The organism is Methylosoma difficile (assembly GCF_054657615.1).
Window position 1 is genome coordinate 1 of record NZ_BAAHYJ010000005.1, and the last position, 113,425, is coordinate 113,425.

109 protein-coding genes and 2 pseudogenes (1 of these 111 cut by a window edge) are annotated in these 113,425 nt (G+C 47.8%); 55 read left to right on the plus strand and 56 right to left on the minus strand.

The window, feature by feature from the left end:
- Positions 1–2,061: calcium-binding protein (locus ACYQ1O_RS13430; protein WP_459992381.1), on the minus strand; the 2,061-nt coding region annotated here is incomplete at its 3' end.
- Between the two features lie 436 nt (positions 2,062–2,497).
- Here ACYQ1O_RS13430 and ACYQ1O_RS13435 point away from each other — a divergent pair.
- Complete coding sequence (locus tag ACYQ1O_RS13435) at positions 2,498–3,058, plus strand: Uma2 family endonuclease (protein ID WP_459992840.1); 561 nt, start codon at positions 2,498–2,500, stop codon at positions 3,056–3,058.
- A gap of 52 nt (positions 3,059–3,110) precedes the next feature.
- Here ACYQ1O_RS13435 and ACYQ1O_RS13440 read toward each other — a convergent pair whose 3' ends face one another.
- The 3 genes from ACYQ1O_RS13440 to ACYQ1O_RS13450 all read right to left on the minus strand — a co-directional run bounded on the left by ACYQ1O_RS13440 (position 3,111) and on the right by ACYQ1O_RS13450 (position 5,593).
- Positions 3,111–4,526 carry a PhoH family protein gene (locus ACYQ1O_RS13440; RefSeq protein ID WP_459992383.1) on the minus strand — a complete coding sequence of 472 codons (1,416 nt, stop codon included), beginning with the start codon at positions 4,524–4,526 and terminating at the stop codon, positions 3,111–3,113.
- 61 nt (positions 4,527–4,587) lie between these two features.
- On the minus strand, positions 4,588–5,061 hold the full coding sequence (locus ACYQ1O_RS13445) for a peroxiredoxin (protein ID WP_459992385.1): 474 nt from the start codon (positions 5,059–5,061) through the stop codon (positions 4,588–4,590).
- A 7-nt stretch (positions 5,062–5,068) separates the two neighbouring features.
- The gene (locus ACYQ1O_RS13450) at positions 5,069–5,593 is read right to left on the minus strand and encodes a glycine cleavage system transcriptional repressor (RefSeq protein ID WP_459992387.1); all 525 of its coding nucleotides are present in this window, start codon (positions 5,591–5,593) and stop codon (positions 5,069–5,071) included.
- Between the two features lie 148 nt (positions 5,594–5,741).
- Here ACYQ1O_RS13450 and ACYQ1O_RS13455 point away from each other — a divergent pair, with 148 nt between their 5' ends.
- The 14 genes from ACYQ1O_RS13455 to sufD all read left to right on the plus strand — a co-directional run bounded on the left by ACYQ1O_RS13455 (position 5,742) and on the right by sufD (position 14,172).
- Entirely contained in the window at positions 5,742–6,719 is a 978-nt protein-coding gene (locus tag ACYQ1O_RS13455) for a hypothetical protein (protein WP_459992389.1), read from the plus strand.
- A gap of 83 nt (positions 6,720–6,802) precedes the next feature.
- Positions 6,803–7,252, plus strand: coding sequence for an SUF system Fe-S cluster assembly regulator (locus ACYQ1O_RS13460; protein ID WP_459992390.1), 450 nt, complete (start codon positions 6,803–6,805; stop codon positions 7,250–7,252).
- Positions 7,253–7,267: 15 nt separating this feature from the next.
- Positions 7,268–8,716 (plus strand): Fe-S cluster assembly protein SufB, encoded by a 1,449-nt coding sequence (sufB, locus tag ACYQ1O_RS13465; RefSeq protein ID WP_459992391.1) that lies wholly within the window; start codon positions 7,268–7,270, stop codon positions 8,714–8,716.
- A 7-nt stretch (positions 8,717–8,723) separates the two neighbouring features.
- Positions 8,724–8,996: a BrnT family toxin gene (locus ACYQ1O_RS13470; protein WP_459992393.1), complete on the plus strand. Its 273-nt coding sequence runs from the start codon at positions 8,724–8,726 to the stop codon at positions 8,994–8,996.
- On the plus strand, positions 8,959–9,240 hold the full coding sequence (locus ACYQ1O_RS13475) for a BrnA antitoxin family protein (protein ID WP_459992395.1): 282 nt from the start codon (positions 8,959–8,961) through the stop codon (positions 9,238–9,240). Before ACYQ1O_RS13470 ends, ACYQ1O_RS13475 begins: the two co-directional genes overlap by 38 nt.
- A complete protein-coding gene (locus ACYQ1O_RS13480; protein ID WP_459992397.1) occupies positions 9,233–9,448 on the plus strand; it encodes a type II toxin-antitoxin system HicB family antitoxin in 216 nt (71 codons plus the stop codon). Before ACYQ1O_RS13475 ends, ACYQ1O_RS13480 begins: the two co-directional genes overlap by 8 nt.
- Positions 9,441–9,731 (plus strand): nucleotidyltransferase family protein, encoded by a 291-nt coding sequence (locus ACYQ1O_RS13485; RefSeq protein WP_459992398.1) that lies wholly within the window; start codon positions 9,441–9,443, stop codon positions 9,729–9,731. The genes ACYQ1O_RS13480 and ACYQ1O_RS13485 overlap by 8 nt, the downstream gene beginning before the upstream one ends.
- The gene (locus ACYQ1O_RS13490) at positions 9,724–10,104 is read left to right on the plus strand and encodes a HepT-like ribonuclease domain-containing protein (RefSeq protein ID WP_459992400.1); all 381 of its coding nucleotides are present in this window, start codon (positions 9,724–9,726) and stop codon (positions 10,102–10,104) included. Before ACYQ1O_RS13485 ends, ACYQ1O_RS13490 begins: the two co-directional genes overlap by 8 nt.
- The gene (locus ACYQ1O_RS13495) at positions 10,097–10,681 is read left to right on the plus strand and encodes a hypothetical protein (RefSeq protein WP_459992402.1); all 585 of its coding nucleotides are present in this window, start codon (positions 10,097–10,099) and stop codon (positions 10,679–10,681) included. Before ACYQ1O_RS13490 ends, ACYQ1O_RS13495 begins: the two co-directional genes overlap by 8 nt.
- A 143-nt stretch (positions 10,682–10,824) precedes the next feature.
- On the plus strand, positions 10,825–11,052 hold the full coding sequence (locus ACYQ1O_RS13500; protein WP_459992404.1) for a type II toxin-antitoxin system VapB family antitoxin: 228 nt from the start codon (positions 10,825–10,827) through the stop codon (positions 11,050–11,052).
- Positions 11,049–11,480, plus strand: coding sequence for a type II toxin-antitoxin system VapC family toxin (locus ACYQ1O_RS13505; RefSeq protein WP_459992406.1), 432 nt, complete (start codon positions 11,049–11,051; stop codon positions 11,478–11,480). The genes ACYQ1O_RS13500 and ACYQ1O_RS13505 overlap by 4 nt, the downstream gene beginning before the upstream one ends.
- Positions 11,481–11,490: 10 nt before the next feature.
- Positions 11,491–11,967: a Uma2 family endonuclease gene (locus ACYQ1O_RS13510; RefSeq protein WP_459992407.1), complete on the plus strand. Its 477-nt coding sequence runs from the start codon at positions 11,491–11,493 to the stop codon at positions 11,965–11,967.
- Positions 11,968–12,115: 148 nt separating this feature from the next.
- The gene (gene sufC / locus ACYQ1O_RS13515) at positions 12,116–12,865 is read left to right on the plus strand and encodes a Fe-S cluster assembly ATPase SufC (RefSeq protein ID WP_459992409.1); all 750 of its coding nucleotides are present in this window, start codon (positions 12,116–12,118) and stop codon (positions 12,863–12,865) included.
- Positions 12,862–14,172 (plus strand): Fe-S cluster assembly protein SufD, encoded by a 1,311-nt coding sequence (gene sufD / locus ACYQ1O_RS13520; RefSeq protein ID WP_459992411.1) that lies wholly within the window; start codon positions 12,862–12,864, stop codon positions 14,170–14,172. Before sufC ends, sufD begins: the two co-directional genes overlap by 4 nt.
- 39 nt (positions 14,173–14,211) lie before the next feature.
- Here the strand turns inward: sufD and ACYQ1O_RS13525 are convergent, their stop codons facing one another.
- Both ACYQ1O_RS13525 and ACYQ1O_RS13530 read right to left on the minus strand, forming a co-directional pair.
- On the minus strand, positions 14,212–14,787 hold the full coding sequence (locus ACYQ1O_RS13525; protein ID WP_459992412.1) for a hypothetical protein: 576 nt from the start codon (positions 14,785–14,787) through the stop codon (positions 14,212–14,214).
- Positions 14,788–14,817: 30 nt separating this feature from the next.
- The gene (locus tag ACYQ1O_RS13530; protein ID WP_459992413.1) at positions 14,818–15,441 is read right to left on the minus strand and encodes a Uma2 family endonuclease; all 624 of its coding nucleotides are present in this window, start codon (positions 15,439–15,441) and stop codon (positions 14,818–14,820) included.
- Positions 15,442–15,520: 79 nt separating this feature from the next.
- Between ACYQ1O_RS13530 and ACYQ1O_RS13535 the strand changes: the two genes are divergently transcribed.
- From ACYQ1O_RS13535 to ACYQ1O_RS13600, 14 genes are all read left to right on the plus strand, one after another.
- Entirely contained in the window at positions 15,521–16,744 is a 1,224-nt protein-coding gene (locus tag ACYQ1O_RS13535; RefSeq protein ID WP_459992414.1) for a SufS family cysteine desulfurase, read from the plus strand.
- Positions 16,745–16,781: 37 nt separating this feature from the next.
- Positions 16,782–17,825 (plus strand): hypothetical protein, encoded by a 1,044-nt coding sequence (locus ACYQ1O_RS13540; RefSeq protein ID WP_459992416.1) that lies wholly within the window; start codon positions 16,782–16,784, stop codon positions 17,823–17,825.
- A 61-nt stretch (positions 17,826–17,886) separates the two neighbouring features.
- A complete protein-coding gene (locus ACYQ1O_RS13545; RefSeq protein ID WP_459992418.1) occupies positions 17,887–18,132 on the plus strand; it encodes a hypothetical protein in 246 nt (81 codons plus the stop codon).
- Positions 18,125–18,520, plus strand: a complete 396-nt coding sequence (locus tag ACYQ1O_RS13550; RefSeq protein WP_459992420.1) for a type II toxin-antitoxin system VapC family toxin — start codon at positions 18,125–18,127, stop codon at positions 18,518–18,520. The genes ACYQ1O_RS13545 and ACYQ1O_RS13550 overlap by 8 nt, the downstream gene beginning before the upstream one ends.
- On the plus strand, positions 18,513–18,965 hold the full coding sequence (gene sufU, locus ACYQ1O_RS13555; RefSeq protein ID WP_459992422.1) for a Fe-S cluster assembly sulfur transfer protein SufU: 453 nt from the start codon (positions 18,513–18,515) through the stop codon (positions 18,963–18,965). Before ACYQ1O_RS13550 ends, sufU begins: the two co-directional genes overlap by 8 nt.
- A gap of 88 nt (positions 18,966–19,053) precedes the next feature.
- Positions 19,054–19,839 (plus strand): class I SAM-dependent methyltransferase, encoded by a 786-nt coding sequence (locus tag ACYQ1O_RS13560; protein ID WP_459992424.1) that lies wholly within the window; start codon positions 19,054–19,056, stop codon positions 19,837–19,839.
- A 59-nt stretch (positions 19,840–19,898) separates the two neighbouring features.
- Positions 19,899–20,219: a Rieske (2Fe-2S) protein gene (locus tag ACYQ1O_RS13565; RefSeq protein WP_459992425.1), complete on the plus strand. Its 321-nt coding sequence runs from the start codon at positions 19,899–19,901 to the stop codon at positions 20,217–20,219.
- 8 nt (positions 20,220–20,227) lie between these two features.
- Positions 20,228–20,653 (plus strand): EamA family transporter, encoded by a 426-nt coding sequence (locus ACYQ1O_RS13570; RefSeq protein ID WP_459992427.1) that lies wholly within the window; start codon positions 20,228–20,230, stop codon positions 20,651–20,653.
- A gap of 99 nt (positions 20,654–20,752) precedes the next feature.
- Positions 20,753–21,851 (plus strand): peptide chain release factor 2 gene (gene prfB, locus ACYQ1O_RS13575; protein ID WP_459992429.1). Its coding sequence is split into 2 segments (ribosomal slippage): positions 20,753–20,827 and positions 20,829–21,851, totalling 1,098 coding nucleotides; the frame shifts between segments, so codons are not numbered across the junction.
- Between the two features lie 33 nt (positions 21,852–21,884).
- Complete coding sequence (locus ACYQ1O_RS13580) at positions 21,885–22,592, plus strand: dual OB domain-containing protein (protein ID WP_459992431.1); 708 nt, start codon at positions 21,885–21,887, stop codon at positions 22,590–22,592.
- A gap of 1 nt (position 22,593) precedes the next feature.
- Complete coding sequence (locus tag ACYQ1O_RS13585; protein ID WP_459992433.1) at positions 22,594–23,034, plus strand: DUF488 domain-containing protein; 441 nt, start codon at positions 22,594–22,596, stop codon at positions 23,032–23,034.
- Complete coding sequence (locus ACYQ1O_RS13590; RefSeq protein ID WP_459992435.1) at positions 23,031–23,627, plus strand: DUF4326 domain-containing protein; 597 nt, start codon at positions 23,031–23,033, stop codon at positions 23,625–23,627. The genes ACYQ1O_RS13585 and ACYQ1O_RS13590 overlap by 4 nt, the downstream gene beginning before the upstream one ends.
- A 119-nt stretch (positions 23,628–23,746) precedes the next feature.
- Positions 23,747–25,243, plus strand: coding sequence for a lysine--tRNA ligase (gene lysS, locus ACYQ1O_RS13595; RefSeq protein WP_459992436.1), 1,497 nt, complete (start codon positions 23,747–23,749; stop codon positions 25,241–25,243).
- A 161-nt stretch (positions 25,244–25,404) separates the two neighbouring features.
- Positions 25,405–25,587, plus strand: a complete 183-nt coding sequence (locus ACYQ1O_RS13600; protein WP_459992438.1) for a hypothetical protein — start codon at positions 25,405–25,407, stop codon at positions 25,585–25,587.
- A gap of 41 nt (positions 25,588–25,628) precedes the next feature.
- Here the strand turns inward: ACYQ1O_RS13600 and ACYQ1O_RS13605 are convergent, their stop codons facing one another.
- Positions 25,629–26,570 (minus strand): hypothetical protein, encoded by a 942-nt coding sequence (locus ACYQ1O_RS13605; protein ID WP_459992439.1) that lies wholly within the window; start codon positions 26,568–26,570, stop codon positions 25,629–25,631.
- Between the two features lie 86 nt (positions 26,571–26,656).
- On the opposite strand from ACYQ1O_RS13605, the gene ACYQ1O_RS13610 reads away from it, so the two are divergent.
- Positions 26,657–27,955, plus strand: coding sequence for a PepSY-associated TM helix domain-containing protein (locus tag ACYQ1O_RS13610; RefSeq protein ID WP_459992441.1), 1,299 nt, complete (start codon positions 26,657–26,659; stop codon positions 27,953–27,955).
- Between the two features lie 52 nt (positions 27,956–28,007).
- On the opposite strand, the gene ACYQ1O_RS13615 is transcribed toward ACYQ1O_RS13610, so the two are convergent.
- The 6 genes and pseudogenes from ACYQ1O_RS13615 to ACYQ1O_RS13640 form a co-directional block, all read right to left on the minus strand.
- Complete coding sequence (locus ACYQ1O_RS13615; RefSeq protein WP_459992442.1) at positions 28,008–31,565, minus strand: penicillin-binding transpeptidase domain-containing protein; 3,558 nt, start codon at positions 31,563–31,565, stop codon at positions 28,008–28,010.
- A gap of 24 nt (positions 31,566–31,589) precedes the next feature.
- Entirely contained in the window at positions 31,590–33,332 is a 1,743-nt protein-coding gene (locus tag ACYQ1O_RS13620) for a hypothetical protein (protein ID WP_459992444.1), read from the minus strand.
- 226 nt (positions 33,333–33,558) lie between these two features.
- Positions 33,559–33,993, minus strand: coding sequence for an SUMF1/EgtB/PvdO family nonheme iron enzyme (locus ACYQ1O_RS16900; protein WP_488199435.1), 435 nt, complete (start codon positions 33,991–33,993; stop codon positions 33,559–33,561).
- Positions 33,947–34,786: pseudogene (locus ACYQ1O_RS13630) on the minus strand (reverse transcriptase domain-containing protein); the annotation flags it as partial. The pseudogene ACYQ1O_RS13630 and the gene ACYQ1O_RS16900, both read right to left, overlap by 47 nt.
- Positions 34,771–35,136, minus strand: coding sequence for a diversity-generating retroelement protein Avd (gene avd, locus ACYQ1O_RS13635; RefSeq protein ID WP_459992449.1), 366 nt, complete (start codon positions 35,134–35,136; stop codon positions 34,771–34,773). The gene avd and the pseudogene ACYQ1O_RS13630, both read right to left, overlap by 16 nt.
- Before the next feature lie 137 nt (positions 35,137–35,273).
- Positions 35,274–37,418, minus strand: coding sequence for an SUMF1/EgtB/PvdO family nonheme iron enzyme (locus tag ACYQ1O_RS13640; RefSeq protein WP_459992452.1), 2,145 nt, complete (start codon positions 37,416–37,418; stop codon positions 35,274–35,276).
- 471 nt (positions 37,419–37,889) lie between these two features.
- Between ACYQ1O_RS13640 and vapB the strand changes: the two genes are divergently transcribed.
- Both vapB and vapC read left to right on the plus strand, forming a co-directional pair.
- Positions 37,890–38,222: a type II toxin-antitoxin system VapB family antitoxin gene (gene vapB, locus ACYQ1O_RS13645; protein ID WP_459992454.1), complete on the plus strand. Its 333-nt coding sequence runs from the start codon at positions 37,890–37,892 to the stop codon at positions 38,220–38,222.
- Positions 38,222–38,620: a type II toxin-antitoxin system tRNA(fMet)-specific endonuclease VapC gene (gene vapC, locus ACYQ1O_RS13650; protein WP_459992455.1), complete on the plus strand. Its 399-nt coding sequence runs from the start codon at positions 38,222–38,224 to the stop codon at positions 38,618–38,620. The genes vapB and vapC overlap by 1 nt, the downstream gene beginning before the upstream one ends.
- Positions 38,621–38,770: 150 nt before the next feature.
- On the opposite strand, the gene ACYQ1O_RS13655 is transcribed toward vapC, so the two are convergent.
- The 3 genes from ACYQ1O_RS13655 to ACYQ1O_RS13665 are packed head-to-tail and all read right to left on the minus strand — an operon-like array spanning position 38,771 to position 44,029.
- A complete protein-coding gene (locus tag ACYQ1O_RS13655; RefSeq protein ID WP_459992456.1) occupies positions 38,771–40,078 on the minus strand; it encodes a formylglycine-generating enzyme family protein in 1,308 nt (435 codons plus the stop codon).
- On the minus strand, positions 40,053–41,618 hold the full coding sequence (locus tag ACYQ1O_RS13660; RefSeq protein WP_459992458.1) for a serine/threonine protein kinase: 1,566 nt from the start codon (positions 41,616–41,618) through the stop codon (positions 40,053–40,055). The genes ACYQ1O_RS13655 and ACYQ1O_RS13660 overlap by 26 nt, the downstream gene beginning before the upstream one ends.
- A gap of 14 nt (positions 41,619–41,632) precedes the next feature.
- Positions 41,633–44,029 (minus strand): FtsW/RodA/SpoVE family cell cycle protein, encoded by a 2,397-nt coding sequence (locus ACYQ1O_RS13665; RefSeq protein WP_459992459.1) that lies wholly within the window; start codon positions 44,027–44,029, stop codon positions 41,633–41,635.
- A gap of 484 nt (positions 44,030–44,513) precedes the next feature.
- Here ACYQ1O_RS13665 and katG point away from each other — a divergent pair, with 484 nt between their 5' ends.
- Positions 44,514–46,766, plus strand: a complete 2,253-nt coding sequence (gene katG, locus ACYQ1O_RS13670) for a catalase/peroxidase HPI (protein WP_459992460.1) — start codon at positions 44,514–44,516, stop codon at positions 46,764–46,766.
- Positions 46,767–46,932: 166 nt separating this feature from the next.
- On the opposite strand, the gene gloB is transcribed toward katG, so the two are convergent.
- From gloB to ACYQ1O_RS13715, 9 genes are all read right to left on the minus strand, one after another.
- Positions 46,933–47,697 carry a hydroxyacylglutathione hydrolase gene (gene gloB, locus ACYQ1O_RS13675; protein ID WP_459992462.1) on the minus strand — a complete coding sequence of 255 codons (765 nt, stop codon included), beginning with the start codon at positions 47,695–47,697 and terminating at the stop codon, positions 46,933–46,935.
- Positions 47,698–47,748: 51 nt separating this feature from the next.
- Positions 47,749–49,605, minus strand: a complete 1,857-nt coding sequence (gene dxs / locus ACYQ1O_RS13680; protein WP_459992464.1) for a 1-deoxy-D-xylulose-5-phosphate synthase — start codon at positions 49,603–49,605, stop codon at positions 47,749–47,751.
- Between the two features lies 1 nt (position 49,606).
- On the minus strand, positions 49,607–51,271 hold the full coding sequence (locus ACYQ1O_RS13685) for a copper resistance D family protein (RefSeq protein WP_459992466.1): 1,665 nt from the start codon (positions 51,269–51,271) through the stop codon (positions 49,607–49,609).
- A gap of 18 nt (positions 51,272–51,289) precedes the next feature.
- A complete protein-coding gene (locus ACYQ1O_RS13690) occupies positions 51,290–51,640 on the minus strand; it encodes a copper resistance CopC family protein (protein WP_459992467.1) in 351 nt (116 codons plus the stop codon).
- Between the two features lies 1 nt (position 51,641).
- Positions 51,642–53,033, minus strand: coding sequence for an aspartate aminotransferase family protein (locus tag ACYQ1O_RS13695; RefSeq protein WP_459992469.1), 1,392 nt, complete (start codon positions 53,031–53,033; stop codon positions 51,642–51,644).
- A gap of 194 nt (positions 53,034–53,227) precedes the next feature.
- The gene (locus tag ACYQ1O_RS13700) at positions 53,228–55,846 is read right to left on the minus strand and encodes an MMPL family transporter (RefSeq protein ID WP_459992470.1); all 2,619 of its coding nucleotides are present in this window, start codon (positions 55,844–55,846) and stop codon (positions 53,228–53,230) included.
- A 6-nt stretch (positions 55,847–55,852) separates the two neighbouring features.
- Entirely contained in the window at positions 55,853–56,590 is a 738-nt protein-coding gene (locus ACYQ1O_RS13705) for a phosphorylase family protein (protein WP_459992472.1), read from the minus strand.
- A complete protein-coding gene (gene shc / locus ACYQ1O_RS13710) occupies positions 56,587–58,542 on the minus strand; it encodes a squalene--hopene cyclase (protein WP_459992474.1) in 1,956 nt (651 codons plus the stop codon). Before shc ends, ACYQ1O_RS13705 begins: the two co-directional genes overlap by 4 nt.
- Before the next feature lie 10 nt (positions 58,543–58,552).
- Positions 58,553–59,653 carry a phytoene/squalene synthase family protein gene (locus ACYQ1O_RS13715; protein WP_459992475.1) on the minus strand — a complete coding sequence of 367 codons (1,101 nt, stop codon included), beginning with the start codon at positions 59,651–59,653 and terminating at the stop codon, positions 58,553–58,555.
- Positions 59,654–60,095: 442 nt separating this feature from the next.
- Here ACYQ1O_RS13715 and hpnH point away from each other — a divergent pair, with 442 nt between their 5' ends.
- The 3 genes from hpnH to ACYQ1O_RS13730 are packed head-to-tail and all read left to right on the plus strand — an operon-like array spanning position 60,096 to position 62,813.
- Positions 60,096–61,196 carry an adenosyl-hopene transferase HpnH gene (gene hpnH / locus ACYQ1O_RS13720; RefSeq protein WP_459992477.1) on the plus strand — a complete coding sequence of 367 codons (1,101 nt, stop codon included), beginning with the start codon at positions 60,096–60,098 and terminating at the stop codon, positions 61,194–61,196.
- 30 nt (positions 61,197–61,226) lie between these two features.
- The gene (locus tag ACYQ1O_RS13725; RefSeq protein WP_459992842.1) at positions 61,227–61,841 is read left to right on the plus strand and encodes an ABC transporter substrate-binding protein; all 615 of its coding nucleotides are present in this window, start codon (positions 61,227–61,229) and stop codon (positions 61,839–61,841) included.
- Between the two features lie 9 nt (positions 61,842–61,850).
- On the plus strand, positions 61,851–62,813 hold the full coding sequence (locus tag ACYQ1O_RS13730; protein ID WP_459992478.1) for an MlaA family lipoprotein: 963 nt from the start codon (positions 61,851–61,853) through the stop codon (positions 62,811–62,813).
- Between the two features lie 101 nt (positions 62,814–62,914).
- Here ACYQ1O_RS13730 and ACYQ1O_RS13735 read toward each other — a convergent pair whose 3' ends face one another.
- From ACYQ1O_RS13735 to ACYQ1O_RS13765, 7 genes are all read right to left on the minus strand, one after another.
- Positions 62,915–63,430 carry an adenine phosphoribosyltransferase gene (locus tag ACYQ1O_RS13735; protein ID WP_459992480.1) on the minus strand — a complete coding sequence of 172 codons (516 nt, stop codon included), beginning with the start codon at positions 63,428–63,430 and terminating at the stop codon, positions 62,915–62,917.
- Positions 63,431–63,628: 198 nt separating this feature from the next.
- Complete coding sequence (locus tag ACYQ1O_RS13740; protein ID WP_459992482.1) at positions 63,629–64,042, minus strand: hypothetical protein; 414 nt, start codon at positions 64,040–64,042, stop codon at positions 63,629–63,631.
- A gap of 24 nt (positions 64,043–64,066) precedes the next feature.
- Positions 64,067–65,932 carry a 1-deoxy-D-xylulose-5-phosphate synthase gene (dxs, locus tag ACYQ1O_RS13745; protein WP_459992483.1) on the minus strand — a complete coding sequence of 622 codons (1,866 nt, stop codon included), beginning with the start codon at positions 65,930–65,932 and terminating at the stop codon, positions 64,067–64,069.
- A 107-nt stretch (positions 65,933–66,039) separates the two neighbouring features.
- A complete protein-coding gene (gene ispA, locus ACYQ1O_RS13750) occupies positions 66,040–66,936 on the minus strand; it encodes a (2E,6E)-farnesyl diphosphate synthase (protein ID WP_459992485.1) in 897 nt (298 codons plus the stop codon).
- Entirely contained in the window at positions 66,929–67,159 is a 231-nt protein-coding gene (locus ACYQ1O_RS13755) for an exodeoxyribonuclease VII small subunit (protein ID WP_459992843.1), read from the minus strand. The genes ispA and ACYQ1O_RS13755 overlap by 8 nt, the downstream gene beginning before the upstream one ends.
- Before the next feature lie 120 nt (positions 67,160–67,279).
- Positions 67,280–68,026, minus strand: coding sequence for a hypothetical protein (locus tag ACYQ1O_RS13760; RefSeq protein ID WP_459992486.1), 747 nt, complete (start codon positions 68,024–68,026; stop codon positions 67,280–67,282).
- 9 nt (positions 68,027–68,035) lie between these two features.
- Positions 68,036–70,870, minus strand: coding sequence for a prolyl oligopeptidase family serine peptidase (locus ACYQ1O_RS13765; protein WP_459992487.1), 2,835 nt, complete (start codon positions 70,868–70,870; stop codon positions 68,036–68,038).
- 383 nt (positions 70,871–71,253) lie between these two features.
- Between ACYQ1O_RS13765 and ACYQ1O_RS13770 the strand changes: the two genes are divergently transcribed.
- On the plus strand, positions 71,254–72,309 hold the full coding sequence (locus tag ACYQ1O_RS13770; protein WP_459992489.1) for a fatty acid desaturase family protein: 1,056 nt from the start codon (positions 71,254–71,256) through the stop codon (positions 72,307–72,309).
- A 206-nt stretch (positions 72,310–72,515) separates the two neighbouring features.
- Here the strand turns inward: ACYQ1O_RS13770 and ACYQ1O_RS13775 are convergent, their stop codons facing one another.
- The 3 genes from ACYQ1O_RS13775 to ACYQ1O_RS13785 form a co-directional block, all read right to left on the minus strand.
- Complete coding sequence (locus ACYQ1O_RS13775) at positions 72,516–73,922, minus strand: ammonium transporter (RefSeq protein ID WP_459992491.1); 1,407 nt, start codon at positions 73,920–73,922, stop codon at positions 72,516–72,518.
- A gap of 17 nt (positions 73,923–73,939) precedes the next feature.
- Positions 73,940–74,278, minus strand: a complete 339-nt coding sequence (locus tag ACYQ1O_RS13780; protein ID WP_459992493.1) for a P-II family nitrogen regulator — start codon at positions 74,276–74,278, stop codon at positions 73,940–73,942.
- 356 nt (positions 74,279–74,634) lie between these two features.
- A complete protein-coding gene (locus tag ACYQ1O_RS13785) occupies positions 74,635–75,972 on the minus strand; it encodes a porin (RefSeq protein WP_459992494.1) in 1,338 nt (445 codons plus the stop codon).
- 641 nt (positions 75,973–76,613) lie between these two features.
- On the opposite strand from ACYQ1O_RS13785, the gene glnA reads away from it, so the two are divergent.
- The 3 genes from glnA (at position 76,614) to ntrC (ending at position 80,672) form a co-directional block, all read left to right on the plus strand.
- Positions 76,614–78,023, plus strand: a complete 1,410-nt coding sequence (gene glnA / locus ACYQ1O_RS13790; protein ID WP_459992496.1) for a glutamate--ammonia ligase — start codon at positions 76,614–76,616, stop codon at positions 78,021–78,023.
- Positions 78,024–78,214: 191 nt separating this feature from the next.
- Positions 78,215–79,270: a nitrogen regulation protein NR(II) gene (gene glnL, locus ACYQ1O_RS13795; RefSeq protein WP_459992497.1), complete on the plus strand. Its 1,056-nt coding sequence runs from the start codon at positions 78,215–78,217 to the stop codon at positions 79,268–79,270.
- A complete protein-coding gene (gene ntrC, locus ACYQ1O_RS13800; RefSeq protein ID WP_459992499.1) occupies positions 79,257–80,672 on the plus strand; it encodes a nitrogen regulation protein NR(I) in 1,416 nt (471 codons plus the stop codon). Before glnL ends, ntrC begins: the two co-directional genes overlap by 14 nt.
- Positions 80,673–80,798: 126 nt before the next feature.
- Here the strand turns inward: ntrC and ACYQ1O_RS13805 are convergent, their stop codons facing one another.
- Genes ACYQ1O_RS13805 through gshB form a run of 7 tightly spaced genes read right to left on the minus strand, consistent with a single transcriptional unit; the run spans position 80,799 to position 86,454 of the window.
- Positions 80,799–82,076 carry a dihydroorotase gene (locus tag ACYQ1O_RS13805; protein ID WP_459992501.1) on the minus strand — a complete coding sequence of 426 codons (1,278 nt, stop codon included), beginning with the start codon at positions 82,074–82,076 and terminating at the stop codon, positions 80,799–80,801.
- A complete protein-coding gene (locus ACYQ1O_RS13810; protein ID WP_459992502.1) occupies positions 82,076–83,041 on the minus strand; it encodes an aspartate carbamoyltransferase catalytic subunit in 966 nt (321 codons plus the stop codon). Before ACYQ1O_RS13810 ends, ACYQ1O_RS13805 begins: the two co-directional genes overlap by 1 nt.
- 3 nt (positions 83,042–83,044) lie before the next feature.
- Positions 83,045–83,551, minus strand: a complete 507-nt coding sequence (gene pyrR / locus ACYQ1O_RS13815) for a bifunctional pyr operon transcriptional regulator/uracil phosphoribosyltransferase PyrR (RefSeq protein ID WP_459992504.1) — start codon at positions 83,549–83,551, stop codon at positions 83,045–83,047.
- Between the two features lie 4 nt (positions 83,552–83,555).
- The gene (ruvX, locus tag ACYQ1O_RS13820; RefSeq protein ID WP_459992506.1) at positions 83,556–84,026 is read right to left on the minus strand and encodes a Holliday junction resolvase RuvX; all 471 of its coding nucleotides are present in this window, start codon (positions 84,024–84,026) and stop codon (positions 83,556–83,558) included.
- 9 nt (positions 84,027–84,035) lie between these two features.
- On the minus strand, positions 84,036–84,599 hold the full coding sequence (locus tag ACYQ1O_RS13825) for a YqgE/AlgH family protein (protein ID WP_459992508.1): 564 nt from the start codon (positions 84,597–84,599) through the stop codon (positions 84,036–84,038).
- Positions 84,600–84,623: 24 nt separating this feature from the next.
- The gene (gene tolA / locus ACYQ1O_RS13830; RefSeq protein WP_459992509.1) at positions 84,624–85,505 is read right to left on the minus strand and encodes a cell envelope integrity protein TolA; all 882 of its coding nucleotides are present in this window, start codon (positions 85,503–85,505) and stop codon (positions 84,624–84,626) included.
- Positions 85,483–86,454, minus strand: coding sequence for a glutathione synthase (gshB, locus tag ACYQ1O_RS13835; RefSeq protein WP_459992511.1), 972 nt, complete (start codon positions 86,452–86,454; stop codon positions 85,483–85,485). The genes tolA and gshB overlap by 23 nt, the downstream gene beginning before the upstream one ends.
- 129 nt (positions 86,455–86,583) lie before the next feature.
- Here gshB and rpmB point away from each other — a divergent pair, with 129 nt between their 5' ends.
- From rpmB to ACYQ1O_RS13855, 4 genes are all read left to right on the plus strand, one after another.
- Complete coding sequence (gene rpmB / locus ACYQ1O_RS13840; RefSeq protein WP_459992513.1) at positions 86,584–86,820, plus strand: 50S ribosomal protein L28; 237 nt, start codon at positions 86,584–86,586, stop codon at positions 86,818–86,820.
- 11 nt (positions 86,821–86,831) lie between these two features.
- The gene (gene rpmG / locus ACYQ1O_RS13845) at positions 86,832–86,987 is read left to right on the plus strand and encodes a 50S ribosomal protein L33 (RefSeq protein WP_014150284.1); all 156 of its coding nucleotides are present in this window, start codon (positions 86,832–86,834) and stop codon (positions 86,985–86,987) included.
- 386 nt (positions 86,988–87,373) lie between these two features.
- A complete protein-coding gene (locus ACYQ1O_RS13850) occupies positions 87,374–88,825 on the plus strand; it encodes a circularly permuted type 2 ATP-grasp protein (protein WP_459992515.1) in 1,452 nt (483 codons plus the stop codon).
- A complete protein-coding gene (locus ACYQ1O_RS13855; protein ID WP_459992516.1) occupies positions 88,825–89,763 on the plus strand; it encodes an alpha-E domain-containing protein in 939 nt (312 codons plus the stop codon). The genes ACYQ1O_RS13850 and ACYQ1O_RS13855 overlap by 1 nt, the downstream gene beginning before the upstream one ends.
- 67 nt (positions 89,764–89,830) lie before the next feature.
- Here ACYQ1O_RS13855 and yidD read toward each other — a convergent pair whose 3' ends face one another.
- The 3 genes from yidD to ACYQ1O_RS13870 are packed head-to-tail and all read right to left on the minus strand — an operon-like array spanning position 89,831 to position 91,132.
- Positions 89,831–90,223: a membrane protein insertion efficiency factor YidD gene (gene yidD, locus ACYQ1O_RS13860; protein WP_459992518.1), complete on the minus strand. Its 393-nt coding sequence runs from the start codon at positions 90,221–90,223 to the stop codon at positions 89,831–89,833.
- Between the two features lie 12 nt (positions 90,224–90,235).
- Positions 90,236–90,634 (minus strand): hypothetical protein, encoded by a 399-nt coding sequence (locus ACYQ1O_RS13865; protein ID WP_459992520.1) that lies wholly within the window; start codon positions 90,632–90,634, stop codon positions 90,236–90,238.
- 42 nt (positions 90,635–90,676) lie between these two features.
- Complete coding sequence (locus ACYQ1O_RS13870) at positions 90,677–91,132, minus strand: DUF302 domain-containing protein (protein WP_459992521.1); 456 nt, start codon at positions 91,130–91,132, stop codon at positions 90,677–90,679.
- Positions 91,133–91,170: 38 nt separating this feature from the next.
- Between ACYQ1O_RS13870 and mobA the strand changes: the two genes are divergently transcribed.
- From mobA to ACYQ1O_RS13915, 9 genes and pseudogenes are all read left to right on the plus strand, one after another.
- Positions 91,171–91,767: a molybdenum cofactor guanylyltransferase MobA gene (gene mobA, locus ACYQ1O_RS13875; RefSeq protein WP_459992524.1), complete on the plus strand. Its 597-nt coding sequence runs from the start codon at positions 91,171–91,173 to the stop codon at positions 91,765–91,767.
- Positions 91,768–92,279: 512 nt separating this feature from the next.
- Positions 92,280–93,023: a type IV pilus assembly protein FimV gene (locus ACYQ1O_RS13880; RefSeq protein ID WP_459992525.1), complete on the plus strand. Its 744-nt coding sequence runs from the start codon at positions 92,280–92,282 to the stop codon at positions 93,021–93,023.
- Positions 93,016–94,254: a hypothetical protein gene (locus ACYQ1O_RS13885; protein ID WP_459992526.1), complete on the plus strand. Its 1,239-nt coding sequence runs from the start codon at positions 93,016–93,018 to the stop codon at positions 94,252–94,254. Before ACYQ1O_RS13880 ends, ACYQ1O_RS13885 begins: the two co-directional genes overlap by 8 nt.
- A 22-nt stretch (positions 94,255–94,276) precedes the next feature.
- Complete coding sequence (locus tag ACYQ1O_RS13890; protein WP_459992528.1) at positions 94,277–94,825, plus strand: GTP-binding protein; 549 nt, start codon at positions 94,277–94,279, stop codon at positions 94,823–94,825.
- Entirely contained in the window at positions 94,818–95,462 is a 645-nt protein-coding gene (locus tag ACYQ1O_RS13895; RefSeq protein ID WP_459992530.1) for a hypothetical protein, read from the plus strand. The genes ACYQ1O_RS13890 and ACYQ1O_RS13895 overlap by 8 nt, the downstream gene beginning before the upstream one ends.
- Before the next feature lie 38 nt (positions 95,463–95,500).
- Positions 95,501–95,863, plus strand: a complete 363-nt coding sequence (locus tag ACYQ1O_RS13900) for a roadblock/LC7 domain-containing protein (protein ID WP_459992532.1) — start codon at positions 95,501–95,503, stop codon at positions 95,861–95,863.
- A 35-nt stretch (positions 95,864–95,898) separates the two neighbouring features.
- Complete coding sequence (locus ACYQ1O_RS13905; RefSeq protein WP_459992533.1) at positions 95,899–96,375, plus strand: PAS domain-containing protein; 477 nt, start codon at positions 95,899–95,901, stop codon at positions 96,373–96,375.
- Between the two features lie 5 nt (positions 96,376–96,380).
- Positions 96,381–97,127, plus strand: a complete 747-nt coding sequence (locus ACYQ1O_RS13910; protein WP_459992535.1) for a phosphate/phosphite/phosphonate ABC transporter substrate-binding protein — start codon at positions 96,381–96,383, stop codon at positions 97,125–97,127.
- A gap of 50 nt (positions 97,128–97,177) precedes the next feature.
- Positions 97,178–98,725: pseudogene (locus ACYQ1O_RS13915) on the plus strand (GSCFA domain-containing protein).
- 54 nt (positions 98,726–98,779) lie between these two features.
- Here the strand turns inward: ACYQ1O_RS13915 and ACYQ1O_RS13920 are convergent.
- The 4 genes from ACYQ1O_RS13920 to thiO all read right to left on the minus strand — a co-directional run bounded on the left by ACYQ1O_RS13920 (position 98,780) and on the right by thiO (position 103,713).
- The gene (locus ACYQ1O_RS13920) at positions 98,780–100,669 is read right to left on the minus strand and encodes an ATP-binding cassette domain-containing protein (protein WP_459992536.1); all 1,890 of its coding nucleotides are present in this window, start codon (positions 100,667–100,669) and stop codon (positions 98,780–98,782) included.
- Between the two features lie 15 nt (positions 100,670–100,684).
- A complete protein-coding gene (locus ACYQ1O_RS13925) occupies positions 100,685–101,215 on the minus strand; it encodes a YcxB family protein (RefSeq protein WP_459992538.1) in 531 nt (176 codons plus the stop codon).
- 26 nt (positions 101,216–101,241) lie between these two features.
- On the minus strand, positions 101,242–102,543 hold the full coding sequence (locus ACYQ1O_RS13930) for an NAD(P)/FAD-dependent oxidoreductase (RefSeq protein WP_459992540.1): 1,302 nt from the start codon (positions 102,541–102,543) through the stop codon (positions 101,242–101,244).
- A 69-nt stretch (positions 102,544–102,612) separates the two neighbouring features.
- Positions 102,613–103,713: a glycine oxidase ThiO gene (thiO, locus tag ACYQ1O_RS13935; RefSeq protein ID WP_459992542.1), complete on the minus strand. Its 1,101-nt coding sequence runs from the start codon at positions 103,711–103,713 to the stop codon at positions 102,613–102,615.
- Positions 103,714–104,146: 433 nt separating this feature from the next.
- On the opposite strand from thiO, the gene ACYQ1O_RS13940 reads away from it, so the two are divergent.
- Positions 104,147–105,070 carry a porin family protein gene (locus tag ACYQ1O_RS13940; RefSeq protein ID WP_459992543.1) on the plus strand — a complete coding sequence of 308 codons (924 nt, stop codon included), beginning with the start codon at positions 104,147–104,149 and terminating at the stop codon, positions 105,068–105,070.
- A 239-nt stretch (positions 105,071–105,309) separates the two neighbouring features.
- Positions 105,310–106,533 carry an aspartate kinase gene (locus tag ACYQ1O_RS13945; RefSeq protein WP_459992545.1) on the plus strand — a complete coding sequence of 408 codons (1,224 nt, stop codon included), beginning with the start codon at positions 105,310–105,312 and terminating at the stop codon, positions 106,531–106,533.
- Positions 106,534–106,578: 45 nt separating this feature from the next.
- On the opposite strand, the gene ACYQ1O_RS13950 is transcribed toward ACYQ1O_RS13945, so the two are convergent.
- From ACYQ1O_RS13950 to gspK, 7 genes are all read right to left on the minus strand, one after another.
- Positions 106,579–107,247, minus strand: coding sequence for a Crp/Fnr family transcriptional regulator (locus tag ACYQ1O_RS13950; protein WP_459992548.1), 669 nt, complete (start codon positions 107,245–107,247; stop codon positions 106,579–106,581).
- A gap of 194 nt (positions 107,248–107,441) precedes the next feature.
- Positions 107,442–107,669 (minus strand): hypothetical protein, encoded by a 228-nt coding sequence (locus ACYQ1O_RS13955; RefSeq protein ID WP_459992550.1) that lies wholly within the window; start codon positions 107,667–107,669, stop codon positions 107,442–107,444.
- A gap of 28 nt (positions 107,670–107,697) precedes the next feature.
- The gene (locus tag ACYQ1O_RS13960; RefSeq protein ID WP_459992552.1) at positions 107,698–108,498 is read right to left on the minus strand and encodes a porin family protein; all 801 of its coding nucleotides are present in this window, start codon (positions 108,496–108,498) and stop codon (positions 107,698–107,700) included.
- Positions 108,446–111,013, minus strand: a complete 2,568-nt coding sequence (locus ACYQ1O_RS13965) for a FecR domain-containing protein (protein ID WP_459992553.1) — start codon at positions 111,011–111,013, stop codon at positions 108,446–108,448. Before ACYQ1O_RS13965 ends, ACYQ1O_RS13960 begins: the two co-directional genes overlap by 53 nt.
- Before the next feature lie 209 nt (positions 111,014–111,222).
- Positions 111,223–111,714 (minus strand): type II secretion system protein M, encoded by a 492-nt coding sequence (locus ACYQ1O_RS13970; RefSeq protein ID WP_459992555.1) that lies wholly within the window; start codon positions 111,712–111,714, stop codon positions 111,223–111,225.
- A complete protein-coding gene (gene gspL / locus ACYQ1O_RS13975) occupies positions 111,711–112,925 on the minus strand; it encodes a type II secretion system protein GspL (RefSeq protein WP_459992557.1) in 1,215 nt (404 codons plus the stop codon). Before gspL ends, ACYQ1O_RS13970 begins: the two co-directional genes overlap by 4 nt.
- Positions 112,918–113,425: the 3' portion of a type II secretion system minor pseudopilin GspK gene (gspK, locus tag ACYQ1O_RS13980; protein ID WP_459992559.1), read on the minus strand. Its footprint extends 434 nt past the window's final position; 508 of the gene's 942 nt are visible here — the last part of the coding sequence; its start codon lies off the right edge, out of view — the gene reads right to left on this strand; its stop codon occupies positions 112,918–112,920. The genes gspL and gspK overlap by 8 nt, the downstream gene beginning before the upstream one ends.

Here is a 113,425-nt window from a genome sequence, read left to right on the forward strand (position 1 = left end):
GCTGGTGCTGACCAAATCCAGCTTGTCCACGCCCGCCGCCGAGCTGGCGCTGAGACCCTTTTGAAGGCCGCTGATGACATCAAAGCCCGTGACTGTGCTGTGGCTCGTGGCGATTTTCACCGTGTCGGTTTTGGCAACGGTTTCCGCCAAGTTGAGCGCGTCCTTGCCCGTGCCGCCGGTCAGCACATCCACGCCTTCGCCGGCCACCAAGGTGTCATTGCCTGCACCGCCAACCAACGCGTTCGTTGACGCATTACCGGTCAGTATGTTGTTCAAGCTATTGCCTGTCGCATTTGCCGCCGTGCTGGTCAGGGTCAGGTTTTCCAGATTTGCGCCCAAGACAAAAGAGAACGAGCTGGACACGCTGTCCATTTCGGTCGCCAGTGTTGAGGTTTCTGTCACCACATCGCCGCTATTATCAACCACATAACTGTCATTGCCCAAGCCGCCCGCCATATTGTCCGCACCTGCGCCGCCGTCCAATATGTTGTTGCCGTCGTTGCCGACCAATGTGTTATTCAGGCTGTTGCCGGTGGCGTTGATGTTCGCTGTACCGGTTAGAGTTAGGTTTTCCACGTTGTCGTCCAAAGTGAACGACACGGCACTGGACACGCTGTCAATCTCGGTCGCTAGTGTTGAGGTTTCCGTCACGGTGTCGCCCAAATCATCAACGACATAACTGTCATTGCCCAAGCCGCCCGCCATGCGGTCGGCACCGGTCTTGCCGTCCAGCGTATTGCTGCCGGCATTGCCTTTCAGGACATTGTTCTTCGCGTTGCCGGTGGCTTTGAGGTTCTTGCCGCCGGTCAGAGTCAGATTTTCGACATTGGCTACCAACACAAATGACACCGAACTGCTCACCGAATCGACCTCCCTTGCCAAGGTGGAGGTTTCTGTTACTGTGTCGCCACTGTTATCGACCGTATAGCTGTCATTGCCCGCACCGCCGCTCATAGCATCCGCGCCAGTACCGCCGTTGAGCTTATCGTTACCGTTGCCACCCAATAAAACATCATTACCCGCCAAGCCATTGATAGTGTTGGCTTCGCCATCGTAACCTTGTAAACGGTCATCACCCGCTGTGCCTTGCAGGACTTTGGTTTTGATGTCATTCCATGTCCATATTACGCCATCGCTGAATTGGAATTCATCAATGCGGTAATCTGCGTAGCTAAAGTAATTGTCAATGATGATCGAGTCGCTGGTGCCGTAGGATAATTTCAAATCGTCACCATAAACACTGACACGGCGTACTTCGGTCACTTCGTTTGAGGTGACATCAACGAACCTGATCACATCTTTGCTGCCGTCGGTGTCGAAGTTATATATCTCATCCCTGCCATCGCCCTTGGCGAACAGATAGGTGTCGGCTCCACCGCTTTCATCCATGAGCAGTCCGAATTTAGAGTCGTCGAGGCTCCAGTAATCATCACCTTTGCCGCCAACGATAATGTCGTCGCCACTGCCACCGGATATAAAGTCTGTGCCACCCAGTCCATAGATAATATTGTTTACACCGACATAACCGTTCAAAACATCATCACCTTCCGTCCCTTCGATGAAGCCCTGTATTTTGGTTTTGATGTTATCCCATGTCCATATCACGCCGTCGCTGAATTGGAATTCATCAATGCGGTAATCGGGGTATGGGAATATATCAATGTGGGCCTCGCTTGTGAGGCTAAAGTAGTGGGGTATGGTGATGCTGTCGCTAGCGCCGTAAGACAATATTAATGATGTGCCGGAACTGCTCACTCCCGTTACCTCGGTTGAGGTGACATTAGTGAACTTGACCACATCTTTGCCGCCGTCGGTGTCGCTGTTCAGGATGGTGTCCATGCCATCACCTTTGGTGAACAGATAAGTGTCGGCACCATTGCCGCCTTGCAATGTATCATCACCTGTATCGCCTTTCAGCGTGTCGTTTCCGTCACCGCCTTCTATATGGTCTGAGCCGTTACCACCTTGCAGGGTGTCGCCGCCGCCATAGCCGTATATTTGATCGTCTGTGCTAGTGCCGTTGTAAGTGTTGTTGCTGTCTGTACCGAGATAATTTGCCATAATTTTCTCCCTAGAGAGATTATGTTGTTGATAAAAAAGAATAGTTGGTTTAGCTGGCTGGATTTTAAGCGATAATGGTGGCTGTTGGCAAAATAAGGTCTAATCAATTATGTGTGTTGGTATGGCTTTGTAAGAAGTATCCCTTATGCTGCTTGCGGAATACTGGATTTTCTTGATTCCGATGTTCCCGCCTCCCCCTTTTTTCGATTCTAAAAATCTTGGCTTTCATCGTCCCCATGCCCCGCGTGGGAGCGATAAAAGCTTTTCTTGAGTTTTGTGGGTTTGTAGGTTGAGTTGTATGCTTTTCGCAACCTTCATGATCTTGGGTACAGCACCCTTTGCAATCCCGTTGGGTTCCTAAAAACCCAATCCAACCGGCGCAATCCCTGCCCGTGTTAAAATGCCCGAAGCCAATGGTTTTTCTTGGGAGTTTGTGATGAATGCTGTTTTAAAAGAAAGCCTTTACGAGCAATTACTGGCTTTGCCCGACAATGTTGCCGGAGAGATTTTGAATGGTGAATTGCATGCGCTGCCAAGGCCGTCTGGACGGCATGGCGTGGTGGGGCGCGGCTTAGGATTCAATTTGTCCGGTCCGTTTGATTTTGGGCGAGGTGGCCCGGGCGGTTGGTGGATCATTATAGAACCGGAAGTGCATTTTATCCGTGACGTACAAGTCGCCGTACCCAATTTGGCAGGCTGGCGGCGCGAGCGTATGCCCAGCGTGCCTGACGACCATCGTTTTGAAGTGGTGCCGGATTGGGTGTGCGAAATTTTATCGCCGTCCACCGCCAAGAAAGACCGAATCATAAAACTGCCGCTTTATGCCCAATATGGCGTGGCGCATGTGTGGATGGTCGATCCGCTGGCGCAAACTTTGGAGGCGTTTGAGTTGCAGCAAGGCCGCTGGGTGCTGATTGCCACGCTGAAGGATGACGACGAAGTGGCGGTGCCGCCGTTTGATGCCGCGCCGTTTTCTTTGGCGGATTTGTGGGGTTAAAGCCGATGCGGGCCGACAACGCGTTTGTCCGCCCGCATTGTTGTTGTGAGAATTACAAAATATCCGATGCGTAATCCGCCAGGCGTGAGCGTTCGCCGCGCCGTAAGGTGATGTGCGCGCCGTGTTGCCAAGTTTTGAAGCGGTCCACCACGTAAGTCAGTCCCGATGTGGTGGCGGTCAAATAAGGCGTGTCGATTTGCGACAAGTTGCCGATGCAGATGATTTTGGTGCCAGGGCCCGCGCGGGTGATGAGGGTTTTCATCTGTTTGGAGGTCAGATTTTGGGCTTCGTCGATAATCAGGAAACGGCTTAGAAAGGTGCGTCCGCGCATAAAGTTAAGCGAGCGGATTTTGACGCGGTTCATCAAAATGTTTTTGGTGGCACCTTGTTCCCATTCATTTTGTCCGGAACGGCTGCCCAGCAATTCCAAGTTGTCCATCAACGCGCCCATCCACGGCGCCATTTTTTCTTCTTCTGTGCCGGGCAAAAAACCGATGTCTTCGCCGATAGGCACGGTTTCGCGGGTCATGACGATTTCGTTGTAGAGCTTTTTTTCCAAGGTCATGGTCAGGCCTGCCGCTAAGGCCAGCAAGGTTTTGCCGGTGCCGGCGGTGCCCAGCAAGGTGACGAAGTCGATTTCAGGGTCAAGCAAGACGTTCAGGGCGAAGTTTTGTTCGCGGTTTTTGGCGGTGATGCCCCAAACGTTGTTGTGTTTGGAGCGGTAATCGCGCGCCAATTCCAATACTGCAACATGGCCTTCCACGGAGCGGACGATGGCTTCAAAGTTGAATTCATCATCCATGTACAAGTATTGGTTGGGATACCATTCGGCAACCAGCGGGTCTTCCAGGCGATAAAAGGTACGGTCTTTTTCTTGCCAAGAGTGCATGGTGCTGCCATGTTCGTCCCAAAAGTCGCTGTCCAATTGGGTGGCGCCGCTGTACAGCAGGTCGATGTCATCCAGGGTTTGGTCGTTGTGGTAGTCTTCGGCATACAGTTCTAAGGTTGCCGCTTTGATGCGCATGTTGATATCTTTGGACACCAAGATGACTTTGATGGCGGGCAGCTGTTTGGTCAGCGCCAAAACAATGCTGAGGATGGAATTGTCGGCGAGGCTGCCGGGCATGGAGTCGGGCAGCATTTCGGTGAGTGTACTGGTTTGGAAGTACAAACGTCCGGCGCATTCGCTGGCATCATTGGGGCCGTGGCTGATGCTCGATAAGGCAATGCCATCGTTTAGCGTTTGGTGGCTGGCGTCGCAGATCAATTCATCAAAGAAGCGGCTAGCTTGGCGAACGTTGCGCGCCACTTCGGTCAGGCCTTTTTTACCCCGGTCAAGCTCTTCCAAAACCACCATCGGGATGAACAGGTCGTGTTCTTGAAAACGGAAAATCGCGGCGGGGTCGTGCATCAGCACGTTGGTGTCCAAAACAAACAGTTTTTTATCTGGAGTCGTCTGAATATTCATGCGCGGGCAGCCCTGTTTAGATGTGAAACAATAAAAAAGGATAAGCGGTGCTTTGCAAAAACTAAGCGTTTAACTCCACTAAAGCCGCCAATACGGCTTGGCAATGGCCGTTGACTTTAACTTTGCGCCATTCGTTAACCAGCACACCTTTGCCGTTAATCAGGAAGGTGCTGCGCTCGATGCCACGTACTTGTTTGCCGTACATGGATTTCATTTTGATGACATCAAACAGTTGGCAAAGGCTTTCATCGCTGTCAGCCAAGAGTTCAAAGGGCAGGCATTGTTTGCTTTTAAAGCCTTCATGGACTTTGACGCTATCGCGCGATACGCCAAGGATAACGGTGTTGGCGTCGGTAAACTGTTGGATATGGTCGCGGAACGCTTGGGCTTCTTGGGTGCAGCCTGGCGTGTTGTCTTTGGGGTAAAAATACAGGACGATGTTTTGTCCTCGGTAATCAGATAATTGAATGGTTTTGCCTGAAGTGGCGGGTAATGCAAAATCGGGTACTGCGCTGCCGATTGCTATTTGAGACATTGGTTACCTATCGTTTTATGGGTTCAAGAATCGCATCGATGTTGAGCTGGTCGCAGAAATCCAAAAATTCCTCGCGCAACGACAATAAATGCAGCCTAGGGGGAATTAAAATGATAAATTTTGTCGAAAAAACAGGTGTTTGAATATAGGGCGCAAAATACGAGCTGCCGGTGATTTCTTCAATGTCGATTTCCCGGTCAATCAGGAACGAGGTGATCGATTCGATGACGTTTTCTTTATCTAAAGAAATCGTTTCTAAAGAATAAGGCACGCAGTCGCGGCCCTTGTCTTTGGCTTCGGGGCGCAAGGTTTGGATTTTGATTTCCATGCGTTTTTGGAGGGTATCCAGCAGATTCTCCAGTTTGGCGATTTGGTTCCAATTACCTTGCACCAGCAAATAACCGGCAGCCGATTGCGCCAACCGCGACGAGCGGATTTCCATAATATTGCAATGGCAGTCGCGCACGGCAGAGAGGATTTCTGCAATGAAATTGATCTGATTGTTGCCTAAGGCGGTGATGGCTAGTTGCATAGTATTTTCTAAAATTTTTTGGCAGTTTATCACCAAATGCGCCAAACTTTATCCCCAACTGATTTTTCCTGATAAATAGTCTGATTCCAGCCCAATGCTGGCGGCTATTTTTCTATTTCGATTCCTTCTTTTTATTTAACGAGCAACCATGGCCCATCCATCACCAAGAACACCGAAAACTAAGCGGACGAATATCGCCAACTCCCGTGATGCTCAGGAAGACGATTTTATTTTGGCGGACTTACAAACCACAACGGACGATAGCCAGTTAAAAATTACTCCATTAACGCACTGGCAAGATGATGAGGACGCTATCGACCGCTTGTTGGTCAACACCGGTTTTGAAGAGACAACCGACGCGCATCAAGACGCGTGGACGGATATGACGGTCGATTCATCCGAAACGCTGGTGGACATTGGTAATGCCAACGGTGAGGGCATGGCTGCCGCGGTAATCGCTAAAGAAGTTGCTGAAGATTTGCCGGCGGTAGAGCCGTTCGTTGATTTATTTCACGACGAGGGATTTGTCGTGGATGTTGTCGATGTGCCGGTGGTGGATGACGATTATCCGCAAGTCGAACTGGTGGCGCTTGAGCCAGACCTAATGGCTGAACCTGTGCTGGTTAGGGAGAGTGCGGCAGTGCTAGAACCCATTAAGGCAGGTCAGCCAGCGGAAGAGTTGTTTGAGGTGGATGCCTTTATTTCTTCTTATATAAGCGAACGTAGCGAGCCGGAACAACTGGAAGAACCCGTATCGCCTGTTGTTGCCGCGCCGCTGCTTGATGTGCCTGCTCCAGAGGTGGTTGTGATTCCTGAAGATAAGTCCGAACCTGAGCCCGTCAAACAAGCAGAACAGCCGTCCTTTGTAGAAACTGTTGCGCCTGTGCTGTTGTCAGCACTGCCCACAGAACCCGTCGGCTTGGCTGCCCGATCAAAACCAGTGCCCGCTTCTACCATTGCTTTGCCCATTTGGGCATTGGCTGTTTTGTTGGGTGTGATGGCCTTATTGGCGGCGACATCGGTGAGTTTGGTGTTTAGCATGGCGGGCATGAAAAAAGAGCTAAGCCACTTAAGCGCAATATTGGACGTGGTGAAAGATGACGTGGAAGTATTGAGCCAAAAATAGCCTCATTACCCACGCCCATAACCTAGCTGTTTACTCAGAAATTAAATAGGACTAAAATAGTCCCCAATTAAGCGAGGACAACCATGATACGGGTAGGCAAGCTCACCGATTACGCTACAGTCATCTTAAGCGTGATCGCCAAAGACAAAAACCGCGTGTTTGCGGCGATGGAAATCGCGGCAGTCACAGGGATTGCTTTGCCTACGGTCAGCAAAATATTGAAAGCCTTGGTTAATGCCAAAGTGTTGATGTCCACGCGCGGATCGAAAGGCGGTTACATGCTCGCCAGCGATCCGGCGCAAATCACCGTCGCGGCTATCATCAGTGCCTTAGAAGGCCCGATTGCCTTAACCGAATGCAGCATTTCCAAACAAGCGTGCGAACAAGCATCGGGTTGCGGCATCCGCGCCAATTGGCACATCATCAACCAAACCATCCATAACGCTTTAGAATCCGTGACCTTAGCCGATTTGATCCGCCCCGTCACCGTACCGGAAGAAGTTTACATTCCCGTCGCCAGTTTATACCAATAAGAAGTCGAGACCTTTATGTCAGCCACCAGCGAAGAAATCAGCAACCTCATCAACCAAGATTACAAACAAGGCTTTGTCACGGTTTTAGAAACCGACACCTTCCCGCCGGGTTTGGATGAGGATGTGATCCGTCGGTTGTCGGCGGTTAAAAATGAGCCGGACTTTATGCTCGAATACCGTTTGCAAGCCTTCCGCCATTGGCAAACCATGCCGTCACCGGATTGGGCGCAACTCAACATCGAGCCGATTGATTACCAATCTATCAGCTATTATTCCGCGCCGAAACGCAAAGAAGACGGCCCGAAAAGTTTGGATGAAATCGATCCAGAAGTATTGGCTGCGTACAAAAAACTCGGTATCCCTTTGGATGAACAAGAAAAATTGGCAGGCATCGCCGTCGATGCGGTGTTCGATAGCGTATCCGTCGCCACCACCTTTAAAGGCAAACTGAAAGAAGCGGGCGTAATTTTCTGCCCGATTTCCGAAGCTCTGCGCGACCATCCTGACTTAATCAAAGAATACTTAGGCTCTGTCGTACCCGTTGGCGACAATTTTTTCGCCGCGCTCAACGCCGCCGTATTCACCGATGGCTCGTTCGTGTACATCCCCAAAGGCGTGCGCTGCCCGATGGAATTGTCCACCTACTTTCGCATTAACGCCGCCAATACCGGACAGTTCGAACGCACCCTTATTATCGCCGACGAAGGCAGCCATGTGTCGTACTTGGAAGGCTGCACCGCACCGATGCGCGATGAAAACCAACTCCACGCCGCCGTCGTCGAATTGATTGCGATGAAAGATGCGACCATCAAATATTCCACCGTGCAAAACTGGTATCCCGGCGACAAAGACGGCAAAGGTGGCATTTACAACTTTGTCACCAAACGCGCCGATTGCCGTGGCGACAACTCCAAAGTGTCGTGGACGCAAGTCGAAACCGGCTCGGCGATCACTTGGAAATACCCCAGTTGCGTACTGACAGGCGACAACGCCATCGGCGAATTCTATTCCGTCGCCGTCACTAACAACTGGCAACAAGCTGATACCGGCACCAAAATGATCCACATCGGCAAAAACACCCGCAGCACGATTGTATCGAAAGGCATCTCCGCAGGCCGCGCCCAAAACACCTATCGCGGTTTGGTAAAAGTGCTGAAATCCGCCGAAAACGCCCGTAACTACACGCAATGCGATTCCCTGCTAGTGGGCGACCGTTGCGGCGCACATACCTTCCCGTATGTGGAAGTCAAACAACCGTCCGCACAAATCGAACACGAAGCCACCACGTCTAAAATCAGCGAAGACCAATTGTTTTTCTGCCAACAACGCGGGCTTTCGGCGGAAGATGCTGTGTCGATGATTGTTAATGGCTTTTGTAAGGAAGTGTTTAAGGAATTGCCGATGGAATTTGCTGTGGAAGCGCAGGCGTTGTTGGGCTTGAGTTTGGAAGGGTCGGTGGGTTAACGAGCGCATGGTTTCCTACGATGACAATAAACGCCAAATCAATCTGAAAAAGCATGGGATTGATTTAGCGGAATGTGTCAGCATCTTCGATCACCCGATGATTACCAAAGAAGACGCGCGTGAAAATTATGGCGAACAGCGGTTACTAAGTTTAGGATTGCTAAATTCAGTTGTTGTTTTTATGGTTTGGGTTGATAAGGTTGAGCATCCGCATTTAATTTCAGTCCGTGAGGCTACTAAACATGAACAAAAATACTACTACGCCAACATTGGCTACTGAAGAACCGCCTTATAACCCCGATGACCTTGATGCAGTAGAAGGCTTTTGGGAAGGCGCACGTATTGAACATCAGGGCAAAGTTATTGGTGTAAGCCGTCGTATTAAAGACTGCGAATCAGCAAAGGTGCAAGTCACCTTGACCTTATCACTGCGTGTGGTCGATTTTTTTAAAAACACAGGTAAAGATTGGCAATCGCAAATGGATCAGGCATTGATTGAATATATTGAAACGCATCATGCTTAATTGCGAATACGAAATGATTATTTACTGGAGCGAAGAAGACCAAGCCTATATCGCCGAGGTGCCGGAGTTGGCGGGTTGTATGGCGGATGGCGCAACGTATCAGGAAGCTGTTAAAAATGCGGAGCAAGTGATTGCCGAATGGATAGAAACAGCTGTGGAATTGGGTCGTTATGTACCTGAGCCGAAAAGGCGGCTTTTGTATGCGTAAAGCCGCTGCTCTGGAAGTGCTGACCCGCATTAAGCCGATTTTGGCACAGCAATTCGGCGTGGTGCGCTTGGCATTGTTCGGTTCAACCGTCCGCGACGAAGCCAGCGACCAGAGTGATGTGGATATATTGGTCACTTTCGATGGCTTGGCGACTTCCGAACGCTATTTTGGCGTGTTGTTTTTACTGGAAGATTGCCTAGGTTGCGCTGTCGATTTAGTCACCGACAAAGCCCTACGCCAGCAATTACGCCCGTATATCGAGCAGGAAGCGATAGATGTCTAATGCAGTGCGGGAATGGCACTTTTATCTGGATGATATGATTGGCTTTACGGAAAAAGTCATCACTTATACCGAAGGCTTTAACCAAAATGATTTTATCAACAGTGGCTTAACGTATGATGCCACCGTGCGGAATCTGGAACTCATCGGCGAAGCCGCCACACATATTCCCGAAGAAGTGCGTAAAACCAACACACAAATTCCGTGGCGGCAACTGATAGCCACCCGCAACCGTTTGATCCATGGTTATCTGGGTATAGACAACGACACTTTATGGAGCATTATTGAAACGGATGTTCCGGCTTTGTTGCTTGAATTGAAATTGTTTTCACTCAATACGCGACTAGATATAGAAAAGGGTTATAAATGTGATTGATGACAAAATTGCTTCGCTAATTACTCAAGCTACTCCCGATGAGTTAAAAAAAATAAGAATATTTAAAAGTCGGACAGAAAAATTGTTGAGCAATAGCTTAATTCAAGATGGTTTCAATTGGAGTATTGGTTTACAGATAGACCAGAAAGGACCTTCCTTTTCTTTTCAGTTACCTTCTGATGAAGCAGTTGATTCGCTACTAATGAGGTTTAGGCACTTTTGGCTACAAGACGAGCCGTGCAATCTTTTTGTTATTTTAAACATTATTAATCGATATATTCCTGATGCTAGAAATCACACCAAGCCTCTTAAGGAGTCTTGGAAAATGGGAATGCTCCACTCAACTAATATCATAATTGATGATGTTCCTTTAACGACTGAAAAATTGATTGATATTTGGCTTAATGCTGAATTTTTCCATAATGACCAAACTGAAAAGAAAACTGAGTTGGATAATTTAATCGATAAAATTGATTTTTATTCACCTGGTTTTGCCAAGTTTTTGTTAGTTGGTTCAGTCCGTGAATGCTGTAATGTGATTTTTGAAGTAAATAAATTGCTAACAAAAGTACAGTAATCCTAAATTTTTACTGCCAATTAGCCGTGTAGGGTGGGCAACGTTTTTCTGCCCACCACTTTTATCGGCAAATGGTAGGCAAACGATAAAGCCGTTTGTCCACCCTACAATGTTTTTAGTTAACAACACATAGGATTACAACCATGACCACGATAGTCCTAGACGATGACCTGATGAATCAAGTTGTGCAGATTGCCAATTATCCAACGCCACAAGAGGCGGTTGCGGCTATTTTGTCCGACTATGTGCAAACCCATCAATCCCAAAAAACGCCGTTCGATAAATTGCGGGTTGATGTCGGTTTGACTAACGAAGAGGTTGATGAATTGTTTGGCCGCAATAAGAACATGGGCAGAACCATAGAGTTATGAGTTATTTGCTGGATACCTGCATCATTTCTGAATGCGTTAAGAAAAAGCCTGATGGCAATGTCAGACGTTGGTTTAATAAGCAGCAACCATCGCAGTTATTTTTAAGTGCCATCAGTATTGCTGAAATTAAAAAAGGTATTTACAAAATAAAATTTACTCAGCCGGAAAGGGCGTTGATTTTGCAAAATTGGCTTAACACGGTGGAAGCCGAATTTTCGCAACGCATTTTGCCGATTAGTGCCGATGTATTGGAACACTGGGCGCAGTTATCCGCACGAACTGAAAATCAAGGCAATAAATTAGCCATGATGGATAGCCTGATTGCGGCAACAGCACTTTGTTACGACTTAAAAATGGTAACGCGGAATGTTGATGATTTTAAATCGTGTGGACTTGAGTTAATTAATCCTTTTTCAGGGCATGAATAGTGAGAATCTTATGAACTGGCAAGAAGTCTGCTCCAACCCCAATTTAAAAAACCTGCCTTTTAAAATAGAACTGAACGAATATGGGCAAATCGTCATGAGTCCGATGAAGGTATTGCATTCCTTATTACAAGGCGAAATTGAACGCCTGTTGTTACATTACGCCCCAGGCGGCAAGGTTTTCCCCGAATGCGCCATTTTTACCCCCAAAGGCACAAAAGTCGCCGATGTGGTTTGGGTGTCTAGTGCGCGTTTGCAAATCATCAAGCATGAGGCTGAATGTTCGGTTGCGCCGGAAATTTGTATTGAGGTGCTGTCAGACAGCAATACCGAACTGGAAATGATGGCGAAGAAAAAGCTCTATTTTGGGCAAGGGGCGCAGGAATTTTGGCTGTGCGACCAACAAGGCGCTATGCGTTTTTTTAATGCCGATAATGAATTGGCTCATTCGCAAATGTTACCGGATTTTCCGGTGCAGGTTGATGTTTAAACCTCCGAAAACAGAATATCGTAGGTTGGGCTGACGATAGGAAGCCCAACATTTAACGCCTCAAATTGTTGGGCTTCGTGACTCAGTCTTTATGCCCAAAAGGGTACAACTAACAAAAATTATTAAAACCAGCAAAAACGGAAACTCAATGCTCAGTATTAAAGACCTAACCGTCAACGTAAACGATAAAAAAATCCTCAAAGGCATCAATCTTGAGGTCAAAGCCGGCGAAATCCACGCCATCATGGGGCCGAACGGTTCCGGCAAAAGTACCTTGTCGCATATTTTGTCCGGTAAATCCGGTTATGAAGTCACGGGCGGTTCGGTGACGTACCAAGGCAAGGATTTGCTGGAGATGCCGCCGGAAATCCGTGCCCGCGAAGGGGTGTTTTTGGCCTTCCAATATCCGGTGGAAATCCCTGGCGTCAGCAATGTGTATTTGCTGAAAGCCGCGCTGAATGCGGTACGCAAGCACAATGGCTTGGATGAAGTTGATGCGATGGATTTTTTGACTTTGGTTAAAGCTAAAGTGAAAGCCTTGGAAATGGACGAAAAATTCTTGTACCGCGCCGTCAACGAAGGCTTTTCCGGCGGCGAGAAAAAACGTAATGAAATCCTGCAAATGGCGATGTTGGAACCGAAATTGTGCATCCTCGATGAAACCGATTCTGGCCTCGACATCGACGCGCTGAAAATCGTCGCCGATGGCGTCAATTCGCTGCGCTCGCCAGACCGCTCGTTCATCATGGTCACGCATTACCAACGCTTGCTCGATTACATCAAACCCGATTTTGTCCACGTTTTGGCGCACGGGCAAATCATCAAATCCGGCGGCCCCGAACTGGCTTTGGAGCTGGAAGAAAAAGGTTACGGCTGGTTGGAAGAGGCGGCGGCATGAGTGCAGCGTTAAACGATTACACAGCCAGCTACTCAGCTTTAGCTTTGCCTGGGCAAAATTTGCCGTGGTTGCAAGAACTCCGTGCCGATGCTTACGCCCATTTCGCCAGCCACGGTTTTCCGTCGCCGCGTGCCGAAGAATGGCGTTACACCAACGTGTCCGCATTGGAGAAAAAAGCCTTTTCGCCTTTGTTGGACGCGGCGCAAACCGTTGATGCCGAATGGCTTAAAGCTTATCAATTGGCGGATACCTATTCGTTGGTGTTGGTTGATGGACATTTTTCTGCTGACTTATCAAAACTGGCAGGCTTGCCAGAAGGCGCACAAATCCTCAGCATGGCGGAAGCATTGCAAACCTGCCCCGAACAGGTCGCGGCGTATTTGGGTAAAGCGGTCAACAATAACGAACACGGTTTTATCGCCTTCAACAATGCTTGGTTCACCGATGGCGTGTTTGTCCATATTCCTGAGAAATGCGTGTTAGACAAACCCATCCAATGCCTTCACATCGTCACTCAAGACGGCGGTTTGGCAACCACGCGCAACCTGTTGGTGCTGGCTGAACACGCCGCCGCGCAATGGTTGGATACCTTTGTCGGTGCCGATGTCGGTTATTTATCGGCTGCGGTAACAGAAGCCTTTGTTGGGCAAAACGCCGAACTGACCGCTTACAAAGTCCAATGCGAATCGGCAAAAGCCTATCATTTCGGCGGTTTGTACATCCAACAAGCCCGCGATGCCCGTTGCACGCACCACAATTTTGCTTTCGGCGGCTTGTTGGCGCGTTCCGACATCCATACCGATTTGGAACAAGCGGCAGAATGCGAGTTGAACGGTTTGTACTTGGGCGTAAAACGCCAGCATCATGACAACCACACACGCATCAATCACCTGAAACCACACGGCATCAGCCGCGAAACCTACAAAGGCGTATTGGCAGACCGCGCCCGTGGCGTGTTCCAAGGCCGCGTGGTGGTTGCCGAAGACGCGCAAAAAACCGACTCGCAAATGAACAACCGTAACCTGTTGTTATCCGCCGATGCCGAAGCCGACACTAAACCCCAGCTAGAAATCTACGCCGACGATGTCAAATGCGCCCACGGCGTGACAGTCGGGCAATTAGAAGAAAAATCGGTGTTTTATTTGCAATCGCGCGGTGTTGATGAGGAAACGGCTAGGAATATGCTGACCTTTGCGTTTGCTAATGAGATGGTGGATAAGGTTAAGATTAAAGGCTTGCATGATTTGGCGCTGGCGCAATTGTTGGAACGGTTTCCGCAAGCGGGGATTGAGAAGGAGTGGTTGTAAAGAAACAATTGTGACAAATATCTGAATAATTAAAAAAGGCTACTTTTTATGGCAGTGCGAACTTTGGTTTGTGTCTTCGCTGCCTTCAAAGAAATTAAGTTTGGAATAACTCCAAAAATATATTTTGCCCTTTTCTTTAAATAAGGCATGTACAGTAAGCTGATGCTCTTGTCCACCGTGTCCTAGCGAAATAAAAAATGGATTAATATCTACGCAGTCAGGTTTATGGTTGATAAGCGCATGGGTAATCAATGTGTTTTTATGCTGCTCGGCAGCAAATAAAAAAACACCTAAAACAAAAAAATTGACTAGGAATGGCGACCACGTGTTTACAAGCCAAAATTTGCGTAAGCGAGGAAATGCCAGCAGTATACAGCTTGCCACGATAGCTGTGGTTATAAGCGTGAACGTCAGAGGTGGAAGCAAGAAGGGAAGAAAATCTTTATATACGGGAGCTACTAAAAAAATCGGCGGAATTGCAAGAGGCCCTAATAAGCTGAAGTTATAAAAAGAAAAAATACACCAGAAGAAGTAAGTGTTACGTAGAAAAACTGAAATACGGATAAAAATAATGAAAGAAAATAATAAAGTAAGAAAAATTATTAGCTTATCCATTATTCTTGTTTTTAGATTTTTCGTGCATGGCTACAAAATTGTGGCAATCTGAATGCTGATATTTGGCAATTGCGTCAAGGTGACATTATCACCGGAATGTAACGTGGATTTTTCTGCATAAGATTCGCCATTTGGCTTACGATAAACCTCCAAGCAGTTGTCGTTCAGATTAAGCAACCAGTATTCAGGAACACCGTGCAAGGCATATAAACGCAACTTTTCGTTTTGGTCGAAACGTAGGGATGAATCGGCGACTTCGATTAGTAAAAGCACATCCTCGGCGATTGGATGGCGCGAGGTATAAAAATCCTCATGTGGTTTTAGCAACATGAAGTCCGGTTCGGGTTCTGATAAATCACCGAGTTGGAGTGGGTCTTGGACGCTGGTTATCAGGTTTCCAGGAATTATTTTACTAAACACATGGTTAATGCGTTTCAAGTGACCCGCATGAGAAGAGCCTATCGGTGCCATATCTAAAATTTCTCCGTTAATCAGTTCCACGCGGCTGCCGGGCGGAAAAATATTAGCCTCGCCCATTCTGCGCCATTCATCCAGATTGGTCAGGTGCTTAAGCGGATGGTTAAAATCCGGAAAAAAAACGGACATCGGTTGCCCGCTATTCGCCGGTGGTTTGGTAGGATTAACAGTGACCATAAACACGCCAGAATTAAAAAGAATTTAACGTAAATATAATAGCTTGGCCTAAGACAAGCAACAGAAACTAACAGTGACCATGACAAACTTCCCAGTACAACAAATCCGCGCCGACTTCCCCATCCTTGCCGAAAAAATCCGCAATAAGCCGCTGGTTTATCTCGACAATGCCGCCAGTTGCCAAAAGCCCAATGCGGTGATTGATGCCATCAGCAATTTTTACCGCCATGATTACGCCAACATCCATCGGGGTGTGCATACCTTAAGCGTCCGAGCCACCGACAAATTTGAAGCGGCGCGGGAGAAGGTCAAAACCTTCATCAACGCCGTCAGCAGCAAAGAAATTATTTTCGTGCGCGGGGCGACCGAAGCCGTCAACTTGGTAGCGCAAACTTACGGCAAAGCCAACATCCAAGCAGGCGATGAAATCATTATCACCGCGATGGAACACCATTCCAACATCGTGCCGTGGCAAATGCTCTGTGAACAAACCGGCGCGGTGCTGAGAGTTGCGCCGATGAACGTGCAAGGCGAATTGCTTTACCCCGAATTTGAAGCCTTGTTAAACGACAAAACCCGCTTGGTTGCTGTCGTGCACATGTCCAACGCGCTGGGTACGATCAACCCTGTGGAAAAAATCATCGCCGCCGCCCACGCCAAAAACATCCCCGTCCTGCTCGACGGCGCGCAATCCATCCCGCACATGGCGGTGGACGTGCAAGCCTTGGATTGCGATTTTTACGTGTTCTCAGGCCACAAACTCTACGGGCCATCCGGCATCGGCGTGCTGTACGGTAAACAAGCCCTGCTCGAAGCCATGCCCCCGTACCAAGGCGGCGGCGACATGATTCGCACCGTCACCTTCGAAAAAAGCACCTACGCAGGCTTGCCGCATAAATTTGAAGCCGGCACGCCGAACATTGCCGATGTCGTTGGTTTGGGCGCGGCGATTGATTACCTGAACAACTTTGGCATGAATGCTATAGCCGATTACGAAGCCGAACTGCTGGCCTACGCCACCGCACAAGCCGAGCAGATTAAAGGCTTAAAAATCATCGGCACAGCGGCGGAAAAAGGCGGGATTTTGTCGTTCACGCTAGAGCGCATCCACCCGCACGACATCGGCACTATGCTAGACAGCTTAGGCATAGCAATCCGAGCAGGCCACCACTGCGCCATGCCCGTGATGGATTTCTACCAAATTCCCGCTACCGCTAGGGCTTCGTTTGCGATGTATAACACCATGGAAGAGGTTGATGTGTTGATGGGTGGAATTAAGGGGTTGATTGAGGCGTTTGGGTAGTATAGATATTAATAACTTTTGCACTAAGTGAGTAGAAATGTCGTTAAGAAAGAAGGGGAAAGAAATTAAGAGATTGATTTCTGCTTTTGAAATTGAAGCCGCTAAATTTCATGACATTAAATTCAGCACATATTTCATAACCTCAAACAGCGTTAATGAAGATAAAAATTTTGAATCTCCAAACCACGCAATTTCACTATGGCAATATTATGGGAAAATGCCTCGTGAGAATGCGTTCGATATATATTTTAATAACTTAAAGAATAGTGATCTCCAATGGGGAGTTCGGGGGGCGGAACTATCATCATTTGGAATCATTGAAGGTGAGTCATGCAATTTGTTTGTCAGAATGGCTAAACGTGCAGGTAGTTTATTTAATGAAAACGAAGCTGAAATTATTAAGTCAAGGGTATTGAAAGAATTTTGCAACGAAGAAATTGGAAGCGAGAATATAATTATTTTTGTTACAAATGAAGATAAGTTGTCTATTTGGTTAAATTATCTTCTTTATTTTATATCAATGACTTACCCTGGTTCAGATAAATTAACAAGAATAGACCCAGACCCATTTTCTTTATCATTATTGGCATTAGAGCAAATATTAGACGATCCAAAAATTGAAAAGATTAAAGGGGATAGTTCTTTGAAAAAATTGGAAAGCATCAAGTTTAAAGTGGCATTTTCTTTTCCTGGAGAGAAACGGGATTATGTTTCTAAAGTTGTTGAATTAATTCGGCCTGAATTTGATAAGGACAGTATATTTTATGATTTTGACTACCAGTCACAATTAGCTAAACCAAGCATTGATACGGTTTTGCAAAACATTTACAGAGAAAATGCAGAACTTATTGTTGTATTTTTGTGCGCTGAGTATGCTCAGAAAGAATGGTGTGGTTTAGAGTTACGGGCTATTAGAGATATTATCAAAGCAAAAGAAGTAGATAGAATTATGTATGTTCGCTTTGATGATGCAAAAGTAGATGGTGTTTTGTCTATTGATGGATATATAGATGCAAACAAGTTTTCCGAAGCCCAAGTTTCCAAATTCATATTAGAGCGTTTAAGTTTGCTATCTGAATAATATATGCTGATTCCCAAGCTCCAGCTTGGGAATCAGCGTAACAGCGACGAGGAGTTAACCAATGTTTGCCACTCAATTAAATTTCTCAGACGAAATAACCAACCAAATCCAAGCCAATCTGCAAGCCTGTGGCGAAACTTTTGAAGAATTTGTCCAGCAAGCGGTGGCGCATGAATTGCAACGGCGCAAAGCCAATGATCTAAAGTCTTTTTTTGATGGTTTACAGCCCTTAGAAAGTTTTGCAGATGTTGATCCAGTGGCTTATGTTGATGACATTCGCAGTAACAGTCGGTTAATCAATGATTAAAAATATCTTGTTAGATACTGACGTGATCATCCACCTGTTACGTAAACAAGCAACGACGGTCAAAACTTTGTTGGTTTTACAGCAACAACATTGCGAGTTTTATATTTGTCCAATTGTTGTGGCTGAAATATATGCAGGGGTATTTGCAAAAGAATATGCGGACATAGAGCAATTCTTTTCTTATTGCCATACACTAACGATTGACAGCGAGATCGGAAAAATTGCCGGGCTTTATGCCAACCAATTCCGTAAGGCGTATAACAAAATTTCTTTAGAAGATTACTTGATTGCCGCCTGCGCTAAAAAATACCAGCTTTGTTTGTGGACGAATAATGCAAAGCACTATCCTATGCAAGATATTCAATTAGTTAAGGAATCCGATGTTTGAAGACCTACGCGACCTCTACCAAGAAGTCATATTTGACCATAATCGCAATCCACGCAATTTTCGCGTGATTGACCCTGCTGACCGTAAAGTGGAGGGCTTTAACCCTTTATGCGGCGATCGTCTGACGCTGTATTTGAAAATGGACGGCGACACGATAAAAGATGCCAGTTTCCAAGGTTCCGGCTGCGCGATTTCTACGGCATCGGTGTCGTTGATGACGGAAATCATCAAAGGTAAAACCGAAGCGGAAGCGGAGGCGTTGTTTAAGACCTTCCACGAAATGACCACGGGTAAAGACGAAGACATCCAATTGGAAGCGGTCGGCAAGTTGGCGGTGCTGGCGGGTGTGCGCGAGTATCCGGCACGGGTGAAATGCGCGACTTTGGCTTGGCATACGCTGGATGCGGCGTTGAAAAACGAAACGCAGTCTATTTCTACCGAATAATTCATTTTGTAGGGTGGGCTTGCTTTTTTGCCCACCAAAATTAATATCCATCGGTGGGCAAAAAAGCTTGCCCACCCTACGGTTTCAAATGACTTCACAAAATCCCTACCTCGGAAAACTCGCCGTCCTTTACGAAAACCACGGCGACATCCAGCCCTTCCAACAACTCGCCGATCAGCTTGCCGTGCCGTTGCGCATCAGCAGCGAAGCTAATTTCGACCAGCACGAAGCCTTTTTCTTAAGCTGGCGTGACGGTTGTCTCAAACTGCTCGATAAAGAATTGCTGAAAAAAGGCGGTATGACGGTGGAGATTGAGCCGCGCCAAGGCGAGCAACGCTCGTGGCCTGCGCCGAAAGATGGCGCATTGGCGAAGGCGTTGGGGCGCAAGACCAAAACCGTAGTCGATGCGACCACGGGTTGGGGGCAAGACAGTTTGCATATTTTCCGCATGGGTTATGACCTGCTGTGCATCGAACGTTCGCCCATCATGGCTGCGTTGTTGGCAGACGGTTTCCAACGTTTGGCACAGGAAGATTGGATGCAACGTTTGCAACTGCAACCGCCGTGTTTATTAACAGGCAATGCTATCGAATTGCTGGCCACACTGCTGGAAGCGCCGGATTGTATCTACCTTGATCCTATGTTTCCGCCCAAACGCAAAAAATCGGCGTTGGCAAAAAAATCGATGATGGTGCTGCGCGATTTATTGGGCGATGACGAAGACAAAGAGGCATTGTTTGCCGCCGCGATGCAAGCTACGAGCAAGCGCGTGGTAGTGAAATGCCCCGATTATGCCGAGCCGTTAGGCGGCGTTAAACCGAGCGATAGTTTTTCCGGTAAGTTATTACGTTATGATGTGTTTTTGAAAAATTGATGTAGACCTTTCTGGCTTGTAAAACCTGAAAAGTCTTTTTAAATATTGGGAGAAGCAAAATGTCAGATTGGGTCGATGTCATTGCCAATTATGCGTTGGCAAATGGTGAAAATGTGGTTGTTGATGTCGACGGAACGCAAGTTGCCGTCTTTAAAATCGACGGCGTTTGTTATGCGATTGAAGATGTTTGCACTCACGACGGCGCAGAAATTGCCAGCGGCAAATTGGTGGGTGATGAAATTGTTTGCCCGCGCCACGGCGCGCGTTTTTGCGTGAAAACCGGTGCGGTCAAATCCGCCCCCGCTTATGAAGATGTCACTTGCTTTCCGTTGCGCGTCGAAAACGGCATCGTGCAAGTGAAAGACGACCGCTGGGATTAGGCCGCAACGTGGAGAAATGGCTGGGTTACGCGCTGTTGTCGATGTTTTTTGCCGGCTTTACGTCGGTGATCGCTAAAGTCGGCTTGTCCGGTATTTCAGGTGATTTGGGCTTAAGCGTCCGCACCTTGTTTGTCAGCGTCTTTGTGTTGGGTTTTGCCGCCATCGTCGTGCCGCTGACCGATTGGACGACGCTGAACCGCCATAATCTCATCTGGTTGGGCGCATCGGCTCTGACCACCACGTTATCGTGGATTTTTTACTACAAAGCCTTAAAAATCGGCGATGTCGCCAGTGTTGCTCTGATCGACAAAGGCAGTGTGGTGGTGGCGATTGCACTGGCGGCCTTGTTGCTTAAAGAAACCATCAGCCTACGGGTGATGCTGGGGGCATTGCTGATAGTTGCGGGCTTGCTGGTGATAGCTAAAAAGTCTTGACCGCTGCCGTTAAGTTCTTTATCCATAAGCCAAACTTATCGTTTATAATTTGCCCCTTTTTCCATCTTGACGGCCTAGCCCTCAATCTTTCTGAAGACCATGCAAGAAATCAATCCCATCAAAAACAAAATTGCCGACTTAAAAACCCGCAGCCACGGGCTGAGGGGGTATCTTTGACTTCGACAATAAATCCGAACGCTTAATAGAAGTTTTACGCGAACTGGAAAATCCCAAAATTTGGGATAACCCCGAAAATGCCCAAGCTATGGGCAAAGAACGCGGACAACTGGAAGCCGTCGTCAACACCATCAACGAACTCGATCGCGGCCTTGCCGACGCTGAAGAACTGCTGATGATGGCGGTGGAAGAAGACGACGAAGACACCGTTGAAACCGTCATTGCCGATTTGGACTATTTCGAGAAAAAAGTCGCCGACTTAGAATTCCGCCGCATGTTTGCTGGCGAAATGGATGCCAATAACGCCTTTTTGGACATCCAATCCGGCTCTGGCGGCACCGAAGCGCAAGACTGGGCTTCCATCATCGAGCGCATGTACTTACGTTGGGGCGAAAGCCGGGGCTTTAAAACTGAACTGATCGAAGAATCACCAGGCGATGTCGCGGGCATCAAATCCGCCACCATCCGCTTTGAAGGCGAATATGCGTTTGGTTGGCTCCGTACCGAAACGGGCGTGCATCGTTTAGTGCGGAAATCGCCGTTCGACTCCGGCAATCGTCGCCATACTTCATTTGCTTCGGTGTTTGTCTCACCCGAAATCGACGACGACATCGACATCGACATCAATCCCGCCGATATTCGCGTTGACGTCTACCGCGCCAGTGGTGCAGGGGGGCAGCACGTTAACAAAACCGAATCCGCCGTGCGGATGACGCACAACCCGACTGGCATCGTCGTGCAATGCCAAAGCGACCGCTCGCAACACAAAAACCGCGACACCGCCATGAAGCAACTGAAAGCTAAGTTGTACGAACTGGAAATGCGTAAACGCAGCGAAACCGCACAGGCCTTGGAAGACACCAAATCTGACATAGGTTGGGGCAGCCAAATACGTTCGTATGTGTTGGATCAATCGCGCATCAAAGACTTACGCACAGGCGTGGAAACTGGCAACACCCAAGCCGTGCTAGACGGCGATTTGGATCAGTTTATTGAGGCTAGTTTGAAGAGTGGGTTGTGATAACCGAATAAGCACATTATAGGATGCATCTCAATGAGAAAAATTATTGTCACTGATTTAACAAGATTTTCTAATGAAGATATTGTGTGTATTGCGGGTATAGATATTGATACAGGAGAATGTATACGACCACTACCTTATTTGCCTATTTCCGAATGCAAAAGATTAAATATTTTGCCTGGCGCGGTTCTTTCGGGAAAATTTAATACATGTCCAACTATAGAACTGCCACATAGTGAAGACATGAATTATGAGAATTTGACTTTTCTCGGGCCGTGTTCAGATAGTGAATTCAAAGAGATATTATCAGCCTCAATTTCTCAAAATATTGAGCAAGGTTTTAATGTGTCTTTGCAAAATAATCAGAAACATATTCCTCCAGAATCGAAACCTACAAAATCCATAATTACTATTTCGGTAAATCCGAATCAAATTGAAGTTGTTCAAGATGGATTTGACAAAACAAAAATAAAAATTCATTTCACTGATAGTAATTTGAAAAGTTATCGTTTTTTAGCGATTACTGATTATGGCTTTTATCACTATGCAAAAAATCATTATCAAACAACGAATAACTACAACGAAATTAACTCAGTGATTAAAAATCAAGATGAAGTTTTTCTTAGGATTGGCTTAGGACGGTTACACATAAGTCAACAAGGAATAAAAGGTTATTGGCTTCAAGTAAACGGTATCTACACCTTTCCAGATTACTTTAAAAATGTTAGAGCATATTTTTAATATGCAAACATTTACCATAGGATTTACCCAAAAATCAGCCGAACAATTTTTTTCTTTAATCAGAAAAAACGAAGTTAAGCGTATTGTTGATACACGCTTAAATACTACGTCGCAATTGGCGGGTTTTGCAAAGAAAAATGATCTTACATATTTCCTAAAAGAATTATGCCAAGCCGATTATATTCATCTACTTGACCTAGCCCCAACTAAGCCAATGCTAGATGCCTATAAAAATAAAGCCATTACTTGGGAAAGTTATGCCGATAAATTTACAAATTTAATGGCACAACGCAACATAGAACGTATTATTGATAAGTCTTTGCTTGATAAAGGCTGTTTGTTATGTAGTGAACATTTGCCGCATCAATGCCACAGACGGTTGGTTGCTGAATATCTGAGTCAGCATTGGGATGAAAACATTAAAATTGTCCATCTATCATGAGCATTCAAGAAACCCCAACTGTTTTTATTGCTTATCCGCATGATTTTTCTTGCTACCAAAAGTTTGAAAGAAAAATCACTAAGATTCTTGCGAACCTTAAAAGCTTTTCTTTAGCTTACCCAGAAGATTACTTAGGGTTTATTGAAAAAAAATTAGGCTCTGATGATCGCGTTAAAAATGCAATAACTTTGCTTGACGATCAACAAATTTCTGAAGTTGTTAATTACGCAATTATCTTTAATGATAACGAAAGTTTTTCAAACATTATTACCAAGCTTTCTAGTCATAATGTTCCGACTCGATTGATAGATACCAAAACTACAAAAGTGGTAAACGTTGATAAAAAAGAAAAATATGACGTTTACATCGGGAGAGGATCTGATTGGGGCAATCCTTATGTGATTGGAAAAGATGGTGACAGAGATGAGGTCATTAGAAAATATAAATACGATTTTGAGCGGGGCTTTTTAAAAGGTGACAAACAAAAGCTTTTGTTATTAAAAGGCAAAGTTCTAGGATGTCACTGTAAGCCTGCTGCTTGTCATGGCGATATTCTTGTGGAGTATTTAAATTCAATTGATGATGGGAAGTAAATGCTGTCATTTTCCAAGTAACCCTGTTTATTTATTAATAAAACATCCTTCAGATAACAAATTCTTAAAAGTTCGATAGGCTTTTAACTTATTCTTTTAAATTTTTACATTAAACAAACATGTCCGAAATCCAACAAGACGAACAAGAACAAATCCGCCAACGCCGTAGCAAACTCAACGAGTTGCGCGAACACAGCATTGCTTTCCCTACCGACTTCCGCCGTGATGTCATCGCGGGCGAAGTTTTAGCCGAATACGCTGGCAAAACCAAAGAAGATCTGGAAGCCGAGCCGCTACGGGTGAAAATCGCCGGGCGGATGATGACCCGCCGCGTGATGGGTAAGGCGAGTTTTTGCCATATCCAAGATATGTCCGGCAAAATCCAGTTGTATGTCAGCCGTGATTCGCTGCCAGAAGGCGTGTACAACGAGCAATTCAAAAAATGGGATATTGGCGATATTTTGGGTGCGGAAGGCGTGTTGTTCAAAACCCAAACTGACGAGCTGAGTATTAAAGTTGATAGCATCCGTTTGTTGACCAAAGCCTTGCGCCCGTTGCCAGAAAAATTCCACGGGATTGCCGATCAAGAAATCAAATATCGCCAACGGTATTTGGATTTGATTATGAGCGAAGAATCGCGCAACACCTTCTTCATCCGCTCGAAAATCGTCGCTTACATCCGCCAATTTTTGACGGATCGCCAGTTCTTGGAAGTGGAAACACCGATGATGCAAGTCATCCCAGGCGGCGCAACTGCACGCCCATTCACCACGCACCACAACGCGTTGGATATGGACATGTATTTGCGTATTGCACCGGAATTGTATTTGAAACGCTTGGTGGTCGGCGGTTTTGAGCGCGTATTTGAAATCAACCGCAACTTCCGCAACGAAGGCTTATCGACCCGCCATAATCCTGAATTCACCATGCTTGAGTTTTACCAAGCCTATGCGGAATATCATGAATTGATGGATTTGACCGAAGCCATGTTACGCGGCATTGCTGAAGAAGTGGTCGGGCAAACCGTCATCAATTATCAGGGCGAAGAATATGATTTCGGCAAACCGTTTGTTCGCATGACGGTGGTCGAATCTATTTTACATTTCAATCCTGATTTGACCGCCGGCGATTTGGCGACCCGTGAAGCGGCAGTAAAAGTCGCTGAGAACCTACGCATTCCAGTCAAAGAAGGCTACGGTTTGGGTAAAGTGCAGATTGAAATCTTTGAAAAAACTGTCGAAAGCCGTTTGATGCAACCGACGTTTATTACTGCTTATCCGGTCGAAGTTTCACCGCTGGCACGCCGTAACGACAATGATCCACATGTTACCGACCGCTTCGAGTTTTTCGTCGGCGGGCGCGAAATCGCCAACGGTTTCACCGAGTTGAATGATGCCGAAGACCAAGCGGAACGTTTCCAAAAACAAGTCGATGAAAAAGACGCAGGCGATTTAGAAGCCATGCACTTTGATGCCGATTACATCACGGCTTTGGAACACGGAATGCCGCCAACGGCAGGTGAGGGCATTGGTATCGACCGTTTGGTGATGCTGTTTACCGATTCGCCATCGATACGTGATGTGTTGTTGTTCCCGCATATGCGGCCTAAGGCGTAAATTTGGGAAGCTTTCCGCGTTAGCTAAAAACCTTGTCTGGCAAAAATTATCTTTATTTCATCGTAATTTCATTATAAAGATTTTTAATAAGCAATTGTTGGAACAAGGTTTTTTCTTAATTTGCCCGTGGCGCTACGGGCTTGGCTAACGCGGAGGTTTATATGCACGACGAACTCAAAACCAGAACCCTGACCCAATTTTATATTGGCTTAGGGTTGTTTGTTCTCTCCGGCGGCACGGTGATGTTGGTGACCGATCCGTTTCTAATGGCAGATATTGCTTTGGTGATGCTCAGCGTTTACTTGATGTTTACTGGCTTGGTGCGGCACAAGGCGCATGGCTGATCTGACCATTTAAAAAACCTGTCGGCTATACCGGCAGGTTTTTAGCGGATGACCTTAATATATTCCCCTTTCGCCTCGCGGCTTGCCCCCACGACTAGCCGTTGCAAACCGGTGGCGGTTTTTTCCAACATACCGCACACTTCGACGAGTTCTCCCGTATAAGCTTGTCCCGTGTAGGTGGCGGTAAAACTGATAATGGTGGGTATGCTGGGGTGGTCGGTGATAAAACGTGCCGGATAATCAAAGCTATAGCGGTCATTAAGCACGCGGCATTGCAAGGTGGTTGCCCCCAATTTTTGGCATTCGCCGGTTTCATTTTCCGCTTCGTTGAGCAAGCTTAGATCAAACTTCCGTCCGTTGACCAAGCCTTTGTTGTGTTTGCGGCGTTCATGCCAAAGGTAGTCGTCGAAACTTATTTCAGCGGCGCGGCGTTGGTAGGATTCTTGCCAATCGGCAGCGCTCAGGTCGGCTAGTTGATGTTGGTCGATGAGATCACGCACCCATTGGCGGCAATGCTGGAAGCTGTCGCGGTCATAACAGACAAGATCAATATCCGAGCTTGGATTTTGTACGCCCACCAGCAGGGATCCCGTCACGCCCAAGCTTTCTAAATTAACACCGCCGTTTTGCAGCAAGTGTGCCAGCTGTTGGAAATCAGCTTCCACTGCATCGCTTGGCGTGGCTTTTAGCAAGCTTTGTAAGCGTTGCTTTGGTTGGTGGTGTTGGCTAATGTTGCCGATAGCGACGGCATGCATCGGCGCGGCGAGACGCTTTGAATAATGCAGGTATTCAGGGTGATGGTTTTGCAGATAGGCGTTGGCGGCATCGGTCGGGTATTTTTTCCAGCCGCTGGCTTCACGCACATAGCGTAAAAAACACAATACTTTGGCGTTTTCCAATTCCTGCGCAACCACCGCAAAAAGCAGGCCGTCGGCGGTTTCTATAAAGTCTTTCGGGTAAAATGGCGGGGTTTGCATCGGCATAAAACTAAGCTTGACAACAGGTTGCTGTATTATGCCATCGAAGACCTGATGGGTCTGTTTCCTGACTACTTTTATTCGCCCCACCCATGCCCAAATTGTCCCGATATTTCTCCCGCGCCATCTGGCTAAAAATCCATCTGTATCTTGCCTTGGTTGGCGGTTTTTTCTTTGCCCTGATTGGCCTCAGCGGCAGCCTGAATGTTTATCGTGCGGAATTGGATAGTTTTTTCAATCCGCAACTCACCATCGAACAGCCGCAGGCCCGTTACCAGTCGTTAGACACTATTTTGGCAGCCATAAAAGCCGCGCACCCCCAGCGCCTGGGCAGTTGGACGCTGGAAATGCCGCAAACGCCGGAAGCGATGCTCACCGCCTGGTACGAAAAGCCGCAAGAAACTTATTTTGATTATTACGCACCGCTGATGGTTTCGGTCAATCCTTACACCGCCGAAGTGGTCGATAGCCGCTTTTGGGGGCAAACGGCGATGACTTGGCTGATGGATTTGCACACCCAATTGCATTGTGATGCTTTCGGTTGGCAAAGCGTCGGCGTGTTAGGCGCTTTACTGATGGTTTCCGTCCTGACAGGCTTAACTTTATGGTGGCCTGCCGGTGGCCTGCGGCACGCTTTCGCGTTTAGGTACAACCAAGGCTGGATGCGTTTGTTGATGGACTTGCATCGCTGGTTGGGTTTGGCCAGTTCAGCCGCTTTGTTGGTGTTGGCCTTTACCGGTCTGCAACTGAGCTACCCGCAATTGCTCGAAGCCATCACCGGCGCTGACGATATGGGGCATGGCAATAATGGCAAACCGGTGCTGAGCAAAGCCCAGCCGACCAACCGTCCGGTGCGCTTGGAGGCGGCAGAATTCGTCGCCCGTGGCGCATTTCCGAAAGCGACGCTCAGGCGTGTTACCACGCCGGTTGGCGATAGCGGCACCTATCGCATCAACCTGCGCCAAGCGGGCGAAGTCAACCACAAGCACCCGTTTACGATGGTGTGGATAGACCGCTGGAGCGGACAAATTAAAGCCGTGCGCGATCCCCAAAAATTTAACGCGGGCGAACAGCTGATGACCTGGATGTGGCCTTTGCACACCGGCGAAGCTTTGGGTGCGGCGGGTCGGTTTGCTTGGTTTTTGGCGGGTTTATGTCCGGCGTATTTTTATGTCAGTGGATTATTGCATTGGCTGCATAAACGTGGGGTTGTCCGCGACAGGCCGGTGCGTTGGGAACTGCTGCGCTTGGCGGCTATACACGCTTGGCAAGCCGGGCAACGGGGCTGGGTTTGGGCTTTGCCACTGGTCAAGTCTGCATTAAAACAGTTATTGGTTTGGCTTGAAAAGTTGAAAGCTAAGTATCTGGATAAATTTGATAAAAAGGTTTAAATAGCTTTTTGGATTTATGTGTACTAGCTCAGATATGGTCTGACAGTTACGTTCAATTTCCTACTTGATGTAAGAAATCAGCAACTATGGGCGCACATACTTTTCCACCTTGACCTGTATTTGAAGCAAGTGTGTGCGTCACCATACACGCAAAACTGAGTCTTTTTCCTTTTGCTAAAGGCTCACGCCAACCAATAAACCAAGCCGTGTTATGTTCCAACAAGCCGTTTAATTGCCCGCCAGTTTGGGCCGTACCGGTTTTGCCATAAATCCGGCATCGGTCGGGATGATTAGCAAAGGCAATCTGTGCGGTTCCTTTTTGAACGACAGCAGCCATGCCTTGGTGAATAAGCCCGAAATCAGCATCTAATCTGTTGGTGATTATCGGCTTAACAGAATCATGATCCCATTGTTTAATTAAATTGGGATGAAACCCATTGCCCGTGGCTGCCAAAGTTGCAATTTGCACCATCGTCAATGGTGTCACTTGGATACTTTGGCCTATCGAAGTTTGCAGCAAGTCTCTAATGGCAAGAGAACCGGGGGTATTTGAAAACAGCGGGATATTGTTCTGTGAAGATGAAAAAATACTGGCGGTTTCCCATAATTGTTTCTGGTTTGGGTTAAATTTGTTATTTGCCGGCAACAGACTTATGCTTTTATCAAGGCTAAAGCGGCTCATAAAATCCGTCAAAAATAAATTTGCCTTACCATTAGGGTCAGACAGGTCGTGATTTTCCGCCGCTTCACCATCCATAAGCTTGGCCAATTGGGCAAACCATACATTTGAAGAATCCCTAATCGCTTCGGCAACACCTAAACGGTTTTTTATCTCGCCACTGGTACTACAAGCGGCAGCAGTTAGTGGTTTATCATAGAACTGTGCCATCGTTTCGGGGCTAGTGCCGCAACAATTGCTAATTGGTTTGACGGTATCGGGATCGACCAAGCGCCTATCAAAATAAGCTTGGCGATAAATTGGCATACTTGTGGCAGACTTTGCCAAGCCTGTCAGCTGGCTAAACTCATCGCGACCTAAACCATTAAAATAATTTTCTAAGCGCTTCCCTTCCGGTGTGTTTTTGGTTTTGTTTATTTGTTCAGCGGCAGCTAACGCCATAAAAATTTTAAAACTGGAACCGGGCGCTTGATTATTATCGCCACCTTTCCAGCCACGGTTTAAAAAAGGATCAAGTTGTTCGTAATGTTTGTAAAAAGCCGCCTTATCCCAGGTTTTTTCTGCCCAGGCGACATTTTCAGGCGGCTGGGGGAAAGACGAAGCCGCTAAAATATCCCCGGTATCCGCATCCAAAACCAGCAATGCCCCGCGCCTGACATATTGGTAAGGATCGTCTTTCATAGAGGTGTGGACATTTTTTAAACCTGCGCTTAATGCTTTATTGGCAATATCTTGCAGATGGCTGTCTAGGGTCAAGGTTAAACGGTAGCCTTCTTTAAAGCGGCTTTCTGCTAATAGATAACTTAGGCGTTTGTAGTCGTTTTTATCAACGCCCACCAAACCGAGCAAGCCTAGTTTTTCGGCGATTGGAGCAGCTACCCCAAATTCATTAGTCAATTGCGCGCCATCGGCAGTTTCAATACTAAAGCGCGAGTCTTGTTCTTCTTGTAAGGGTTTGCTTAAGGTTTTTTTAAATTGATAGGCAAAATGTTCTTTGGAAATAGCTTGGCAGTTCTCTTCACAGTGATAGGAAATAGCGACATCACTGACTTGATCGGCAGCTTTATTCGATTTAGTGGGGTTCGGTACCGCGTCAAGAACCAGTTCGATATTCGCATTCGCCGATAATTTGCTTATCCTAATTTCCCCCGCTGATGCGGAAGCAAGATTACAGTTACTATCAACCATTGAAATTAAACCGCTGCTTGGACATAAAGGCTGGGCCAAGGCCTTGCAATTGCTCACCGTCTGGCCGGATACTGACAACTGGCAGTCCAATAAACGCCCGACATATTGGCTATGCAAACTTGTTCCGGCAGCAATCCCCCGTTGATAACGGTTTGCCTTACCGTCGTGCGCCACTATCCAATCATTAAATTCCGTCCTTAGTGCGCCAAACGCATACGGCCTGCCGTTGTAAACCGCTTGTTTTTGGTGGACATAACTAAAGCCATCCGGTACTGAGCCACCTGCAGCAAGCTTTAAACCGTAGGTGTTTAAAATGTCCCAATTGGCATTTTCGCTATCACGTAATGCGCTAAACCCGCGCGATCCGTTCCATTGTGCGATTTGTTGCCTGACAACTTCACCGGCTTTACTGCCATATAATTGCTTTAAGATCGAGGCATCCTGATCGGTAAGCGGAACACCTTGGGCTATTTGCGCCAAATCGTAATCTTTGGGTTTTAACAGCAAACGTTTCTGTGCGTCCACTTCCATCAATGGGCTTTTTTGCAAATCCTCAAACAATTTTTGGTCTTCGGTGACAAGGCTTATGGCCGCTACACTGTTTTCCTTATGTAAATGGTAAATACGCCAAGCCGCCATCGCCCAAAAAGACAGCAACAAAAACAGTACAACAGAGAGTTTTACACTTTTAAAATGGCGAGATTTAAGTGCCGACAAAGTGGGTAAAAGCAAGCGTTGCCGGAAGCTTTCGGCAACTGATCTGGAATATTGGTAAGCCTGCTCGGTTTTGCCATCAATCGCGTTATAACCGCCAATAGCACCTTCCCTAGCGCACATCACCAAAGTGGCATTGTCCGAACTACCGGCCTCAATAGCTGCGTTGACCAGCTTTTCCAATGCGGCGGCGTTAGATAATGGAGTTGTTATTTCTGGATGCCACAGGCAATCTTGACCCATAGACCATAAACCGTCACTGGCAAACAACAGCACGTCGTCATCTTCCAATTGCAGCAAAAACACATCCCGGTGTTCGGTTTTAACCTTGTCCCAATTGTGCTGCCAAGATTGGCCATCCTCCTTAATATCCAAACGCAGATTAGGATTATATTCATAAGGCCGCGAGCCGTCAGCAGCACGGACAATTCCATGCGAGCCAAAACCCATCGCCTGAGTCAAGCTGGCATTGCTGACCGAGCGGGCATTAAAATATTGCTCATCCGATAAATCACCATCCCGCCAGGCGAACTCACAATAAACATGGTCGTGGCTAAGCTGATGCAGACGGCCTTCACGCAATAAATAAGCCCGGCTATCGCCGACATTGGCGATCACGCACAGGCCCGTCACACAATCAATATCGGCGACCACCAAGGTGCTGCCAGGGCGGTTTCTGCCGCTACCGCTTAACTGTTTCGATAACTGACTATGTAAGGCTTTAACCACATTGGCAAGCCTTCCCACTTGTCCAGTGGCCGCTATTTTAATCAGCTCGGTCACCAGTAACTCCGCCGCTTCGCGGCCATTCTGATGGCCGCCCATACCGTCGGCAACGGCGATACGGATTTTCTGGTTGTCCCATTGCGGCACAGGCAGCTGCTCAATTTGCTGATCTTTTAAATATTCCGCCAAGGCATGGCCATCTGGGCTTTGGATCAGCAAATAATTGTCTTCATTCCCATCCCTAAGACCTTTTGCGCTGTAAGCAAAAGCGCGGAAGTTTTTAGCAGTTCGCCGTTTAAACATCTTCAAAATCCTGCGTTTGGGGGGTTACAAGCAAAAGCGCAGCAAAAAACTGCCCAATAACAGATATTCATCAGCCATAACCACACCTTCACTGACTTGGGTTTTGCTTTGCAAGGTTGCTTTTAGATGGCGTTCCGAATCCAACACATAGACGGGCTGTTTGTTTGGCTGTACCGTCAACAGCAAACGTCCATCTTGCAACAGTAAACTTAAATGGTTACGCGACAACGACAAATTGCTTAACACGCTGCTGGCATTTTCAGCCGTCGCCCATTCCATACCTAAAGGATCATTCAATAACGTTAAATTTATTTCGGGTACCGACTCCGCGCTTTCACGGCCTAACGTATAAAGCCCCTGTTCCTGCAATACAAAGCTAATCGGGTTAAGCAGTTTGACCATGTAATGATAATCCTTAACCGGCGAAGCCAAGACAGCAACGGACTGCATGCCTAAAGGTAAGGGCATGGCCGGATTGATGGCAGCAAAATCTTGCTTGGGTAATTTAAAATACGCCACCGCTTCATCGGCGTTGGCTGATAATGCCGCACATAGGCTACGATCACGCGTATCGTAACCGTCGACAATATTGCCATCCTCATCAAACCAAACCAGCCACCTTTTTAAGCCTTTAATGCGTCTGCTGCCATCAATACGCGGTAAGGCCAAACTTTCTAAAACCAACAACGGCCCACAGTTGGGGATCAGGGTATTTGGGGAAATAAGTTGATTTTCGGGGATAAGGGTTGTGTAACTTCCAAGCTTGTCAACATCGGGAATAACGGCTCTGCCCCACGCCCGATGATGGCTAACAGAAGCGCTTTTGGCATCCATAATGGGCGGCGGATCAAAATCAGTAGCGTTATCGGTAACGTGGGTAAGGGCTTGTAACCGCAACTGCAAGCGCGGCACCTCGCCATGGTGAGCGATCACCGAAGCATCGCTAAACTCAAACAGCCATTCCTTCTCATTAACCGCCGACGTTACGATAGTGACCGAACCACCACTCGCTACATAAGCCAGCCACCCCCCATTGCTGCGGTGTAACTGCACATGGCTGCAAGTGTCCGCAAACCACTGCGAATAAGCCATATTAGCAAGTAAATGTTCGCTAGGTTTTATCACAAAAATATTATCCTGCTTTGCATACACGCAATTATCAGCCTGCATTTTATTGACAGCATAAGACACTTGCGGACTAAAAGGATACTGCCCACCTTGCCCGTCAAGCAAAACCGCTGTCAACAAGCATTCTGGTTGCTCGTTGGCATCGGCCACATAAATGACCGTACCAAACTGAAAGGCCAGCTCATTGGCTAGCAGCTTATTTGAAGGCAACACAGCATAACGGGCGGGGCGTTTATCCAGCAACCGGCCTTTACAAAGCTCATTATGTAATACGGTCAAATTGTTAGTTAGTGCGTTTAAAGCCCCGGTGTTTTGTTTTTGCTCCCTTTCGATTACCGCCTGCGGCAACCACACCAAGACATCGCTAAAACTAAACTGTTGCGGGCGGCTTCGCTTTAGTTGGTCATTAAAACCGTAGCGCGAAGCCGTATTGTTTTCCAAAGCCTCGCGCAAACGGTAATTATTGTTTTTGGTATGCTTTTCGCAAATCTCAGGGTAAGCCACCCAATTTTTTTGCCACAAGGCTTCGGCATTCGTATGGCTGCCGTTTACTTGGCTTAAGACGAGGGTATGGCAACTGTTGTCAAACTGGCTAATAACGGCCGATTTGGCTGGCGGGTTTTTGGTGCTGTTGAACATAGGGCTTCCTAGGCAAAAAGTAGGGTACGCTTTGCGTACCGTCCGCGAGTGTTAGTTGTTTAGATCCCCAAAGAGGGTGCGTACAGCGTATTTGCTGGGTTAAAATATCAGAGTTTTCGATAGTCTACTCACTCTAATACCTATTTTCCTTAACAAAACTATTTAGCGTTCCTAATCCTTACGAAGCAAGGAGGCTAGCTCATGGATACCCGCCACCACGCTTGCTTTATCCGTAAATAAAGCAATTCTGGGCATTAGCAGGCAGACTGGAGAGACGGAAGCCGACATTGTTGTTGCGGTTGTCAGGTGTGTTCCTATTGCGGTTCGCCGAGCGCAACCTCCTCGGTTTGTTGTTCCACGAACCGCCGCGCAACACGCGCAGCGTCTTGGCAAGCCCCCCGTTGAAAAAGCGTACCTGAAAAGATTTTTTTGCGCAAACCCAAGGTGTTGGCGTGACGGGCATGGCCAATCCAGCTTTGCACATTGGGGTTAAAATCGTCCCAATCCATTCTATAACGAGCATAGGCCTTAGCATAATGGCGCAATTTTCGGGCAAAGCGGTGGCCATTATCATTGCGTAATAAGCGTTTATCAGGGTAAACGCGATAACCCAAGACATCCACGCCCAATCGGGTCGGCATAATTTGCGCTTTATCGGCATGTAATATCAGGCGGTCTGTTGCCAGTTGTGCCTGTATTTGCTTTTTCAGGTCATGGAGTTCGGCTTTGCTGTCAGCCAAAACGATAAAATCATCGACATAGCGCAGATACGCTTTAACGCGCAATTGTTGCTTTATAAAATGGTCAAAGCCATCCAAATAAAGATTGGCCAAAAACTGGCTGGTCAAATTACCGATGGGCAAGCCCACCCGCCTTTCAAAAGGTGTCATTAAATCGTCACCGGCAAACCAAACCGGTGGCTTATCGGTAACTGGTGATGTATCAATAATTGTGGCAAACAAATTTAACAACTGCGGGTCTTTGAGGTGGTGCTGTAGCTTTTGTTTTAAAAGCTGATGGTCAATGGAAGCAAAATATTTGCTGATGTCCATTTTTAGCGCGTAAGGATAGCGTTTTGCCCATCCTTGATAACGGTCAACCGCCTTATGAACGCCCTTATTTTTTCGGCAAGCATAGCTGTCATCAATAAAACGCGGGTCTATCAAAGGTTCTACGACCTTTAACAAAGCGTGGTGGACAACACGGTCACGAAAAGGCGCGGCGGCAATGGCGCGGGGCTTGCGCTCGTAGAGGGTAAATAGCCGATAGACACCGGGCTGGTAGTTACCGTCCATCAGCTGCTGTTGCAAGGCCAACAGTTCGGTTTCTAAATTTAACGAGAATTGGGCAACGGCATTTTTTTGTTGTTTTCCGCGTCGGGCTAAGCGGTAAGCTTGGTATAAGTTTTCAAAACTCACCACCTGCGGCCAAAGATTGCTTAATCGTTTAGGCATGCGTTTAACCAACCGCCAATTTGTCTGCCCATATTGTTCATCAATTGACTGCCATGTTCGTAAGATTTCGTGGAAATGATTTGCAATTCATGGGCTAAGCGCCACAAGTGCCGGTTAACTTCAAGCTGGCGGTTGGCTAGGCGTAAGGCGGCGTGTTTTTGTTTGCTGTAAGCGGCTTCTACCAGATGGCCCAACACCGAGAGCAGCCCGGTTTCAATCTGCGAACCCAAGGTAAAACGGCGGGCGCGGGGAAATTTGTCTAGCTGCGGAATCATCCACAGCAACAACTCGTGGCAAGCTTGGACAGCCTGTGGCGTTTGTGGTGGTGTTGAAGGCTTGTGTGTGCTCATTCCTCATTCCTAAAAAATCGCGGTTAGGGGGCTATCGCCCCCTAAGACCCCCATCGTGCCCTCTTGGGCATCCGTTTTTCTGCTACGCAACAGTGCCTCGGCACGCCAAAAAGGGTAAAAGCGCAAAGGGTAAAGGTTTACATCCTGGAGAGACGGAAGCCGACATCGATGCCGCGGGTGCCAGGTGTGCTCCTATCGCGGACCGCCGAGCGCAACCTCCACGGATGGCTGCTCCACGAACCGCCGCGCAACACGCGCAGCGTCTTGGCATCATTATTGCTTATGCATTTGCTTTCGCTGCCGTCATAATCCGCCACATAGGCCGAACACGTCCATTCCCATACGTTGCCGGCCATGTCGTACAGGCCCCACGGGTTGGCCGGATAGCCACCCACCGCGCTGGTGCCTCCTAGGTACAAGCCTGTCTTCGCCCCGCAGCTGTTGTAGTCATAGTGGCCATGATAATTGGCTTGCTGGGTGCTGATGCAGGCACCTGTGTAAAACGGCGTGGCCGTCCCCGCCCGCGCCGCATATTCCCATTCCGCTTCCGTCGGCAGGCGGTAATTTTTATGGGTTTGCTGGTTTAGCCACGCAATGTACGCTTGCGCGTCGTTCCAGCTGACGCAGGCCACCGGGTGGTCGTCGTTTTGCGCAAAGCCCAAGTTGCGCCAGTGGCGTTGTTTGTCCTTTTTCCATTCCGTCCCTGTCCAGAAATGGCAGCCGTCACCCGCTTCCGCCTCGGTCCGGTAGCCCGTCGCGCTGACAAAGGCCGCAAATTGGCCTTTGCTCACTTCGTGTTTGCCTAGGTAAAAATCAGCTACACACGCTTGGTGTTGTTTTTCATCGTTTTCCCTGTCTTTTTCGGATGCCGGGCTGCCCATTTGGAAACAACCGCCTGTAATGGCGACCATGTCCATTTTATAAGGGTCCGGCTTTGCTGGTGTAGGCCATACGATTACTTCCGAGCCATCTGTAGATAAGTCGCCTGCATCTGTGTGTGTTTTAACGAAGACAGCAGCCGCAATAAAAAAGCTAACTAACACGAGCCATAGCCATAATTTACTGGGGTTATCTGGCTTTTGTGGTCGGTGTTTTTTTAGCTCCGCTTCTAAGCCTAAACGTTTGACCGCCTCTTCAGCCGCTTCTTGTTGCTGACATAACTGGCAGTTTTGCAAATAGCTTTGATAACCGGCCAAGGTGTCCAGGCGGCGGGCTTGTTGCCACAACGCCAAATCCGTGGCGCGTAATTGCGCGTCTTCATGGTCGGGGATAATGGTTTCGCCCGTGTGTAAAAACGCGGCCAAACGCTTTTTTAACGCTGCGGCATCTTGGGGGCGGCCTTCTTTGGCCAACGACAAGCAACTTTCGATGGTGGCTTTTAAGTTGGGGTCAAGGTCTTTCAAGGCAAAAACCAACGGCGCCCCTAACCTGCGGGTTTCTACCGTGGGCGGCGGTGTGCCATTCAAGCAGTGGAACAGCACCGCGCCTAATGAGTACAAATCGGTGCGGGCGTCGATGCGGGTTTCGGGGTTGTTGGCGGCCTGTTCGGGGGCGAGGTAGTCGGGTGTGCCGACGCCGATGACCGAGGATTTGATGTGCGATTCGCGCACGCCCTCACGCGCCAAACCGAAGTCCATCAGCACCGGATCATCCAGCTTTTGCGGCCCGCCGCGCAGGAAGATGTTTTTTAGGCTGATGTCACGGTGGTAAATCTGCCGCTGGTGCAGTTTTTCCAAGGTGTCGAGCAAGGGTTTTAGCCACGGTTTAATTTGCGCGGGCGACAGTTTTTGCTGGGGCAACCAGGCATCAAACAAGGAACAGCCGTCCAGATATTCCATAACCAAGTAGGCCGAGCCATTTTGTTCGACCAGGTCGGCATAACGGACAATGCCGGCAATGGAGGGGTGCTTCTGGCAGGTTTCCAACAGCCGCGCCTCGTCAATAAAGCGTTTGTAGCAGGTGGCAAACCACTGGGCTTTGCTTTCGCCACTTTTTTGGATGACTTGGCTGCCGGAACGCGAACGCGAGGCCAGTTGTTCGGGGAAATATTCCTTGACAGCAAACAAGGTGTCCTCACCGGCCTTTTTGGCGATGTAAACAATGGCAAAACCGCCTGAACCCAACATCCGCCCCAGTGTGTATTGCCCGCCAATCTCAGTGAACAAGGCCAGGTGTTGGGCTTCTTCAACATAGCGGTCGCGGTCAAAACCGCAGGCTTGGCAAAGCGCTTGACGGCTGGGCTTGAAGCAGTGCGGGCAGTGGCTGGTGGCGATGTAGGTCATGGATATGTGTCTGTTTGCTAAATAGTGTTGTTTAATTCCTGCCTGATTTACTGTAGTTCTGCCACGTCACCTATGTGTTCAGAACCTACATTTTGCCAAATGCCTTTTAAGCTTTGCTTGTTTTCTTGAGCAGCCGCAACCAGTGTATTGCAAATACTGGTCAATTTGCGCTAGCTGCTGTTCTGATAACAGTAACAAGTGTTGACTGATTTCTAGATGTTTAAATGCGCTTGAGTTCATTTTGATTTTTATAAAAAGAAGCCAATACGCCAAGGTTAGCATCTTGATTATGGCGGTAGGATTGTAGCATTCATGTTACAAAACACCACATCGTGTCAACTGTAAATTAGACTAAGTCTTAGATAATCGCACTATAATCTATAACGTTTTGATTTAAAGGGCTCTGGCGGGGGTCAAGTTAGCGTAGATGGGAATTTGTTCGCACACAGGCCTTTGCTCAGGTGAATAAATTTGCACCTACAAAAAGATAGTGCGATTGCCTTGGGCTTGTCCGCTAACCGCAGTAGCTATATACTTAGGCTATATACCACTCGACTTAAGGAAAAAACCATGCTGCTAGGCTCAGTCTTTATCAACAATAAAACCCAAGCGGTGCGCTTGCCGGTTGAAGCGCGTTTTGACGAACAGATCAAGAAGGTCTCCATCCGCACCGTCGGTAAAGAACGCATTTTGTGTCCGGTTGACAATACTTGGGATAGCTTCTTTTTGGGCGGCGACAACGTGAGCGATGATTTTCTTTGCGAACGGGCAGCACAAACTGAAGCGGGAAGGGAAGATTTTTAATGCTGAAATACCTGCTGGACACCAATATTGTCATCTATGTGATAAAACGCCGTCCGCTTGAAGTGCTGGCGATTTTTAACCAGCATGTCGGGCAAATGGCCATTTCCAGCATCACCTTGGCAGAATTGCTGCACGGTGTGGAAAAAAGCAGCCGCCCTGAGCATAACTTGCGGCAGGTCGAAAATTTTATTTCGCGTTTGGATGTGCTGGCCTACACCGCTAAAGCAGCCGCCCATTACGGCGATATTCGGGCCCATTTGGAAAAGCAGGGGCAAACCATTGGTGTCAACGATTTGCATATTGCCGGTCATGCACGCAGCGAAGCTTTGGTGTTGGTGACTAACAATATTAAGGAATTTGCGCGGGTCGAAGCGTTGCGGGTTGAGAATTGGTTGTGAAAATGTAGGGTACAGCGTACCCTACCCAAATCGCGGTTAGGGGGCTACCGCCCCCTAAGACCCCCATCGTGCCCTCTTGGGCATCCGTTTTTCTGCTACGCAACAGTGCCTCGGCACGCCAAAAAGGGTAAAAGCGCAAAGGGTAAAGGTTTACATCCTGGAGAGACGGAAGCCGACATCGTTGAAGCGGATGCCAGCGGTGTACCCATCGCGGTTCGCCGAGCGCAACCACCTCGGTCCGCTGTCCCACGAACCGCCGCGCAACACGCGCAGCGTCTTGGCATCATTATTGCTTATGCATTTGCTTTCGCTGCCGTCATAATCCGCCACATAGGCCGAACACGTCCATTCCCATACGTTGCCGGCCATGTCGTACAGGCCCCACGGGTTGGCCGGATAGCCACCCACCGCGCTGGTGCCTCCTAGGTACAAGCCTGTCTTCGCCCCGCAGCTGTTGTAGTCATAGTGGCCATGATAATTGGCTTGCTGGGTGCTGATGCAGGCACCTGTGTAAAACGGCGTGGCCGTCCCCGCCCGCGCCGCATATTCCCATTCCGCTTCCGTCGGCAGGCGGTAATTTTTATGGGTTTGCTGGTTTAGCCACGCAATGTACGCTTGCGCGTCGTTCCAGCTGACGCAGGCCACCGGGTGGTCGTCGTTTTGCGCAAAGCCCAAGTTGCGCCAGTGGCGTTGTTTGTCCTTTTTCCATTCCGTCCCTGTCCAGAAATGGCAGCCGTCACCCGCTTCCGCCTCGGTCCGGTAGCCCGTCGCGCTGACAAAGGCCGCAAATTGGCCTTTGCTCACTTCGTGTTTGCCTAGGTAAAAATCAGCTACACACGCTTGGTGTTGTTTTTCATCGTTTTCCCTGTCTTTTTCGGATGCCGGGCTGCCCATTTGGAAACAACCGCCTGTAATGGCGACCATGTCGGGTTCAAGAAGATTGGTCAGGGCAATCGCAGATACCTTTTCTGCTTCGCGTTGGCGTTCCTCTGCTTCTGCCGCCAATCTTTCTGCCTCCAGTGTTCTCAGTCTATCTGCTTCGGCTTGGTTTTTTTTCTGCTGTTCAGCTTTGGCCTGTGCAGCCGCTTCGGCGCGACGTTGCTTAGCAGCAGTTTTTGCCGCTGCATCTTGTTTTCTTTTGGCTTCCGCTGCTTGGGCTGCGAGTCGGTCTTGTGCGGCTTTGGCCTCTTGTGCTTCTTTCTGTGCAGCCGCTGCTTGGGCGCGGCGTTGCTCGGCGGCGGCCTTCGCCGCTGCGTCTTGTTTGTCTTGTGCTTTGCGTCGGTCTCGCTCGGCTTTGGCCTCTTTGGCTGCCTCCTGCTCTTCTTTCTGTAAAGCCTCCGCCTCCATTTCCGCAATAGTTTTGGCGTAGCTAGCAGGTTGATGCATTAGAGACGTTACCAGCAACAACACTATTGCGGATAGCCAAACATTGTTAGTGGCATTTTTTGGCTTTTGCATAAAATTCCTTGGCTTCTTGGTTGTTGCCTTTGGCCGCTTGTTGATACCAACGGCACCCTAGAGTTAGGTCTTTTCCTACGCCGACACCATTGTAATAACTAAAACCAAGCAAGCGCATCGCTTCGGCGTTGCCGGTGTCTGCCAATGTCGTCAAACGGGCAACTGCCGTTGGCCATTGGCTGTGGTCTTCGCCTTCCAATAGGGTTTTGGCTTGTTGGAGTTGGGTTTCTGGGCTGGGTTGGGGCGGGTCAAGTTTGGAAATGTAAACTAGCCCCACCGCCAAACCTACCAGTATAAGGAATAACCCAAAAGCATAGATGTAACGTTTAGAATTGGGAATGGGGTCGTGTAAACGGAGTTGTTGCTGTTTGCTATTCTGTTTAACCTTAACCGCCATTTCTGCTTGAAAATCCACTTGTGGTTTTGCTTTTGCAGTGTTGGGTTGTGCTGGGTTGATCGGTATAGCTAACATGGACTGGCTGGCACTTGTTGGGACGAGGGTTTCATCTTGGATTTTCTCTAGTCTATCTATTTGCCAAAGCAAAGGGTAAAGGTTTTTCAGCATCGCCACCTGCTCAGGTCGTTTGCTTCTATCCAATTGCAGGCAATGTTCAGCCAGCTTTGCCAATTCAGCACCTAAGCCAGCGTTGTTGTCATAGTGGTTTAGCGGTGCGCCATTTTTCAGCCGTAGGTCGGCATCGGGTGGCGGGTTGCCATGCAAGGCTGCGTAGATCACACCGCCAATGGCGTAAAAGTCGGTTTTGCCATCAATCCGGCTGTCGGCGGCATGTCTGAGCTGTTCGGGTGCCCTAAAACCTGTTGTGCCGCCACCTATGGCGCTGGATTTTTGTTCGTTGTCGCGGATGCCTTCGCGTGCCAAGCCAAAATCCATCAGGATGGGGTGGCTATGCTCGGTCAGGAAGATGTTGTTGGGGCTGATGTCACGGTGGAAGAGTTGCCGGTTATGCAGTTGTACTAAGGTTTCTAGCAGCGGTTTTAGCCAGGCGATAATCCATTCGGCCGTTTTAGGGGTCTTCAGGTAAGCCTGTAAATTGTTGCCTTGCAAGCGTTCCATGACCAAATACGTGGTGTTGTGCTGTTTAATCAGGTCGGCAAAACGCACCACGCCGCTAATCGGGGGATAATCTTGGCAGCGGCGCAAGTGTTCGGCTTCTTGCTGAAAACGTTTTTGCCAGAGCTGCAAACGCTCGCTTTCACTGCGTTTAGGCTGCACGGTGCAGTTGTCCAAGCCTCGGTTAGCCAAAGTTTCTGGGTAGTATTCCTTAACAGCAAAGCTTAAGCCGTCTTGTTCGCGCAGGGCGGCATAGACAATGGCAAAGCCGCCTTCGCCCAGCATTCTCCCTAAGATATAGCTAGTGTCACCTTTTTCGCTTTTTTTTAATTGAGTAAACAACGGCAGGTGATGGGTGGCGGCCTCGTTGCTAAGGTAGGCGGCGCGGTCAAATCCACAGGCGGCACAAACGGCTGGTCGGCTGGGCTGAAAACAATCTGGGCAGTGGCTGTCGATGTGGTAATTCATACGCTGGCGTTTCGCTATGGCTGCGGGTTTTGCTCTTTAAGCCAAGCAAAACAAAAACACATTAATAAACAAGGGACGACAAACAGGATTAAGTTGCTGCCGCCAATCGACAGCATCGACATAGGTTGACCCATGACCGGTAATAAGCCTAGCACATTGCTCCAGGAAATTAGCCAATGCGCCAACAGCAAGCCAGCAAAACCAAAACAAAACAGGCTGCCGCTGTAGCCCAATTGTCTTGTCAAAGTATTGTCGTGCTGTTTGTCCCGCAACAAATGATTGCTGAGCCGTATGAGTTGCCAGATAAAGGTCAGTTGCAACGCTAATAGTAGCATTCCGGCACAGTAACCAAAATGCTCAATTAAGAAGGTGGCGATAAAATCGTCTTGGACGGCGGGCAGTTGCATGATTTGGCTGCTGTTGAGGCCAAACCAGCTTTTGCCCCAGGCTTGGCTGTCGGCAATCAAGGTCATCGAACCCAGCACCTGGCTGCCGCTGTGCGGGTATTGGGAGGGGTTTGCCCACACCAGAAAACGGTCGGCGTTCATTAAGAAGCTGGGCAATAGGCCGTTAAGTTTGGCGTTGGCTAAGATATAAACGGGTAGGCTGAGGACAAACACAAGCCCGGCCAATACCCACCAGCCGGTTTTGTTTAAAGAGCCGTCCACCGGATGCGGCAAAATCCTTACCGTAAACAGCAAGAGGTAAACCGCTATTAAGACAATCGGCGAGAAGTCGTGCACTAAGGCCAGCATGATTAAGGTTAAGGCCACCAGTAGTGCGAAACCTAAGAACAAGTACAGGGTTTGTTTGATGCGCCAAGTGATTTTGCCGCTTTCTTGATAGGCTGCCAAATAGCGTTTTTCATAGTATTGGGCGGCAAGCCTTGTGCTGATAAAAATAATGATGAATTTACTGAATTCAACGGGCTGAAAAAAGCCCATGCCCGCTTCTGATCCGCTAACGGCTTGGATGAACAAGCAAACAAAATAAACCGCCAAGGTCAGTATGATTAATACATCTGCGTAAAAAGCAAGAGGCTTAACGTAGCGGGATGCGTTTTTTTGGGTAGACGAATGGTTGATAGGCTGTTGTATTTTGAACAGGATATTGAGCGTGTAAGTGATCCAGGCCATTGGCATTAGCGTTAAAACTAGTAATAGTAGCTCAGACACGAGTGTCATTTTAAGAAAGGTCAGGCTTAATCCTAAAAAACGCAAATTAAGCCCGCCGATGGCAAGTTGTAGCAAAACCAAATTGCCGATCAATAACAATAGCAGGCTTAACAACCAAAGTACGCCGCTGTCTGTGCGTAAACGCCCGCGGAATGCTAAAACCGCCGTTGTCATCAAACTTAGTAAACACAATCCGAGGTTTAAGCCTTGCGCGTCTACCCCAAAGATGCTGGCTTTGGTCATTTGCGGTTGTGGGCTGTTGTTTGTTTGCTGGGCATGGTTTTTTAGGTGTTGTTGCCATTCATCGGGCAGCCAAACATCGCCGGAAGCTTGGCTTAGCCTTAATGTGTTTTGGTTGCTAAGGTTGACTGGGTAAGTTGTCCGGCCAATGATGAGTTTGTCGATATTGGTTTGGTTGTCCACGATAAACGGCAGATAGAGTTGGTCAAAGCCTTGATGCTCTGCTGCGTTTTGATGTTTGACGCGAACGGCGTTTTGCGAATCGGTTCCGGGTGCCAGCCAATAGTTGTTGTTTAGCCAGTAAACCTTGGCAATGGCGGGTTCAAACAGCGGGCTGTTGTCTTTAACTAAGCTCCAGCGTCTTAGGCAGGTTACGCTGCCGCCTATATCGAAAAGATGGTTTTCGGCTTTTTGCCAATGTTGTGACATAGCAGCAACCCATTGTCTGGCAGAGGCAAACCATTTTTTATCTTCAGGGCAAAGTTTGCCGTTTGGTGTTGTGGTGGTGCCTAGCTGGTCAATTTGAATATTACCATCCACACCACCTTGCCAAAGCAGTTGCTGTTGGCTGTCTTGGTGTTGCAGGCGCAGTTGATCGTCTGCGGCTAATACGTTGATGGTTTGGTCGTTTATTTTGATGCTGTCGCCGGTTTTCAATTGGAAGCGCTTTAAATATCGGGAGTGAAAGCCGCCACCCGGTGCATCAACTTTTTTGCTTTGCGCGATGTTGGCAATTTGCCAGCCTTGTTGGTTATCAATAAGCAAGCGTATGTGCTGTTCTTCCGCTGATCGTGAACCTTTTTTTTGCGCCAACTCATTGCGCCCAATTGTTAAAGGCAAGTCGTTTTTGTTGATTTCCAAATAGTCAAGTCGGATGGTATTGGGTGCGCTTTTAAAGAGCTTGTAGCTATAAACGCAATAGCTGATGATTAGCAAAACCGACAGGACAAAATAAGCTAGGGTGGCAGGACGTGCTTTAAGATCGAGGCTAGACATGGCTTTAAGTAGGGTCTGAGGATTTTGGCGTTTTAATAGTTTCCCCTATTTGAATGGGCATAAACAAGTAATTAAAAGCTAATTTATCTGCTTTCGGGTAATTTTACTGGGGTTAGTTTGATTTTGACGGTCTGTAAAAATGAAAACCGGTTCAAGTGGTGGGGCGATTTAAAGGTTCGGTAGTGGCTAATTATTAGATGATCTGCCGGGTTCTGCGGCATAAGGCCGTCCTTCCTCCATTAAATTATTGAAAAGACTGATTGTCAAAACCTTTTTGGCTGGAATACTTTGCTTGATTGCATTAGGTTTCCAATCTGCTAAGTGGGTTTCTTTGTAGCTTTTCTAAGATGTTTTCTGACGTAACAATTGATTATAGCTATCGTTAGCATAAAAAAGACCGATTATATTCTTTTGCAGATTTAATCTATGGTAGTCGCCAAGCCGGATAACCGGTTGTACCCACGCATAGGACAGGAGAATCGTTATGTTAACAACAAAATTGCCCAGAGTACTGCTATTAACGCTTGCCATTTCCCAAGCCAGCTACTCCGAAGAAATCCCCACATCCACTCAAAGCACCCTGGGTCCGCAAGCCGTGTCGAACCAGTTTTGGTGGCCTGACAGGTTGGACTTGGCACCGCTTCGCCAACATTCTGCCGAGTCCAGTCCGCTGGACAGGCAGTTTGACTATGCTAAAGCGTTTAAGAAACTTGATCTCAAGGTAGTGAAGAACGACATCAAAGCGTTGATGACAACATCCCAAGACTGGTGGCCCGCAGATTACGGGCACTACGGGCCATTTTTTATCCGCATGGCTTGGCACAGTGCGGGTACTTATCGTATGGATGATGGGCGTGGCGGTGCCGGCGGCGGTCAGCAGCGTTTCGAACCACTGAACAGTTGGCCTGATAATGCAAACCTAGACAAAGCCAGACGCTTGCTGTGGCCCATCAAACAAAAATACGGGAATAGCCTTTCTTGGGCTGACTTGATGGTGCTGACAGGTAATGTTGCGTTGGAATCAATGGGTTTTAAAACGATTGGTTTTGCTGGTGGACGTACCGATGACTGGGAGGCTGATCTGGTCTATTGGGGGCCTGAAAAAAAATGGCTCGCCGATGAACGCTACAAAGGCGACCGAAAGCTGGACAAGCCGCTTGCCGCCGTACAAATGGGCTTGATTTATGTCAATCCAGAAGGGCCTAATGGCAACCATGATCCACTGGCGGCAGCGAAAGATATTCGGGAAACCTTTGGTCGCATGGCGATGAATGACGAAGAGACACTGGCGCTGATTGCGGGTGGTCATACGTTTGGCAAAGCCCACGGTGCAGCCGCCCCCGCCAACTGTGTTGGAGCCGAACCTGCCGCTGCAGGCATTGAAGAACAAGGATTAGGCTGGAAAAACAAGTGTGGCAAAGGCAATGGCAGCGATACCATCACCAGTGGCTTGGAAGGTGCTTGGAGTGCTAGTCCGACGCAATGGACCCATCAGTACCTCACCAACTTGTTCGCTTATGAGTGGGTGAAGACTAAAAGTCCTGCTGGCGCGACCCAATGGATTCCTAAGGATAACGTAGCGGCAAATTTGGTGACGGATGCCCACGATGCCAATAAACGCCATGCGCCGATTATGTTTACCACCGACATCGCCCTCAGGACTGATCCGGCGTATGAAAAAATCGCCAAACGTTTCTTGGATAATCCAAAAGATTTTGAGCTTGCCTTTGCAAAAGCGTGGTTCAAGCTCACGCACCGTGACATGGGGCCTAGCACACGCTATCTGGGCAGCGAAGCGCCCAAAGAAACGTTCATTTGGCAAGACCCCATTCCGGCGGTCAATCATAAATTGATCGGCGCTAAGGACATAGAAAGCCTGAAGGCTAAAATCCTGAAATCGGGTTTGACCGTGCCGGAACTGGTTCGAACTGCATGGGCTTCGGCGGCTTCTTTCCGAGGCACTGATATGCGCGGTGGGGCCAATGGTGCGCGCCTACGTCTTCAACCTGCAAAGGAATGGCCTGTCAATCAGCCCGAAGCGCTTGCTAAGGTGCTGGCGCGTTTAGAGAGCATTCAAAAAGATTTTAACGGGTCGCCATCGAAAGGGAATGCGGCTAAAAAAGTATCGATGGCGGACTTGATTGTTTTAGGTGGCGTTGCTGCAGTGGAGCAAGCAGCTAAGCTTGCAGGCCATCCCGTTAAAGTTCCCTTTACCCCTGGCCGTATGGATGCAGAGCAAGAACAAACCGACGTGAACGCCTATGCGGTGCTTGAACCCAAAGCCGACGCATTCCGCAATTATTACGATGAAGGCAGTGCCTTGTCACCGGCGGAAATGTTGGTTGATAAAGCCAACATGCTGACACTTAGCGTTCCTGAAATGACGGTTCTGCTCGGCGGTATGCGTGTTTTAGATGCCAATGCAGGGCAATCCCACGAGGGTGTTTTTACCAGCAAACCTGGGGTTTTGAGCAATGACTTTTTTATCAACTTGCTCGACATGTCGACACAATGGCAGAAATCAAGCAAGTCTGAAGGCGTTTACGAAGGTGTTGACCGGAAATCAGGTGCGGTCAAATGGACGGCTACCCCGGTCGATTTGATCTTCGGTTCGCACTCTGAACTTCGGGCTATCGCGGAAGTTTACGCGGCGGAAGATGGCAAGCAGAAGTTTGTCGAAGATTTTGTCAATGCTTGGAACAAGGTGATGATGCTTGACCGCTTCGACTTAAAATAAACGGCTAAAATTAAACATTCCACGAAAAAAGCCTTGTAACTTTAATGGTTACAAGGCTTTTTTATGGCTCAATTTTTTACGGTAGTTTGATTATGTTGGGTAAAAATGGTATGGCTGTAACTTCAAAAAGCCTGATGAATGAACGGGGTGCTAACGGGTTTAACCGCTAGAATTGGTCTTTTAACTGACGTAATTTGGCAAAAATTGCCACTGGCGTTTTACCGACCATGCCGATGTTATTTTGCAATTCGTGGCTGTCTTCGCGTAGAAACGGATTGGTTGCCCGTTCTTCTGCCAGTGTGCTGGGTACGGTGGCTTGTCCATTTGCCCTTAGCTGGTTCACTTGCTGCATTTTGTTTTGCAGTTGCGGGTTGTTCGGTTCGATGCTTAAAGCAAACCGTCCGTTGTTTTGTGTGTATTCGTGGGTGCAGTAAACGCGGGTTTCAGGAGCTAGAACTTTGATTTTTTGAAAAGACTGCCAAAGTTGCTCGGCGCTGCCTTCAAACAGACGCCCACAGCCCATGACAAATAAGGTGTCGCCGCAGAACAGCAAGCCGTCGTCGGCAAAATGGTAGATGATGTGACCGCTGGTGTGTCCGGGGGTGGCGATGACTGTAGCGGCGTGTGCGCCGATGTGGATGACATCGTTTTCTTTTACGCAGTGGTCAATGGCTGGAATACGGTGTTGGTCGACTGCGGCGGCAATCACTTGGCAGTCGGTTTGGGCTTTTAGCGCTTCGATACCGCCGATGTGGTCGTTGTGGTGGTGGGTAATCAGGATATGGCTGAGCTGCCAGCCGTTTTGGGCGAGTGCGTCTAAGACCGGTTGCGCGAGGGCAGGGTCGACGGCGGCAGTTTGTTGGGACACGCTATCGTGAATGAGGTGGATGTAGTTGTCAGTTAAGACGGGGATTGTCTGGACGGTTAACATCGATTTTCTCGTTTAAGTGGAGTCCAAAACATGTTTTGGACTCCGAATAGCTTAACCACAAAACGCCACAACCTGCGCCAAAATCCCCTGCACATCCAAACCACAAATACTGAGCAATTGCTCCCTCGTACCCTGTTCGATAAACGCATCCGGCAAACCAATATTCAGCACAGGCTTGAGGATTTTGTGGCGTTGCAGCAATTGGTTGACCAAGCTGCCTGCGCCACCAATGACGGCGTTCTCTTCCACCGTGATGATAACATCATGGTTGCCTGCGATTTCTAAGATTAAGGCTTCGTCCAGCGGTTTGACAAAGCGCATATTGGCGACAGTCGCGTCCAATTGTTCACCGACCTGTTGTGCAGGAGCGACCATGCTGCCCCAAGCAAGTAGAGCGATGCGGCTGCCTTGGCGTTTGATCTCACCCTTGCCGATTTCTAGTGTGTCCAGCCCAGTGGACACCGCCACCCCAGGGCCTTTGCCACGCGGGTAACGCACCGAGGCCGGGCCGTTATAATGGAAGCCCGTGCTCAGCATCTGGCGGCATTCGTTCTCGTCCGCCGGTGCCATCACCAGCATATTGGGGATGCACGCTAGGTAAGAATAATCAAAGCTGCCCGCATGGGTCGGGCCGTCAGGGCCGACCAGTCCGGCACGGTCCAACGCGAACAGCACATCCAAATTCTGGATGGCGACATCATGGATCAACTGGTCATAAGCGCGTTGCAGGAAGGTGGAATAGATGGCGACTACGGGTTTGCCGCCCTGGCAGGCTTGTCCCGCCGCCAAAGTGACTGCATGTTGCTCAGCAATGGCGACATCAAAATAGCGTTTCGGGAACTGCTCGGAAAACTTCACCAAGCCCGAACCTTCGCGCATCGCCGGGGTAATGCCCAACAAGCGTTCGTCCGCCGCCGCCATATCACACAACCAGTTGCCAAATACTTCGGTGTAGGTCGGATAAGGCGACGGGGTGGATTTCGGCAGGCTGTCTTGGCTAGGGTCAAACGCCGGCACGCCGTGGTAAGCCAATGGGTCTTTTTCTGCGGGCGGATAACCTTTGCCTTTCTTGGTGACGATATGCAAAAACCGTGGCCCGGAAATGTGCTTCAAACTTTCCAAGGTTGACACCAACATCTCGACATCATGGCCGTCAATCGGGCCGATATAATTAAAGCCCAACTCTTCAAACAAGGTGCCTGGCACAATCATGCCTTTGACATGCTCTTCCGTCCGCCGCGCCAACTCCCAGACGCTGGGCATATTGCTCAACACTTTTTTGCTTTCTTCCCGTACTGACGAATACAAACGGCTGGTCAAAATCTTCGACAAATAATTGTTCATCGCGCCCACGTTCGGCGAAATCGACATATCGTTGTCATTCAAAATCACCAACAAATTGGCATCCATCGAACCGGCATGGTTCATCGCTTCAAAAGCCATACCGCCCGTGATGCTGCCGTCACCGATGATCGCCACCATCTGCTTCTGCTCGCCCTTCATATCCGCCGCAATCGCCATCCCCAAAGCCGCCGAAATCGACGTGCTGGAATGCCCGACACCAAAGGCATCGTATTCGCTTTCAGAGCGGTTCGGGAATGCACACACACCGCCCAAAGTACGGATAGACGTCATCTTATCCTTACGCCCGGTCAAAATCTTATGCGGATACGCCTGATGGCCGACATCCCAGACCAACTGGTCGGAAGGTGTGTCAAAGACAGTGTGCAAAGCCACCGTCAGCTCCACCGTACCCAAGCCTGCGGAGAAATGCCCACCGGAGACGCTCACGGTCTGGGTCAGGAACTCGCGCAGCTCCTTCGCCAAAGGTTTGAGCAGGTCACGGGGCAGCGCCCGCACGTCGGCGGGGCTGGTGATGGTGTCTAGCAAGGGGAAATCGTTAGTCATATCAGTACAATGGTTCGCGGTAGAACATCAACACCAGTCCAATTTGGAACATGGCGGCGACAGAAATAAAGCCAGCAATGTCTTTGCCAGGTTTGTCGAGTTTTAATTCCAGCCAGCGACCGCAAGCCAATATCAGCGATAACACGCCCATAAAAGTGTGACCGACTTGGATCAAGAACGCGCTTTTCGCTTGGAAGCCCACATGCGAGTGAGTCAGCAACATCAAGCCGCCGAAGGCTGCCAAAATCGGGAAAAAATACGGCATTTTGCTGTTTTGGTTTTTCGGCAAACGGGCGATCAGTTCCAATACGCCTAAGGTGAACACCAACAAAGTGGCGATACGGTGCTGCAAGACTTCGCCGTTGTTGAAGGTGCTTTCCCAAAAACCGATAGGGCCTAAAGGCCAAGTTTCGGCGTCGCTGCGGAAAAATAGGAAGATACCCATGCCGACAAAGCCGATAGGCCAGTAGCGCGTGCAATAAGCCAAATAGCGCTCTAAACCTGACAACGAAGCGGGCAGGCGAATATAAGACAGCATCGCGAACAGGCTCATGGTGGTCAGGAATATGCCGGAAATGTTGTGGTTGTAATCCGACCAAGCGGTGGCTGCTTCTGACGGCACTTGTCCGATAATTGCCACCCGTCCGGCTTCGCCAGCAATCAAGTCTTGATGTGTCGGCGATGCGATGCGCGGGATTTGCGGCGCAAACATGCTGATAACTTCCTGCCAACTGGCGGTCAAGTTAGGAATGTCGATAGCGGGCGGTTGTGAAGCTAAGCTAGCCGCCGTGAACAGCAGGGTAATCAGCACAAGCGATTCTGCCTCGATGTAATAGGGCAGGCGATAGGTCAATGTGTGGCTGTTGCGTGTGGCGAAATAATCTTGCACGGCGGTTTTGTTGAGCCAAGCCAAGCTTAACGCCAAGCCGAGCAAGACAATTTTCACCATCAATAAGTTACCGTAGCCTGTGCCGATAAAACCATTCCAGCTGTCGATGTATTGGAACGCCATCGGTAAGCCTGTCAGTAAAATTACGCCGACGGAAGCCATGCCAAAGTGTGAAAAACGTTTCAACAACAGGGGCCACAGTTCAGGTGCAATTTTGCTTTGGCTACGCATGATCCAAATGTTGACCAGATGAAAAACGCCGCCTATCCACGCCGCTGCGCCCAATTGGTGGATAACGGTTAAGCCCATCAACACAACCGGATTGTCGAAACGTCCGGCAGCATGGACTAGCCACGCACCGGAAATAATCATCGGCAACGCCACTAAACAGGCGGTTTGCCAGTACTGTTTGGAAGCCGGATTTTTGCTTAAGATAAATCGGCAATAGCAAGCCAAGCCCACGGTGAGCAGGGCGCGGACGATACCGCCGATAAATTGGGTGGTTTCGGCAAATTCGGGGAACGGCCACTTATCTAGCACCGCCGCCATCAACCAGATTTTTAGGATGACTTTAAAAAGTTGTGCGCCTGCTAAGGCAAAGCCTCCGACGTACAGGAGCTTTACAGTCCGGTCCAGCAAGGCAGGCGTGTAACCCGCTTCATGTTGCCAAGGGCGCAACACAAATAGGCCCCAAAACAAACTGCCGACGGCAAAACAAAAACAAATCAGTGCAAATCCGCCAATCAGCGAATCAAGAAAATCAGCGATACCAGCCATTTTGAAACCTATATGAACCTATGGGCTAACGGTGAAATGGATAACGTCTTCGGTTAAATGCCCATCGGCGGCAAATACTTTCATCTTTAATGCGTAATCGCCTGGCGTTAAAGCTGGAATATTGATGAGCATTTGCCCTTGCTTATCGCCTTTGGCAATGCTCAGTGGCGAGAGTTGGTCGCCTTTGCTGACCAAAAACACTTGCGACAGGCCTAGTTCAATTTTGGAATTGAAGGTCAGGCTGGCTTGGTCGGCAGTGTTGGCGTGGATCACCTGCATTTTTAGCGAGTATTCGGTAACCACGGCATGGGCGTGGACTAGCGGTGCTTGGCAGGCCAAGCAAAGCATCAATAAAACTATTTTTTTCATATTAGCTACCTTTTTTGCCTTTCAGGGCATGACCCGCAAGATTTTTGCCCAAATCCCAAATAGAGCCGAACGGTTGGTGGGTGTCGGCAATGGCTTTATCAAAACTGTTGATGATATGGTCGCGGTCTTTTTGCGTTAAGGTTAATGGTGGCAATAATTTGACCACGTTCATGCCGTGGCCTGCCACTTGCGTCAAAATGTGGTGTTCTTTAAACAGCGGGATGGTAATCATCTGGCAGAACAAGCCTTTGTTGGCGGCTTCCAACATTGCCCAAGCCGCTTTCAGGGTCAGGCTTTTGGGGGCTTGGAATTCAATAGCGATCATCATGCCTTTGCCGCGTGCTTCTTTGAGGAATTCGTATTGGCTGCTCATGGCGTTCAAACTGCTGATAATGTCGCCGCCGACTTTGGCGCTGTTTTCGACCAGTTTTTCTTGTTCCAACACATGCAAAGTCGCCAAACCTGCCGCCATTGCCATGTTGTTTTTGGAGAAAGTCGAACCATGCACCACCGCACGGTCCATGCGGTTGTAAACCGTGTCCATGATTTTTTGGGTGATGGCGACACCACCGACCGGCACAAAACCGCCTGATAAGGCTTTTGCCATGCAGATCATGTCTGGCTCTACGCCCCAATGTTCAATTGCCCAGAATTTGCCGGTGCGGCCTAAGCCAGTTTGTACTTCGTCGGCGACAAACAAAGTGCCGTATTTTTTGCACAAACGTTGCACTTCGGGCAGGTAATTGTCATCCGGCAAATTAACGCCTTTGCCTTGGATGGGTTCGACGATAAAGGCGGCAACATCGTTATTGCTTAGTGCTGCTTCCAATGCAGGCAAATCGTTGAACGGGATGGCGCTACAGCCGGGCAATAACGGTCCGAAGCCTTCGCGGAAAATATTCTCGCCGTTTAGCGACAGTGCACCCATGGTCAAACCGTGATAACCATGTTCACAGAAAACGATTTTTTCGCGCTTGGTGGTGTAACGGGCAAATTTAATGGCTGCTTCTACGGCTTCCGTGCCGGAGTTGCAGAAGAACATTTTATTGGTGTTCTCTGGCGTGGTTTTTAAGATTTCTTGTGCCAGTAAGCCGCTTAATACCGACACGTCCAATTGCACTAAGTTGGGCAATTCTAAGGTGAGGGTTTCTTGCAAGGCGCTGACGATGGTTGGATGGTTGCGACCGACGGCGAATACACCAAAACCGCTGAGCAAGTCCAAATATTCGGTACCTTCTTGGTCGTACAAATATTGTCCGACGGCTTTTTTGTAATGGCGGTCATAACCAATGGTTTTTAGCACGCGCACCATTTGGTTGTTCAGGTGCTGTTCGTGCAGGTCAAATTTGTCGGTGCTGTGTTGGGCAAAAAGTTCGGCGATGCTGAAAGACATTCGATACCTCAAAGTGTGTTTGCATTAATGCCGGTAGAAGGTGCATTAATGGTTTTGTGTCGTTGGCGACGGTTTATTTTAAATTGTCTGCCCCTGGCGAGGCTGCTTCCTGCAGCATGCCTTCGGGCAAGCCCCATTGCCAGCACCGGATTTCGGCGTGGCAATAGGGTGGTGTTTGATTAAAACGGTCTGGATTAGACGCGTTTGCCGCTAAAAGCGGGTAAGACGATCAGCGAGCAAATCACAGTAAAGAACAAACCTAATGAAAGTAATAAGCCCATACTTGCCATGCCTTGGTGCGCGGTGAAAGACAGACTCGAAAAACTACATAAAGTTGTAATTGAGCTAAAAATGATGCCGCGTGTGGTGCTGCTTTGCAGTAAGTTTTCGTTTTCGCTGAGGTTAAAGTGCAAACGGTGCATAATCAGGATACTGCTGTCGATACCCAAACCCAGCAACAAGGGCAGGGCGATGATGTTGGCAAAGTTAAAATCATTATTCAGCAAAACATTGCTTGCGCCTGTTAACAAAGCGGCTAGTACCAAAGGTAAAACCACTAAAGCGGTTTGCCGGATGCTACGGTAAATCACCAACAATACCAGCACAATCGCCACGAAAGCACCGCCAAAGGCTTGCAAAAAGGCTTTGACCACCGCTTCGCCACTGGCTAAGTTGGCGACCGGCAAGCCCGATACGGTGTTGTCGATGGCTTGGACATCGGCGACAAAGCGTTTTAGGTTGGCATCGTCGTTAATGTCTTCTTTCGGTGTAATCAATATTTTGTATAAACCGTTGCTGCTTAACCAGTGCGAACGCACATCGGCAGGAATATCGTCGATACCAAAAGCGGTGGCGTTAAGGCTGGTTTTTAGACGCTCTAAAGTGAACGGCAATAAGTCCAGCAGGTTTTTTTCTAAGCTGCGGTAAGCCACGTCCGGTTGCGCTGAGCTGTCTGCCATTTTGATAAAAGCATCAATGCGTTGCTGCAGTTGTTCCAGCGTATCTTTAGGGGCGTTCGGGCTGTTTTCGGCGATGGCTTTTTTGAGCGCGGCGTTGAATTTTTCCAATGCTGCTTTGGGGTTGCTGTTTTCAGGCAGTTTGTTGCTGAAATTTTGCAATTGGTTGCCTAAGATCAGGTTTAAGTCTTCCAAAGTCAGCAATTTTTCGTCTTGATCTTTAGCAACAAAACTGGCCAAGGTGATGGTTTCGTGAACCGTGGGCAACTGCTTCATTTTGGCGGCCAGTTTTTCGGCATCGTCCAAATTGTTTGCCAACGCTGTCAGCGCAAACGGCGAGTCATTTTTTGATTTCACCAATTCTTTAAACGCCATCACCGATTCGCTGTGCGGGTCACGCAGGTTAATAGGATTGGAGTCGAATTTTAATTGCGTCAGCGCTACACAGGCGCCGATACCTAACAAGATAGAGGTGATTTTTATCAACTTGGCGTGGCGGAACGGCAAGGTGATTAAAAAGCTGGGCCAAAATGCCGTGGCAATGGGTTTGGGGTCGTTGACAGGCCAAACGCAAAACAGGGCGGGTAAGACGGTGACCGAAATCAACAAGCCAATAAAAATACCGCCGCCGGAAATGATGCCCAGCTCGGAAACGCCTGCATAATCGGTCGGGATAAACGCCAAAAAGCCGATTGAAGTGGTCAGCGCGCACATAAACAACGACGATCCGACACCTTTCATGCTGTGGTGAACAGCTTGCGCGTTGCTGTAGCCACGGGCGCGGCGTTCGCGGTAGTACAAACAGATGTGTACGGCGTAATCGACACCCAAGCCGATGTACAAGGTGGCAAAAGCAATGGAGATGACGTTGAGGTGGCCCACGGTGATGGCGGCAAAACCGGCGGTGAACACCAAGCCCATGACCAAAACAATGTAGGTGATAAGCAATAATTTGAGCGAGCGCAAGCCGACCCATTGCACCAAAAACACCAAAACCAACGAAGCCAAGCCCGCCATTTCAGCGCCAACGGTGACGCTTTCCAACTCTTCGTGTTCAAGGGCGGTCTCGCCAGTAATGCGGATTTTCACGCCGGGGTTGTCCGCCATCACTGCGCGCACGGCTTCGCGGGTTGCGCTTTGTGCCGCGTCTGCCGGCAATAATTCGCTGAAATTCAGCTTTGGTTTGGCAATCACCAAACTGCGCTTGGCATCGGCATTGAGCTTGTCGTCTGCCAGCAAATTTTGCCAAGACAGTCGTTGCGGTTGTCCGTCCAGCTGATGTTTTAAGGTGTTATCGATGGCGAGCAATAAAGGCTTTAGCTCCATTGGCAAGCTTTCATCGCGTTTTTCCAAGGCCAAACGGATGATTTCAAACAAGCCGTCCAGATGATAATTTTGCGCCAAATGACCGATGAAGGGCTGTGCGTCGGTCAGTTTTTTTGCCAACGCCTCCAAGTCGGCTTCATCTAGGTATAACAGGGCTTGCTGGCGGAAAAATGCGTTGTCGGTGCCGCTAATGACGGAATCAAAGCGGTCGGTTTGCTTGCCCAGTTTGTCGATGAGTTGCCCGGCGGCAATGGTGGTTTCTTCCGGTGTTATTCCTTCAATAATCAGCAAGATGGTTGCTGCATCTTGCGGAAAGGCTTGGTCGATGCGCTTTTGGTTTTTTTGGAACGTCAAATCGGGTGACAGCATTTCTGCCGTATTGGTGTTGATGCCAAGATGGTCGTAGACGTAGTAGGCCACTGCACCGCAAGCAAGAAAAGAGGCCAGCAGTAAAACCCAAGGGAAATGGATAATCTGCCGTTCGCATTGGTTAAAAAATGCGTCGAGAAAAGTCGGTTTGTGCTGGGTCATGCGCGTTTAATGGCTGGTGGATGAGGTGGTTGCCGATTTAGGAATGGCAACTAAGTCGTGCAGATGTTTGGCGATGAGGGTCAATGTTTTTTTGGCGGCACTAAAATGCAGCCCTAATTTGATAAGTTGCGGCAATTCCAAGGGGTGTAAGGCAAGGAAAAGCAGTAAGCGCGCCAAGACAATATCGCCTTCGGCATTGGCGGCAAAGCTGATGGCTCGGGGCAGGTTCATGCTGACGGGGTCAACAATGCTGCGTATCGCTAAAAAGGGCAGGTGATGTTGTTCGGCAACTTTGGCGATAGCGACGCTTTCCATGTCCAATGCAATGGCGTCAGTAAAGCTGCGTAGCTGTTCCTTTTCGGCTTTGCTGGAGACGATGCCGGTACTTTCTGCCAAACAACCACAATACAGCGTTACATGTTTGGCAAGCAGGCGTTTGGCGTGGCGATGCCAATCCTTATCGACGGAGAGTTCGTAGTTGTCGACATCAATTAAGGTGTCAACCAAGGCCAGGTCGCCAGGTTTCAGTTGTGGGCTTAAAGCAGCGGCGCAGCCCCAGCTGATAAGCTGGGTGGCGCCTTTATGGATGAGCAATTCGGCAGCTTGGCGGGCATTGGCAGGCCCTGTGCCGGAATAGGCGACCAGTAAGGTATCGGAGATAAACAGGCAGTGCTTCTTTTGCACCCGTTTTGCCGTCAGGGTGGTCAACTCATCCGGCAAGGCGACAACGATTCCGGTAATCACGCTTTATTAAGTTCGTTGCGGTATCTGGCAAGCGCCCAAAGCGGGAAGAACTTATCGTAACCGTGATATTTAAGGTAGAACACCCTTGGGAAGCCCGGTGCGGTAAAGCCAGGGTCATTCCAAATGCCGTCTTGTTGTTGGCTGCGCAACAAGAAACCAATGCCCGCTTTAACTTCTGCACTGTGCGCTTCGCCTGCCGCCATTAAGCCCAGCAAGGCCCAAGCGGTTTGGAAGCAGGTGCTGTTGCGGTATTTGCCGCTGAACGATTTGTCGTGGTAAGTGAAGTTGTCTTCACCCCAACCACCGTCACCGCGTTGTTTGCTTTTTAAATAAGCAGCTGCTTTGGTGAATAACGGATCAGTTTTAGGCAATTGGGTTTGTTCCAAGCCCAGCAATACAGACCAAGTGCCGTAAATGTAGTTGGTTCCCCAACGTCCAAACCATGAGCCGTCAGCTTCCTGTTCACCGCGCAAATACTCAACCGCACGATCAATGACCGGTTGGTAATGGGCGTGTTTATCAACCAATTTTGCCAGCAACATAATGCAGCGGGCGGTAACGTCGGCAGTGGGGTCGTCAAGCAAGGCGCCGTGGTCTGCAAACGGAATTTGGTTGAGGTAGTAATGGTTGTTGTCAATGTCAAACGCACCATAACCGCCATTGCTGGATTGCATACCGGCAATCCATTGCGATGCGCGGTAGGTGGATTCTTCCAGGCCAGGCAAGTCGGCGCAGGCCATCGCAAAGGCGACAACGGCAGTGTCGTCGACATCAGGATAGTGCGGGTTAGCATATTGGAAGGCCCAACCACCGCCTGGCAGTTCGGGTTTAACAATGCGCCAATCACCCGGTTCGTCCGACAATTGCACGGATTTTAACCAGCCATAGGCATGGTTTCGGCTGTCGATGAACCCTGCTTTTTCGGCTTCTTGTAAGGCAAGCAGTGACAGGCCGGTATCCCAAACGGGCGATACACAAGGCTGGCAATAGGCTTCGTTGTCTTTAATGACCAATAGTTTGTCGATGGCTTTACGCGCGGTGACTACTTGCTCGTCATCGGCGGGGACGCCTAACAGCAGCAGGACTTCGTAAGCATTGACCATGGCGGGGAAAATGCAGCCCAAACCGTCTTCGCCGTTTAAGCGTTCAACAATCCAGTCTTTGGCTTTTTTGATGGCCAACGCGCGCATGGCTTTCGGGATGAGCGGTTCGGTCATCAAGCCTAATTTATCCAATCCTAAGAAAACTTTTTTCAACAAAGTGTCTTTGGCGAAATAGTTCTGTTCTTGGTCGGGATGCACCACGAACAATTCCAAGATATTCACTTGGTTTGGGTTTTTCGCTTTGGCTTTTAATGTGCACAAGATAAACAACGGCACCATGACGGCTCTTGACCAATACGATACTTTATCCAAGTGGAATGGAAACCATTTGGGCAACAACATGATTTCCACTGGAATATAAGGTACGGCGCGCCAAGGCAATTGTTCGAATATTGCCAGGGCAATGCGTGTGAACACATTGGCTTTCGCGGCGCCACCTTGTCCTAGGATGAAGCTGCGCAGGCGGATCATGTGCGCGTCTTCCGGCGAGTCGCCAGCCATTTTTAGGGCGAAGTAGACTTTTACGCTACAGCTGATGTCGCCCGCGCCGCCGGTAAACAACGGGAAACCGCCGTCTTCCACTTGGTGTGTGCGCAAGTAGTTGGCAATTTTGGCTTGCAAGTCGATGTCGATCTCACCGATGTAATGCATCATCATGATGTATTCGGAAGGGATGGTGCAGTCGGCTTCCAGTTCGAACACCCAGTACCCGCGCTCATCTTGCAGGCTCAATAATTTGTTTTGGGCGCGGCTGATGGCTTTGTCGAGGTCATAAATGTTGGAATGGATGGCGGTCGACGAACTCGCGGCATGGTGTATGCTGGTTTGGGTATTGGTGTCAGTAAACATAGTACGGTCCTTAAAGGTCGTTAATGGCTTTTGAGGAAGGTAATGAATATTGCCAGCCCGGTGTTTTCAGTTCGCGGCTGGTTACGTTAAACGCAAGGGATAACAAAGCGTTGTTTGAACCCATCACATGGGTTGTCATGATAGTGGCCTTAACGCTGTTGCGGCTGATTTTGACTTGCTCGGAGCGGGTGAACGCCAAGTTTTGCTTGATTTTTTTCAAGGTCAAAACCGCCATCCCTAAAGCCCACAGACAAAAGTTACGGATGCCTTTTTCGTGGGCGGGAATCAGTTGGGTATAACGCAGGGCGTTATGCAAATGCTCGCGGGCAATGCCAATTAAATGGCTTAAGCCAGCGCGGAAGCGTTCATCGTTAGTTTCTGGGCTAAGGATTTTTAGGTCGTAGCCGGTTTCAGTAAAAATATCTTGTGGCAGCCAGCAAACACCGCGTCCGGCATCATCCCAAATATCTTTAAGGATGTTGGTCATTTGCAGGCCTTGTCCGAATGAGACCGACAATTTCAACAATTCTTCCCTGTGCGCGGCAATGGCAGGTGAGTAATGGCAGAACAGTTTTGCCAACATTTCGCCTACGCAGCCTGCCACGTAATAGCAGTATTTGTCCATGTCTGCCATGGTTTCCAAGCCTTCGCGCAGGTTTTGCGCCTGAAATACCGGCATGCCCTCTGCCATGGTTTTGACGCACCCTGCCAAGGCTTCAATTTGTGCGGCTTCGAAGGTGTGGGTGATTTGAATTACACGTGGCAGCACGTGAATAAGGGTGTGTTCTGCCGGAATGGTTTGTTCGGACAACAAAGGTGCCAATTCCAAAGCAAACAGCTCGGCATTTTCACCGGTACGGACGACTTCGATAAACTCGGCGCAATAGTGCTGTTTTTGTCTTGCCGACAAGGACACTTCATCTTCAATCGTGTCAACGATCCGACATAGAAGGTAAGCGTTGGCGACTGCCCCATACAACGATTGCGGCAGTTGTGGGATAGTCAGCGCAAAGGTTCTGGACACGCCTTCCAACAAGGCTGCTTGGAAATCCAAGTCAGACAATAGGTTGAGTGCTTTAGGATCGTCCAGAGGGGCTTGGGTCTTGCTCATAAACTTTTGATTAAAAGACGGAGTTTGGGTATTTGTTGGCAATGATAGACTGTTTGTTGGTATTTTGCAAAACTATGTTGTTTGTTGCCAATAGGGCAAATTAATATCCCGATATTTTTATTTTTGAATATTAAAAACAGATGCTTATCGACTGTTGTTGTGTTTGTGCAAAAGGCCTGGAAAGCGTTGTAAAAATGCAATTAATTGACCAAATTTAAGGCAAAAACTGGAGTCGTCTATTAAAAAAGAGTATCCTAATGACAAAGCAGAAGCGTTTGTGGCGTGTTGTTTTGCCCAATAAACCTTGTTTTTTAGGGTTTTGGGTAGCAAAGCAGTAAGGGTTTGTCTTTTTCGAACAATTGTTGTTTTAGTGCCACATCGTTTGGCTACGTTACATGGTTGTTGCAATCATGGGTCAATTATTTCATTTGGAGGTTTTAAAGTGGCTGTTCCGTTACGTCAACAAATCACCGTAGGTACTTACCTAATTAAGCAAAAATTAAAAGGGGTTAAAAAATACCCTTTAGTGTTGATGCTAGAGCCATTGTTCCGTTGTAACTTGGCTTGTGCAGGTTGTGGCAAGATCGATTATCCCGAAGACATTTTAGACAAGCGCCTTTCTTTCGAAGAATGTATGCAGGCGGTCGATGAATGCAATGCGCCGATGGTTTCTATTCCGGGCGGCGAGCCATTAATCCATAAGGAAATGCCACAAATTGTTGCCGGCATTATTGCCCGTAAAAAATACGTGTACTTGTGTACCAATGCATTGTTGCTGAAAAAACGCATTGATGATTACACTCCATCCCCCTATTTGACTTTCTCTATCCATTTAGATGGTATGCAAGAGCGTCATGACACTTCTGTTTGTCAAGAAGGTGTTTTTGAGCGCGCTGTTGAGGCGATCAAGTTGGCATTGGGTAAAGGTTTCCGTGTCACCATCAACTGCACTTTGTTCCAAGGCGAGAATGCCCAAGAAGTAGCGGAGTTCTTGGACTACGCCATGGAGTTGGGCGTTGAAGGTGTAACCATCGCGCCAGGTTTCAGCTATGAACGCGCACCACAGCAAGATGTCTTTATTAAAGGCCGCGATGTTAAAGAATTGTTCCGTGGCATTTTTAAAATAGGTAAAAACCGCAAGTGGAACCTTAACCACTCCACTTTATACTTGGACTTTTTGGCGGGCAACCAAAGCTATGAATGCACGCCTTGGGGCAATCCGACCCGTAACGTTTTTGGCTGGCAAAAACCTTGCTATTTATTGGCTGATGAAGGCAACGCCGCTAGTTTCCAAGAATTGCTTGATACCACGCCCTGGGAAAAATACGGTAACAGCACCAACCCAAAATGTGCCAGCTGCATGGCGCACTGTGGTTATGAAGCCACTGCTGTTGAAGATATGCTGAAACATCCATTGAAAGCGTTGTGGACATCGATCAGAGGTCCTAAAACTGATGGTGAGATGGTGCCAGAGCCTATGCCTGAGCTGGCTGCGGAAAAAACGCTGCCGACTTTGGCAGGTATCCCGATTAGGGTTGAGTAGTCCATATTGGTTTGGGGCGAAAAGATCATGATGTTTAAACGAAACAACTTACTTGCCGTTTTGCTACTGCCTATTTTTGCGGTAGCTAGCTTTTCCGCACAAGCAGAAGGGGCTTTATCGGCGCGTCAGGTGATTGACAACTTTCATGCTGATTTGATTAACGTAATGAAGAACGGCAAGCAATTAGGGTTTGCCGGACGTTATGACAAACTGTATGATTCCGTCTCTAAAAGCCACGATTTGACCAAAATTGCCCGGATTGTCATCGGCAAGGAATGGGAAAAGCTATCTGAAGAACAGCAAAAAAAGCTCGTCGATGTCTTTAGCAAATTGAGCGTTGCCTCCTATGCGCACAATTTTAAAGAGTATTCAGGCGAATCTTTTACCTTTGATTCTGAAGAAAGCACCACAAGGGGCGGGGTGATTATCCACGAACACTTGAGCATCCCCGATGACAAAGACGTCAAGTTTGACTACATGCTTAAAGATAATGGCGACAGCTGGCGCATTATTAACATTATCGCCAATGGCGTCAGCGATTTGGCCTTAAAACGCTCTGAATACACTGCTGTTTTGCAGCGTGAGGGTTTTGATGCCTTGATTGCCAAAATTAACGAAAAAATTAGCCAATATTCCAAACAATAGGTTTTAAATATGAATAAACCCCGCAACAGCCATCATTATGCCAAGTCTTGGCGTCTGTTGTCGTCCATAACGTTGGCTTTGCTAATGTTAAGCGGCTGTGCCACCTCCGGCACAGTAGGGGAAAATCATCCCAGTAGCAAATTTGATCCTTATGAAAATATTAACCGACATATTTTTGGTTTTAATGATACGGTTGACAGTTACGTTGCGGAACCTATTTCCAATGCTTACAAATACATCACGCCACAGTTTGTGCAAACGGGTGTGTTTAATTTTTTTACCAATCTTAAAAACATCAACGTTGTTTTTAACGATATTTTGCAAGCCAAATTTGAGCAAGGTGCTGCTGATACCGGACGTTTCGCAGTCAATTCTACGATAGGCTTGTTTGGCTTGTTTGATGTAGCCAAAAAATTGGGTCTTGAACAGAATGATGAAGATTTTGATCAAACGCTATCCGTTTGGGGTGTTCCTAAGGGGCCATATTTGGTTATTCCGCTTTTAGGGCCTTCTACCGCCAGAGGTATTCCAGGTACGGTATTTGATACAGCCGCAAATCCGGCCACTTATGTAACCGCGCCTGTTCAAGCGCTAGCTTTGCTGAACGCCCGCGCTAGTGCTGAAGGTGCTTTGAAGTTTATTGACGAAGCCGCCCTTGACCCTTATGTGTTTACCCGTGAGTCATTTTTGCAATGGCGCGACAGTTTGGCGAGCGACGGTAAATCGCAGGCATCGTCAGAGTTTGATGATGAGCTGGGTGAAGAGAGTGGCGAAGCTGGTTCGTCAGGCGCAAACAAATCGGCAGGTTTGTTGACGATGCGGCAGATGGGTTTCGGTAAAGTTTCCCAATCGTTTGGTGATGTTTCCCAATCGTTTGATAGTACCGCCAAGAAGTTTGAAGAGGCTGGTGTTAAAATTGATGCCATCAAAAACAAAATGCATGGCAAGAATAAGGCGTTGCGCAAGCTTTAGTTTTGTAAAAGCGGCTTTATAGTTTTATTGGGGAAGGGGTTGGCATAGGTGATGCCAGCCCCTTTTTTGTTGCGCTTAAGTTATGGGGGGCTTAACGCGATTTAATAGTGCAGCAAGGAATGGACTTCATAGTTTTTCAGTTTTTCACGCCCTTCCAGAAAATCTAATTCCACAACAAAGGCGCATGCTTCAACAGTGCCGCCGAGTTTTTCAATCAATTCGCAGCTGGCTTTGGCTGTGCCGCCGGTTGCCAACAAGTCATCAATCACCAAAACCCTGTCATTGGCATTAACGGCATCAATATGCGCCTCTAATGTGGCTGAGCCGTATTCCAAATCGTATTCCACACTTTGTACGTCATACGGTAATTTGCCGGGTTTTCTGAGCGGTATAAAAGGCAAACCCAATTCCCAAGCGACCAGTGAGCCGAAAATAAAGCCCCGCGCTTCCATACCCGCCACGGCGGTGATGTCACGCCCTAAAAACGGGAACAATAACTGGTGTACCGCCAACCTTAATGCCGCAGGGTCTTTTACTAGCGGGGTGATGTCCTTAAAAATAATGCCGGGTTTGGGGAAATCAGGAATATCACGGATTTTGGATTTTAGTCTGTCCATGTTGGGCCTTTAGGGTTGGGTGGTGCGTGGGCTGGGTTAAGGGGGCTTTGGTTTTTATAATCGAGAGGAGTAAAAAACATGTTTTTTATTCCAAAGCCGAATGCTTTCGTTGTCTCTGCGGCTGTGGTTTCTGGGGACTGGAGTCCAAAACATGTTTTGGACTCCAGTGTTAAATGTATGATCTGGCCGGCGCTGCTTTCATAATACAGTGTCTGCTTTTTTGATGGATGAATTAGGTGTCTTTTTGACTCGATAATAGATGGCGGTGCCGCCCGCTATGAAGAATTGAAGCGCTATAGCCAGAGGCCAATAAAGCATCCATTGCAAAGGGAGGCCAGATTGGTCTTGCGGGCCAAGCCACACACTGGCAATTGCCGTGAGAGCAATAGAAGATGCAATGAAGCCTGCATGCCAAACAGTTCGCTGAACGTTGGTGACAGCTGCAACGACAGCCCAAAACAGATGAGGAGCTGCGTAATACAGGTAGCCGCCGAAAATATAGTTGGAAAACATCTCCCATCCAAGCGGCTGATGTGTGAGTGCAACAGCAAAAGCGCCGAATGTAATCATGCCAGGAATAATGAGATGTCCTATGAGTGCTTTTCGCTTCATGATGCCTAATTTGAATATTAACCGCTAATTTCCCTCAAACGCTTCAATCTGCCCCAAAATCCCCGCCACATCCAAACCACAAATACTGAGCAATTGCTCCCTTGTGCCTTGTTCGATAAACGCATCCGGCAGGCCAATATTCAGCACAGGCTTGAGGATTTTGTGGCGTTGCAGCAATTGGTTGACCAAGCTGCCCGCACCGCCGATGACGGCGTTCTCTTCCACGGTGACGATGATGTCATGGCTGGCGGCGATTTCTAAGATTAAGGCCTCATCCAACGGTTTGACAAAGCGCATGTTGGCAACAGTCGCGTCCAATTGCTCGCCGACCTGTTGTGCGGGGGCGACCATGCTGCCCCACGCTAGAATGGCGATGCGGCTGCCTTGGCGTTTGATTTCACCTTTGCCGATTTCCAGTGTGTCCAGCTCAGTGGACACCGCCACCCCTGGGCCTTTACCACGCGGGTAACGCACCGAGGCCGGGCCGTTATAATGGAAGCCCGTGCTGAGCATCTGGCGGCATTCGTTTTCGTCAGCGGGTGCCATCACCAGCATATTGGGGATGCACGCCAAATAGGTGTAATCAAAGCTGCCCGCATGGGTCGGACCGTCAGGGCCGACCAGTCCAGCACGGTCCAACGCAAACAAGACATCCAAATTCTGGATGGCGACATCATGGATCAGCTGGTCATAAGCGCGTTGCAGGAAGGTGGAATAGATCGCCACCACGGGTTTGCCGCCTTGGCAGGCTTGTCCCGCCGCCAAGGTCACCGCATGTTGCTCGGCAATGGCGACATCAAAATAGCGTTTCGGGAACTGCTCGGAAAACTTCACCAAGCCTGAGCCTTCGCGCATCGCAGGCGTAATGCCCAACAAGCGTTCGTCCGCCGCAGCCATATCACACAACCAGTTGCCGAACACCTCGGTATAAGTCGGGTAGGGCGAAGGGGTGGATTTCGGCAGGCTGTCTTGGCTAGGGTCAAACGCAGGCACACCGTGGTAAGCCAATGGGTCTTTTTCTGCGGGCGGATAGCCTTTGCCTTTCTTGGTGACGATATGCAAAAACCGTGGCCCAGAAATGTGCTTCAAACTTTCCAAGGTTGACACCAACATCTCAACATCATGCCCGTCAATCGGGCCGATGTAATTAAAGCCCAGCTCCTCAAACAACGTGCCGGGTACAATCATGCCTTTGACATGCTCCTCGGTACGTCGCGCCAATTCCCAAACACTGGGCATATTGCTCAATACTTTCTTGCTTTCTTCGCGTACCGACGAATACAAACGGCTGGTCAAAATCTTCGACAAATAATTGTTCATCGCGCCGACGTTCGGCGAAATCGACATATCGTTGTCGTTCAAGATCACCAACAAATTGGCATCCATAGATCCGGCATGGTTCATGGCTTCGAAAGCCATACCGCCCGTAATGCTGCCGTCACCGATGATCGCCACCATCTGCTTCTGCTCGCCCTTCATATCCGCCGCAATCGCCATCCCCAAAGCCGCCGAAATCGACGTACTGGAATGTCCAACACCAAAGGCATCGTATTCGCTTTCAGAGCGGTTCGGGAACGCGCACACGCCACCCAAAGTACGGATAGACGTCATCTTATCCTTACGTCCGGTCAAAATCTTATGCGGATACGCCTGATGGCCGACATCCCAAACCAACTGGTCGGACGGCGTATCGAAGACATAATGCAAAGCCACCGTCAGCTCCACCGTACCCAAGCCTGCGGAGAAATGCCCGCCGGAGACGCTCACCGTCTGGGTGAGGAACTCACGTAGCTCCTTCGCCAAAGGTTTGAGCAGGTCACGGGGCAGCGCCCGCACGTCGGCGGGGCGGATGATGGTGTCTAGCAAGGGGAAATGGCCTGGGTTATTCATGTTGTGGTCGATTCCTTTAGTCGGCATTGCGGGCAAATAACCGCGTGATTATCCTGATTAATTCTTGAGCAAGCAAGTCGGTATTTGTCACTTGCACTTACTGTTTCTTAATGATTACGCTCGATGATGTAAAGCGACAAATCACGCAACAATTGGGCTTCTTCGCCAAATGCGCCTAAGTTGTCCATAGCCATTTCGTGCAGTTCACGGGCTTTTTGTTTGGCGCCTGCCATCCCTAATAAAGCCGGATAGGTGGGTTTGTTGTTATCTTTATCTTTGCCTTGCGTTTTGCCCAACGTTGCGGTGTCGCTTTCTTCGTCCAAAATGTCGTCTTTAACTTGGAACGACAGGCCAATGCACTTGGCATAATGGTCAAGTTGGCTGGCAACGGCAGGGTCAATGTCGGCTTTGGCGAGTGCCGCCAAGTTGACGCTGGCGCGGATCAGCGCACCGGTTTTGTGGATGTGCATGTTTTCCAGTTCGGGCAAGTTGAGTTGTCTGCCGACTGATTCCAAGTCAATGGCCTGACCGCCGACCATGCCTTGTGAGCCGCAGGCTCTTGACAAGGTGGTTATCATTTTTAGGCGCGTTTCAGCGTTGGTGGTGATGCTGGGGTCGTGCGCCAAAGTCTCAAATGCCAGAGCTTGTAAGGCATCACCTGCCAAAATGGCGGTGGCTTCGTCAAAGGCGACATGGCAGGTGGCTTTGCCACGGCGCAAGTCGTCATCGTCCATGGCGGGCAGGTCATCGTGGATGAGCGAATAAACATGGATGAACTCAACCGCACAAGCCAAGCCGTCAAGGTTGTCAGGATTTAACCCCAAGGTTTTGCCAGTGCAGTAGGTGAGCATGGGACGCATACGTTTGCCGCCATCTAAGGTGCTGTAACGCATGGCTTGGTGCAGTTTTTGCGGCAGGATATGGGCGACGGGTAGGCGTTGGTCTAAGGCAGTTTCGACGCGGTTTTGGCAAAAACTTAAGTATTCTTTTAAGGCGTTACTCATCGGTAAAGGACTCCAGGCTTTGATTGCCGTTTTGTTCGGTAAGGATTTGGATTTTTTGCTCGGCTTCTTGCAGTGCTTTTTGGCAGGTGCGGGTCAGGTTGACACCGTGTTCAAAAGATTTGAGCGACTCTTCCAGTGAGATGTCGCCTTGTTCAAGCTTGGAAACCAGTTGTTCCAATTCTGCAAGCGAGTCTTCAAAGGTAGAGGTTTTCTTTCTTGCCATGTCATTCATTCTGTTGTGCTGATTAAGCAGCGATTATATATGAAATTGCTGCTTAAGTGGGTGCAAACGGAATGTTGTCGCCACTCCAAACAGACATGGCGTTACAGGGTGGCGGAGGTTTTACAGCCCGCTATCCAGCTCGCGTCCGCTGGCTAATTTGATGTGGTGGGGTTCCCAGACAACTTCGAAGCGTTCACCGTTGTCTGTCAGGAAAGCTTGTTGTTCAGCAGAAATACGTGTGCTGCCACAGACGATTTCCTTTTCGCTATTGGGTGATAATTCTTCTTTGTGTTCTAGCCAGCAAATATTCATGGGCAGAGGCGATTCTTTATCGTTTGCGTGTATCGAGCCGGTAAATTCACTAATGGTTTCATCGCTTAGGTTTTGTAATAAAAGATAGACGACAAAAACAGGGGTTTTGTCGCTGGTGGCGGTTTCTTGGTAGGGCTGATGGTAGTAGAGGGCGGCGTATTCATCTTTACCAACAATGTCCGCTTTGATTAAGTTGATATTGAGGGTATTCAGCAACGGGTCTAAACGGGCTTGCCGTTGGGCTTTAAGTGCGTCTGTTTTGGCTTGGTCGGCGACCATTTTTTTTTGCCATTCCTGCTCCAATTTGATGGCTTCGCCGAATGTGCGGGCTGTAAACGGTGCATCTGGGTCTGCCATGTTGGGCGGTAAGAATTGTCCGTTACTGCGTTTGGCATAGGCTTCGACCTGTTTGCGGTCTTCCGTTGAAAGCCGTGCCAACTGGTCTTCCACGCTTGACAGATCCGGGCTGGTAGACGGCAATTTTGCGTTGTAAGGGTCAAGCTTATAGATGGATAGCGCCACTAAAACGATCAGGATTGGGATGAACTTAAGCATAAATTGTACTTATTGGTTGAAATCTTTAGTTGCCAATGACAAGTCGCCATCGGGTTGTCTGCCAACACCAATTTTTGTGGCAATCACTTTACTGGAGGCGCTCAAGGCGCTGCTATGGTCGCTATCGGCAACGGCAATACAATTAAGCAAGGCATTGTCTGCGGATGCGCAGAGCGCGTTCATGTCGGTACTGTTGTTGGTTCCCGAAGTCCCTTCAATAATAAAAGTGGGTTGGGATACGTCGGCTAACCAATGGATGGGCGAGCGTAGTTTTAACTCCATAGGATCATAATCGGAAAATTGAATGCCAGCGACAGATGCCGGATAGCTGTCAGCACTGGCAACAGGCCCTATGGAGAAGACGGCTTTAAAGCGGGGTTTCATCGCAGCGGTCAGTAAAGCTAAGGTAGCGCCGGTATCGTGTCCGCCCAAATAGATGTGTTCGGGGTCTACATAATCCATATCCGCTAACTGGTCGGCAGCCGCCAGAACATCGTCGATTTCACCTAATAAAAATTCCTTGCTGCCGTCGTTATTGCCGTTACCGCCCCGGAGCGTGGGGAAATACAGGATGACGCCTGCCGATTTGAAGTCTTGTACCAGCGCGTCATAGTTTTCTTTGCCCGCTGTCCAAAAATCGGTGGGGGAGTTGCTGTCGTCGCCTTTCAGCCAGATAATCGCCGGGTGGCGGTTGCCGGTTTTTGGTGAAGGTGAGATAAACCCAGGTAGCCAAGGATGGTGAGGGTATTTGTAATCGGTGCGAATAAAGAGTTCGGACGGCGGGTTGGGGAGCGGTTGTGTTTGGGTATTTTTGATTTTGATAGCGGTTTCAAAACCGTGCCGAGCTTGTGCTAACGCGGATTCGCCCGCCACTGCCAGCTGGATGCGCTGTTCATCGAGCATTTCATTGCGCTCTTCTTGCTGTTGCTTTATTTCGGCATTGACTTCATCAAAAGATTTTTTATCGATGCAATCATATTGTCTATTGATTTGATAGCCTTTGGTTTGGGCTTCTTCAATTGCCGCCACGTTGTTGGTTAATGGCGGTCCGGCACAGATTGTGGGGTCGTAGTTGAGGTTGGATGAACCTGACGAAGGCATGGCTGCCCGGACAATCAACCACACCAAGAAAGGCACAAAACCAAGGCCGATTTTTTTAAACGGTATGGCGGATTTTGCTTCGTTTTGTTGGCTAGGCATTGAGGCGGCATAGCCATGCCAGACGGCATTGCCAATGGCGGCTTTTTCTTGGGCGACTTGTTTTTGGTGATGTTCAAGCGCAGCCAAAAAGTGGTCGGATTTTTCCAGTTCTTCATACAAACGGTTGACGGCTGACAATTCCTCTGGCTTGACAGGCCATTCAGCCGGTTGAGAAAAGCCGTTTTTCTTTGCTAATTTTAATAATGCCAGCGCGGCTATCGGGTCTTTCGTGACGCATTGCCCAGATGCAAACAGGCAGGCCAATTGATATTGGGCATGGGCGTGGTGTTGTGCGGCAGCGAGACGGAATAGCTTTAAGGTCAGCAAGTCGTTTTTTGGAACTTCTTGGCCTTGCTGGTGCAACATTGCCAAGCGGTATTGGGCTTCCGCCAAGCCTTGGTCTGCTGCAGATTTCAACCAGGTGCGTGCGGTTTTTAGATTGCTTTCGATGCCCAGACCTAATCTGAACCTTTCCGCCAATTCCAATTGTGCATCTGCGTTGCCTTCATGGGCGGCCCGTATGACGTCTTCCAGTGGCAGTGCTGAAGGCCCAAGTTCTGACTGTAGCTTTTGCAAGGCCAACTTCGATTTTTCCAAGCCACTACCTGCCGCTTGTGAATACCACGCCAGTGCTTGGTGCGTGTCTTTTTCTGTCTGTAAGCCCTGCTCGTACATCTGCGCCAAGTTGTGCTGGGCTGGCGCGAACCCGCTTTGCGCCGACCGGAATTGCCATTCAAGCGCTTTCTGTTTGTCTTGGCTAACGCCTTGGCCTTCGTAATACATTTTGGCGACCAAAAATTGCGCCACTTCATGCCCACGGTTGGCGACCGTTTCCAATAAAGCCAAAGCTTGGGGATAATCGCCATTTTTTAGGGCGGTTTCGCCTTGTTGGAATAGTTCGTCTTGAGATTGGATAGCAGATTGTAAGGTGCTTGAGAAATTCCCGCCTGAAGCCATGGCGGTTTCCAGTGCCATACCTTGTTCAATTAATGCTGAAGATAGCCGATCGGCAACTTCGTCCAGACGGTTTTGAGGATGGGTTTGTTGTGTCGAAGCCCGTCTCAGCAAAGCATAGGCAATTAAATGGTCTTGCCTCATTCCGTAACCGTAATAAAACATCAGGCCTAGATGATATTGGGCGGCATCATTGCCTGTATCGGCGAGCGCCATCAATTCTTGTAAGGCGAGCGGGTAATCTTTTTGGTAGTAGGCATTTAAGCCTTTCATGCAATAGCTGGCATTGTTATGGGTGATGATGGCGCCATCGGCAAAATACACCTCTTTGTTTTGCTCATCCGTCACATTCAACCCTAAGCTGATGGCTTGCGTGATAACAAAAGGCTTGGTTTCTTCGAGCAAGTTAAGTTGGAGTGCCAGCTGCCAAGCTGCCATTTTCGGTTCTGGCAGGGTTTGTGAATAAGGCCACATGCTGAGGCTTAAGGCATCGCGAAAGTTTGTATCGGCAACAAACGCCAGAGTCGGATAACGGTTTGCCAATATTTCGCCGAGCGCCAAAAAAACCGACAGTGTATTCAGGTCGATAGGCTGGTCTTTTAGCGGCTCTAATTGTTGCGCGGCTTCTTCCCATGTTAGCCGGTTAGCGGGGTTGGGTTGCGCTGGCCATAGATGGATGAGATGGCTCATGTTGGGTTTCCTTTGATTGAGGTCGGAGCTTGCTTTAATGGATCAACAGCAAGATATTGACGATATTCCACAAAGGTTAGCAGCCTGTGACCCTTTCACTTGAATATCGCTTAAAAACGTTTGCCACAGAAAAATAACACAAAGTTATTTTAGCTACATTATTGGTTTTACCCAGTATTGATGATGGCGAATTCATTTCCGAATGCTTGGGTATGAATTTAAGTTGATGTTTATTAGTAATTTGCTCTTACCGTTAGTGTCAGTAGAGAGTAAAATTTCGTCGGTTACGGCTTGCTAAAATAGCAAAACAAGGAATAAGCCTAATTTAGGGAAAGCCCCAAAAACATAACAACAAAAAATAATAATAATGAGGAGGTACCCACATGATAAATGTGGCTGATGAAGATTATCTAAAAACGGATCGTTCGGCTTTGTTCAGTGAGCTGACTGAGCAGTTAAAGCCCTACCATTGCTTTGAAAAGCAACCCATGTATTACATGAGCCGTTTTGCCGGCTACGTGGCAATCCATATCCTTATGCTGGTGTTGATCGGCATGACCTCTAACCCTTTCTTGTGTTTGCTGCTGCTGTCCGTTGATGCGATCTACATTTTGCGCATCGGTTTTATTGGCCACGACTTGGCGCACGGATCGGTCAAAAATACCTCCTTCTACCGCGACTATTTAGGCGAGTTTGTCTGGTGTTTTTTTTTAGGCTTAAGTAAAGAGTTCTGGGACAGCAAACACAGTTTGCACCATAAATTCACCAATATTGCTGCCGCCGTCAACGGTGATCCTGATATTGAAACGCCACCTTTTGTTTTAGGTGATTTGCAGCCGCAGCCCAAATCATTTTTGGGAGCGGTGATTACCAAATACCAACATATTTTTTATTGGATGGCTCTCAGCTTATTGGTGGTGGGCCTGACGGTCGAAAGCTTTATTTTTGTTGCGACCCAGACCTTTAAAAACCGCCCTTTTCCGCTGAAAAGCCCTAAGTCAGTCGTATTTTTACTGATTTTTACCGGCTACTTCGCCAACAATTTTGCGCTGTTTTTGGCTAAACCGTTGTGGTTGGGTTTTTTGCTGTTGGCTTATAAATATTTGGTGACGGGGTTTGTCATCGGGTTTGTGTTTGCTTTAAACCATGTCGGCTTGCCTGTCGTTTCCGGCACATACCCGATTGATCGTTTAACGTTACAAACCTACACCACGCGTAATGTCAATGGTCGTTTTGGACGCTGGTTCTGGGGGGTTTTGGCCTATCAGACCGAACATCACTTGTGGCCTGCGATTTCTTGGCACAAGCTGCCGGAAGCGGCGGCGGTGACGCGTGAGTTCTGCCAAAAGCATGGCATCATTTATAACGAAGAAACGCCACAGCAGTGCTTTATTGATTCCGTTGCATCGTTAAAGAAACTGGGACGCCCTTTGGATTGAATACGGGTTATCTCTGGTTGCAAATCTAAAGCTTATTCGAAGAAGGGCAGGCCAGTTGTTTGAAAAGTGTAGAAACCCCCACAAAGAAAAACGGATGCTTAAAGCATCCGTTTTGGGGAAACCATAACTGGCTATGGTTTGCAGTCGCTTCGGGATAAGTGAGTTTATCCGGAAGGAAAGAGTGGCTAGTGTTGCGCTAGACCGAATTAATGGTGATACGCTGTTTCTCCGTGTTCGGAAATATCGAGGCCTTCGCGTTCAACTTCTTCAGAGACGCGCAGTCCGATAAGCATATCGACAAGTTTAAATGCAATGACAGAAACCAATCCGGACCAAACCAACGCAGTGCCTACGCCCCATGCTTGGCTAATCAATTGAGTACTCATGCTGTATTCGGCAACGCCGTTAGATACATAGTCCCACACGCCTGTACCACCCAAAGATGGGCTGGCAACAACCGCTGTGCCTAAGGCACCGATGATTCCGCCAACGCCGTGTACGCCGAAGGCATCCAATGAGTCGTCATAACCCAGCATGCTTTTCATGCCGGTGACTGACCAGAAGCATACCGCGCCTACAAACAAACCTAAGAAGATGGAACCCATTGGGCCTGCCCAACCGCAAGCTGGGGTGATGGCAACCAAACCGGCAATCGCGCCAGAAGCAGCACCCAACATGCTAGGTTTGCCGCGCATCAACCATTCTGCTGCCATCCAAGCCAATGTGGCTGCCGCGCTAGCCAACAAGGTATTAATGAAAACCAAAGCAGCCAAGCCGTTCGCTTCTAAGTTAGAACCCACGTTAAAGCCAAACCAGCCCACCCACAATAAAGAGGCGCCGATCATCGTCATTGTCACGCTGTGTGGTGCCAATGATTCTTTTTTAAAGCCAATACGTTTGCCGACCATAATACAGCCGATCAAGCCTGCAATACCGGCATTGATATGTACGACGGTGCCGCCTGCAAAATCCAGGGCGCCTTTTTGGAACAAGAAACCGGCAGTGGCGGCAGCTTTTTCTGCAGCGGCTGCATCGGTGTAAGCATCAGGGCCTGCCCAATACCAAACCATATGCGCCATTGGCAGATAGGCAAAGGTGAACCAGATCAGCATGAACAATAGGATGGCAGAGAATTTAACCCGCTCAGCAAAAGAACCAATAATTAACGCTGGGGTAATTGCTGCGAATGTCAGCTGGAAGGCCACGTAAATGTATTCTGGAACATACACGCCTTTGCTGAACGTTGCCGCCAGCGAGTCTGGGGTAATGCCCGCCAGGAACAATTTGCTGAATCCACCAAAGAAAGGTGTGCCTTCGGTAAACGCTACGCTGTAACCGTAGACGGCCCAAAGAATCGCCATCATTGAGAAGATAACAAAGACTTGCATTAAGATAGACAGCATGTTTTTGGCGCGTACCATGCCGCCGTAAAACAAGGCCAAGCCTGGGATAACCATTAGGATAACCAAAACGGTGGCGACAATCATCCAAGCCATATCGCCTTTGTTCATGGTCATGACCGGTGCGGCGGCTGCCGCCGCTTCTTCCGCATTGGCTAGCCCTGTCAAACCGAAAAGAGCCAAAAGAGCAAAAATGTTGAGTAGTTGTTTCATGTATTCCCCCTGAATAATTACAGTGCTTCGTCGCCGGTTTCGCCGGTACGGATACGCACTACCTGTTCCAAATTGGTGACAAAAATTTTGCCGTCGCCAATTTTGCCGGTGTTTGCGGCTTTGGTGATGGCTTCTACAGCTTTATCCACCAAGGCTTCGCCGACGGCGACTTCAATTTTGGCTTTGGGCAGAAAATCGACAACATATTCAGCGCCGCGATAAAGTTCAGTGTGGCCTTTTTGCCGACCGAAACCTTTCACCTCGGTGACGGTTACGCCCGATACGCCCACTTCTGAAAGTGCCTCGCGGACATCATCCAGTTTAAAGGGTTTGACAATAGCGGTTATTAGTTTCATTGGTTCCTCTTTTGTGAATTAATGACTCGTGTTTACTAAAGCACGGAGTATGCCAATTTAAAAATAACGGCGATGCCTATATTGCTTAAGCAAAGGCAGATTGGTAAAGAAATTTTTGCACCAAAATATATCAAATCAGGTGTTTTTGTGTGGTTGTGGTGCGCTTGGGTCTGAAAAGCTAGATTGGATAAGGGCTTGCTGGTGGTTTTGATTGGATTTTTCTGGAAATGAAGCTTATTGTCTGGGTATGGTTTGTGTCTGTTTTGGTGGGCAAATTTAAGGCAAAAAAAATGCGCCCGAAGGCGCATTTTTATTAGCGGAGCTTAGCTGGTATGCCAGCTAATTCTCATGCTTTTTTAGAACGTGACAGTAAAGTCTGTTGAGAACAACACTTGGTCGGTAGTTGACTTGCTGCCAGAAGTGAATGGGCTGTAGCCATTTGAATCTTCAACCCAGTCATAACGCACGTTTGGACGCAAGCTCAACCAAGTTTTTGGTTTCCAGGTAACGCCAGCGGTAATTTGGTAGTAAGTGGCTGGTGCGCAAGTTGCCAAGAAGTTGCCAGCAGCTGCGTAGCTGAAGCCTTTGTTGTCTGTTGCAGCGGCAACCCTACCAGGAGAGCAAACTCTTAAGCCGTTTTGGTCACGGAACCATTCTGCACGAAGGCCAGCAACAACTGTGTCGCTTACGTCATAGTACAAATGTGAGTTGATGCCATACCATGAAGCATCTACTGAATTTGGCGTCAGAGTTGTGAAGTTGAATGTGCTATCAGCAAAACCGTGGTCATGTTGTAAGACGAAGTGGGTTTTTGGTGTGATGTTGTGTTTTAAGACAATGCTGTACAAAGCCCAAGTGGCGTTGCTGGTTTCTGACGTGTCGCCATAGGTGCCGGCAATGTTCAAAGAAGTGTCTTTGTCGTTGCTTGTCCAAGTCGTACCCATCAAGCCAGACCAGTTGCCCATTTGTCTGTCCCAGCCGCCATCCCAGCCGCCAGTCGCGCTGCCTGTTGTCAAGCCGCCCATAAACGCCCAGTTGTCATTTAGAGTGTAGTTACCCATAATGCCTGTGTGTGTAAATGGTTCGCCATATTGCATGGTGTAAGCATGGGTGTAGAAGAAGTTGTCCGGTGCAGGAACTGTTTCATAGCCAATCGGTGTATAGAAGTGACCGATTTTTAGGTTTAAGCCGTTGCCAACAGGTACGTAAGTTTCCAAATAGGCTTGTGGTAACGCCAAGTCATAGAAGCGGTTGCTGTTGCTGCCGAGGAAGTCCAAATCCCAGTTGTTTCTTTGCAGAGCTTGTCCGGTATTGACGTCAAATGCTGGAACGCCATAGGCTTGGGTAAAGATTGAGTCAGAGCCGTACATAATGTCAAAGCGTCCGCCGAAATCCCAAGAGCTGCCCTCTGCAGCAACTGCTTTCTGAATGTATAAATTCAATTGGTTCAATTGGAATTCGCTAGCACGGTCAGCAAAAGTGACGGGGCCGTTGAAGCGGTTGTCTGGTTCATTGTCGTTATATGTGATACCGCCATTTGCCCATGCACCCACCTTAACATCGAAGTGATCAAATACTTTTTCGGTTTCTTTGAACAGTCCTTCGGCGTTTGCAGAAGTTGCCATGCCCATTGATAAGATGCTTCCAGCCGTGACTAGCAAAAGCTGGTTTTTGCGGTTTGCATTATTTTTCATTTTTAGTTTCCCCATAGGATTAAATGATAGCTTGTTGTCAAAAAACAACCATTTATAGATGATTTCATCTTTGTTGTGTTGTAAAAACAACTGTTTTTTGACACGCACTAATCGTACCACAAACTTGTTTTAAATAAAAACAACAATTTATGCTGTTTTTATAAACTGGGTATAAGGTATTTTTGCACCAAGATAACGCGAATTATGTGAGTTAATGCCAAAATTAAGTGCGTTGCCTGTTGTTTTTTTGAAACATTGCGCGCAGGTGGTATTTGATTTGAGTGAATAAAAAGCTAATAAAGCCTATTTAATGGCTTTTATTGTTGTTAGCCCACAAAGATTGGGTTTTATGGTACACGTGTTGATATTGGGCGTGGTTGGTAAGGCAACGTTTCATTGGAATTTTCGTTAAGAATCACTTTTAAGCCAACAGGCACGATTATTTACTTTTAAAGCTGATTTTTTGCCATATACATAATGGTTTGTGAAAAAAGTCGGCGGCTAAAAATGGCTTTTGGGCAAGCGGCAAGCGCCTTGGCAAGCTCTTTGTGTCGGTATTTTTTTGTTGGCTAAGGCTGCAAAAAAAATGTATTGTTACGTTGTTAGCAATAACACTGATTTCATAATAGAGGAGATAATAAATGTCAGTAGAAAACGTACTTAAAATGATCGAAGAAAACGACGTCAAATTCGTTGATTTCCGTTTTTGCGATACCCGAGGCAAAGAGCAGCACGTTACTTTCCCTGCTCACACTATAGATGAAGGCACTTTTGAAGATGGCAACATGTTTGATGGTTCTTCAATCGCTGGTTGGAAACACATCAACGAATCAGACATGATCCTGATGCCTGATCCAAGCACGGCTGTGATGGATCCCTTCTACGATGAAAACACGTTAATCATCCGTTGCGACATCATCGAACCCAAAAACATGCAAGGCTACGAACGTGACCCACGTTCTTTGGCAAAACGCGCTGAAGCTTACTTACAATCCACCGGCATTGCCGACACCGCGTTCTTTGGCCCTGAAAACGAATTCTTCATCTTCGACGACATCCGTTGGGGTGTGGACATGAGCGGCAGCTTCTTCAAAATCGATTCTGAAGAAGCGGGTTGGAACTCTGAAAAAGTTTATGAAGATGGCAACATCGGTCACCGCCCAGGCGTTAAAGGCGGTTACTTCCCCGTACCACCGGTTGATTCATTCCAAGACATGCGTTCTGCCATGTGTTTAACATTAGAACAAATGGGTATGATGACTGAAGTTCACCACCACGAAGTGGCGACTGCGGGCCAATGTGAAATCGGTGTTAAATTTAACACTTTGGTTAAAAAAGCTGACGAAGTATTGGGCTTGAAATATGTGGTTGCCAACATTGCCCACGCTTACGGCAAAACAGCGACTTTCATGCCAAAACCGATGGTTGGCGACAACGGTTCCGGTATGCATGTTCACCAATCGTTAGCGAAAGATGGCGTTAACCTGTTCTCTGGCGACTTGTACGGCGGCTTGTCTGAAACAGCGTTGTACTACATCGGTGGCATCATCAAACACGCAAAAGCGATCAACGCTTTCGCCAACGCTTCAACCAACAGCTACAAACGTTTGGTTCCAGGCTTTGAAGCCCCAGTTATGTTGGCTTATTCCGCACGTAACCGTTCTGCGTCTATCCGTATTCCTTTCGTTGCCAATCCAAGAGGCCGTCGTATCGAAGTGCGTTTCCCTGACTCCACTGCAAACCCTTACTTGGCGTTCTCTGCCATGTTGATGGCAGGCTTGGATGGCATCCAAAACAAAATCCATCCAGGTGAAGCGATGGACAAAGATTTGTACGACTTGCCACCCGAAGAAGAAAAAGCGATCCCACAAGTTTGCCACGCGCTTGACCAAGCTTTAGAAGCATTGGATAAAGACCGTGAATTCTTGACAAAAGGTGGTGTATTTACTGACGACGTTATCGATGGTTACATCGCGCTAAAAATGCAAGAAGTGACCCGTTTACGTATGAGTACACATCCAGTCGAATACGACATGTACTACAGCTTGTAAGCATCAAAACAGCAATCTTGCTATTGCTAACTAAACGCCCCATAATGGGGCGTTTTTTGTTGGTGCCTTTGCACCAAATTGGCCTTTGATTTCTCTGGGTTGTTGTTCTTCAACCTTCTACAAAAACTGGTCTGCAAATTGCTATTCAATTGCAAAGCCCTTCATTCTGCCTGCGGCATTAAACCTTTCCCATGTACAAACGCATACTAGAGCATCTGAATACTGCGATTTTGCTTTTTAGTCGTGAATTAAAGCTAACTTACATCAACAGTGCGGGTGAAATTTTACTGGCAGATAGTGCCAAACATTTGCGTGGCTGTAGTGCGCAAGAGCTGTTTAAAAGCTCCGACCCTGCTTTTCTGATGAACATTAAGCATTGCTTTAGCATGGAAGAACCTTTGCTCGATAAGGAGCTAACCCTAAACCGCATGAACCAATCGATGACGGTCAATTTCAGCGCAACCCCAATGCTGGACAAAAATAGCGTTAAAGAAGTATTGGTAGAAATGCAGCAAGTCGATAACCATTTGCGTATTTCCAAAGAGGAACAACAGCTTAACCAGCAAAATACGGCACGCTTGCTGGTGCGGGGGTTGGCACACGAAATTAAAAATCCTTTAGGCGGCGTACGCGGCGCGGCACAGTTGTTAGACTTGGAGCTGCAAGATCCTGAATTAAAGGAATACACCCAGATCATCATTGCTGAATCTGACCGTTTGCAAGGCCTGCTGGACAAAATGCTCGGCCCCAATAAACTGCCCAACAAAATTCCGTTGAATATCCACGAAGTGCTGGAGCGCGTCCGCCAATTGGTGCAAGTGGAAGCCAGCAGCAGCCTGATGATTAAATGTGATTACGACCCCAGCATTCCTAATATTAAGGCCGATAAAGATCAGCTCATCCAAGCGATTTTAAATATCACCCGCAATGCCGTCCAAGCCTTAGCCAGCAAAGGCATCATTATTATGAAGACACGCATCCACCGACACCTGACTGTCGGGCGCAAGTTTTACAAATTGGCGGCAAAAATCGACATTATCGACAATGGCCCCGGCATAGACGGTGACATGATTAACCAAATTTTCTACCCCATGGTGACAGGGCGTGCTGAAGGCACAGGACTCGGTTTGTCCATAGCCCAGGCCCTCGTCAACCAACACAACGGTATGATTGAATGCAGTAGTGAACCAGGCAATACCGTCTTTTCAATATTTTTACCCGTGGAGCTGACTGATGAAAAAGCCTGAAACGGTCTGGATCATAGATGACGATAAGTCCATACGCTGGGTGGTGGAAAAGGCTTTGCAAAAAGCCTCCATCATTACCCGCAGTTTTGCCAATGCCAAAGACCTGTTGCTTGCTTTGCAGGAAGACTTGCCCGACGCTCTGCTCACCGACATTCGCATGCCGGGCATGGATGGCTTGGAATTGCTAGGGCGCATCCAAAGTAGCCACCCGCATTTGCCGGTAATCGTCATGACCGCCCATTCCGATTTGGAAAGCGCTGTCTCAGCTTTCCACGGCGGTGCCTTTGAATACCTGCCTAAACCGTTTGACATCAAAGAAGTGGTCGAGTTGGCACATCGCGCCTGCATTCATGGCAGGCAACAACAGGCCGCGCAAAAAGAAACTGCTATCTTGGAAACCGAAAGCTCGCCAGAAATCATCGGTGAAGCACCTGCCATGCAGGAAGTGTTTCGCGCCATAGGCCGCTTGGCGCGTTCGCACATCACCGTTTTAATCAATGGCGAATCCGGCACAGGTAAAGAACTGGTCGCCAAAGCCTTGCATCGCCACAGCCCGCGCGCCAAAAATCCGTTCATCGCCCTTAACATGGCTGCAATCCCTAAAGATTTGATGGAATCCGAGCTGTTCGGACACGAAAAAGGTGCGTTCACCGGTGCCCAGGCTCGGCGTTCAGGCCGCTTTGAACAAGCCAACGGCGGTACGCTGTTTTTGGATGAAATTGGCGACATGCCCGCCGAACTGCAAACCCGCTTGTTGCGCGTGTTGGCGGATGGTGAGTTTTATCCGGTTGGTGGACATGCTTCGATTAAAGTCGATGTCCGCATCATTGCCGCCACCCACCAAAACTTGGAAACCTTGGTCGAACAAGGCCGTTTCCGCGAAGATTTGTTCCATCGCCTTAACGTCATCCGCATCCACATCCCGCCACTGCGCGACCGTAAACAAGACATTCCCTTGTTGCTGAAACATTTTTTGGCACAAGCGGCGATCGAATTAAACTCCGAAACCAAAATATTGAAACCCGAAGCGGAAGCTTTTTTAAGTACGTTGGAATGGCCTGGCAATGTCCGTCAGCTGGAAAACTGCTGCCGCTGGATGACCGTGATGGCTTCAGGCCGCGAAGTGCATTTGTACGACTTGCCGCCCGAACTGCTGAATGCCCCCGCTGAAAAAACCACTGGCGGTGTCGATTGGGAATCCTTGCTCAGAACTTGGGTAGACCAGCAATTGCTTAAAAAAGAAAGCGATGTTGCCAAGCAAACCATTCCTGCCGTGGAATCCATTCTCATCAAAGCTGCCTTAAGCTTCACTCATGGCAAACGCCACGAAGCCGCGATTTTGCTGGGCTACGGTAGAAATACACTGACCCGAAAAATTAAGGAATTGGGCATAGAAGATTAGGATTGCGCTGCACTTAATGCCATGCAGCGCAACTAAAGGGCTGCATATTTGCAAATGCCCGACGTATTTCGGATCAAAATCCCCACAGTATTGCCATCATTGCTTTCCGGTGCGAATGCAGGAAATTTAGCGCAGCTGATAGATCAGTCGGCCTGCTTGGAAGGTATAAGTCACGCGTCCCTTTAATATTTGTTGCCAAAACGGAGTGTTAGTGCCTTGGCTTTGCCAAGTGCTGGCATCCACTTGCCAGAGCAGTTCAGGGTCAAATACGCAGACATCTGCTGAATAGCCTGGCGTTAATGCACCACTGTTCAGACGTAAGATTTCTGCGGGCCGTTGGCTTAGCGCGGCAATGGCGTGCGGCATGTCAATGGCGTGTTGGGCGACCAATTTCAGGGTGAGTGGCAGCAAGGTTTCCAACGAGGAAATGCCGGGTTCGGTTTCCGGAAAAGCCCCTAATTTGGCATCGACATCGTGCGGCTGGTGGTCGGAGCTGATGCAGTTGATGGTGCCGCCCGCTACGCCTTGTCTTAAGAATTGTTTGTCGGCTTCGGTACGCAACGGCGGTAAGACATGATAAGCACTGTCGAACGGGATAATGTCGTTTTCGGTGAGGTGCAGTTGGTGAATGGCAACGTCGGCGCTGATATTGAGGCCGTATTTTTTCGCTTGTTGGATTTTTATCACCGAACGGCGGCTGCTGATTTGTCCAAAATGCACGCGGCAACCGGTGAGTTCAGCCAATTCCAAACAATGCGCCAAAGCGATGGTTTCGGCGGCTTCAGGTATGCCAGGCAAACCGTAGCGTGTGGCGACCTCGCCTTCATGGGCGCAACCTTTGTTGCCCAGCCAATAGTCGTTGGGTTGGCAGATGAACAGCAAATCGTGGCTGGCGGCGTATTCCATGGCGCGGCGCAAGATCAGCAAGTTGGTGATCGGTGCGCGGGCGTTGCTGACGGCAATGCAACCAGCTTGCTTGAGGGCAAGCATGGAGCTGAGTTCGTTGCCTTCCAGTTTTCGGGTTAGGGCAGCTATCGGTAAGATTTGCGGGTAGTCGGCCTTGTCTGCCAATTCTTTAATCAGCTCAGCAACGGCGGGTGTGTCGATGACCGGTTTGGTGTCCGGTTGCAGGCATAGTGTGGTGATGCCTGCACTGGCGGCGGCGCGGGCTTCGCTTTTAAAGGTGGCTTTGCGGCTTTGTCCGGGTTCGCGCAAACGAGTGCTGAGGTCAATAAAGCCAGGGCAGACGATTTGTCCGCTAGCGTCGACGCGCAAGTCGGCTACAAAACCGTCCGGCTCGTTAAAGACGGCGGCAATTTTGCCGTCGGCGATGTACAGCGAGCCTTGCTTGTCGATTTGGTTGGCGGGATCGATGATTCGACCATTTTCAATGATGATCCGCATTAGGCTGACACTCCTTGTTTTTGCATCGCCATGGCCATAATCGCCATGCGTACGGCAATGCCGTTGCTGACTTGTTTAAGAATGACCGATTGTGGGCCATCGGCGACTTTCGAATCAATTTCCACACCTCGGTTGATCGGACCTGGGTGCATGACGATGGCGTCGGGTTTGGCGATTTTAAGTTTGCTTTCGGTCAGGCCAAAGCATTTGAAGTATTCGCTTTCGCTGGGCAGCAGGGCAGAGGTCATGCGTTCTTTTTGCAGGCGCAGCATGATGATGACATCAATGTCTTGCAGGCCGCGTTGCAAGTCGTGGCAAACGCTCACCCCCAGTTTTTCAACATGGGCGGGCAGCAACGTTTTAGGGGCGATGACCCTTACTTCCGCCGCACCGAGAGTGTTGAGGGCTTGAATTTCGGAACGGGCGACGCGCGAATGTAAGATGTCACCAATGATGGCGACTCGTAAGTGGCTAAAATCGCCTTTCATTTGCCGGATGGTGAACATGTCGAGCATGGCTTGCGTGGGGTGGGCGTGTTGTCCGTCGCCAGCGTTGATGACACTGATGTGGGGTGCAACTTGCTGGGCGATGAAATGCGCCGCGCCGCTGATGCCGTGACGGACCACAAACATGTCGACATACATGGCTTCCAGGTTGCGGATGGTGTCGAGCAAGCTTTCGCCTTTGGACGTGGATGAGGTGGCGATGCTCATGCTCAGCACGTCGGCAGACAGGCGGTTGGCGGCAAGTTCGAAGGTGGTGCGTGTGCGCGTGCTGTTTTCAAAGAAGAGGTTGACGATGGATTTGCCGCGCAGCAGGGGGACTTTTTTGACTTGCTGGTCGCTCATGCCGATGAACGATTCGGCGGTGTCGAGGATTTCGGTGAGCAGGTTTTTGTCCAGCCCTTCGATCGTCAGAAAGTGTTTAAGCTTGCCTTCCGAATTGAGTTGTAAGTTTGCAGACATGGTTTAGGTGTGTGTGCTTGCGGTTTCAAGATGGATGGCTAAGGGTTCGGGTCCGGACAGTTTTAGGCGTTGGTCGGCGTTAAGGGTGACGGTGGCGCCGCAGCAATCCGGTTGGAACGGGATTTGTTTGCCGTCCCGTTGCACCAGTACCGCCAACAAGACTTGATTGGGGCGTCCATAATCGAAAATTTCGTTAAGCGCGGCACGGGTGGTGCGTCCAGTGTAGAACACGTCGTCGACCAGAATGATGTCGCGGCCTTCTATTTGCGGCGGCAGTTGGCTGGGTTTGACGTTGGGGTGTACGCCAATCTGCGAAAAGTCGTCTCGGTAAAACGTTATGTCCAATAAGCCCAGGGGTTCGGCAAGTTGTAGGCGTTGGTGCAGTTGTTCGGCAACCCAAACGCCACCGGTGCGGATGCCGATCATCACGGGGTTGTTCAGTTTACGTTGGTTAACGGCTTGTTTTAAGTCGTGTTCCAATTTGTTCATTAATGTGTCAATAGCTAACATCGGTTTATCCTTTTGCCGAAGTGTGGTTCGGGTCGTTCAGCCAGCTTTGCAGGATCAGTTGGGCGGCTAGCTGGTCTTGCACTGCCCATAATTTTGTGGCGTTGACATTCACTTCATCAAATAGCAGTTGTTTGGCTTCGAAGGTTGATAAGGTCTCGTCTTGTTGAAAAACCGGCAAGTTAAAGCGGCCTTCCAGTTGTCGGCAGAATTTTAACATACGCGGCGTCACGGGGTTGTCTGTGCCGTCTTGTTGTCTGGAAATACCGACCACGATACCGGCGGGTTGCCATTCTTGGATAAGTTTGCCGATGGTTGTCCAGTCGGGGGCTTGGTTGATGGCGCGAATGGTCTGCAGCGGGCTGGCGGTGCCGGTGGTGGCTTGTCCGACGGCGGCGCCAATTTTTTTTACGCCAAAGTCAAAACCAAGGTACGTATCGGTGCTGATTTTGGCGAGTAACGGGTCAGGTTTTGCCATTATTTAAGGTTAACTGTGACCTGCTGGGGCGGTCAGTTTGTTGATGTCGATGCCGATTTGGTCGGCGGCTGCGCTCCAGCGTTGGTTGATGGGGGTGTCAAATAGCACTTGTTTGCCATAGGGTGTGTTGAGCCAAGCGTTGTTTTTAAATTCCTTTTCCAATTGGCCTTCGCCCCAGCCGGCGTAGCCAAGGGCAACCAAGTATTTTTCGGGGCCTTGGTCGACGGCGATGGCTTCCAATACATCCCGTGAGGTAGTCAGGGCAATATTGTCGGAAATGGTCATGGAAGCGTTCCAGTTTCCGCAGGGCGTGTGCAGTACAAAGCCGCGGTCTTGTTGTACTGGGCCGCCGGCAAATACCATGGCTTCGGTGGCAGCCAACGAGGTGACGCGGATGTCCATTTGCTTGAAAATTTCACCCAGTTTCATGCCGGTTGGGCGGTTGATGACAATCCCCAGCGCCCCCTCTTTATTGTGTTGGCAGAGGTAGGTGACCGTGTGGGAGAAAATAGGATCCGCCAGGCTGGGCATGGCGATAATAAACTGATTATTTAAGTAATTAGCTTCTTTCATGCGAATATGCCTTATGGTTAAGGATTAATGGGCGGTCATGCCGGAACGGTCAGCAAAACTCCAAGTTCTGGAAATGACCAGTACTTTGAGTTCTTTGGTCAGATCTAAAGGCAAAGGTGGAAAGGGTTCGCTCAGCCTGACGATACGTTTGGCGGCTTCATCCAATGCCGCATTGCCTGAGGATTTGCTAATGCGCAGGCTGTAAATGCTGCCGTCTATGTTAATGCCGACATCCATCGTTAAACTGGCTGAGAAATTTTTCTTCACCGCTTCTTGGGGGTAATTCATGTTGCCGGTGCGTTCCACTTTGCGTTGCCAATCTTGAATGTATTGGGCGGCAACAAATTTGTGTGCGCTGACTTGGTCAACAAACTTGATCTTGGATTGTTCCGCACTTTGTTGGTTGAGGCGGATTTCTGTACCCAGCTGGGTGATTTGCTCTTGCAAGGTTTCTGCGGTGATGCGTGGTCGCAGTTCGGCTTCCTGTTGGTTCAGTATATCTGACTTGGCAGCGGTTTCAATTTTCTTTTCCGCGCGTTGTTGGGTCAGGCGTTTGGTGTCGGTTTTGGGTTGGCTTTGTTCAATGGTGTTTTCGACCAATTCCTTAACCTCGCTGTTGCCTTGATGGGCAATTTTTTTTGGCGGAGGCTGAAGCTTTTTGGCTTGTTCGCCAGCGCCTGTTTGGTTGTCTTGCGCCAAGTGTTTGGCAATTTTGGGAGCTTTAAGAGCGGGCGAGTCGATGAGGGTGATGTCTATCGAGTGGCTTGCTTTAGGGGGGCGGGGCAGCGTGAAGTTAACCCCTAAAATAACCATAATATGAACAATTGCTGCGATAAATAGTGTTATCAGCAGCGAGTCTTTGTCGGAAATGTTTGAACTGGGATCAAAGCTGGTTGTTCTTGCCATTTTGTTTGAGCGCATGGTCGATTTGATCCAATAAGAGTCCGCAAATATTGAGTCCAAATTGGCGATCCAGTTCCTGAACACAAGTGGGGCTGGTGACGTTGATTTCTGTCAAGGTGTCGCCGATGACATCTAAGCCGACGAACATCAGGCCTTTGGCTTTTAGTGTGGGGCCGACTTGTTGGGCAATCCAGCGGTCACATTCGGTGAGCGGGCGGCCTTCGGCGCGCCCGCCCGCCGCCAAGTTGCCGCGTGATTCGCCTTGCGCAGGGATGCGCGCCAGCGCGTAAGGCACCGGTTCGCCGTTTATCATCAGTATGCGCTTGTCGCCATCTTTAATGGCAGGCAGGTATTTTTGCGCCATGATTTGTCGGCTATTGAAAGCGGTCATGGTTTCTAAGATGACGCTGATGTTAGGGTCATCTTGCTTAACGCGGAAAATCGATGCGCCACCCATGCCATCTAAGGGTTTGACGATGATGTCCTGATGTTCGGTAAGAAAGCTTCTGATGCGTTGGGCGTTGCGGGTGACCAGGGTTTCGGTGCAACAATGTGAAAACCAGGCGGTAAAGAGCTTTTCATTGGCGTCGCGCAAAGATTGCGGCTTGTTAACCACCAAAGCACCCAAACTTTCAGCGCGTTCCAACAGGTAAGTGGCGTAAAGGTATTCTTGATCGACAGGCGGATCTTTGCGCATCATGATGACATCAAGCTTATGCAGCGGCAGCTCTTGCTCGTCGATAAAACGATACCAGCCGTTTTCGTTACGTTCGACTTTTAAAGTGCGGGTGCGGGCATAGGCCATGCCGTTGAGCATGTATAAATCACCCAGTTCCATATAGTGCAGTTCAAAGCCGCGGGCTTGGGCTTCCAGCAACATGGCAAAGCTGGTGTCTTTTTTGATTTTGATATGATCGATGGAATCCATAATCATACCGAATTTAACAGGCATGGACGCTCTCTTTTAAGGTTACAAGGCCGTTGATTACATTCATTTTATAGATTGTTATTTACCTTGAAAAGATTTTTTGGTATAAAGTTTGGCTAGCTTTTAAATTTAGGTACATAGTAGAGGTCATCCATGTCCAGAGTCTGTCAAGTAACCGGAAAACATCCGATTACTGGTAATAACGTATCACACGCCAACAACAAAACCAAAAGACGTTTTCTTCCTAACTTGCAACATCACCGCTTTTGGGTAGAAAGCGAAAACCGTTGGGTTCGTCTGCGTGTTTCTGCCAAAGGTATGCGTATCATTGATAAAAAAGGCATCGACGCCGTATTGGCGGATTTGCGTAAAAACGGCGTCAAAGCTTAAGGGGATTAAATATGCGCGATAAAATTAAATTGGTTTCTAGCGAAGGCACAGGCCATTTTTACACCACCACCAAAAACAAACGCACCATGCCAGAAAAAATGGAGATCAAAAAATTTGATCCTGTTGTCCGTAAGCATGTCATGTACAAAGAAGCAAAAATTAAGTAATTGCTTTTTTGCTGCCGCTTGGTGTTTAGGCTGACCACAACTTTTGCGGTTGTGGTTGGGCTAAGGCGGGCAGTGTCCCCTTAAAGACCCCTTCAGAAAACTAGATTTTAGCGTTAAACGGTTTCCTTTATTGCTTTGCCCTATTGTGGTGCGTTTTTTGCCAAAATGAAACGGGCATAAATCTATCCCTCGCTGAGTTTGTTCTCGGCAAGTGCCTAAATTGCAAGCGTTAAAACCATAACGCATAGCGCCTTTAATTTTTCCGGTAATTCTTAATCAATTTATGGTATTTTGAGATACCTTTTTAAGCCCTAGTTCTGGCTTAGAAAAAATCTTGTGGCATGTTTTATGCTAAAGCCTAAGTGAATTAATCAATAGTGAATGCTATGAAATCTATCTGGGAAAATTATAAAACCGATGTCGCCTACGATGAGCTGATGTATTCTGAATACCAGCCGCGACCTGTCAGCCACAGCTTGTGCCAATATCTCAACTCCCTCAATAAAGAAGACATCGACAAGCGTAAAATTGCCGCCGAGCTTGCTATTATGGAGATGGGGATTAGTTTTACCGTCTACAGCGATGAAGGCAATATCGATAGGGCTTGGCCATTCGATATTATTCCAAGGATTTTGGACGGTAAAGAATGGAAAATCATCGAAAAAGGCCTTAAGCAGCGATTGACGGCGCTAAATTGTTTTATTAGCGACGTTTACAGTGAACAGGCCTTTATTAGAGACGGCAAGATGCCTAGCGAAATTGTCAACAGCTCTAAGAATTTCCGGAAGGAATGTGTCGGCATGAAGCCAATGCATAATGTTTGGGCCAATATCTGCGGCACTGATTTGGTGCGGGATAAGGACGGCGTTATGTACGTACTGGAAGACAATCTGCGCGTACCTTCAGGTGTCTCTTATATGCTTGAAAATCGCATCATCACCAAGCGCGTCTTTCCTGAGTTGTTACAAGACATCAATATTTTGCCCATTGATGACTACCCTACCCAATTATTGGAAATGCTGTGTTCGATTGCGCCGCACCAAAACGGCAAGCCACAAATTGTGGTGCTGACACCTGGTATTTACAATTCCGCCTATTTTGAACACGCCTTCCTTGCCCAACAAATGGGCGCCCAGCTCGTTGAAGGCAGTGATTTGATGGTTGATGACGATGATTGCGTCTATATGCGCACCATTGAAGGACCTGCAAAAGTAGATGTGATCTACCGCCGTATTGATGATGATTTTATTGATCCGGAAGTGTTCCGTAAGGATTCCGTGTTAGGTGTTCCTGGTTTGATGCGAGCATGGAAAGCGGGCAATGTCGGCTTGGCAAACGCCCCGGGTGCCGGCGTGGCGGATGATAAGGTCGTTTATGCTTATGTGCCGGAGATGATCCGCTACTATCTGAATGAAGAGCCTATTTTGCCGAATGTTCCTACTTATTTGTGCAGCAACCAAGAGCATCTTGACTATGTCATGGAGCATTTGGCTGAATTAGTCGTTAAACCCGCCAATGAATCGGGCGGCTATGGCATGCTTGTAGGGCCTCACGCGACAGCCCAGGAAGTGGAAGCATTCCGTGAAATCATTAAAAAAGATCCGCGCAATTACATTGCCCAGCCTACGCTTTCGATTTCGACCGCACCAACTTTGTGCAATGACAAACTTGAGCCGCGTCACATTGATTTAAGGCCGTTTATATTGCAAGGCGAAAAAACGTTTGTCACCGCGGGCGGTTTAACTCGTGTGGCGTTAAAAAAAGGTTCGTTAGTGGTTAACTCGTCACAAGGCGGGGGCAGCAAAGACACTTGGATTATCAGTATGGAGGAGGGCTAATGTTATCCCGTTCAGCAGAACGCTTGTATTGGTTGGCCCGCTATTTGGAGCGCACCGAAAACATTGCCCGTTTGGTCAGTGTGCATATGAATTTATTGATGGATTTGCCTAAAGGCGTAGAAATGGGATGGCAACAGCTTATCCGCATTAATAGTGCCGATGAAGCTTTCCACGAAAAGTACAATACGATTAATGAACGCAACGTCACCCGCTTTTTGTTGGCGGATGCCAATTATGGGGGGTCGTTATTTTCATCACTGAGCATGGCGCGTGAAAATATCCGTACTTCGCGGGATTTGCTGCCCGATGAGGCGTGGGAACAAGTTAATGAAATGTATTTGTATGCGAAGACTAATCTGGATGCCATTACCAATCGCCATAGCCGATCGTTGTTCCTTAACGAAATCCTCAAGGGTTGCCAGCGATTTACGGGTTTATTGTCAGGCTACATGAGCCATAACAATCCTTATCGCTTTATCCGCTTGGGCAGAAATTTGGAACGCGCTGATATGACCAGCCGGATTTTGGACTTAGCCTCATTGTTGTTGTCAGAATCGCGCAGTGACGAAATGCGTCAGTATGAAACGATTTTGTGGATGAATATTTTAAAAGCCCTAAATGCTTTATTGATGTATCGTCAGCATGTCCGCAGCCGTATTAATGGCGATGATGTGCTGAATTTCCTGCTGCTGAACACCAATTTGCCAAGGTCGGTGGGGTGTTGCGTAGTGGAAATTTCTGACAGTATTAACCGTTTGCCGAACCATGGCGATTTGCCGGAAAAAATTGTTGAGTTGCAATCTTATGTGCAGTCGATCGACATCCAGCAAGTGACGCAATTGCAGTTGCGTGGCATCTTGGACGATTTGCAAAACAAACTGGGCGGTTTGCATGGGCAAATCACCGACAATTGGTTTTTGACGGTTGTTAACGAATAGCGTTGATAGCCAAGTTTAACCATACTTGTTTTGGTATTTTATATAATGATATGGCAGTGTTGTTGGCTCAAAACGAACAGTCGCAAGGGCCAACATCGCAAATATTGATGGTTTCGCAGTTTGTAGATTTAAAGATTTGAACTGGCAGTTCAAGGCAGTTGCAAATGTCACAATTAAGGCAGTCGAGAGCAGAGCTTTTGTCTTTGTTATGCCGCCTTTGCTTTTTTTGTACAGTGGCGGCATTTAGAGAAAGGTTTTGGTAGGCCGTTTTGCAGCGGGCAAGCTGTCTTGGCAATGCCCGCAACATTATGATGACGCCATGCCTTAAGGCGATGCGTTTGGCAAATTCAGAGCAAGAATGACGCCCGGTCTTATGTCGATACGCACAGCAAAAGCCTTTATGCGGAGACAAATATTTTTGATAGGCGGAAATTGATGCCGCCGCTGCATAGCGCATCATGGTTATTCGGCTTTATTTTACAAAGCAATTTTTTTCCGCGTACTCTTCCGCTTCTTTTAATTTCTTGCGTAAGTCTTTGGATTGCGTAGGGTCTCTAAATACGCCGCCAGCATCGCCTGGGGTGCTTTTCAAATAAGTGAAGGTTTTTGCTGCTTCGTACTCGCTAAACGTCATCTTTTCGGCGATTTTGTCAATTTTACAGCCACACGCGTACTGGCTGATGTAAGTAAGCCCGCCGTGCTGGGCAACGCAGTTTAATACATATTCGACACGATCGCGGGTAGGGAAGTCGTTGGTTACTGGAGTGGCGGGTGCTTCGGCTACTGGCGTGGATTCTGTTTTTTCAGGCGTGGTGGAGCAGGCTGTTAAAAGGGTTATCGCCAGGCTCATGAGAAGAGTTGTTGCTTTCATTGAATACATGTTGGTTTCCGATAGTGATGGTTAAATTTTTTGTCACTCTGCGACAGCAAAATCGACGATTTTTCGCAGCGTTTCATTCATTTTAACCGAAAATTCTTTTAATGCTTCATCGTCGGTATCAGTCGGTATCAGGTGTATGTTAACGATGGTGCTGCCGTGGTCTTGGTATAGCACAACATTGCAGGGCATGTAGCGGATGGTGGCGGGTGACATCTGCAAAATGGTTTTGGCGTGGGTTAGATTGCAAAATTGAAGGGTGTCGTAATCAGGGAAATCGGCAGTACCGCGTTCGCGTATCACTTTGCCGACGCGGCTGTGTCCAGTAACCCTAAAATTGTTTTCGGCGATGGCAATCTCCAGTTCCGCCAATACATCGTCGTAAGGTTTTTGAGTGGTAACCTGATAATAGGGGATGAATTCGCCTTTGGATTGGCTAGCGCAACTGCAAGCAATGACGGCATAGGTTAGTAAGGCGGATAATTTAAACATAGTTTGACCAACTTTTAGATAGATGAAAGCTTAGCATTATGGACAAGCAAACTAAAGTCGCTGGCGTTATTCTGGCAGGGGGCTTGGCGCGGCGCATGGATAATCAGGATAAAGGGCTGGTTGATTTTCGCGGTCAGCCTTTAGTCAGTTATGCAGTTGCTGCGATGTCGGCTGCATTGGACGGGCGGGTGTTTATCAGCGCCAATCGCCATCTTGAGCAATATCGGCAATTTGGTTGTGAAGTGATTAGGGATCAGACAGATAGCTTTGATGGTCCTTTGGCGGGCGTTTTGGCTGCAATGCAGTGTGCTGATGATGCGGAGTTGTTGGTGGTTATGCCTTGTGATTCGCCATTGGTCGAAGCTAGGCATTTGCAAAAGCTGTTGTCTGCTTGTCTTGATGGCGATGCCCAAGTGGCAGTTGCTTTTGATGGTGAGCGATTGCATCCTGTTTTTATGGTGGTGCGGACTAGTTTAATGTTTAGCTTAGGTGCTTATCTGGCGCTTGGGCATCGGAAGCTGCAAGATTGGTTGGCCATGCATTCGCCGATCTTGGTCGACTTTAGTGGCGAGCCTAAGATTTTTACCAATATCAATTCTTTTGCAGAACTGCGCCTTTTTGACGAAAAAGGCTAGGGAGTGATTTATTTTGTCAATAAGGTAAGTTTTGAACGTGAAATTTGGCAAAAGCAGGCATTAATTGTTGTGGTTTATTTCATATTAAGTGACAATATTTGTCAGTTTTTGGCGAATTTTGTTGGCATAAAGTCAGTTGTGTCATGGGGTTTTAAATTTTGGCGTTTGCGGATTCTTTTAGGTTTTCGTGGCTTTATTTTTTAAGCTTCATAAGCAACTAAATACACATGTGTTTTTATGCGCATTATTGTTTAGTTGCTATGGCTATTGGGGTTGGCGGGCATTGGTCAATCATTTGGATGGTTAGTTTTTGTTTGTATATGGTTGGCATAATGTCTGCATATAAGGTTTTTGCAAGCCTGACGCATTTTAAGGTTGACCATCCCTAACAACCTATAAACCAAGCGGCACAAAGTCTTATTGGGTATCGCATATGCCCTGTCTTATGGGGTGGTGGCTTGTAATAAATAAATATACGACTACCCTCTATTTTGCATTTCACGAGACCACGCATGAATACTGACGATTTCTATTTAATTAAATGCCATGATTCTGACGAATCGGCTGACAACTATTCGGTGCCTTGTTTTGGTTTGCAAGACTTGGAGACCGAATTTTTATGGTCCTCTAAAATGTTGGAGCGTTCAGATTATTTGGAAAAATTAGTGTTGCGTTTGGCCAGAAAGCCCAACCGCTTGGTTCTGCATGTGCAGCGCATACTTTATTGTTATCATTCTGATTTAAATGAACAGCTCTTTGCAGCCCTTATCGACTTTTTGGTCATTTTAAACAGGCGCGGCAAGGCAATCAGTTACCGCATGGTGTTTGGCTCAAGGACAAGGCTAAAATCTGTGCAATTAAAGGTCTTTAAAAATTATCTTTCTGACCAGAATTACGATCCAAGCTTGTTGCCTGGAAACAGCTACACTATTTTCACAAGGGGCATGATAGGCACAAGCAATTTGATTATGATGTCCAAACCTCAAAGGGTATCTAACTATGATCCTTTGGATTTGGCTCACGACCATATCGAATATAGCCAACTAGATGATGCCAAAAGAGTGCTGGAACAGGGCATTTTGAACGATCCAGACAGGTTGGTTTTACATCAAGAGCTACTTTACCTATACCAATTGACCAATGATGCTGCAGGTTTTAAGCGCATGTACAAACATTTGACACAACAAGGGCTGGCTACACCAGATAAATGGTCAAGCTTGGAAAACCACTTCGAAAAGGCACAAGCAAATGGATAAGGCTAAAGCACCTCTAAAAGTTGCATTGTTTGGCATGGATAGCCGTAGCCAGAAAATGATGATGATGTTTTTGCAAGGCCCCTGTAAAGGGATTGCTGTCGTTGCCGGTGAGCAGGATGCGGTTGTTGATATTTATGATGCCGATGTTTTTAACGGGCAAAAACTGCTTGATGAGAGGCTGGCAAAAAATATTGAAAAGCCTTTGATTGTCCTGTCGTTGACAGACCGTAAGCTTCAAAATGTGTATTATGTCAAGAAGCCAATTAAAACAGACGAAATGATTGCTGTTTTAAACCAAGTCAAATCGCGTGTTGGTGATGTGGCTGTGCAAAGGCCTGTATCCTCAAGCCCTCAATCCGAAACGATTCAGAGTAATGAGGAATTTCTGGCTGAATCCGAAAGAAACATGCTAAGGACAGGCAAGGCAAGTGCAGAATTATCCAAGCCTGTCTTAAAGAATTATGTTATCAACAACGACGAGCAAAACAAAACTTCTAAACATCAGGCTGCTATGCAGTTGAATGAGAAAAGTTTTAGCGCTTTTATTGGTAATGTGCCAGGAATTGATGTTAATGATCCCAAGCAGTTTGCCAAAGCGAGTTATAATCCCAAAGAGTATTATCAGGGTTATGTTGAGTCGGCATTTAAAGTCAGCGAAAGCAAAGGTCAGGCTAGGCAGCTGAATTCAGGTTGGAATCCTTTGCTGATTTTTCCCCAGGGTTCGGAAGTATGGTTGGATGCCGATGAAAATCAACTGAGATCATTTTCAGGTTTGGCAATCAATAACACATTAGGGGCTAAAATGTCGATAACCCCGCTTAGCCAAGAAGCAGCGGAGCAGTCCAGGGCGCTGGAGAGATTCCACAGCATGGAAGGCTTTTTATGGAAAGTGGCTTGTTGGGCTTCTAAAGGGCGCTATCCTCTTGGGATAGACATTGACACACCCGTCTATTTAAAAAGATGGCCCAACTTTACGCGTGTATTAGTGACACCTCACGCCATGCGAATTGCGGCATTATTGATTCAAGGCCCAAGAAGGCTTGATAATGTCGCAAAAGTGTTAAATATTAAACCCCAATATGTTTTTATTTTTATCAGTGCGGCTTGCGCTTTAGGGATAGCTGGCCAGGTTAAGAGGGAAGCTGATGTATTGTTAGAATTACCACCCATATCACCTAATAAAAACCAAGGCTTGTTGAGTCGGATTCTCAGCAAGCTGCGCGGCAAGTAAGGCATAGCGGAATAAAAATCTCATGAGTCAGTATAAGATTATTTTTACAGGGCCGGTCGGTGCAGGAAAGACTACCGCCATAAATTCAATTAGCGATATGCCTCCTGTCAAGACAGATGCCTCTGCAAGTGATATGACCAAGTCGAGAAAAGCATCGACGACAGTGGCACTAGATTATGGTGTGATGAATTTGCCGGGCGGTGAGAAGCTCCATCTGTATGGTACGCCAGGGCAAGAGCGGTTTGACTTTATGTGGGATATTCTCATTAATGGAGGTATCGGCTTGGTGCTCTTGCTTGATAATACCCGGGCAGATCCTTTCCAAGATATGCGTTTTTTCTTGGATACATTCGATAAGTTCATAAATGAAACATCGGTTGCCATAGGTGTGACGCAAATGGATTTAAGCGCAAAGCCTACTATCGACGACTATCATGTCCAGCTTCAGGCACAAGGGTTAAAACCTGCCGTGTTTGCCGTTGATGCTAGGGTTAAGAGCGACGTGTCGCTATTGGTTCAGGCTTTACTTTATTCATTAGACCCAGGTCTTGAGGACGATGGAAATGAATAAATACTCTTTAGCCGACAATGTTTACCTTTACCCGACACCAGCAGGTGCATATTATGCAGTTTCTTCCCTTGAAACCGATAAGCCTCGGCAGTTTTTAAGAAAACTTTTGCAACAAAAAACGACTCCATCGCTTAATTTACAAACATTGCAAGAGCTAATGGGGCATGAAGAGGAAAGTAAGTGCTACGAGCTTTTGAACCATTGTCAAAAACTAAGGTGGGTTCAAGGTCTTCATGAGCCGTTAGAATATCCAAGCAAACCTTTGGAGCATATTTTGCCGCTATTATTAAGTACCATTTCTGAAAATGGGAAAGTTTTATTGGCAGAAAACCAAGGATTTTATTTGGCGACTCATGGCTTTCCTCATGAGGTTGCAGAAGAGCTTTCGGCACTTAGTGCTGAAATTGCTACTGTTCACCAGCGCCGGTCAGGACTTTTGACTAACAATATGGGGGTAACAAGCCAGGCATGGTCAATCGTCGATAGCTTTGGTAACAGCCAAGTTGGTTTTTGGCCGTTATTTATTGCCAATAACCGTTTTGTTGTCGCAATATCAGGTATTCCCCATTTTAACCAGCCTGAGTTTGTTTCCTTGGTTTGGGCTTTGAGCATACGCTATACTGTTAAGGAAATTTAAGCTTTATATTTCGTTATTAATTTTAAGAGGACAAAAAAATGCGGGCAAATATGTTGACTTCTGTGCTAACAGAGCTTAATGGCACATCAGCCGATATTGAAGCATCGGGTATTATTTCGACTGATGGTTTGATGATTGCATCGGTGTTGCCGGCAGGCATGGATGAAGATAGAGTGGGTGCGATGAGCGCTGCAATGCTTTCTTTGGGTGATAGGACAGCACAAGAATTGGCAAGGGGTACATTGGAGCAAGTATTGATTAAGGGCGCAAACGGTTATGTGTTAATGACCTATGCAGGCCCTGAGTCAGTGTTGACAGTATTGGCTAAACCAAATGCAAAGCTTGGTTTGATATTCCTTGATGTTAAAAGAGCTGCAGGAAGTATTGCCGACTTTTTATAGTTGATTGATCTGCGTCAGTGGATTGGGGAGGGTATATGATTTATGACATGATGTCGGAATATATTATTGGAGATTATAAAGAATTAACCCTCAATCTGTATGGTGGATTAAAGCGAAAGGTTTTAGTTACCGATATTGAAACACCCTATCCCGATGGCAAGCTTATTGTTTCAACCACTGACAAAAACGGTATTATTACTAATGCTAACAAAGCATTTATTGAAATGTCAGGTTATTTCGAAGAAGAGTTGATAGGGTCTCCGCATTCTATTTTAAGGCATCCTGATATGCCGTCGGCAGCATTCAAAGATTTATGGGAAACGGTTAACAGAGGCGAGAAATGGCAAGGCTTTGTTAAAAACTTACGCAAGGATGGCGGTTATTATTGGGTTAAGGCTACCGTCATACCTAATGTCAGAAATGGTCAAGTAGTTAGCTATACTTCTGTTCGTAGAAAACCATCAAGGAGTAAAGTTGAAGAGAGTATTCTCCTTTACAAAGGAATGGAGTGAGTGTTGTGACATATCAATTTACAGTAAGCCCAGATTTTAGCCCTGACCATTTGTCTGGATGGTACATTTTCAATACATGGCTACAAAAGCAAACTAATGAGGCCATCCATTTGGAAATGTATAGTAATTTCCAATCCCAAAGGCTTGCCATTCAGAAAGGGCAAGTTGATCTTATCTATGCAAATCCTTTCGATGCATCCATGTTGGTTAGAGAATTCGGCTTTGTATCCTTAGTAAAAGCCGAAGGCATTTCCGATGAAGCCATTATTGCTGTAAATGCCCAAAGCAACGCTCAAGATGTCAGCGACCTATTGCCAGGTATCAGATTGGCTATTACAGAAGACCCTGATGTGCATATGATGGGTATGATAATGCTCGAGTCTGCTGATCTCAATACCGAAAATATCCATACTCAAATTTCCGATACCTATGTCATTGTTGCTAAACAATTGTTACAGAATAATGCCGATGCTGGAATTTTTTTGGCAGAAGCCTATGACGATTTATCAAACATGATAAAAAAACAATTGCGGGTTTTGGTTCGTAGCCAAATTTCGGTTATTCATCATAGTCTTATGTTAGGGCCAAAATTAGCAGGTAGACGCCAAGAAATTTCTGAGCTTTTACAGCGAATGAGTCAAACAGAAAGCAGCCAAGGTATTCTCGATAGTTTAGGTTTTCGATCATGGGTAGCGGTTGACGATGAGCAGATGGAATTTATGATTGATTTAATGGATACGCTAGCAGTTTAATTGCGAATTAGACGTTGATTACAAAAATATAGAATGTTGGATCACAATTAATGGCGATTGAAATTATTTCTGGGGAAGAAGTTTATAAAACGGTTATTAGTAATAAACTGAAGCGGTGGCCTGGCAGAAATAATCCGGATCGTTTATTTCCAATTGCAACGCCAATCGGCAACGCAACTTTTAAGATCAAACCTGATGACAAGATATTTTGTATAGGTTCTTGTTTTGCCAGTGAAATTAGCAACGCCTTGCATCGGCAAAATTACGAAGTATTGTCTATTTTTCGTGACTTGCCAAAATCTCCAAACCGTCATGTGGATAATGAAAATATAATTCGTAAATATAATGTTGCCAGTATTTATAACGAATTAAAATGGGCTTTAGATTCGGAAGGTACTTTTCCTGTTGAAAAGGTTTTAATATAGGTTAACGATAATTTATACGAAGACTATCAATTGGTTGGTAATAAATATCGATGTGGGGTTGATGAAATTCAGTTATTTCGAAAAAGCTTTAATCAAGCTTTTTCCGCAATAAAAAAAGCTGACGTAGTGGTGTTAACCTTAGGTTTGAGTGAGGTTTGGTTTGATAAACAATCCAGTCTTTATTTAAATATAGCGATCACACCTGAATTAGTAAAACGTTATCCTGGACGTTTTGAATTTCATGTGTTTGATTATAGTAAAACGTTGTCTTATTTAAATGAGATTTACGCTCTACTTGATAAGCATTTAAAGCCCGGTTTTCGTTTAATGCTTACAGTATCACCGGTGCCACTGAATGTAACCTATCGAAGCCAAGATGTTTTGATTTCAAATGCTTATTCAAAAGCAGTCTTAAGGGCATCGGTTGAAGAATTTATCATTGATAAGGCTAACGTTAATTATTTTCCTAGTTATGAGTTTGTAAGCCTTACCAATGCTGAAATTGTTTGGAGTGAAGATGATTTTCGCCATATTCATGAGTCGTTTATAGATTTCATAATGGCTAATGTGATGGCGCAATATACTGATGCGCCTGCGAGCATATATAATGAAAATCAATATCTAAAAGCAAAGTGCTTATACTATGGGGGCTACCTTAAGCAATCTAAGCAGATAATAAAGAAATTGATGTCCTTAGACGGCGAGCATAGACAAGAGTTATTAATATTGTGGACGGCTTTACAAGTTGGGGTACAGGGCAAGTACAAAGCCAAGCTACTTTATTTATTAACATATTTTAAGACATATAAACATCTGGGCTTTTTAAGTAAGATATTTAACTTAATGAAAAAGCGCGCCTTAAGCCAAAGACGGCTGTTTGCCGGTCATGTCGATGTTTGGGACGGGCGCAACTTATCCGGGTGGGCATGTCATTTAGGCCGCACATCGCCAATAACAATAAAGGTATATTCGGGTAATATCTTGTTGGATACTGTATTGGCGGCGAATCCTAGGGTCGATGTGGCTGCCGCGCATGGGGACAAGTTTTTAAATTGCGGTTTTGATATTTCTTTGGAAAATAAAAAACTAGAAGGTCAATCAATTAACGTGGTTTTTGCCGAAACGCGAATGCCCTTAGGAAATAGCCCGATCATGTGCCAGACATCTGCTTGACAGTACTGCCTTGTCCGGCGTTTTTTTGTTTTAGACATTTTTCAACACACCGGATTATTGCGCGGATTCCAGCTGTTCTTCTGCATCCAACCAAGCCATTTCTGCGGCTTCCAAATTTTTGGAAACTTGTGTTTTTCGTTCGATCAATTGTTTTAAACGATTTTTTTCACTGTCAGCATAAATGTCTGGATCAGCCAATTGCTGTTCCAATTGGCGCTGCTCTTCCAGTAGCTTCTCAACGAGATTTTCGGCCTTTTTGAGGGCGTCGTACAAAGGCTTGTATTTTTGTCGGCGTTCGGCTTCCAGCTTGCGTTGGTCTTTACGCGAGACAGTAGGGATGGCTGTTTCGGTTTCGTTACCCTTTTCTTCGGTTTTTTTCTGTTCATTAAGCCAGTTGCGGTAATCGTCCAAATCGCCGTCGAAAGGCTGCACTTTTCCATCAGCGACCAGTAATAATTGGTCGGTGACTGATCGTAATAAATGCCGGTCATGCGAAACGACGACCATTGCGCCCTGAAAATCCTGCAAGGCCACGCTTAAGGCATGGCGCATCTCCAAATCCAAATGGTTGGTTGGCTCGTCCAGCAGCAGAAGGTTTGGGTTTTGGTAAACCAGCAAAGCCAGCACTAAGCGGGCTTTTTCGCCACCTGAGAATGGCCGAACCGCTTCCATGACTTTGTCGCCACGAAAATCAAAACCACCCAAGAAATTACGCAAATCTTTTTCGGTGGCTTGTTTGTTCAGCTGTTGCACATGCCAAAGCGGACTTTCATCTAAGCGCAATTGCTCCAATTGGTGTTGGGCAAAATAGCCAATCCTTAAGGCTTCAGCGGCGACGCGGGTGCCAGTTAACGGCTGCATTTCGCCTGCCAACACTTTAATCAGGCTCGATTTACCCGCTCCGTTTGGACCCAGCAAGCCAATACGATCCCCAGGTGATATGGTCAAGCCAGCTTGTTTGACGATGGTTTTTTGTCCGTAGCCAATATCTGCTTTGTTAAGGTTTAACAGCGGGTTGGGGATACGGCCTGGGTCGGGGAAACTGAAGTCAAATGGCGAATCGACATGCGCTTGGGCGATTAGCTCCATGCGTTCCAAGGCTTTGATGCGGCTTTGTGCTTGCCGGGCTTTGGTGGCTTGGGCTTTAAAGCGGTCCACAAAGCTTTGCATGTGGGCAATTTCACGTTGCTGCTTTTGGAAAGCGGCTTGTTGTTGCGATAGCTTTTCGGCGCGCATTTTTTCAAAGGCCGAGTAATTGCCGGTGTAAATGTCGGCGCGCTGTTGTTCGATATGGACGATATGGTCGGTGATGGCGTCGAGAAAATCGCGGTCATGCGAAATCAGCAGCAAAGTGCCGGGGTATTTGCACAGCCAATCCTGCAGCCAGATCACGGCATCCAAATCCAAGTGGTTAGTGGGTTCGTCGAGCAGCAAGACATCGGATCGGCACATCAGTGCTTGCGCCAAATTAAGGCGCATACGCCAGCCACCGGAAAAAGAATTGACCGGATTGTGTTCTTGTTCGGCTTTGAATCCCAAGCCGTTCATTAGGCGCGAAGCCCTCGCTTGCGCCGTATAGCCACCAATGGTGTCCAGCGTGGCGTGCAACTCGGCTTGCTTTAAGCCATCGTGGCTTTGTTCGGCAGCGGCTAGTTGTTGTTGCAGGCGGCGCAGTTCTTGGTCGCCGTCGATGACATAATCAATTGCCGAACACGCTTCAGGCGGGGTTTCTTGCGCAACATGGGCAATTTCCAAGTTGGGCGGCATGGTAAAGTCGCCACTGTCCAGGTGCAATTCGCCACGGATGAGCGCGAAAAAGCTGGATTTACCCGCGCCATTGGCACCGGTAAAGCCGACTTTTTGCCCTTTGTGCAGGGTGAATGAGGATTGTTCGAAAAGGACGTTCACGCCCCGACGTAGGGCGATGTTTTTGAAGTTTAGCATTACTGGTCTGAGTGCTTAAGCGGCCCGCTGGATCATTTGGTCAACTTGTTCGGCGAATTTTTCCAAATCGCCTGATTTGACTGCCTCGACCGGAATCACCAATGCCGTATCCAAGGTGATGAAAATATAGACGTAGCGTTTGCCGTATTCGACGCGAACCAAATCTTCAAATGCCATTTTGTTTTTGCCGCTGGGAGATTTTTCCAGCAAAAACTTAGGGTTGGCAGGGTCTATTGTTAGCGTGTAAGTGCCAAACATGGCTTTTTTTTCTTTATCGGTATAGCTTTTCAATATTTGCCGGTGAAAGTCCAAGCGCATGATTTTGGGTGAGAAAACCGCCCAAAGCGTGGCAATGACGATGATGTAGATGGAGGTGTTGATGTCGTTGTAATAAAAATAATAAAACGCGCCAATCAACCCCATTAAGCCTGGCACAATCCAACGGGTTTTGGTCAGGTTTTTCTGGATTTCTTCATTTTTCATGTACAGCATTTCATTAAAATGAATCAGGTCGTTTTCTTGGAATTCGTACTCTATTTCGAACATGGTCTGGTTAAGGTGGTGGTTAAGGATTAGTGCATTTTTATTTTAATGTAGGCACTACGTCTAAAAGCGTTGGAGAGCGTCAACATCGCAGTTCTAAAGTAACCGTGGATGGCAACTTGGTGCATTTTGTACAAAGACAAGTACACGACTTTGGCGATAAAGCCACCAATGCTGACGGTTCCCATGAGGTTACCCATCAAATTGCCGACGGTGGTGTATTTGCCGAGCGATACCAGCGAGCCGTAATCGTAATAAACAAAGTTGACGGGCTGGCCGCCTTTTAGGCGGCTGATGATGGTTTTGCCAACAGCGGTGGCTTGTTGGTGGGCGGCTTGTGCGCGTGGCGGAACGTTGCCGTTGTGGCCCGGCCATTGGCAAGCTGCACAGTCGCCGATGGCAAAAATGTCGTCATCGGAGGTTTTGAGTGTGCTGTCCACGATCAATTGATTGATATGGTTGGTTTCTAGGCCATCGAGATTTTTCATCCAATCCGGCGCTTTAATGCCCGCCGCCCAGACTTTTATGTCGGCTTCGATAAATTCGCCATCGTGGGTGGTGATGCCGCTGGGGCTGACTTCAACGACGCGCCGGCCCAATTTAAGGCTGACACCGAGTTTGACCAGTTGCTGTTGGGTGGCAATCGCCAATTTGCCGGGCAGGGCAGGCAGCAGCTGCGTGGCGGCTTCGATGATGGTCAGCTTGACGTCGCTTTGTTCTTTTAGGCCGTAAATCGCCAAAACATCGGTCACTTCATGCAATTGTGCCGCCAGTTCCACACCCGTCGCGCCAGCGCCGACAATGGCGATCGATAGCGGTTTGACGGTGGCTTTGTCTTTGCCAATGTAACTTTTTAAGTAAGATTCAAACAGTTGCTTTTGGAATTTGAAGGCTTGGCGTGTGGTGTCCAAAAACAGGCAGTGTTCGGCAACGCCTTTGATGTTGAAGGTGTTGCTGACGCTGCCCACTGACATCACCAAGGTGTCGTAATGGAAGGTGCGGCTGGGAATCAGTTCTTCGCCTTGGTCGTTGATAGTGGGCCTGACATAAACGGCTTTTTCCGCGCGGTTTAAACCTTCCATTTTGCCCAGCCGGAACTGGAAATGGCTGCGGTGCGCTTGCGCCATGTATTCGACCTGTTCCGATTCATCCAGCGTACCTGCCGCCACTTCATGCAGCAAAGGCTTCCAAACATGAGTGGTGGTGGCATCAATGAGGGTTATTTCGGCAATGCCTTTTTTGCCGAGTTTATGGCCTAAATAAGTGGCGAGTTCCAGACCCGCAGCACCGCCGCCAACAATTACTATTTTATGTTTTTCGTTAGTTTGCATTGTGATGACCCGCCTTCGAAATGGTTTTGCGTACTATAGCATTAATTCGAAACAATGCCTTGGTTGCGCTTAATGTGGGCTGTCCAATTGGTAGGCGTCGGCAGGAATGGCGATGGGGCGGTCAATCAAAATATCCACAAGCAGTTGTGCGGAAGCAGGAGCCATCACAAGACCGTTTCTAAAATGTCCGGCATTAATGCTTAAATTACGGATGTCTGGGTGTTTGCATATATAGGGTATGCCTTGTGTGGTTCCTGGGCGGAGTCCTGCCCAATGATGGATGAGCGAAAACTGCTTCAGGGCAGGCATCAGTTCGGTAGCAAAGTTGTGCAATTGCTCCTTGGCCGTAGTAGTAATGGTTTTGTCGAAGCCTTCCCGTTCAACTGTGCTGCCGGCAAGGATTTTGCCATCACGGCGAGGGATGAGGTAGCGATCGCCATCCAATACCATGTAGGGCAAGGTTTCAGGCGTTGCATCAAACAGTAGCATTTGCCCTTTGACGGGCATCACTTGCGGATTGTTTATGGGGTGGTTTGCCGGTAGGCTGGCAAATAGTTGCCCCGTCCATGCGCCGCTGGCGACGACCAATTGATTAACAGGCATTTCCCCTTGGTTGGTTTGCAATGCGGTGATGCGTTGTTGTTTAAGGGTAAAGCCGTTGATTTGGCAGTGTTCAATAAAAGGCACGCCTTTATTAATCAGGTCTTGTTTGAGTGACTTTAACAGGCGCGGATTTCTGGCTTGGGCAATATCAGGCAGCCATAAGGGCTGTTTGGTTTCTGTGCTGAAAGGCGCGAGCTGGGCTGCTTGCGCATCGCCATAATGGATTTTCTGGTTTTCGCACCAAGAAATGGCTTTGCTGTAATCTGGATTTTTGGTGATGAGCAAGCCGCAAGGGGTCCATTCCGGATCAAGTCCAGTATCTTCCAATAATTGATTAGCCAGATTAGGGTAGAGTTTTAGGCTTTGCATGACCAAACGGCTAATGGCCTCTGGCTGCCGCCACGGATATAAAGGCAGCAAAATACCACCGCCAGCCCAAGATGATTCTCGCCCTAAGGCATTTTTATCGATAACAGTCACGCTGACCCCAGCGTTGTAAAGTTCCCTTGCGGTCATTAGGCCGATCACGCCGCCACCGATAATGGTAATCTCTGAAATTTGTTGCATGGGTGTTTAGTTAGGGATGCCCTATTAATTTTCTGTTTTTGTACTAGAGTGGGGAGGCTATCGTATCAATCGAGAGCATTAAAACATGCTTATAACACGATTGTCCGGAACCGTATCCACACCAAAAAAACGGTTTTTCTATTTGTAATTGGTCTGTAAACAGTGTGTTTTACAGGTTAATAAGGGCGTTGTGTAAAATCAACAAGCTGCGTTTATACAAAATTGTGTAAAAAATTCGTAACACTTACAGTAAAAACCTACAAATTACATCAAGAAATATTTTTAATTTATTGATATTTATGTATATTTTTTGGTTAAAAAAAACCGATTAAAACTTGTTATGAAGCGTATTTGCTGCTAATATCAAACTGTCGCAGGACAGATTTTGTTGCGTATACGCAAATTTATTATAACAACCTCATAAGGGGAAACGATGACAAACAAAATAAAAACATTAGGGCTGTTAACAGCCACCGTTGCTGTTGCAGGTGTTTTGGTTGCACCACAAAGCTTTGCGAAATCAAAAGCTGTGCGTAGCAATTATTCAGAAGTTGCTGCTATGAACAGCAAAGTCCAAGCTTTAGAAGCGCAATTGCAATCCATGCAATATGAGCTGCAAGCGCTACGTGCTGAAGCGAGTCGCCCTGCTCCTGTGGTAGCTGGCGAATCTGCTAAAGTTCAAGAGTTGGAACAGTGGATGCATTCTGTAAAAGCGAAACCAGTATCTAGCCAAGATAAAAACGACAGCATGGTCTTCTTCCGTGGTGGTTTTGCATATAATGACCAAGTCAGAAATGATATTTTGACAGGTAACCAAGTTGCAGGTGGCGCATTAGGTGGTGGTATTGCTAGCCAAGATGGCTGGTATACCGGTGCTGGTTTCGATTTTGGCCTGACAGATGATGTTTGGGGCATGGTTGACAGCACTGAAGTAATGGCTGAGTTGATGTTTGAATACAAAAACTTTGGATCCAAAAAATTCTCAGCGAACAACAATCCGCTATGTACTACCGTTAATGCGGCGGCTGGTGCTGGTGCTGCCGGAACAGCAAGTTGTGACCAAGTTACCGTTACCCAATTCACTTTAACCGCAGCCCCAAAAATCAAGTTCATGAAAGGCAGTGCCTTTAGACCTTGGATCATCCCTGTGGGTATGGGCATCCATGTTATCAGCCCACCATCTAATGGTGTAACCGTATTAAATCCAGGTGCAATGTTTGCAGCGGGTGCGGAATACGCTATATGGAAAGAAATTAAAGTGGGTATGGACGCCCGTTACCACTGGACTGGTTATGACAGTGATGGCGTAAATACCAACGGCTTAACTGCTGGTGGTTATTTGGGTATCGGATTCTAAGCAAACTGCTTAAAATCCAATCCAAAAAAGGAGGGCATCAAGTCCCTCCTTTTTTTTGTCTGTTGGATTGGGATAAAAGGTACTTCAACAAAGCATTTGTCAGCCCAACCGTACAGTAAAAAGCAGTTTTTTGCTTTTCTATGTCATCATCGTTTAACAAATCAGCAAAAACCTTTTACCATAGCAAGCCCGAAGCGATGCTTCGGTTTCTTCGCAAGAACACATACACAGGTTTTAGAATGGCACTTTATGTCTATAAATTTGGCGGCACGTCAGTGGGTACGGTTGAGCGTATCAAAGCGGTCGCTGAAAAAGTAAAAAAAGCCCATGATTTGGGCGATCAGATTGTGGTGGTCGTGTCGGCGATGAGCGGCGAAACCAACCGTCTGATTGATTTGGCAAAAGCCATGCAGCAACAACCCAATGCCCGCGAGTTGGATGTGCTGGTGTCAACCGGCGAGCAGGTGACTGTTGCTTTGCTAAGCATGGCATTGCATGAATTGGGCTGCGATGCCTGTTCTTACACTGGCGGTCAGGTGAAAATCCTCACCGACAGCAGTCACACCAAAGCTCGTATCCGTAAAATTGATGACGCCCGCATGCGCGCCCATTTGAATGAAGGCAAAGTCGTGGTGGTGGCAGGTTTCCAAGGTGTTGATGAAAACGACAACATTACAACGTTAGGACGCGGCGGTTCCGACACAACAGCAGTGGCTTTGGCGGCGGCGTTAAAAGCGGATGAATGCCTGATCTTTACCGATGTCGATGGCGTTTATACCACCGATCCGCGTGTAGAACCTAAGGCGCGTCGCTTAGACCGCATTACCTTTGAAGAAATGCTGGAAATGGCGAGCTTGGGTTCTAAAGTCTTACAAATCCGTTCCGTTGAATTTGCAGGCAAATACAATGTTGCCTTGCGCGTTTTATCATCATTTACAGAGGGTAATGGCACGCTCATTACTTACGAGGAATCCATCATGGAAAGTGCATTAATTTCGGGCATCGCTTTTAACCGCGATGAGGCAAAATTGACCATTACTGGCGTGCCAGACCGTCCAGGCGTCGCATCGGCAATTTTAGGTCCAATAGCGGATGCCAATATTGAAGTGGATATGATCGTGCAAAACATTGCCGACGATGCCACGACTGATTTTACCTTTACCGTACACCGTAACGACTACCAACGCGCAAAAACCATTTTGGAGCAAACCTGCGAAGAAATGGCGGCAAGAAAAGTGACGGGCGATGACTCTATTGTTAAGGTGTCCATTGTTGGTGTTGGCATGCGTTCCCACGCCGGTATTGCCAGCACCATGTTTAAGACCTTGGCATCGGAAGGCATCAATATCCGTATGATTGCCACATCAGAAATTAAAATTTCGGTTGTAGTTGATGAGAAGTATTTGGAGTTGGCAGTTAGGGCGTTACATGCGGCCTTTAAGCTGGATCAAGCAAGTGCTTAATTGAAGAATAAATGGGTAAAAGGCGCATGCAAGTGCGCCTTGTGCTTACCAGTTAATAGGCAATTTGCTTGGGATGATCCAGTTCTTGCCTTCAATGATGATATACCCGCCTTTGGTCAAATCTTTCATGATTTTATTGACCATTTCCCTTGAAGCCCCCACCATGGTTGACAATTCATGCTGGGTGGGGCGATTCCGTATGATAAAACCTTCTTCACCATTAGGTATGGCCAAGCTGTTTAAGGTGCGGGTTGTCCGTTCGTAAACATTAGATAAGGCCAAGTGCTTGACCTTGTCGGTCAGATGGCGGACTTTTTCTGACAAATTGCTTAGCAGTTCGAGCATGACTTCAGGGTTGTCAATCAACCATGCCACAAAGTCGTTTTTGGAAATCATGCTGCAAACGGTCGACTCAACCGATTGTACAGAAGCTGAGCGCGGTTCATTGCCAAGCAAGGCCAGTTCACCAAAATAGGAACCGCTTTCTTGGAACATCAGTGTCACTTCTTTGCTTTTGTCATCACGGACAAAGATACGTACTTTGCCGGAAACAATGATGTAGAGCGAGCTGCTTTCATCACCTTCAGAAATAATAAGCGCTTGTTTGCTAAACTTTTGCTGTTTAGCGCGCAAAGCCAGCGCTTTAAGTGCTTTATCCGGCACGTTAGCGAGAAAATCGATATTTTTAAGTCCTTCTAAAACGTTTGATGCCACACTCAATCCCCATTTGGGTTAAAAAAGCATTTTATACTTCCACTGTAACTTGGTTTGCAAGGCTTAATTTTTAATGAAAGATAAATGGGTTTAGGCATATCTGTTGCGTGCTGACAATTAGGCGGCAACCTAAGAAGTGCCTTTTATTCGCGGGGTTAGTCATTATTTCCATGACTAATCCCGCGAAGTGTTATTTAACAGGATACACAGATTCTTGTGCCGCTGATCGTGATCCATTTAAAGCCATTGGTACAAACAGTTGACTTGCATGTACCGGCATAGCTGAGTTCAATAAAGAACGAACCGGCGGTTCCAAGGGCAAAACAGGTTAAAGCGGTCAAAATAATTGCCCGTTTTTTGCGTTTCATAAAAGCCATCAATTTTTGTTGTTTGGATGGTTTATTTTCAAAATCAGATTCCATTATATTCCCCTTATAATTTAGGCAGATATTAGAATGACAACGTCACTCGGCTGAAAATGAGACTGCCTTGCGGCAATCTTGGATTGTTTACATCCGTACCTTGGAAATTAAAGCGTTCGTCCAATAAGTTTTTTACGCCAATAGCCAGCAAGCCGTGGCGGTTGGGAAGCCTATAGCCTATTTCAGCGTCTAATAACCAAAAGTCTGTGGCTTGCGGGCTAAAGGATCCATCGTCGTTTAAGAATGTTCCCGTTTGATTGAGATAGGAAAGGCTCAGCTTTGATAGCAGGCCAGATGGGTGAAAAAAATTGCCAAATACTTGGGTGCGGTGCGTGTTTAACTGGCTAAAAAAGTTAGAATCACCGTTCGTTGTTTCAAAGAAACCATCTTTTTTTCTTTGTAATTCTTCAAAATTGTAATTTAAACCGACAGCAATTTTGCTGCTTAAAGTCCAGTTTAAGTAAGAGCGGGCATTGTTTTCAGCCCAATTGGTTTTGCCAAAATAATAGAGGTTTTCAACGCTGGGAACCGGCAAATCCAGTTCGCGACGGGAAAACTCAGCACCCATAAATAAGTTGTTGCTAAGTTTATGGTCTACACCAAAACCAATCTTGTTGGCGAGAGTGCCATCAGGGTCATCATAAAATTGGTTAAAACCAGCTACTTGGGTGGGCTCTAAGGTTTGTTTTTGGATAATGCCGCGTTTAAGGGCGCGGAATGCTGCAAATCTTAGTGTGGTGTTTTCTGTTGGTGAAAATATCAGGCCAAACTTTGGATTAGCTGGGTTTTTGTCCAGTTGCGCGTCCGATGGTTGGGGTAAAAAAGTCAAAAAATGGCGCACTTAAGCTATTGTTTTGTTGTAAGAAATCTTGAGAAAAACCCACGGTGGCAAGCAGTTTTGGAATGACTTTGATGTTCGAGTACAGATAAAAGGCTTTATGGTCTGTTTCAGATGTGAAGTGGAATAGGTGGTCAGGCAGATCAATAGAAAACGTTTGTTCGCCTTGGTGGCTCAGCAAATAATTCATGCCGGCAGTTAGGTCAAATTTATTAAAACGCAGCATTTGTTGCATTTCATATTGTGTGCCATTGTTGGTGTCCCCTGTATCAAAGTGCAAACCTTGCGATGCCTCTGACGTTTTAGAGGTCTCATCTTTATGGACAACCGAGATGAGCGTATCGGATCGTTCGCTCCAAGCATGGTGCAACCCGCCACGGAAGGTGTCGGTTAGTTTTTGGTGGTTGTCGAATAACGAATAGCGGTTGGTGAAAAAGCCTTGGGTGATGTCGCCATATTGATGTTCCGTCCGGCGGTATTCAAATTGGGCGTTGGTGTTTGTGCTGATTTGGCTTTGTACGAAGACGTTGTAGGCATCTTTTTTCTGATCGTTGTTAGGGCGTTCGCCGTCGGTATCGTAATGGAACTGCCCAAGGCTGTAAGAGATATTCTTCCAAACACCGGAATGGACCAGTTCGTCGCTTTTGGTGTTGTTGCCGTCTACATAGCCAGAAGCTTGCAGCGCCAGTTGGTCGCGGCTGAATAAAGGGTTGTATTCATTAAATGAGGTGATGGATGAACCTAAGCCATTTAACAACAAAATATTCGATTCAGCCGTTTGGGGTTGTACCGGTGTCAGGTTGATAGGCTGTAATAGCTGAGCTTTGAGCAGTTCGCTGACGCGGGCAATTTCATGGCGGGGCAGGGCTGCATAATTGTCCGACAGCAAGCGATGCGCCGAATAGTTGCTGGGATCGGTGTTGACGGCTTGCCAGCCTTCCAGTAATCCGCGTTGCTGAAAGCCCAAGTCGTTATAAATGCGCGCTAAGCTGGCACTACGTGCGGCGCTGTCATTCTCCAGCAAGAGCTGTGAGCGATATACGCCACGGTTACCGTTTAGCCCAATGGCTTTTTGCATGTCCTGTAAGGCTTCAACCGGACGATTGATGGTTTGCTTTAAAATGGCATCGTAGAACCAAGGGGTGGGGTCTTTGCTGTCCAGTTCTTTAGCCAGCTGATATTCGGTGCCGGCATAGTCTTGGTTTTTAAGTTCGTAATGGGTTTTGCCCAAATAGCTGCGGATCACGGAGCTATTTGGGTCAAGATTGACGGCGGTTTCCATTTCGGTTTTGCCGCCTTCAATATTGCCGTTGTGGATTTTTGCCAGCCCCAAACCGAGACGAGGTAGCGGGTCGGCAGAATCTAAACTGATGGCTTGTAGAAAGGCTTGCTCTGCTTCGTCTATTTGGCTTGATGCCAGCATGGCAAAGCCCATCACGGTTTGGCTTTTTGATGAGTGGGGATTTAAGCCCTGTGCTTTTTGTGCGGAAACAAGTGCCGCATCGTGTTTGCCAGTTGATAATTGCAGTTCTGCCAACCGCGCCCAAGCCAAGCTGTTGTTGGGCGACAATTTGACGGCTTCTTGTACGGCAGCAAGGGCATCTTCAATTTTTAAAGAGGCTTGAAGGGCATATGAAAGCGCCACTTGTGCACCCGCCGATTGCGGATTTTTTTGGATGGCATCCTTAGCCAGTTGCAAGGCTTGGTTTTGTTGGTTTTTGGTAACGGCGATAATGGCTTGTAGTGCTAAGGCATCGCTGTTGCCCGGATCGTTACGGCGAATGCTGTCGATAATGATACCTGCAATGTCAGCGCGTCCGGCGTTAAGCGCCGTTGCGGCTTGATTGATGGCATTGAGTTTAGACGATTGGCCTTGGCTGTCGAAAATGGGCGGATAATACAATGCCCACTGTACGGCATCGGTTGGGCTGATGTTAAGGGCGTGAACTTCAGGAATGCCTTGCGCAGGGGCAATGCCATTTTGGCCTTTGCCAATGCTGATTTTGCCTTGTTTGTTTTGTGCGGAAACCAAACCGTCAAACACGGCAATGCTGGTTTTGCTGTTATCTACCGTTACTAAGAACTCGGTGCCTTCGTGTACGGCGTTGACATAAGGCGTATGGACGTTTAAGTGCTGCGGATGGCGGCTTCTAAAAAAGGTCGAGCCTTGAAGGAGGTTGATAAACCACGTGACTTTATCCACTTCCGGTTCGGAAAAACTGATAGTGGTGTTTTGGTCTAGCGTGATAACCGATTCATTTTTAAGCCGGAGTGTCGAGCGGCTTTGGTCACCCGCACGGATTTTATCGCCGGGGCAAAAAATATCATTAAGCTTGACTTGTAGCCACTCAGGGCTGCCATAGTTTTGGCTGTCTACTTTGCCTTCCAATGATTCAATTTTAGCAAGCCAAGGCGAGCATTTTTCGGCGGCAAAAGAATAGGATGGCGCTGTGGTTATGAGTGCCAGAATAAGGAAATGGTTTGTATTTTTTGTTAAGGATTTCACTTTTTTGGGCCGTTATTTTTCGTTTGGCTATCAATTAAGATTGGCTATATGGCTAATTGTAGTCATAAAAAAAAAGTCTACGCAACTAACATATTAATTTGTGTATACGATAGCAAAAAAACTTAACTCTATTAGCTAAATTAACGGCTTAATGGTATTCAGCAGGACTCGCCGAGTACGAGATTTACCGCATATTTGCAGCATTAGGTTCATTTACCCAGTTGCAGTTTTCCGCTAACACTGCGGTTGATGGTTTGGTCTCGTGTGAGCTGGATTTGGGTTGCCGCCAAACCATGCTGCTTCTGCAAAATGGCTAACCAATAGGTCAGTTTGTCGAAAGGACACTTTTCCAGCCAAAGGCTGGTTAGGTTGCTGTCATCGGGGGCGATGCGTTTAATGCAGGCTTTGATGTCCAGCTGCTGGCTGCTGGCATCGATTATCGCCATCGGGGATTGCTCGGTGTTGTTGGCGTCGTCGGGTTGTTCAATTTGATTTTGCCTAAGGCTCGCCGCTTCTGTGCTTGCCGCTGCCAAAAACACACGGATTTGCTGTTGGTTTTCAATGGCAACATCCAGCTTTTTCTGTTCGTCGAGAATAGGCATATAGACAAATGCATACAGGCCGGTAAACAGCAAAACGGCTAAGCCACCCGTCAATAACAGCCATTCGCGGCTGGAAAGTTTGTTAAAAAAATCATTCATGAGGCAGGCCTGCTGATGTCGATATGCGCTTGTAAGCCTTTATTGCCGGTTTCAGCGGCACGTATATCGGCTTTAATCTCTGGGGTTTGTTCCAGTGTTTGTTTAAAGGCTTCAAGTTGTGCGACATCCGAGCCGCTTACGCCTAAATTAAGGATATTGTTGGTGAAGTCTATGCTTTGGATTTGCAGGGCTTGTTCAGGTGTGCTGGCATTTAAGGCTTCGCCTGCTTTGTACAGCAAGAACAGATAACCGTCGGCGTGGCTTTGTCCGGCATGTTGGCGCAATTCTGCCAGCTGTTGTTGGGCTTGCGCTTTCATGTTGACGATACGTTTTAAGTTTGGAAAAGCGTCGTGAAATTGCGCTTGGTTGGCGGTTTCCAAAGCTTGCAATTGGTTTTGGCTTTGCCAGTAGTGTTGCAAGTCCGCGCCAAGTTGTACGCCCGCTGCCAGCAGCAACAGGGCGGCGGTAGGCAGCCAAGCCAGCCAAGGGCGTTGACTGGCGGCTTGGTAGCGATAGTCGGCAGACAATAAGTTCAGTGCCGGTTTTTTGCCAAGCTGTCCGGCAAACAATAGTAAGGCGGATTCGTAAGTGTGTTCTTCAATGCTGAGTGAGTCCGACCAAGCCAGTTCGGTGCTTGGATCCGTTTTCCATAGCTGTAAATGGGGGGGCAGTTGCTGCTCGTCAATGAGCTTTTCGACCAACAAAGGCAATAAATCCAACTCGATATGACCGCCCAGCCACTGCTTAAAACGTAAGCTGGCGTGCTTGTTTTCAATGACAACATGAATATTGTCGCCATCTTCGGGCACAAACAACGCTTCCGAATACAAGCCAGACAGATGGATGCCCATTTGCTGGCAGTCATTTTGCAGTTGATGAAGTTGGAGTTGGTCGATTGCCGCAACAGCAATGTATCCATCCGCCAGTTTATGCCAAGCCAAATGGTAAGTTTCAACTTCCTGCGCCAACAAGTCCTCAATGGCATAAGGCAAGGCTTTGGCAATTTGCCGGCTAGATTGGAGGGGCAGCTGGATAAGCAAATGCAGCACTTCGCTAGCCGGAACCAATAGGATGACTTCGCTATCGCGGGCAGCTTCCGCTAATTGTTGCAGGCTGCCTGCTTGGCAGGCGCGGTTGTGGGGGCTAAGCATCAGCCATTGGTAATCGCCATCGCGATCCGGATGTTTTCGGGCCAGTATTTTTTCAGCCATTGACGGGACTTCTCCGTTGCCTTTTAACTAAGAGTGTTTGTCCGCTTTGCAGACGATTGAATTGCGAGTCAAATTGTAGGCTGAGACGGCCTATTTTTATGTTGCAAGAAAGTAAAAAATGATTGCTGATGACGGTAAGGCCGTCCTCGTTGATGCCTTTGCCCGCCAGACCTTCCAACTTCAAAAACTCCCGTATTTGCGTGAAGGGCGTGCGGCTGACGGTTTTTGCCAGATTTTGCGCCTGTTCTTCGGTGATTTTTTCCGCCAAGCTTTGCAAAATCAGCGGGTCGGCGGTGTTGATGTTGATGGCGGCATACTGCGGGCTGACGTAAACATAAGGCAGCAGTTTGGTGTAGTCTTCACGGCTTATGCCTTTGATGAGCAACAATTCCGAGACATCAGCCAACATGCGGTTGGCGCTGCGGTAGGGTGGTTGTTCGCGCAAATAGGTTTCGTCTTCAGCGCCTTCAGGGAAGCGGATGTTGCTGTCGCCGTCTTGC

Excerpts from the sequence above, each read along its gene's own strand:
- ACYQ1O_RS13880 (WP_459992525.1), top strand. The coding sequence starts at position 92,280 with ATGAATACTGACGATTTCTATTTAATTAAATGCCATGATTCTGACGAA.
- ACYQ1O_RS13770 (WP_459992489.1), top strand. The coding sequence starts at position 71,254 with ATGATAAATGTGGCTGATGAAGATTATCTAAAAACGGATCGTTCGGCT.
- ACYQ1O_RS13780 (WP_459992493.1), bottom strand. The coding sequence starts at position 74,278 with ATGAAACTAATAACCGCTATTGTCAAACCCTTTAAACTGGATGATGTC.
- tolA (WP_459992509.1), bottom strand. The coding sequence starts at position 85,505 with ATGGCAAGAACAACCAGCTTTGATCCCAGTTCAAACATTTCCGACAAA.
- rpmG (WP_014150284.1), top strand. The coding sequence starts at position 86,832 with ATGCGCGATAAAATTAAATTGGTTTCTAGCGAAGGCACAGGCCATTTT.
- ACYQ1O_RS13760 (WP_459992486.1), bottom strand. The coding sequence starts at position 68,026 with ATGCTTAAGTTCATCCCAATCCTGATCGTTTTAGTGGCGCTATCCATC.
- ACYQ1O_RS13775 (WP_459992491.1), bottom strand. The coding sequence starts at position 73,922 with ATGAAACAACTACTCAACATTTTTGCTCTTTTGGCTCTTTTCGGTTTG.
- ACYQ1O_RS13660 (WP_459992458.1), bottom strand. The coding sequence starts at position 41,618 with ATGAATTACCACATCGACAGCCACTGCCCAGATTGTTTTCAGCCCAGC.
- ACYQ1O_RS13655 (WP_459992456.1), bottom strand. The coding sequence starts at position 40,078 with ATGCAAAAGCCAAAAAATGCCACTAACAATGTTTGGCTATCCGCAATA.
- yidD (WP_459992518.1), bottom strand. The coding sequence starts at position 90,223 with ATGATGCGCTATGCAGCGGCGGCATCAATTTCCGCCTATCAAAAATAT.
- dxs (WP_459992483.1), bottom strand. The coding sequence starts at position 65,932 with ATGAATAACCCAGGCCATTTCCCCTTGCTAGACACCATCATCCGCCCC.
- ACYQ1O_RS13890 (WP_459992528.1), top strand. The coding sequence starts at position 94,277 with ATGAGTCAGTATAAGATTATTTTTACAGGGCCGGTCGGTGCAGGAAAG.
- ACYQ1O_RS13690 (WP_459992467.1), bottom strand. The coding sequence starts at position 51,640 with ATGAAAAAAATAGTTTTATTGATGCTTTGCTTGGCCTGCCAAGCACCG.
- ACYQ1O_RS13455 (WP_459992389.1), top strand. The coding sequence starts at position 5,742 with ATGGCCCATCCATCACCAAGAACACCGAAAACTAAGCGGACGAATATC.
- ACYQ1O_RS13450 (WP_459992387.1), bottom strand. The coding sequence starts at position 5,593 with ATGCAACTAGCCATCACCGCCTTAGGCAACAATCAGATCAATTTCATT.
- ACYQ1O_RS13640 (WP_459992452.1), bottom strand. The coding sequence starts at position 37,418 with ATGACCTACATCGCCACCAGCCACTGCCCGCACTGCTTCAAGCCCAGC.
- ACYQ1O_RS13615 (WP_459992442.1), bottom strand. The coding sequence starts at position 31,565 with ATGTTTAAACGGCGAACTGCTAAAAACTTCCGCGCTTTTGCTTACAGC.
- ACYQ1O_RS13565 (WP_459992425.1), top strand. The coding sequence starts at position 19,899 with ATGTCAGATTGGGTCGATGTCATTGCCAATTATGCGTTGGCAAATGGT.
- ACYQ1O_RS13590 (WP_459992435.1), top strand. The coding sequence starts at position 23,031 with ATGAGCATTCAAGAAACCCCAACTGTTTTTATTGCTTATCCGCATGAT.
- ACYQ1O_RS13685 (WP_459992466.1), bottom strand. The coding sequence starts at position 51,271 with ATGGCTGGTATCGCTGATTTTCTTGATTCGCTGATTGGCGGATTTGCA.
- ACYQ1O_RS13490 (WP_459992400.1), top strand. The coding sequence starts at position 9,724 with ATGTCTAATGCAGTGCGGGAATGGCACTTTTATCTGGATGATATGATT.
- ACYQ1O_RS13460 (WP_459992390.1), top strand. The coding sequence starts at position 6,803 with ATGATACGGGTAGGCAAGCTCACCGATTACGCTACAGTCATCTTAAGC.
- avd (WP_459992449.1), bottom strand. The coding sequence starts at position 35,136 with ATGAGCACACACAAGCCTTCAACACCACCACAAACGCCACAGGCTGTC.
- ruvX (WP_459992506.1), bottom strand. The coding sequence starts at position 84,026 with ATGGCAAAACCTGACCCGTTACTCGCCAAAATCAGCACCGATACGTAC.
- ACYQ1O_RS13850 (WP_459992515.1), top strand. The coding sequence starts at position 87,374 with ATGAAATCTATCTGGGAAAATTATAAAACCGATGTCGCCTACGATGAG.
- ACYQ1O_RS13445 (WP_459992385.1), bottom strand. The coding sequence starts at position 5,061 with ATGTCTCAAATAGCAATCGGCAGCGCAGTACCCGATTTTGCATTACCC.
- ACYQ1O_RS13620 (WP_459992444.1), bottom strand. The coding sequence starts at position 33,332 with ATGTTCAACAGCACCAAAAACCCGCCAGCCAAATCGGCCGTTATTAGC.
- ACYQ1O_RS13905 (WP_459992533.1), top strand. The coding sequence starts at position 95,899 with ATGATTTATGACATGATGTCGGAATATATTATTGGAGATTATAAAGAA.
- ACYQ1O_RS13600 (WP_459992438.1), top strand. The coding sequence starts at position 25,405 with ATGCACGACGAACTCAAAACCAGAACCCTGACCCAATTTTATATTGGC.
- ACYQ1O_RS13510 (WP_459992407.1), top strand. The coding sequence starts at position 11,491 with ATGAACTGGCAAGAAGTCTGCTCCAACCCCAATTTAAAAAACCTGCCT.
- pyrR (WP_459992504.1), bottom strand. The coding sequence starts at position 83,551 with ATGTTAGCTATTGACACATTAATGAACAAATTGGAACACGACTTAAAA.
- ACYQ1O_RS13855 (WP_459992516.1), top strand. The coding sequence starts at position 88,825 with ATGTTATCCCGTTCAGCAGAACGCTTGTATTGGTTGGCCCGCTATTTG.
- mobA (WP_459992524.1), top strand. The coding sequence starts at position 91,171 with ATGGACAAGCAAACTAAAGTCGCTGGCGTTATTCTGGCAGGGGGCTTG.
- ACYQ1O_RS13765 (WP_459992487.1), bottom strand. The coding sequence starts at position 70,870 with ATGAGCCATCTCATCCATCTATGGCCAGCGCAACCCAACCCCGCTAAC.
- thiO (WP_459992542.1), bottom strand. The coding sequence starts at position 103,713 with ATGCAACAAATTTCAGAGATTACCATTATCGGTGGCGGCGTGATCGGC.
- ACYQ1O_RS13865 (WP_459992520.1), bottom strand. The coding sequence starts at position 90,634 with ATGAAAGCAACAACTCTTCTCATGAGCCTGGCGATAACCCTTTTAACA.
- vapC (WP_459992455.1), top strand. The coding sequence starts at position 38,222 with ATGCTGAAATACCTGCTGGACACCAATATTGTCATCTATGTGATAAAA.
- ACYQ1O_RS13885 (WP_459992526.1), top strand. The coding sequence starts at position 93,016 with ATGGATAAGGCTAAAGCACCTCTAAAAGTTGCATTGTTTGGCATGGAT.
- ACYQ1O_RS13740 (WP_459992482.1), bottom strand. The coding sequence starts at position 64,042 with ATGAAGCGAAAAGCACTCATAGGACATCTCATTATTCCTGGCATGATT.
- ACYQ1O_RS13810 (WP_459992502.1), bottom strand. The coding sequence starts at position 83,041 with ATGTCTGCAAACTTACAACTCAATTCGGAAGGCAAGCTTAAACACTTT.
- ACYQ1O_RS13925 (WP_459992538.1), bottom strand. The coding sequence starts at position 101,215 with ATGTTCGAAATAGAGTACGAATTCCAAGAAAACGACCTGATTCATTTT.
- ACYQ1O_RS13610 (WP_459992441.1), top strand. The coding sequence starts at position 26,657 with ATGCCCAAATTGTCCCGATATTTCTCCCGCGCCATCTGGCTAAAAATC.
- sufB (WP_459992391.1), top strand. The coding sequence starts at position 7,268 with ATGTCAGCCACCAGCGAAGAAATCAGCAACCTCATCAACCAAGATTAC.
- ACYQ1O_RS13475 (WP_459992395.1), top strand. The coding sequence starts at position 8,959 with ATGAACAAAAATACTACTACGCCAACATTGGCTACTGAAGAACCGCCT.
- glnL (WP_459992497.1), top strand. The coding sequence starts at position 78,215 with ATGTACAAACGCATACTAGAGCATCTGAATACTGCGATTTTGCTTTTT.
- ACYQ1O_RS13930 (WP_459992540.1), bottom strand. The coding sequence starts at position 102,543 with ATGCAAACTAACGAAAAACATAAAATAGTAATTGTTGGCGGCGGTGCT.
- ACYQ1O_RS13605 (WP_459992439.1), bottom strand. The coding sequence starts at position 26,570 with ATGCCGATGCAAACCCCGCCATTTTACCCGAAAGACTTTATAGAAACC.
- ACYQ1O_RS13895 (WP_459992530.1), top strand. The coding sequence starts at position 94,818 with ATGAATAAATACTCTTTAGCCGACAATGTTTACCTTTACCCGACACCA.
- ACYQ1O_RS13970 (WP_459992555.1), bottom strand. The coding sequence starts at position 111,714 with ATGAATGATTTTTTTAACAAACTTTCCAGCCGCGAATGGCTGTTATTG.
- ACYQ1O_RS13535 (WP_459992414.1), top strand. The coding sequence starts at position 15,521 with ATGACAAACTTCCCAGTACAACAAATCCGCGCCGACTTCCCCATCCTT.
- sufU (WP_459992422.1), top strand. The coding sequence starts at position 18,513 with ATGTTTGAAGACCTACGCGACCTCTACCAAGAAGTCATATTTGACCAT.
- ACYQ1O_RS13825 (WP_459992508.1), bottom strand. The coding sequence starts at position 84,599 with ATGAAAGAAGCTAATTACTTAAATAATCAGTTTATTATCGCCATGCCC.
- rpmB (WP_459992513.1), top strand. The coding sequence starts at position 86,584 with ATGTCCAGAGTCTGTCAAGTAACCGGAAAACATCCGATTACTGGTAAT.
- ACYQ1O_RS13725 (WP_459992842.1), top strand. The coding sequence starts at position 61,227 with ATGTTTAAACGAAACAACTTACTTGCCGTTTTGCTACTGCCTATTTTT.
- ACYQ1O_RS13715 (WP_459992475.1), bottom strand. The coding sequence starts at position 59,653 with ATGAGCAAGACCCAAGCCCCTCTGGACGATCCTAAAGCACTCAACCTA.
- ACYQ1O_RS13735 (WP_459992480.1), bottom strand. The coding sequence starts at position 63,430 with ATGGACAGACTAAAATCCAAAATCCGTGATATTCCTGATTTCCCCAAA.
- ACYQ1O_RS13525 (WP_459992412.1), bottom strand. The coding sequence starts at position 14,787 with ATGGATAAGCTAATAATTTTTCTTACTTTATTATTTTCTTTCATTATT.
- ACYQ1O_RS13585 (WP_459992433.1), top strand. The coding sequence starts at position 22,594 with ATGCAAACATTTACCATAGGATTTACCCAAAAATCAGCCGAACAATTT.
- glnA (WP_459992496.1), top strand. The coding sequence starts at position 76,614 with ATGTCAGTAGAAAACGTACTTAAAATGATCGAAGAAAACGACGTCAAA.
- sufD (WP_459992411.1), top strand. The coding sequence starts at position 12,862 with ATGAGTGCAGCGTTAAACGATTACACAGCCAGCTACTCAGCTTTAGCT.
- ACYQ1O_RS13940 (WP_459992543.1), top strand. The coding sequence starts at position 104,147 with ATGACAAACAAAATAAAAACATTAGGGCTGTTAACAGCCACCGTTGCT.
- ACYQ1O_RS13945 (WP_459992545.1), top strand. The coding sequence starts at position 105,310 with ATGGCACTTTATGTCTATAAATTTGGCGGCACGTCAGTGGGTACGGTT.
- ACYQ1O_RS13900 (WP_459992532.1), top strand. The coding sequence starts at position 95,501 with ATGCGGGCAAATATGTTGACTTCTGTGCTAACAGAGCTTAATGGCACA.
- ACYQ1O_RS13870 (WP_459992521.1), bottom strand. The coding sequence starts at position 91,132 with ATGTTTAAATTATCCGCCTTACTAACCTATGCCGTCATTGCTTGCAGT.
- ACYQ1O_RS13540 (WP_459992416.1), top strand. The coding sequence starts at position 16,782 with ATGTCGTTAAGAAAGAAGGGGAAAGAAATTAAGAGATTGATTTCTGCT.
- ACYQ1O_RS16900 (WP_488199435.1), bottom strand. The coding sequence starts at position 33,993 with ATGCCGATAAAGCGCAAATTATGCCGACCCGATTGGGCGTGGATGTCT.
- ACYQ1O_RS13785 (WP_459992494.1), bottom strand. The coding sequence starts at position 75,972 with ATGAAAAATAATGCAAACCGCAAAAACCAGCTTTTGCTAGTCACGGCT.
- gloB (WP_459992462.1), bottom strand. The coding sequence starts at position 47,697 with ATGTTAACCGTCCAGACAATCCCCGTCTTAACTGACAACTACATCCAC.
- ACYQ1O_RS13755 (WP_459992843.1), bottom strand. The coding sequence starts at position 67,159 with ATGGCAAGAAAGAAAACCTCTACCTTTGAAGACTCGCTTGCAGAATTG.
- ACYQ1O_RS13480 (WP_459992397.1), top strand. The coding sequence starts at position 9,233 with ATGCTTAATTGCGAATACGAAATGATTATTTACTGGAGCGAAGAAGAC.
- ACYQ1O_RS13545 (WP_459992418.1), top strand. The coding sequence starts at position 17,887 with ATGTTTGCCACTCAATTAAATTTCTCAGACGAAATAACCAACCAAATC.
- ispA (WP_459992485.1), bottom strand. The coding sequence starts at position 66,936 with ATGAGTAACGCCTTAAAAGAATACTTAAGTTTTTGCCAAAACCGCGTC.
- ACYQ1O_RS13700 (WP_459992470.1), bottom strand. The coding sequence starts at position 55,846 with ATGACCCAGCACAAACCGACTTTTCTCGACGCATTTTTTAACCAATGC.
- ACYQ1O_RS13485 (WP_459992398.1), top strand. The coding sequence starts at position 9,441 with ATGCGTAAAGCCGCTGCTCTGGAAGTGCTGACCCGCATTAAGCCGATT.
- sufC (WP_459992409.1), top strand. The coding sequence starts at position 12,116 with ATGCTCAGTATTAAAGACCTAACCGTCAACGTAAACGATAAAAAAATC.
- ACYQ1O_RS13665 (WP_459992459.1), bottom strand. The coding sequence starts at position 44,029 with ATGTCTAGCCTCGATCTTAAAGCACGTCCTGCCACCCTAGCTTATTTT.
- dxs (WP_459992464.1), bottom strand. The coding sequence starts at position 49,605 with ATGACTAACGATTTCCCCTTGCTAGACACCATCACCAGCCCCGCCGAC.
- ACYQ1O_RS13440 (WP_459992383.1), bottom strand. The coding sequence starts at position 4,526 with ATGAATATTCAGACGACTCCAGATAAAAAACTGTTTGTTTTGGACACC.
- ACYQ1O_RS13695 (WP_459992469.1), bottom strand. The coding sequence starts at position 53,033 with ATGTCTTTCAGCATCGCCGAACTTTTTGCCCAACACAGCACCGACAAA.
- ACYQ1O_RS13955 (WP_459992550.1), bottom strand. The coding sequence starts at position 107,669 with ATGGAATCTGATTTTGAAAATAAACCATCCAAACAACAAAAATTGATG.
- ACYQ1O_RS13435 (WP_459992840.1), top strand. The coding sequence starts at position 2,498 with ATGAATGCTGTTTTAAAAGAAAGCCTTTACGAGCAATTACTGGCTTTG.
- ACYQ1O_RS13505 (WP_459992406.1), top strand. The coding sequence starts at position 11,049 with ATGAGTTATTTGCTGGATACCTGCATCATTTCTGAATGCGTTAAGAAA.
- ACYQ1O_RS13805 (WP_459992501.1), bottom strand. The coding sequence starts at position 82,076 with ATGCGGATCATCATTGAAAATGGTCGAATCATCGATCCCGCCAACCAA.
- ACYQ1O_RS13560 (WP_459992424.1), top strand. The coding sequence starts at position 19,054 with ATGACTTCACAAAATCCCTACCTCGGAAAACTCGCCGTCCTTTACGAA.
- gspL (WP_459992557.1), bottom strand. The coding sequence starts at position 112,925 with ATGGCTGAAAAAATACTGGCCCGAAAACATCCGGATCGCGATGGCGAT.
- ntrC (WP_459992499.1), top strand. The coding sequence starts at position 79,257 with ATGAAAAAGCCTGAAACGGTCTGGATCATAGATGACGATAAGTCCATA.
- ACYQ1O_RS13470 (WP_459992393.1), top strand. The coding sequence starts at position 8,724 with ATGGTTTCCTACGATGACAATAAACGCCAAATCAATCTGAAAAAGCAT.
- gshB (WP_459992511.1), bottom strand. The coding sequence starts at position 86,454 with ATGCCTGTTAAATTCGGTATGATTATGGATTCCATCGATCATATCAAA.
- ACYQ1O_RS13500 (WP_459992404.1), top strand. The coding sequence starts at position 10,825 with ATGACCACGATAGTCCTAGACGATGACCTGATGAATCAAGTTGTGCAG.
- lysS (WP_459992436.1), top strand. The coding sequence starts at position 23,747 with ATGTCCGAAATCCAACAAGACGAACAAGAACAAATCCGCCAACGCCGT.
- ACYQ1O_RS13730 (WP_459992478.1), top strand. The coding sequence starts at position 61,851 with ATGAATAAACCCCGCAACAGCCATCATTATGCCAAGTCTTGGCGTCTG.
- ACYQ1O_RS13550 (WP_459992420.1), top strand. The coding sequence starts at position 18,125 with ATGATTAAAAATATCTTGTTAGATACTGACGTGATCATCCACCTGTTA.
- ACYQ1O_RS13920 (WP_459992536.1), bottom strand. The coding sequence starts at position 100,669 with ATGCTAAACTTCAAAAACATCGCCCTACGTCGGGGCGTGAACGTCCTT.
- ACYQ1O_RS13580 (WP_459992431.1), top strand. The coding sequence starts at position 21,885 with ATGAGAAAAATTATTGTCACTGATTTAACAAGATTTTCTAATGAAGAT.
- katG (WP_459992460.1), top strand. The coding sequence starts at position 44,514 with ATGTTAACAACAAAATTGCCCAGAGTACTGCTATTAACGCTTGCCATT.
- shc (WP_459992474.1), bottom strand. The coding sequence starts at position 58,542 with ATGTTTACTGACACCAATACCCAAACCAGCATACACCATGCCGCGAGT.
- ACYQ1O_RS13530 (WP_459992413.1), bottom strand. The coding sequence starts at position 15,441 with ATGGTCACTGTTAATCCTACCAAACCACCGGCGAATAGCGGGCAACCG.